Origin of the sequence: Catenuloplanes japonicus (assembly GCF_000717135.1) — a bacterium.
GTDB lineage: Bacteria > Actinomycetota > Actinomycetes > Mycobacteriales > Micromonosporaceae > Catenuloplanes > Catenuloplanes japonicus.
The window spans coordinates 223,046-320,323 of sequence record NZ_JNXY01000024.1 but is presented as its reverse complement, the minus strand read 5'-3'; the positions used below and the strand labels follow the sequence as shown (position 1 = coordinate 320,323).

Annotated in this window: 76 protein-coding genes, 1 pseudogene and 2 riboswitches (1 of these 79 running past the window's edge); of the genes and pseudogenes, 28 read left to right on the top strand and 49 right to left on the bottom strand. The window is 72.1% G+C overall.

The window, feature by feature from the left end:
* The 4 genes from OP04_RS55915 to OP04_RS30525 all read right to left on the bottom strand — a co-directional run.
* Positions 1-99, bottom strand: a 99-nt coding sequence (locus OP04_RS55915; RefSeq protein ID WP_269746693.1) for a KUP/HAK/KT family potassium transporter, incomplete at its 3' end; no start/stop codon positions are given.
* Between the two features lie 272 nt (positions 100-371).
* Entirely contained in the window at positions 372-2,033 is a 1,662-nt protein-coding gene (locus OP04_RS30535; protein ID WP_232323790.1) for a ThuA domain-containing protein, read from the bottom strand.
* Positions 2,030-4,819 carry a PQQ-dependent sugar dehydrogenase gene (locus tag OP04_RS30530; protein WP_033343290.1) on the bottom strand — a complete coding sequence of 930 codons (2,790 nt, stop codon included), beginning with the start codon at positions 4,817-4,819 and terminating at the stop codon, positions 2,030-2,032. The genes OP04_RS30535 and OP04_RS30530 overlap by 4 nt, the downstream gene beginning before the upstream one ends.
* A 103-nt stretch (positions 4,820-4,922) precedes the next feature.
* Positions 4,923-8,204 (bottom strand): DUF4132 domain-containing protein, encoded by a 3,282-nt coding sequence (locus OP04_RS30525; protein ID WP_063746719.1) that lies wholly within the window; start codon positions 8,202-8,204, stop codon positions 4,923-4,925.
* A 134-nt stretch (positions 8,205-8,338) separates the two neighbouring features.
* On the opposite strand from OP04_RS30525, the gene OP04_RS30520 reads away from it, so the two are divergent.
* A complete protein-coding gene (locus tag OP04_RS30520) occupies positions 8,339-9,325 on the top strand; it encodes an MsnO8 family LLM class oxidoreductase (protein ID WP_033343288.1) in 987 nt (328 codons plus the stop codon).
* A gap of 55 nt (positions 9,326-9,380) precedes the next feature.
* On the opposite strand, the gene OP04_RS30515 is transcribed toward OP04_RS30520, so the two are convergent.
* The 4 genes from OP04_RS30515 to OP04_RS30500 form a co-directional block, all read right to left on the bottom strand.
* Positions 9,381-9,992 carry a hypothetical protein gene (locus tag OP04_RS30515; protein ID WP_157240603.1) on the bottom strand — a complete coding sequence of 204 codons (612 nt, stop codon included), beginning with the start codon at positions 9,990-9,992 and terminating at the stop codon, positions 9,381-9,383.
* Positions 9,993-10,009: 17 nt separating this feature from the next.
* On the bottom strand, positions 10,010-10,414 hold the full coding sequence (locus OP04_RS30510; RefSeq protein ID WP_033343286.1) for a YbaB/EbfC family nucleoid-associated protein: 405 nt from the start codon (positions 10,412-10,414) through the stop codon (positions 10,010-10,012).
* Between the two features lie 29 nt (positions 10,415-10,443).
* The gene (locus OP04_RS30505; protein ID WP_157240601.1) at positions 10,444-11,421 is read right to left on the bottom strand and encodes a hypothetical protein; all 978 of its coding nucleotides are present in this window, start codon (positions 11,419-11,421) and stop codon (positions 10,444-10,446) included.
* A gap of 163 nt (positions 11,422-11,584) precedes the next feature.
* Positions 11,585-12,703: a chitinase gene (locus OP04_RS30500; RefSeq protein ID WP_033343284.1), complete on the bottom strand. Its 1,119-nt coding sequence runs from the start codon at positions 12,701-12,703 to the stop codon at positions 11,585-11,587.
* Between the two features lie 116 nt (positions 12,704-12,819).
* Between OP04_RS30500 and OP04_RS30495 the strand changes: the two genes are divergently transcribed.
* From OP04_RS30495 to OP04_RS30485, 3 genes are read left to right on the top strand one after another with little or no spacing between them, the layout of a single operon-like run.
* Positions 12,820-15,090, top strand: a complete 2,271-nt coding sequence (locus tag OP04_RS30495; protein ID WP_033343283.1) for a DUF4132 domain-containing protein — start codon at positions 12,820-12,822, stop codon at positions 15,088-15,090.
* 56 nt (positions 15,091-15,146) lie between these two features.
* Positions 15,147-16,433 (top strand): hypothetical protein, encoded by a 1,287-nt coding sequence (locus tag OP04_RS30490; protein ID WP_033343282.1) that lies wholly within the window; start codon positions 15,147-15,149, stop codon positions 16,431-16,433.
* 57 nt (positions 16,434-16,490) lie between these two features.
* Positions 16,491-17,354, top strand: a complete 864-nt coding sequence (locus tag OP04_RS30485) for a poly(ethylene terephthalate) hydrolase family protein (RefSeq protein WP_033343281.1) — start codon at positions 16,491-16,493, stop codon at positions 17,352-17,354.
* A gap of 61 nt (positions 17,355-17,415) precedes the next feature.
* Here OP04_RS30485 and OP04_RS30480 read toward each other — a convergent pair whose 3' ends face one another.
* The 3 genes from OP04_RS30480 to OP04_RS30470 all read right to left on the bottom strand — a co-directional run bounded on the left by OP04_RS30480 (position 17,416) and on the right by OP04_RS30470 (position 19,294).
* Complete coding sequence (locus OP04_RS30480) at positions 17,416-17,694, bottom strand: GlsB/YeaQ/YmgE family stress response membrane protein (RefSeq protein WP_033343280.1); 279 nt, start codon at positions 17,692-17,694, stop codon at positions 17,416-17,418.
* Between the two features lie 147 nt (positions 17,695-17,841).
* A complete protein-coding gene (locus OP04_RS30475) occupies positions 17,842-18,924 on the bottom strand; it encodes a Gfo/Idh/MocA family protein (RefSeq protein ID WP_033343279.1) in 1,083 nt (360 codons plus the stop codon).
* Positions 18,917-19,294, bottom strand: a complete 378-nt coding sequence (locus OP04_RS30470) for an ester cyclase (RefSeq protein WP_033343278.1) — start codon at positions 19,292-19,294, stop codon at positions 18,917-18,919. The genes OP04_RS30475 and OP04_RS30470 overlap by 8 nt, the downstream gene beginning before the upstream one ends.
* A gap of 62 nt (positions 19,295-19,356) precedes the next feature.
* On the opposite strand from OP04_RS30470, the gene OP04_RS30465 reads away from it, so the two are divergent.
* Together OP04_RS30465 and OP04_RS30460 are read left to right on the top strand one after the other, a co-directional pair.
* Positions 19,357-20,370 (top strand): AraC family transcriptional regulator, encoded by a 1,014-nt coding sequence (locus OP04_RS30465; RefSeq protein WP_198154035.1) that lies wholly within the window; start codon positions 19,357-19,359, stop codon positions 20,368-20,370.
* 141 nt (positions 20,371-20,511) lie between these two features.
* Positions 20,512-22,113, top strand: a complete 1,602-nt coding sequence (locus tag OP04_RS30460; RefSeq protein ID WP_033343277.1) for a beta-1,3-glucanase family protein — start codon at positions 20,512-20,514, stop codon at positions 22,111-22,113.
* A gap of 37 nt (positions 22,114-22,150) precedes the next feature.
* Here the strand turns inward: OP04_RS30460 and OP04_RS30455 are convergent, their stop codons facing one another.
* The 6 genes from OP04_RS30455 to OP04_RS30435 form a co-directional block, all read right to left on the bottom strand.
* On the bottom strand, positions 22,151-23,377 hold the full coding sequence (locus tag OP04_RS30455; protein ID WP_033343276.1) for an MFS transporter: 1,227 nt from the start codon (positions 23,375-23,377) through the stop codon (positions 22,151-22,153).
* Positions 23,370-24,542 (bottom strand): cytochrome P450 family protein, encoded by a 1,173-nt coding sequence (locus tag OP04_RS30450; RefSeq protein ID WP_033343275.1) that lies wholly within the window; start codon positions 24,540-24,542, stop codon positions 23,370-23,372. Before OP04_RS30450 ends, OP04_RS30455 begins: the two co-directional genes overlap by 8 nt.
* Before the next feature lie 13 nt (positions 24,543-24,555).
* A complete protein-coding gene (locus OP04_RS30445; RefSeq protein ID WP_033343274.1) occupies positions 24,556-25,149 on the bottom strand; it encodes a DUF5825 family protein in 594 nt (197 codons plus the stop codon).
* Positions 25,130-26,989 carry a RiPP maturation radical SAM C-methyltransferase gene (locus OP04_RS30440; protein ID WP_033343273.1) on the bottom strand — a complete coding sequence of 620 codons (1,860 nt, stop codon included), beginning with the start codon at positions 26,987-26,989 and terminating at the stop codon, positions 25,130-25,132. Before OP04_RS30440 ends, OP04_RS30445 begins: the two co-directional genes overlap by 20 nt.
* 158 nt (positions 26,990-27,147) lie before the next feature.
* Positions 27,148-27,294 carry a hypothetical protein gene (locus tag OP04_RS54890; RefSeq protein ID WP_198154034.1) on the bottom strand — a complete coding sequence of 49 codons (147 nt, stop codon included), beginning with the start codon at positions 27,292-27,294 and terminating at the stop codon, positions 27,148-27,150.
* Positions 27,245-28,981, bottom strand: coding sequence for a S9 family peptidase (locus OP04_RS30435; RefSeq protein ID WP_232323789.1), 1,737 nt, complete (start codon positions 28,979-28,981; stop codon positions 27,245-27,247). Before OP04_RS30435 ends, OP04_RS54890 begins: the two co-directional genes overlap by 50 nt.
* 148 nt (positions 28,982-29,129) lie before the next feature.
* On the opposite strand from OP04_RS30435, the gene OP04_RS30430 reads away from it, so the two are divergent.
* A complete protein-coding gene (locus OP04_RS30430; RefSeq protein ID WP_157240598.1) occupies positions 29,130-29,738 on the top strand; it encodes a hypothetical protein in 609 nt (202 codons plus the stop codon).
* A 2-nt stretch (positions 29,739-29,740) separates the two neighbouring features.
* Here OP04_RS30430 and OP04_RS30425 read toward each other — a convergent pair whose 3' ends face one another.
* The 4 genes from OP04_RS30425 to OP04_RS30410 all read right to left on the bottom strand — a co-directional run bounded on the left by OP04_RS30425 (position 29,741) and on the right by OP04_RS30410 (position 41,693).
* A complete protein-coding gene (locus OP04_RS30425) occupies positions 29,741-30,574 on the bottom strand; it encodes a helix-turn-helix domain-containing protein (RefSeq protein ID WP_033343371.1) in 834 nt (277 codons plus the stop codon).
* Positions 30,575-30,644: 70 nt separating this feature from the next.
* A complete protein-coding gene (locus tag OP04_RS30420; protein WP_033343271.1) occupies positions 30,645-35,426 on the bottom strand; it encodes a diguanylate cyclase in 4,782 nt (1,593 codons plus the stop codon).
* A gap of 84 nt (positions 35,427-35,510) precedes the next feature.
* Positions 35,511-37,667 carry a CATRA conflict system CASPASE/TPR repeat-associated protein gene (locus OP04_RS30415; RefSeq protein ID WP_033343270.1) on the bottom strand — a complete coding sequence of 719 codons (2,157 nt, stop codon included), beginning with the start codon at positions 37,665-37,667 and terminating at the stop codon, positions 35,511-35,513.
* Positions 37,668-37,715: 48 nt separating this feature from the next.
* On the bottom strand, positions 37,716-41,693 hold the full coding sequence (locus OP04_RS30410) for a CHAT domain-containing protein (RefSeq protein ID WP_033343269.1): 3,978 nt from the start codon (positions 41,691-41,693) through the stop codon (positions 37,716-37,718).
* Between the two features lie 118 nt (positions 41,694-41,811).
* On the opposite strand from OP04_RS30410, the gene OP04_RS50325 reads away from it, so the two are divergent.
* Entirely contained in the window at positions 41,812-43,077 is a 1,266-nt protein-coding gene (locus OP04_RS50325) for a macro domain-containing protein (RefSeq protein ID WP_085066876.1), read from the top strand.
* 139 nt (positions 43,078-43,216) lie between these two features.
* On the opposite strand, the gene OP04_RS30395 is transcribed toward OP04_RS50325, so the two are convergent.
* Positions 43,217-45,586, bottom strand: coding sequence for an endo-beta-N-acetylglucosaminidase (locus OP04_RS30395; RefSeq protein ID WP_408606794.1), 2,370 nt, complete (start codon positions 45,584-45,586; stop codon positions 43,217-43,219).
* A 257-nt stretch (positions 45,587-45,843) separates the two neighbouring features.
* Between OP04_RS30395 and OP04_RS30390 the strand changes: the two genes are divergently transcribed.
* Genes OP04_RS30390 through OP04_RS30380 form a run of 3 tightly spaced genes read left to right on the top strand, consistent with a single transcriptional unit; the run spans position 45,844 to position 48,927 of the window.
* A complete protein-coding gene (locus OP04_RS30390; protein ID WP_033343268.1) occupies positions 45,844-47,043 on the top strand; it encodes a serine hydrolase domain-containing protein in 1,200 nt (399 codons plus the stop codon).
* 38 nt (positions 47,044-47,081) lie between these two features.
* Positions 47,082-47,810 (top strand): response regulator transcription factor, encoded by a 729-nt coding sequence (locus OP04_RS30385; protein ID WP_051799356.1) that lies wholly within the window; start codon positions 47,082-47,084, stop codon positions 47,808-47,810.
* Positions 47,803-48,927 (top strand): sensor histidine kinase, encoded by a 1,125-nt coding sequence (locus OP04_RS30380; protein WP_051799369.1) that lies wholly within the window; start codon positions 47,803-47,805, stop codon positions 48,925-48,927. The genes OP04_RS30385 and OP04_RS30380 overlap by 8 nt, the downstream gene beginning before the upstream one ends.
* Before the next feature lie 140 nt (positions 48,928-49,067).
* On the opposite strand, the gene OP04_RS54885 is transcribed toward OP04_RS30380, so the two are convergent.
* From OP04_RS54885 to OP04_RS30350, 6 genes are read right to left on the bottom strand one after another with little or no spacing between them, the layout of a single operon-like run.
* Entirely contained in the window at positions 49,068-52,583 is a 3,516-nt protein-coding gene (locus tag OP04_RS54885; RefSeq protein WP_051799355.1) for a DUF4132 domain-containing protein, read from the bottom strand.
* A 35-nt stretch (positions 52,584-52,618) separates the two neighbouring features.
* Positions 52,619-53,071 (bottom strand): TY-Chap domain-containing protein, encoded by a 453-nt coding sequence (locus OP04_RS30370; protein WP_033343267.1) that lies wholly within the window; start codon positions 53,069-53,071, stop codon positions 52,619-52,621.
* A complete protein-coding gene (locus OP04_RS30365; RefSeq protein WP_033343266.1) occupies positions 53,071-53,556 on the bottom strand; it encodes a DUF6301 family protein in 486 nt (161 codons plus the stop codon). The genes OP04_RS30370 and OP04_RS30365 overlap by 1 nt, the downstream gene beginning before the upstream one ends.
* On the bottom strand, positions 53,553-54,011 hold the full coding sequence (locus OP04_RS30360; protein WP_033343265.1) for a TY-Chap domain-containing protein: 459 nt from the start codon (positions 54,009-54,011) through the stop codon (positions 53,553-53,555). Before OP04_RS30360 ends, OP04_RS30365 begins: the two co-directional genes overlap by 4 nt.
* Complete coding sequence (locus OP04_RS30355) at positions 54,008-54,520, bottom strand: DUF6301 family protein (protein WP_033343264.1); 513 nt, start codon at positions 54,518-54,520, stop codon at positions 54,008-54,010. Before OP04_RS30355 ends, OP04_RS30360 begins: the two co-directional genes overlap by 4 nt.
* Before the next feature lie 3 nt (positions 54,521-54,523).
* On the bottom strand, positions 54,524-59,077 hold the full coding sequence (locus tag OP04_RS30350; protein WP_157240596.1) for a toxin glutamine deamidase domain-containing protein: 4,554 nt from the start codon (positions 59,075-59,077) through the stop codon (positions 54,524-54,526).
* Between the two features lie 148 nt (positions 59,078-59,225).
* On the opposite strand from OP04_RS30350, the gene OP04_RS50320 reads away from it, so the two are divergent.
* Both OP04_RS50320 and OP04_RS30335 read left to right on the top strand, forming a co-directional pair.
* Positions 59,226-60,482 (top strand): hypothetical protein, encoded by a 1,257-nt coding sequence (locus tag OP04_RS50320; protein ID WP_157240594.1) that lies wholly within the window; start codon positions 59,226-59,228, stop codon positions 60,480-60,482.
* A 579-nt stretch (positions 60,483-61,061) separates the two neighbouring features.
* Positions 61,062-61,355, top strand: a complete 294-nt coding sequence (locus tag OP04_RS30335; protein ID WP_198154033.1) for a hypothetical protein — start codon at positions 61,062-61,064, stop codon at positions 61,353-61,355.
* Positions 61,356-61,597: 242 nt separating this feature from the next.
* On the opposite strand, the pseudogene OP04_RS57015 reads toward OP04_RS30335, so the two are convergent.
* A pseudogene (locus tag OP04_RS57015) lies at positions 61,598-62,035 on the bottom strand (WXG100-like domain-containing protein); the annotation flags it as partial.
* 121 nt (positions 62,036-62,156) lie between these two features.
* On the opposite strand from OP04_RS57015, the gene OP04_RS30325 reads away from it, so the two are divergent.
* The 3 genes from OP04_RS30325 to OP04_RS30315 all read left to right on the top strand — a co-directional run bounded on the left by OP04_RS30325 (position 62,157) and on the right by OP04_RS30315 (position 64,796).
* A complete protein-coding gene (locus OP04_RS30325) occupies positions 62,157-63,404 on the top strand; it encodes an SUKH-3 domain-containing protein (protein ID WP_033343260.1) in 1,248 nt (415 codons plus the stop codon).
* Between the two features lie 121 nt (positions 63,405-63,525).
* A complete protein-coding gene (locus OP04_RS30320; protein ID WP_033343362.1) occupies positions 63,526-64,539 on the top strand; it encodes a glycoside hydrolase family 5 protein in 1,014 nt (337 codons plus the stop codon).
* Positions 64,540-64,598: 59 nt separating this feature from the next.
* A complete protein-coding gene (locus tag OP04_RS30315; protein ID WP_157240588.1) occupies positions 64,599-64,796 on the top strand; it encodes a hypothetical protein in 198 nt (65 codons plus the stop codon).
* A gap of 56 nt (positions 64,797-64,852) precedes the next feature.
* Here the strand turns inward: OP04_RS30315 and OP04_RS30310 are convergent, their stop codons facing one another.
* Complete coding sequence (locus OP04_RS30310; protein WP_198154032.1) at positions 64,853-65,260, bottom strand: nuclear transport factor 2 family protein; 408 nt, start codon at positions 65,258-65,260, stop codon at positions 64,853-64,855.
* A 74-nt stretch (positions 65,261-65,334) separates the two neighbouring features.
* Here OP04_RS30310 and OP04_RS30305 point away from each other — a divergent pair, with 74 nt between their 5' ends.
* On the top strand, positions 65,335-65,940 hold the full coding sequence (locus tag OP04_RS30305) for a TetR/AcrR family transcriptional regulator (protein WP_051799353.1): 606 nt from the start codon (positions 65,335-65,337) through the stop codon (positions 65,938-65,940).
* Between the two features lie 646 nt (positions 65,941-66,586).
* Here the strand turns inward: OP04_RS30305 and OP04_RS30300 are convergent.
* From OP04_RS30300 to OP04_RS30270, 7 genes are all read right to left on the bottom strand, one after another.
* A complete protein-coding gene (locus OP04_RS30300) occupies positions 66,587-67,225 on the bottom strand; it encodes a response regulator (RefSeq protein ID WP_033343256.1) in 639 nt (212 codons plus the stop codon).
* Between the two features lie 4 nt (positions 67,226-67,229).
* Positions 67,230-68,651: a sensor histidine kinase gene (locus tag OP04_RS50315; RefSeq protein ID WP_051799352.1), complete on the bottom strand. Its 1,422-nt coding sequence runs from the start codon at positions 68,649-68,651 to the stop codon at positions 67,230-67,232.
* A 60-nt stretch (positions 68,652-68,711) separates the two neighbouring features.
* Positions 68,712-69,890, bottom strand: a complete 1,179-nt coding sequence (locus OP04_RS30290; protein ID WP_033343255.1) for an alpha/beta fold hydrolase — start codon at positions 69,888-69,890, stop codon at positions 68,712-68,714.
* Between the two features lie 122 nt (positions 69,891-70,012).
* Positions 70,013-70,582 (bottom strand): TetR/AcrR family transcriptional regulator, encoded by a 570-nt coding sequence (locus tag OP04_RS30285; protein WP_033343254.1) that lies wholly within the window; start codon positions 70,580-70,582, stop codon positions 70,013-70,015.
* 4 nt (positions 70,583-70,586) lie between these two features.
* Positions 70,587-71,021, bottom strand: coding sequence for a nuclear transport factor 2 family protein (locus OP04_RS30280; protein WP_085066884.1), 435 nt, complete (start codon positions 71,019-71,021; stop codon positions 70,587-70,589).
* Between the two features lie 37 nt (positions 71,022-71,058).
* Entirely contained in the window at positions 71,059-71,247 is a 189-nt protein-coding gene (locus tag OP04_RS30275; RefSeq protein ID WP_033343252.1) for a hypothetical protein, read from the bottom strand.
* A gap of 123 nt (positions 71,248-71,370) precedes the next feature.
* Entirely contained in the window at positions 71,371-72,741 is a 1,371-nt protein-coding gene (locus OP04_RS30270; protein WP_033343251.1) for a short-chain fatty acyl-CoA regulator family protein, read from the bottom strand.
* A 154-nt stretch (positions 72,742-72,895) separates the two neighbouring features.
* On the opposite strand from OP04_RS30270, the gene aceA reads away from it, so the two are divergent.
* From aceA to OP04_RS30245, 5 genes are all read left to right on the top strand, one after another.
* On the top strand, positions 72,896-74,167 hold the full coding sequence (aceA, locus tag OP04_RS30265) for an isocitrate lyase (protein ID WP_033343250.1): 1,272 nt from the start codon (positions 72,896-72,898) through the stop codon (positions 74,165-74,167).
* Positions 74,167-75,642 (top strand): malate synthase A, encoded by a 1,476-nt coding sequence (gene aceB / locus OP04_RS30260; protein ID WP_051799350.1) that lies wholly within the window; start codon positions 74,167-74,169, stop codon positions 75,640-75,642. Before aceA ends, aceB begins: the two co-directional genes overlap by 1 nt.
* 22 nt (positions 75,643-75,664) lie before the next feature.
* Positions 75,665-76,018, top strand: coding sequence for a hypothetical protein (locus tag OP04_RS30255; protein WP_033343249.1), 354 nt, complete (start codon positions 75,665-75,667; stop codon positions 76,016-76,018).
* A 155-nt stretch (positions 76,019-76,173) separates the two neighbouring features.
* Positions 76,174-76,797: a DsbA family protein gene (locus tag OP04_RS30250; RefSeq protein WP_033343359.1), complete on the top strand. Its 624-nt coding sequence runs from the start codon at positions 76,174-76,176 to the stop codon at positions 76,795-76,797.
* Positions 76,794-77,378: a vitamin K epoxide reductase family protein gene (locus OP04_RS30245; RefSeq protein WP_033343248.1), complete on the top strand. Its 585-nt coding sequence runs from the start codon at positions 76,794-76,796 to the stop codon at positions 77,376-77,378. The genes OP04_RS30250 and OP04_RS30245 overlap by 4 nt, the downstream gene beginning before the upstream one ends.
* Here OP04_RS30245 and OP04_RS30240 read toward each other — a convergent pair.
* Positions 77,316-78,305 (bottom strand): arsenic resistance protein, encoded by a 990-nt coding sequence (locus tag OP04_RS30240; protein ID WP_232323788.1) that lies wholly within the window; start codon positions 78,303-78,305, stop codon positions 77,316-77,318. The genes OP04_RS30245 and OP04_RS30240 overlap by 63 nt on opposite strands.
* A gap of 133 nt (positions 78,306-78,438) precedes the next feature.
* Between OP04_RS30240 and OP04_RS30235 the strand changes: the two genes are divergently transcribed.
* Complete coding sequence (locus OP04_RS30235; protein ID WP_033343247.1) at positions 78,439-79,629, top strand: APC family permease; 1,191 nt, start codon at positions 78,439-78,441, stop codon at positions 79,627-79,629.
* Here OP04_RS30235 and OP04_RS30230 read toward each other — a convergent pair.
* Entirely contained in the window at positions 79,592-80,149 is a 558-nt protein-coding gene (locus OP04_RS30230) for a hypothetical protein (RefSeq protein WP_051799346.1), read from the bottom strand. The genes OP04_RS30235 and OP04_RS30230 overlap by 38 nt on opposite strands.
* A 67-nt stretch (positions 80,150-80,216) precedes the next feature.
* Positions 80,217-82,457, bottom strand: a complete 2,241-nt coding sequence (gene metE, locus OP04_RS30225) for a 5-methyltetrahydropteroyltriglutamate--homocysteine S-methyltransferase (protein WP_033343246.1) — start codon at positions 82,455-82,457, stop codon at positions 80,217-80,219.
* A 117-nt stretch (positions 82,458-82,574) separates the two neighbouring features.
* Positions 82,575-82,790: riboswitch (cobalamin riboswitch) on the bottom strand.
* A 287-nt stretch (positions 82,791-83,077) separates the two neighbouring features.
* On the opposite strand from metE, the gene OP04_RS30220 reads away from it, so the two are divergent.
* Positions 83,078-83,554, top strand: a complete 477-nt coding sequence (locus OP04_RS30220) for a hypothetical protein (RefSeq protein WP_033343245.1) — start codon at positions 83,078-83,080, stop codon at positions 83,552-83,554.
* Between the two features lie 369 nt (positions 83,555-83,923).
* Here OP04_RS30220 and OP04_RS53750 read toward each other — a convergent pair whose 3' ends face one another.
* The 3 genes from OP04_RS53750 to OP04_RS53740 all read right to left on the bottom strand — a co-directional run bounded on the left by OP04_RS53750 (position 83,924) and on the right by OP04_RS53740 (position 85,329).
* On the bottom strand, positions 83,924-84,319 hold the full coding sequence (locus OP04_RS53750; protein WP_157240584.1) for a peptidase inhibitor family I36 protein: 396 nt from the start codon (positions 84,317-84,319) through the stop codon (positions 83,924-83,926).
* A 109-nt stretch (positions 84,320-84,428) separates the two neighbouring features.
* The gene (locus OP04_RS53745) at positions 84,429-84,689 is read right to left on the bottom strand and encodes a hypothetical protein (RefSeq protein ID WP_157240582.1); all 261 of its coding nucleotides are present in this window, start codon (positions 84,687-84,689) and stop codon (positions 84,429-84,431) included.
* 100 nt (positions 84,690-84,789) lie between these two features.
* A complete protein-coding gene (locus OP04_RS53740; protein ID WP_157240580.1) occupies positions 84,790-85,329 on the bottom strand; it encodes a DUF6886 family protein in 540 nt (179 codons plus the stop codon).
* A gap of 96 nt (positions 85,330-85,425) precedes the next feature.
* Between OP04_RS53740 and OP04_RS30205 the strand changes: the two genes are divergently transcribed.
* Positions 85,426-85,929 (top strand): cupin domain-containing protein, encoded by a 504-nt coding sequence (locus OP04_RS30205; protein WP_033343243.1) that lies wholly within the window; start codon positions 85,426-85,428, stop codon positions 85,927-85,929.
* 72 nt (positions 85,930-86,001) lie between these two features.
* Here the strand turns inward: OP04_RS30205 and OP04_RS30200 are convergent, their stop codons facing one another.
* The 5 genes from OP04_RS30200 to OP04_RS30180 all read right to left on the bottom strand — a co-directional run bounded on the left by OP04_RS30200 (position 86,002) and on the right by OP04_RS30180 (position 92,645).
* Entirely contained in the window at positions 86,002-86,997 is a 996-nt protein-coding gene (locus OP04_RS30200; RefSeq protein ID WP_033343242.1) for a ribonucleotide-diphosphate reductase subunit beta, read from the bottom strand.
* A 34-nt stretch (positions 86,998-87,031) separates the two neighbouring features.
* Positions 87,032-89,443: a ribonucleoside-diphosphate reductase subunit alpha gene (locus tag OP04_RS30195; protein ID WP_033343241.1), complete on the bottom strand. Its 2,412-nt coding sequence runs from the start codon at positions 89,441-89,443 to the stop codon at positions 87,032-87,034.
* 141 nt (positions 89,444-89,584) lie between these two features.
* A riboswitch (cobalamin riboswitch) is annotated at positions 89,585-89,797 on the bottom strand.
* A gap of 93 nt (positions 89,798-89,890) precedes the next feature.
* Entirely contained in the window at positions 89,891-90,898 is a 1,008-nt protein-coding gene (locus OP04_RS30190; protein ID WP_051799344.1) for a zinc-binding dehydrogenase, read from the bottom strand.
* A gap of 45 nt (positions 90,899-90,943) precedes the next feature.
* Complete coding sequence (locus tag OP04_RS30185; protein WP_033343240.1) at positions 90,944-91,828, bottom strand: peptidase inhibitor family I36 protein; 885 nt, start codon at positions 91,826-91,828, stop codon at positions 90,944-90,946.
* Between the two features lie 10 nt (positions 91,829-91,838).
* Positions 91,839-92,645 (bottom strand): peptidoglycan-binding protein, encoded by an 807-nt coding sequence (locus tag OP04_RS30180; protein WP_033343239.1) that lies wholly within the window; start codon positions 92,643-92,645, stop codon positions 91,839-91,841.
* A 118-nt stretch (positions 92,646-92,763) separates the two neighbouring features.
* Here OP04_RS30180 and OP04_RS50310 point away from each other — a divergent pair, with 118 nt between their 5' ends.
* The 3 genes from OP04_RS50310 to OP04_RS30165 are packed head-to-tail and all read left to right on the top strand — an operon-like array spanning position 92,764 to position 95,791.
* Positions 92,764-93,882: an ATP-binding protein gene (locus OP04_RS50310; RefSeq protein WP_051799343.1), complete on the top strand. Its 1,119-nt coding sequence runs from the start codon at positions 92,764-92,766 to the stop codon at positions 93,880-93,882.
* Positions 93,879-95,096, top strand: a complete 1,218-nt coding sequence (locus OP04_RS30170) for a hypothetical protein (protein ID WP_033343238.1) — start codon at positions 93,879-93,881, stop codon at positions 95,094-95,096. Before OP04_RS50310 ends, OP04_RS30170 begins: the two co-directional genes overlap by 4 nt.
* The gene (locus OP04_RS30165; RefSeq protein WP_198154031.1) at positions 95,084-95,791 is read left to right on the top strand and encodes a DNA-binding response regulator; all 708 of its coding nucleotides are present in this window, start codon (positions 95,084-95,086) and stop codon (positions 95,789-95,791) included. The genes OP04_RS30170 and OP04_RS30165 overlap by 13 nt, the downstream gene beginning before the upstream one ends.
* Positions 95,792-95,961: 170 nt before the next feature.
* Here OP04_RS30165 and OP04_RS30160 read toward each other — a convergent pair whose 3' ends face one another.
* A protein-coding gene (locus OP04_RS30160) for a TIR domain-containing protein (RefSeq protein ID WP_033343237.1) crosses the window boundary here: on the bottom strand, positions 95,962-97,278 show its 3' portion. The gene runs 5,904 nt beyond the window's last position; the window shows 1,317 of its 7,221 coding nt (coding positions 5,905-7,221); its start codon lies beyond the right edge, outside the window; the stop codon is at positions 95,962-95,964.

Here is a 97,278-nt window from a genome sequence, read left to right as displayed (position 1 = left end):
GACCGGGACCGGGTGCGGGTCGGCCGGGTTGAACACGATCTGCATCGTGTAGATCGGACTGGTGCCGATGTCACCGAACACGACACCGATCGCGCCCACGACCGCGGCGAGCCGTACCGCGTCGCGCGGGCCCGCGTGCGGCGCCGCCGCCGGCTGTTGATCCTCGACCACCGCAAAACCTCCCCAGGGCGGACGCGCGTATTGATCACGTCGTCTCGCGCGGGACCGTACCCAGCCCACACGCTGCGGAAGGTCCCGACCCGCGTGAAAAGCGCGTTATAAATCCCGGCGACTCCTTGCGAAGGAGGCAGAGAAGCGCCCCGGCGCGGCCGCTGGTGTGCGACCGCGCCGGGGCGGGGTGGTTGACAGGGTCAGGGCAGGCGCCAGAGCTGGTTGGCCGCGCCGAGGCAGGTCCAGATGTGGATCTGCTGGCCGTCGCGGGAGTTGTTCTCGCTCACGTCGAGGCACTTGCCGGAGTTCGGGTTGACGATCGTGCCGTCCGTGCGCGGCGTCCAGTTCTGCGCGCCGGAGTTGTTGCAGGTGTAGAGCTGCACCTTGGTGCCGTCCGCGGTGCCGGAACCGTCCACGTCCAGGCACTTGCCCAGCGCGCGCAGCGTGGCGCCGGTCCGGGTCCAGCTCTGCGCCGCGGACTGGTTGCACGTGTAGAGCTGGACCTTGGTGCGGTCGGCGGCGTTGCCACCGGCCACGTCCAGGCACTTGCCGGCCAGGCCGACGACCGGGCCGCTCACCGGCGGCGGCGTACCCCCGAGCTCCTTGATCCGGATGTTGCGGAACGACACGGTGTCGCCGTCGCCGTGGTTCTGGATGCCGATGTGACCGGCCAGCGACCGCACCGGGTCCGTGTTGGTGAAGTCGTTGATCCGCACGCCGTTGAGGAAGATCTGCAGGCGTTCGCCCTCGACCAGCAGCTCGTAGGTGTTCCACTCGCCGGGCGGGTTGAGCGCGGCGTCGCGGGCGGCCAGGTCCGCGGCCTTGAACGTGTAGACCGACCCGGTGGTGCGGTCGTCCGCGTCCGTGGCGTCGATCTGGATCTCGTAGCCGTTGTTGACCGCGGACCACGGGTCGGTCGACGGCGGGAAGCCGATGAACACGCCGCTGTTGTCGTCGTCGGCCATCCGCCAGTCCAGCTTCAGCGAGTAGTTGCTGAACTGCTTCGCCTGGTGCCAGTACAGCCCCATGCCGCCGGTGGAGGTGAGCGTGCCGTCCGTGTTCGTGAACGCGCCCGGCCCCGCCTGCGCCCAGCCGCTGGTCAGCGCCGTGTACCCGGTCTCCGGCCGGCAGTCGGCCTGCGCCTGACCGGCCGCGTAGCGGAGGCCGCCGAGCAGGTGCTGCCGGAAGACCGGGTCCGCGAACGACTCCTGCGTGTGGCCGCTGCCGGTGTAGAACGAGCGGCCGCCGCCGAGCGTCTTGCACCAGGCGATCGGGTGGTCCGCACCCATACCGCCGCCGGAGTACGTCGACTCGTCCAGCGTGGACAGCACGCGCGCGGTGGACCGGGGGTTGGTGCGGTAGTTGTACCACTCGTCGGTCCGGTTCCACGCCTGCGGCAGGTGCGCGGTGGCCGCGTGCGCCCGGTCCTCGGTGCGGATCACGGCGGGCTGGATCGCGGGGTGCGAGGCGAAGTACGCACCGACCAGCTCGCCGTAGAACGGCCAGTCGTACTCGGTGTCCGCGGCCGCGTGCACCCCCACGTAGCCCTTGCCGCCGCGGATGTACGACTCGAACGCGGTCTGCTGGCCCGCGTCCAGCACGTCGCCGGTGGTGCTGAGGAAGACCACGGCCTCGTAGCCGGCCAGCCCGGCCGCGGTGAACGTGCCCGCGTCCTCGGTCGCGGTCACGCTGAACCCGTTGGCCGCGCCCAGCTCGCGGATCGCCTGCACGCCGGCCGGGATGGAGTCGTGCCGGAACCCGGCCGTCTTCGAGAAGACCAGCACGTCGAACGGATCATCTGCCTGTTGAACAGGGACCGCCGTCGGTAGCAGCAGCACGGCGGCGAGGATTCGACCGATCACGGCAGCACCCACTTCTGGTTGGCGACGTCCAGGCAGTCCCAGATGTGGATCTGCTGGCCGTCGGCGGGGTTGTTCTCGGACACGTCCAGGCAGCGGCCGGACTGCGGGTTGCGCAGCGTGCCGGCCGGCTGCGGGGCCCAGACCTGCGCGGCGGAGTTGTTGCACGTGTAGAGCTGGACCTTGGTGCCGTTCGCGGTGGCGCCGCCGGCTATGTCCAGGCACTTGCCGAGCGACTGGAGCGCGCCGCCGGCCGTGAGCGTCCAGTTCTGCGCCGCGCTGTTGTTGCACGTGTAGAGCTGGATCTTCGTGCCGTCCGCGGTGTTCGCGCCGGCCACGTCCAGGCACTTGCCGGCCAGGCCGCGGACCGGCCCGGCACCCTTGTTGAAGGTGAACGCGTCCAGGTCGTAGAGCGCGGCGGTCCCGGACCCGGCGAACGTCAGGTACAGCGTGGTCGTGGCCGTGGACGCGCCGCTGAGCGTGCCGGTCACGTCCGCGAACGTCTCCCAGGATCCGGTCACCGGTACGGTCGCGGAGCCGAGCACCGTGCCGGTCGGGGAACCGGCCCGGACCTGCAGCGTGCCGCCCGCGCCGCCGGAGGAGACCCTGGCCGTGAACGAGGTGGCGCCGGCCAGCCGGTACGGCGTGAACGCGATCCAGTCGCCGTTGTGGATGTCACCGACGGACCGGCCGCCCTCGGCCGTGGTCTTGGCGAACGTGTTGACGCCGGACGAGGTCGCGTAGTGCTCGGCCTGCCGGTGCCGCGGCTGCAGGATGTGCTGCTGGTGCGCGATCAGGCCGCTCGCGTCCGTGTAGGCGGCGTCGAACACGGCGAAGATGTTCGCCGCGCTGTCGTGCTCGCCGTCGACCGGGATGGTGATCTGCCCGGAACAGCCGTCGGCCGAGGTGATCTGGTGGCCGTGGCTGTCGTGGCCGAGCACGTACGTCATCCGGGCCCGCGCGCAGTCGATCGTGCCGTCCTCCGGGTCGGTGACCGTGAACGAGAACGGGATCGTGTCGCCGTAGGAGAACAGCGTCCCGGCCGCGGGCGACGTGATCGTGATGACCGGCGCGGTGTTGCCGACCCCGACCTGCACACTGGCGGTGCCGGTCGCGCCGGACGGGTCCCGCGCGGTCAGCGTCACCGTGTAGGTGCCGTTCGCGGTGTACGTGTGCGTCGGGTTCGCCGCCGTGGAGGTGCCGCCGTCGCCGAACGCCCACGAGTAGGTGAGCGCGTCACCGTCCGGGTCGGACGAGCCCGCGGACGAGAAGGCCACGGTCAGCGGCGCCTGCCCGGTCGCCGGGTTCGCCGCGGCCACCGGGATCGGCGCGCGGTTGCCGCCGGCCAGGTAGTCGAAGCGGTACAGCGCGGAGAACGCGTCGCCGTTGAAGAAGCCGGTGCCGTAGTCGAGCACGTAGAGCGCGCCGTCCGGCCCGAACGCCATGTCCATGACCTGCTTGCCGGTCCACGGGAAGCTGCTGATCCCGCCGGGGGAGCCGTCGCCGTTGAGGTGGATCGGCTTGATCCAGCCGCGGCCGAACTCGCCGGCGAAGAAGTGGTTGTCCAGCTCGGCCGGGAACTTCGTGGCGGAGTTCAATGCCGGGTCGAAGTGGTAGACCGGGCCGGCCATCGGCGACTCGGAGCCGCTGCCGAACTCCGGTGGCGCGCCGGCGTCGCCGCCGTAGCGGATCCAGGCCGGTCGGGCGGCCGGCAGCGTGGCCCGGCCGGTGTTGCGGAACGAGTTGTTGGTGGCGCCGGCCGCGCAGGCGAACTTCGGCCCGGTGGCGTTGGTGGCGAAGTTCCACTCGTTGTAGGTCTCGGCCGTGGTGTTCGTGCCGGTGCAGTACGGCCAGCCGTAGTTGCCGGGGCCGGTGATCCGGTTGAACTCGACCTGGCCGCCGGGCCCGCGGTTCGGGTCGGTGGCGCCCGCGTCCGGCGCGTAGTCGCCGAGGTAGACGACGCCGGTCTGCTTGTCCACGCTCATCCGGAACGGGTTGCGGAAGCCCATCGCGTAGATCTCCGGGCGCGTGTCCGCCGTCCCGGGCGGGAACAGGTTGCCGGCCGGGACGGTGTACGTGCCGTTGGGCTGCACCGTGATCCGCAGGACCTTCCCGCGCAGGTCGTTGGTGTTGGCGGCGGTACGCTGCGCGTCGTACGCGGGGTTGCGGTTGGTCCGCTCGTCCAGCGGCGCGAACCCGGCCGAGTCGAACGGGTTGCTGTCGTCGCCGGTCGACAGGTAGAGGTTGCCGGCCGCGTCGAAGTCGATGTCGCCGCCGACGTGGCAGCACAGGCCGCGGTCGGCCTTGACGTCCAGCACGTCCACCCTACTGCCGGTGTTCAGCGTGAAGTCCGCGTTCAGCGTGAAGCGGGACAGCCGGTTGACGCCCTGCCAGGCGCTGAAGTCCGTGCCGGTCGAGGGCGCGTCGCCGGCCGGGGTGTTCAGCGGCGGCGCGTAGTAGAGGAAGATCTGCCGGTTCTGCGCGAAGCCGGGGTCGACGCCGACGCCCTGCAGCCCCTCCTCGTCGTGCGTGTAGACCGGGATCGTGCCGATCACGCGGGTGGTGCCGGCCGCGTCCGTGCGCCGCACCGTGCCGTCCCGTGCGGTGTGCACCACGGAGCGGTCGGGCAGCACCGCCATCGCCATCGGCTCACCCATCTCGGCGAGACCCTTTGCCAGTGTGACCTGCTGGAAGTCGGCCGGATCGATCTCGTGCGCGGCCGCGGGAACGGGGATCGCGACCAGCGCCAGTGATCCAACGATGCAGATGAGTCGATGCCTGAAGGACATGTGTGCCCCTTGGTGGAGGGGGGAATGTAACGCGACCTTAGGCCACTTTTGACAGAGCCGCAACAACTTCGGTGTGCTCCGACAAAAGTGGCCCGCCGTCGGGTCAGGACCGGCCGGTCAGCTCCGTCAGGTCCCGGAACAGCTCGGACGCGGTCACCGGGTCGAGCCGGTCGAGCGGGATCCGCTTGTCGTCCGGCCACCAGCCCTGCCCGACCCCGTCCCCCAGGTACGGCGTCTCCAGCCGCTGGTCCTCGAAGTCCGCCGGATAGCCGATCGGGATGCCGGGGCTGAGGTCGACGACCACGGTCCTGCCGCCGCGCACCTCCCGCTCGATCCAGCCCTGGATGCCCGCGTCCTGCGGCTCACCGCGCCGCCAGCCGCGCTTCTCCATGCCGAGCACGCGCCCGGTCGGCACCTCGACGTCGTGGAAGACCGCGAAACCGTCCGCGCCCGGCGTGAACACCTCGCGGCCGAGCTGCGGGAACGGCTGCAGGATCTCGTAGTCGGCGAACACCTCCGCCCAGGCCGCGCACCGGTCGCCGAGCTCCAGCGGGTGCGGCAGGCCGACCACGGCGTCGTCCGCGACCGTGAGCGGTGCGTCGTCCAGATCGGAGAGACTGCGGTCCTCCGCGATCCGGAAACCGTGGGCGACCACGTCACCGTCGTAGACGGCCCAGACCAGGCGGCGGGCCAGGTGCCACAGCAGCGGGTGCTCCGCGAAATACGTCCGGAACTCCGCGCCGGACCAGCGACGGCCGTCGACCATCGCCTTCTCCAGCCGCAGCAGCTGGTCGCCGGCGAGCGTGCGGACGTCCTTCTTCAGCGCGGAGAACCGGGCCGCGGCCTCGGTGGCGGCCTTCGGCAGCGACTTCAGCCGCTTCCCGGCGTCGTCCGTGACGTAGGGCTTCAGCTGCTCGTCGAAGCCGACCACGAACTCCCGCGTGCCGTGCGGCAGCCGCAGCGACCCGTCCGCTGCCAGCCCCAGGTCCGGCACCAGCCGGTCGGCCAGCTGCTCGGTGGTCAGATCCAGTGCGGCGGCGACCTCGGCGATCTTCTCGACCGCGCGTTCCCGCAGCGCCTTGAACTTCACCTTCTGCGAGATGCCGTGCAGGTGCATCAGCGCCACGTCGGTGCCGATCGCGGCCAGCACGTCCAGCCCGGTCACCGCGCGCAGGTGCCCGCCCTCGCCCGGCCAGGCGCGGATGACCGGCGCGAGCCGGCGCACGGTGTCGTCGTCGCCGATCCACCGCAACGCGTCCAGCGCCCAGCCGTCCTTCGACGGCAGGCCCTCGGTCTGCCAGCGCCGGAACAGCCCCCAGCCGAACACGGCCAGGTCCGCCCGGTCCAGCAGCTCCAGCGCGATCGGCAGGCCCGGGTAGACCTCGCCGGGCCGGGAGATCGCCAGCATGGTGAGCAGGTGCCGGGCCGACTCGACCGGCAGCACGCCGGAGCCGTCCCGCAGCGCGACGCGGGGGAGCGTGGCCGGATCCGCCCAGTCCACCGAGGGGATCTTGGCGGGCAGCACGTCCAGCGGGTCCGTGTCCAGCATCGACTCGACCGCGGCGGCGACCTCCGGGCCGTACCGCTGGGCCTCGGTGTTGATCCTGGTTCTGTCGAGCGCACGCAGCGCGGTCTCGGCCTCGCGCCGGGCCGCGCCTGCCTTGCCGACCGCCGCGGGGATGAGCGCGCGGGCCGCCGCGGCCGGATGACGCCGCAGCCAGGCGCGGGCCGGCTCCCGCATGGTCTTCGTCCGCGCGAACCAGCCGGCCATCACGACGGCAAGATCAACACCGACGAAGGGCATCAGCGAGGGTACGGCGACGCCGCTGCTCTGCACGATCCGGATCGCGGCCGGGAGCGCGTCCGCGCCGTGCCGGGCCAGGACCACCGGAAGCCAGGACTCGGCACTCCACACATAACGCGGACTCCAGGTGCCGAGCAGCGGCAGGGCCAGCTCGTCCGGCCCCTTCGCGAACAGCATCATCTCCTCGTTGTACCGCGCCTGACCTGTCCGGATCCGCGCCGCGAGCGCATCGAAGTCCGTCGGATAGCGGCTGCGGAACTGGTAGTAGTCGGACTCCGCGAACCGCTCCCGCTCGCCCGGCTCCCAGCGTGCCTCGTCCGGCAGATCCGGCGTCAGGCCGGTGATCACGACCGGCTTGGCAGCCCTCTTGCGCTTGCTCCACGGCGGGCTGACCAGCACCGCGGGCAGCCGCGACACGGGCGCGTCGACGGCGTCGGTGTCGGCGAGGATCGCGCGCACCCGGCTCGCGGCCGCGGGCGGCAGCTCCGGCAGCAGCTCCTGCGCCAACGCGGGGAGCCGGGTGACCTGGATGCGCAGCAGGTCGTCGGTGACGCGCGCGCCGGACCGGGCCAGCATCCGCAGCGCGCGCCGCGGGAACCGGTCCGTCGCCTCGCGCAGCGCGGGCAGCACGTGCTTGGCCGCGGCCCGGTCCAGCAACGCCGTGTAGGCCTCGTCGGTCGGCAGCACGCTGATCGCGGTGACCAGGCGCCGGTCGATGTCCGCGCCGAGCTGGTGGTCGTCGCACCAGCGCAGCAGCACCGGCAGCAGGTCGTTGCCGAGGCCGTCCAGCAGCGTGGGCAGCGTCGGCCCGGACAGGTCGAGCAGCCACGGGGGCAGCACCGCGATGACCCGCTCCAGCTGGTCGACGGTCCGCATCGAGGCGAGCACCGGCACGCCCAGGTAGGGCATGGTCTCGTAGGTCCAGGCCGACAGCAGCGACAGATCCTCCTCCAGCCAGTCCTGCCGGTGCGGGAACAGGAACAGCGCGGCAAGCCGCTGCGCCGGATGCCCGGCGGTCCGGTAGGGCACGGCCAGGGCCTCCGCCGCCGCGTGGTCCGCCTCGCTCGCGGTCGCCAGCCGGGCCCGCGCCTCGGCGGCGAACCGCTCGCTGCGCTTGACGTCCGAGTACTGCAACGTGACGTGGCCGGGGTTCGCCACCCGCAGCCACTGGCCGGCGACGTCGTCGCCGCCGCGGCCGAGCGTCACGCTGGTCGAGATCCCGGCCAGGTCCAGCGCGGTGTGCGCCAGGAACGGCACGCCCCGCGCGGCCACGAACGACGCCGCGGCGCCGGCCACCGCCGGTGCGTCGTCCCAGAACACGCCGCCGACCGCGGCCGCCACCAGCGCGGCCGTGCCCCGCGGGCTCGCGGACGCCGGATCGGCGAGCGCCTTGAGACCGGCCTCGCGCAGCTCCGGATGCGTCCGGTCGTGGCGCAGCACGATCTCGGCGCGCTCGCGATGCTCCGTCAGGAACTCGCCCGGCTTGACCGGTGGCGCGCCGTCGGCGAACCAGCCGCCGCGGCGCAGGTGCATGGCCCGCCGGTACGCCGCCGGCGGCACCAGTACGTCTTCGCTGCTCATCCCGTTGTCCCCCTTCAGCGGCGCCACTCTATCGAGGGGGTACGACAAGCCCTCTCCGGCCGGCGGATCGTGCGGTGCCCGTCCGGCAGGCCCGATTCCGAATTGGACGATCGGCCGGTTGATACGGTCGATCTATGACTTTTGTGCTCTCTGCGTTGGAGCTCGTGGTGGCGGAGAGGGGCCGGACCGCCGCCGAGGTGACCGAGGCGACCGCCCGTACCGTGCGGCGCCTCGACGACCTGGGCTATCACCGGGTCTGGTTCGCCGAGCACCACGGCACGGCGCTGTCCGCCAGCGTGGTCCCGGCCGTCCTGATCGCACACTTCGCGGCCCGGACGAGCCGGATCCGGGTCGGCTCCGGCGGCGTGCTGGCCCCCAACCACGCGCCGCTGGCGCTCGCCGAGCAGTTCGCCACGCTGGCGACGCTGTACCCGGACCGGATCGACATGGGGATCGGGCGCGGCCCGGGGACCTTCGACCAGTCGATCGTGCGCGCGCTCCGGCGCGACGCCGAGCCGGGGACGGAGCAGGAGTACGCCGACGACGTGGAGAGCGTGCTGCGGTACCTGTCGGGCGAGGCCGGGGTGCGGCTCATCGCGGGCTGGCAGCCGGACGAGGGCGGCGCCCGGCCCTGGCTGCTGGCGTCCAGCACGGCCAGTGCGGAACTGGCGGGCCGGCTCGGCCTGCCGATCGTTCTGGCGCACCACATACGCCCGGACCGGTCGGCCGAGACCGCGGCGCGGTACCGGGAGGTGTTCACGGCCTCGCGGTGGGCGGACCGTCCCTACGTGATGGTCGCGGTGGAGGCCGTGGTGGCGGACAGCGCGGAGGCGGCGGCGTGGCTCGCCCGGCCGACCGACCTCGCGAGGTCCACACCGGGGTCGGATGCGCTGTGGTCGCCGGCGGAGGCGGCCGGTCGTGAGCTGCCGGAACAGGGGCGCGGCTATGCGGAGGCGGTCGGTGCGATGCAGGCTCGCGGCACGGTGGACACCGTCCGGCGGCGCTTCGCGGAGATCGTCGCGGAGACCGGGGCGGACGAGCTCATGCTCTACCCCAACATCTACGACCCGGAGCAGCGGATCCGGTCATACGAACTCGCGGTCAAGGCGGCCGGGCAGTGAGCAACTGGCGGGGATCGGGGCGGGTGCGGCGTACCCTCGAAAAGATTTTGATCTTTTAGGAGGGATCTTCCGGCTGCAGCGCGTCGAGGAGCGCCCGGAGGCGGCGCCGGCGGGTGAGGCGGCCCTCGAACAGGCCGACCTGCCAGGCGGCGGGGCTCGACGTCTGGCGTTGCCACTGGGCGGCGAGGACGCGGGTCGGCTCGGCAGCCAGCAGCGCGTCGGCGAGCGGGGCGGGCAGGTCGAGGACCAGTACGGGGGCGAACGGCAGGTGCTGCTCGACGCGGACGGCGGTGAGGTCGCGTATCGGCAGGCGGACGTCCCACCAGTCCTGGTCGTCGGCGTCGCCCGCCCACACGCCGCGCAGCCGGGCGCGGACCTCGCCGTCGGAGACGGACAGGACCGGGCGGCCCGCCCCGGACGCGTGCCAGGCCACGGACGCGAACGTGACCAGCAGGTACAGCAGCGGCGGGCCGAGCAGCACCGCGGGCGCGGCCACGTAGGGCAGCCAGGCCAGACCGGCCGGCGCCAGCACGGGGGCGAGCAGCACGGTCAGCGGCACGGTCACCACGAACAGCCCGACCTGCGCCCAGATGAGCGCGGGCGAGATCTGGTAGCCGGCCCGGACCGGCCGCAGCGTGCCGGCCAGGCGCAGCAGCGGACGGCGCATGCGCAGCTCCGGCGTCATCACGGGCGGTGCAGGCCGCGCTGGAGATCCTCCACCCGTTCCTGCTGCTCGCGGACCAGGCGCTGGTAGGCGACGACCTGGTCCTGGACCTGGGCGAGCGCGTCCGCGCCGAAACCGCCGGCGCCGGCGGCCATGTCCGCGACCATGCTGTTCAGTCCGCTGGTGGCGGCGTCGGAGGCGCGCTGGGCCGCGGCCAGGATCGCCTCCCGCAGCGCGTCGGTGGACGTGTAGTGCGCCTCGGGGGAGAACTGCAGGTCGACGAGCCGGCCGCCGGGCGCGCACACGGCGCGGACCAGGCCGGCGTCGTCGGCGCCCTCGCCGTTGAGGTCGCGCATGCCGGCGGCGAACCGCTGGGCCTGCTCCGCCATGGTCTCGATCCGGCGCTGCACGTCAGGGTCGATCATCTGTGGCCTCGGATTCTCGGTATGGATGGTCAGGCGAAGTTGTCGCCGACGCGGAACTCGGTCAGGTCCGGCACGCCGGCCGCGCCGTCGTCCGGCAGCGTCATGAGCTTCTGGAAGTCCTTGGTCAGCGTGTTGATCAGCGTGAACACCAGCCCGCCGGCGGCGCTGACCGCGGCGATCATGGTGAGGGCGGACCCGGCCACGACCGCGCCGGTCGACTCGATCACGGCCTCCAGCGCGGGCGCGGCCGGCGGGAACATCTGGGCCGCGCGCATCGCGATCAGCCAGACCAGGAACGGCACGGTCATCGCGCCCAGCGCGATCCACAGCCCGGTCAGCGCGATGTTGAGCGAGTGAAGGGCCTCGCCGAGGGTACGCAGATAGGCGCCCAGCTCGTCCAGGTGCGCCTTCATCTTCGTGGCCATGATGATGAACGCGTCCTTGCCCTCGCCCTTCCAGGTGCCGGTCGCGGCCGCGCAGATCTTGTCGAAGTTCGTGTTCAGTGCCTTCTGCACGTTGTCGCCGTGGCGCATCAGGTCCGCACCGGCCTGCGCGATCCCGACCGGGTTCGCCACGAACAGCGCCGCACCGACCGCGCCCACGATGAACGTCGGGCACAGCGCCGCGCACGCGGACATGCTCGCCATGATCGCGCCGATCTCCGCCAGCGTGATCGTCGCGCCCGCGGCCAGCACGGCCGGATCCTGCACGGCCCGCCCGACGCCGGTCTGCCCGTACGCACTGCCGAAGCTCAGCGGCGCCGCCGCCGTCCCGCCGAAGCCGGACACGTGCAGATTCTCCGTCGCCTCGTACTGGGCGGCGACGGTCTCCAGCTTCGCGCCGATCTGCCGGCACACGTCCGCCGCACCCTGCACGTCCTTGACCAGGAAGTCGACGCGCTGAAGGTACGCCGCCTCGAGCGGCGACAACGCCACCCCGAACCCCGGCATGTCGATCACACTGTCCCGCGCGATCTCCCCGGCCGCGTCCGCGTAATCATCCGCCACCGTCGTACCCAGGCTGCGCCCGTGAATCCGCACATCGTCCGGATCTACCGTGAAGTCACCCACGCCCTCGCCCCCGCTCTTCCGCTCCCGGCGAATGCTAGGCGATCACGACCAGCCCCGCCCTCCGTCCGGGAACAGACGGAGGGCGGGATGTCCGGAACACTCAGCAGTAGAGGTTGGCGCCGGGGGTGACGCCGAGGATGCCGGTGAAGCGCTGGTAGGCCGACACGCGCGCCTGGACCGCGTCGGGGCGTTTGCCGTCGCATTCCAGGGCGCCGTTGATCGTGCGGATCGTCTGGCCGAAGCCGGCGCTGTTGACCATGGCGTTGTGGCTGGTCATCGAGCCGGCGCCGGTCGAGGTCATCCAGAACCAGATGCCGGTCTTCCAGGCCACGGCCGGGTCCTGCTCGACGCGCCACGGGTTGTTCAGCAGGTCGATGCCGAGCGCGTCGCCGGCCGCCTTGTAGTTGTAGTTCCATGACAGCTGGACCGGGCCGCGACCGTAGTACGCGGCCTGGCCGGCGGGACAGCCGAACGGCTGACCCCAGTCGCAGTAGTGCGGGTAGTTCGCGGTGTTCTGCTCCACGACGTACACCAGGCCGCCGGTTTCGTGGTTGACGTTCGCGAGGAAGGCGGCGGCCTCCTGCTTGCGCACCGTGTCGCTGCCGGTGCCGGCGAACCCCGGGTAGGCGCTCAGCGCCGCGACCAGCCCGCTGTAGGTGTAGAAGCTGTTCCGGCCCGGGAACATCGAGTTGAACTGCGCCTCGGTGACCACGAAGCCGCCCGGGTTGCCACCGCCCGCGGCCGGCGCGTTCCACTTCTGGTTGGCCCCGCCGGTGCAGGTCCACAGGTGGACGATCGTGAAGTCGGCCGAGGAGTTGCCGTTGAGGTCCAGGCACTTGTTCGCGTTCGGGTTGACCAGGTCGCGGGCGCCGCTGAACACCCACTGCTGGGCCACGCTGCCGTTGCAGTCCCAGATCTGCACCTTGGTGCCGTCCGCGGTGCCGGCGTTGGAGACATCCATGCATTTTCCGGCGGTACGGATGGTGCCGTCGCCGGGCCGCGTCCACTGCTGGGTGGCGTCGCCGACGCAAGGATAGAGGTCGATCGCGGTGCCGTTGCCGGTGTTGCCGCCCGCCGCGCCGATGCACTTGCCGGCCAGCCCGGTGATCGTGCCGGTCGCGGCCGAGGCGGGCTGGCCGGTGAACGCGAGGAGGCCGAGGGCGGTGGTCAAGCTCAGTGCGGCGGCGAGCAGGGTCCGTCGAAGCTCAGGGAAGCGCATGCGGGGAGTCCTTCCGCTGGGGTGCGTTCATGCAACACCGGTGTACATAGACATGTAAAGATTTTTGAAGTTTCTTTACTATTTTTCTGTCGGAGGGGTCCGCTAGCGTGCCCCGCATGCGATCCACACCCCTGCTGCCGGAGGTGGCCGAGCCTCCGCCGCGGGCCAAGGCGATCCGCGTCCCCGGCCTGGTCTGCCACGACCCGCCCGGCGAGACCTGGCTGCCGGGGGAGCGGGACCGTTGGCGCGCACTCGCGCCGGACACGATGGACACGAGGACGTTCGCCGAGTGGGACCCGCCGCCCGGCGCCCGCACCGAGCCGGAGCAGTCCGTCGTCGCCCGATTCGGCCTGGACGTGCTGCCCTCCGCGCTGCGGATCGCGGCCCGGCACCCCGACAGGATGGGTGTGCTCCTGCTGCCTTTTCACACCCCAGACCTCGCCGGTACGGTGGCAGGCTGGCTCACGCGCGCCGGGTCCGCGCGCCTGTGGGCCCGGCTGTGGCTGGACCGGCACCCCGAGCCCGCCGCCCGCGCGCTCATCCCGCCCGCGCTCGCCCGCGCAAAACCCCACCGCGACAACGCGATCGCCGGGCTGCACATGCTCGACCGGCTCGGCCACCGCACGGTCATCGACAAGGCCGCCGCCGAGTACGGGGTGGACGCACTGCCGTCGTTCGGCATCGAGGTCTCCGTGCCGCAGCGCGCGCTCATCCCGTGGGTCCTGGCCGAGACGCTCCCGCCGATCCGGCTGCGCGCCGACGGCACCGCGCTGCCGGTCGAGGACGTGCGCACGCTGCTGGACGCGCTGACGTACACCCGTTTCGGCGCTCTCGCCGAGCCCGCACCCGGCCACTACGACCCCGCGACCGGCCGCGCCACCCCGGTCGACTCCGCCGCCGCACCCCAGCCGCCGCCGGCCACCGACACCCCCGGCACGCCGGTGATCGAGGCGGCCCGGCGGCTCTGTGACGCCCGGGACCTGGCCCGCTTCGGCGCGGCACTGCTGGAGCGGTGGGTCGCGGCCTCGCTGCCCCCGCAGGAGTCGTGGATCCTGCTCGCCCAGGCGCACCTGGCCGACGCGGACACGACCGCGAGCCTCGGCGCGGAGATCCGCACCTGGCCCGGGAGCAGACGGTTCGCGCGCGCCGGCGAGGGCATCGCGGTGCTGTGCGCGCTGGCCGGGCGCGAGTGGGGGCCGGTCGCACGGGCCGCGCTGTGGGAGCTGCACCAGCTCAGCGGCCTGCACGCGGCCACGGTCCGCGACCGCGTCCCGGTCTGTCTCGCGCAGGCCGCGGCCGTGCACGGGCTGACCGCGGCACAGGTCCCGTTCCGTGCCGGACCGGTCGATCTGGGCCTGGGGGAGGACGGGCGGACGGCGCTCGACTACGGGCCGCGCCAGGTGATCGTGGGCGTCGACGACGGGCTGGAGGCCTATGTGGCCGAGGTGCTGCCGCGGGTCGATGCCTCCGGCCTGATGTCTCGGCCGGCGAGAGACGCCTCCGACTCGCCGGGCGACGCCGTGGGCGGCGCCGCTGACGAGACGCCGCGCGCCGTGGGCGGTGTCCGTGGTGTGCCGACCGGCCCGGCCCCCGTGCTGTCCGTCCCTGCGGGAGCCGTGTCACGCACGCTGCCCCGCTCCACCACCCGCGACGACCCGGCCGCCGTCGCCACGGCCCGCGCCCGCTGGACCCGCCTGCGCAAGGATCTGCGCACCGAGACCGCCCGCCACGTCGCCTACCTGGAACAGGCGCTGATCGCCGGCACCCGCTGGCCCGCCGCCGAGCTCACCCGCCTGACCCGCCACCCGCTGCTCGGCCCGCTCTCCCGCCGCCTCCTCTGGGCTTCGTACCCGCCGTCCGCGCCGCCCCGCATGCTGCGCGTCTGCGAGGACGGCAGCCTCGCCGACCTCGACGAACGCCCGGCCACGCTCCACCCGTCCACGCAGATCGCCCTGGCCCACCCCGCCGAGATCGGCCCGGACCTGGCCCGCTGGAGCGAGCTGTTCACCGACTACAAGATCCTGCAGCCCTTCCCGCAACTCGGCCGCGAACGCTTCCCGCTCACCGCCGCCGAGCTGGCCGCCCCCGAGCTGACCCGCGTCATCGGCCGCCCGGTCGACCTGGGCCGCAAACGCACCCTCCAGCGCCACGGCTGGTACGAGGACGTCCGCTCCGGCCTCCCGTTCGGCGCGTTCCGCCTGATCCGCCGCCTCCCCGCCGACCTGATCTTCGTCCTCGACATCGCCTCCTCGCACATCACCGACGCCTACCCCGAGGAGAGCGGCACCCTCCACTGGCGCCGCCCCCACCACCTCCCGCTGTCCACACTCGCCCCGATCACCCTCGACGAGGTCATCCGCGAGATCACTACGCTCACGTCTCTCTAGGTAGTCAAGTTCTGACTTAATGTAGGCAAATGGCGTCGACGGTTTTCCATGTGGCGATGGGTGCCGAGCTCGATCTGCGCCGGGCGGATCTCGGGCATCCGGACGTTCCGGGGCTGTGGGAGCGGCTGCACGGCAGCATCGTGCGCGGCGTCCTGCAGTGTGCCGAGTTCCGGGCCGGCGGTTGCGACGACGACTGCCAGCAGTGGATGTACCTGCGGAAGACCTCCACCGGCCACCGCACCGCAGTCCACATCATGCCGGCCGAGTCGGAATGGGACCGCGACAGTGACGAGCACAAGGCGCTTCGTGAACGCATGGCCCGTACCGCCGAGAAGAATGGGTTCCGAGCGGAGATCGACGTGCCCCTGGCCGCGGACAGGCGGATGCGCACGTCGGCCCTGATCCACGGCGACGGCGTCACGCTCGCCTGCGAGCCACAACTGACACCCGTCTCACCCGGCACGGTCCGGAATCGTTCGGCGGTCGCAGACAGGGCCGGGGTCACTCCGCTGTGGGCGACCAGCAGCATCCGTACCCCCGTGATGAACAGGGCGCCCTGGGCGCGGATCGACCACATGGAGTGGCGGCGCTACGCCGACCCGGACTTCGAGATGCCGGTGCGGGGCGGCTATCGCGCGCTCATCTCCTTCCGATGCACGCCGGGCACGGTCTGCAACGACCGGAAGCGCGGCGAGCCCTGTAGCGGATGGAACTCGCAGTTCGAGCCGAGGCAACTGCGCCGCTTCGACGACCTGATCGTGCGCGCCGCCGCACGCGACCTGATTCCGGTCACACAGCGTAGGTCGGCGAGATCTGCTTTCTACTTCTGGGCGCCCGCCAACGACCTGGCCCAACTGGAGATCACTCCGCAGCGCGCGATCGTGACGGATCTCGGCTCCCCGAGGGATCCGACCCCGGTCACCTCGACGATCGGCGCCAGCTGGGTGGAGGGCCTGACGCCCCGGCGACGGGCGGACCGGCCGGACGACGGCGAGGCGGTGCCGGTCCGGCGCAAGGCGGAGTCGCTCGCTCGGGAGTTGCGTGCGCTGGAGAACATCGACGCGTTCCTCGCGGAGGTGCGGTCCCGCAACCAGTGGATCACCACGACGCACCGGCGACTGACCGACGACCCGCGCGGGATGGTCGGCTGGTCGGTCGAGATCACCGACGCGTCCGGCGTGACCGCGCCCGTCCGGGTCCTGCTGCCCGACGCCGACTACCGCACCGCGGCGAGCACGTCCGTCCGCGCGCCGTTCTGCGAGATCGACGGCCGGCCCTGGTGGTGGTGCGAGGCGACCGGGGTGGTCGCGAATTATGACCCCAAGAGGATTACCCACGAGTAGCTCCGAGGGGACACGATGGCGGCACCCACTCCCGTCCATCGATATAAGGAGCTCGCCGTGGCCCACAAGCACCGGCGCCTGACCATCGCCGCCCTTCTCGCGACCGCCGTCTCCCTCGCCGTCCCGGGGCAGGCGCAGGCCGCGAACCCCTACGAGCGCGGGCCCGCGCCCACCACCGCCAGCATCGAGGCCGCCACCGGCTCGTTCGCGACGGCCACCGTGACGGTGTCCCGGTCCAGCGTGTCCGGGTTCGGGGGCGGCACGATCTACTACCCGACCAGCACGGCGCAGGGGACGTTCGGCGCGGTGGCGATCTCACCCGGCTTCACGGCCAGCCAGTCGTCGGTGTCCTGGCTGGGGCCGCGGCTGGCCTCGCAGGGGTTCGTCGTGATCACGATCGACACGCTGTCCACGCTCGACCAGCCGGCCAGCCGGGGGACGCAGCTGCTGGCGGCGCTGGACTACCTGACCGGGACCAGCTCCGTGCGTACCCGGATCGACGCCACCCGCCTCGGCGTCATGGGCCACTCGATGGGCGGCGGCGGCAGCCTGTCGGCGTCCGTCACCAGGCCGTCGCTGCAGGCCGCGGTGCCGCTCACGCCGTGGCACGGCACCAAGAGCTGGTCGTCGGACCGCGTGCCGACGCTGATCATCGGCGCGGAGAGCGACACGGTCGCGCCGGTCTCGTCGCACTCGGAGCCGTTCTACACGAGCCTGCCGTCGACGCTGGACAAGGCGTACCTGGAGCTCAACAACGCCTCGCACTCGGCCCCGACCTCGACGAACGTGACCGTGGCGAAGTACAGCATCTCCTGGCTCAAGCGGTTCATCGACGACGACACCCGCTACGAGCAGTTCCTGTGCCCGGCGCCGTCCGGCTCCGCGATCCAGGAGTACCGGGACACCTGCCCGCACTCCTGAGCCCGCACAGAACGGCGCCCTCCCGCAATGTTGCGGGAGGGCGCCGTTCAGCAGGACTGCGTCAGAGGACGCTTCGGCCGCGACGGCCGCCGACACCGGCGACGATCGCGACGCCGATGGCCGCGAACGCGACCTGGAAGATCAGCTCCCACCAGTCGAACCCGCTGGTCTCCGCGAGCCCGAACGCGCGGGCCAGGGCGGTGCCGAGCAGGGCGGCGACGACACCGATGACCAGGGTCAGCCACAGCGGGATGTTCTGCTTGCCCGGCACGACGAGGCGGCCCAGCGCGCCGATGATAAGGCCAACGATCAGTGCGACAACGATACCGGTGACGGTCACGTTAGTCTCCTTTGACGGTCCCGGGGCGGCTCGGGGGGTCGGGCCGCGCTCTACATCCGGCGACCGGTCGTGCCGGTCGAAATCATGAGTTCCCGGCCCCGCCACTTTTCAATCCACTCCACCTACTTCGTTTAGGTGATCCCTGGATCACAGCTGCTCCTGGGGGTTCACGACGACCCGCTGCCCGGTGCGCGCGGAGCGGGTGATCGCGTCCAGGAGCTGGTGGCGGCGGACGGCGTGGGCGAAGCCGGGCGCGAGCGTCGTGCCGTGGACCAGGTCGTCCCGGATGGCGGCGTACGCGTGGGCCAGCGTGTGGATGTGCGTCCCGGCCAGGTGGGGATAGCGGTCGTAGCCGTCCGGGAGGGCCGGCCCCGCCCCGCGCACGGTGACCGGGCCGATGTGCGGGAACTCGGCGCCGGTGATCTCCAGCCGCCCGTCGGTGCCGTCGATGACCAGTGAGAATCCCGCGCCGGAGGCAGCGCCGCCGCGATGGTGCGCGGACAGGATCGCGCCGCCCGCCACCGTACCGGAGATCGCGATCTGGTCCTCGGCACTCATCGGGACGAGCTGCCCGGTGGTGGTCAGCGGCACCCGGGGGCGCCGGGTCGCGGTCGTGGCGACCACGTCCCGCAGCTCACCGACGACCATGGACACCAGGTCGATCGCGGACCCGAACGCGATGGTCAGCATGGTGGCCCCGAGCGCGCGGTCCAGCGTGTAGACCGCGCGCGGGGAGACCGGCGTGCCCCACTCGGTCGAGGACGCCACCACGGTCGCGGAGAGCACCTCGCCCACGTGCCCCTGGCCCACCAGGTCCCGCACCCAGCGGAACACCGGCGACGCGCGTCCCTGCAGGCCGATGAAGGTCCGGGTGCCGCCGGCCGCGCGCTGGAGCTCCTCGGCCTCGGCCAGGTCGACGGCGAGCGGCCACTCCGACAGCACCGGGATGCCCGCGTACAGCGCCGGGAGCAGGAGTTCCCGGTGTGCGGGCACCTTGACGGCGACGACCACCAGGTCGACGTTCTCGTCCGCGGCGAGGTGCGCGACGGACGTGTAGCCGGGGACGCCGTACCGGGCCGAGGCGGCGCGGGCCGAGGCGGGCGAGCCGGTGGCCAGCGCGCGCAACTCGATCCCGTCGACCGCGGCGAGCGCGGGCAGGTGGGCTGCGGTGGCCCACCCGCCCGTGGCACTCAGCCCGGCGATGCCGACGCCGATCGGGCGGTCAGGCATTGAGTTGCTTCGCGAGCATCTCCGCGTCGTGCAGGTTGGCCATGTGGACGAATCGCCCGCCCGAGGTGCGGTAGACGGCGAACTCGACGATCTCGAACGACCGGCCGGTGGGTTCCACGCCGAGCCACGGCTTCACCGGGGTGCCGCGGTTGACCAGCCGGGCCGCCAGGTCGTCGCCGTGCACGCTGAGGTCGGTGACCTCCCAGCTGAGGTCCGGGATCGCCTCGATCTCGGACGAGATGGCGGCGAAGATCTGGTCGCGGGTGACCCGGTCGCCGAAGTAGGTGACCTCGTCGCTGACGAACTCGTCGAGCCGGTGCAGCTCGCGGGTGTTGAGCGCCTCGATGTAGCGGGCGTAGAACGCGTGCATGGCGTTTCTCCTCGGTTGTCGTTGGGACAAGAATCCCGCCCGTCGTTGCTACGATCCATAACGTGAAGTCCGATAGTCTTTACGCATCGTCCAGCGTTGCGCCGTCGCTCGCCCCGGACGACCCGATCGCGGGCGCCATCGGGCTGCTGCGACCGCAGGCCGCGGTCCACCCCGGCCTGCACGCCGGGGGTTCGTGGGCGGTGCGCTTCGACGCGTTCCCGCACGTGCGGATCGGTGGTGTCGTCCGCGGTGCGGGCCTGCTGATCCTCGACGGTCGTGATCCCGTGCGGCTCGGGGAGGGTGATTTCTACCTGCTGAGCAACCCGCCGTCGTACCGGCTGGCCAGCTCCGTCACGGCCACGCCGCAGGACGCCCGGTCGCTGTGGGACACCGCCGTGAACGGCGTGGTGCGCATCGGTGCGGAGGCGGAGGAGGACACCTATCTGTGTGGCGGGTCGTTCCGGTTCGACGAGAACAACGCGCAGATCCTGATCGACATCCTGCCGCAGCTCGTGCACGTCAAGGCCGCCAGCCCGCGCAGCAGGCTGCTCTCCCACGTGACGGACCTGCTGAGCGCGGAGGCGGAGAACACCGCCGCCGGCCGGTCCCTGGTCCTGGACCACCTCGTGCAGATCCTGTTCGTGCACGTGCTGCGCGCCCACGTCGAGCAGACCGACCGGCCCGCCGGCTGGCTCGGCGCGCTCCACCAGGACGGCGTCGGCGCGGCGCTGCGCGCCATGCACGCGGACGTGGCGCACCGCTGGACGCTGCGGGAGCTCGCCGGCGTCAGCCGGATGTCCCGCTCGGCGTTCGCCACGTCCTTCAAGGACCAGGTCGGCACGCCGCCGCTGGAGTACCTGATCCAGTGGCGGATGAGCCTGGCCCGCGACGCGCTGTGCCGCAACACGCGGTCCATCTCCGAGCTCGCCGCCGCCACCGGCTACGAGTCCGAGAGCGCGTTCAGCACCGCCTTCCGCCGTGTCGTCGGCGCCTCCCCGAAGCAGTTCCGCGACTCCGCTCGCCGCGCGATCGTCGCGCTGTCCCAGGGTGACCCGGGTCCGTCGCCTCAGGTCTGATCTGGAGCGGACGTTCGGCCCGACTGAAAATCCGAGATGTTGAAGTGATGGTCGCCTATTGACACACCTTCTTAACAGTTTCAAGCTGAGAGCGCTCTCAGCCTGTCGGCGGGGAGTGCCGGCCCGTCAGAGGGAGTCTCAGTGCGTACCAAGAGAAGGCTTCTGCATCTGCTCGCCGCGCTTGCGGTGAGCGTTCCACTCATCGTGACCGCCGCCGTCCAGCCGGCCGAGGCGGTCGGTCCCGCCCTGCTGCCGGTGACCGTCACCAACAACACCGGTCGTGGCGAAGCCACCTATCTGTATGTGATCGGGACGAACCTGAGCACGGGGCGGCTCGGCTACGTGAACCAGGGCGGCACGTTCACGCCGTGGCCGGCCGGGTCGATCCCGCCCTCGCCGGCGCCGGACGTGGCGATCGGCGGGCCGGGCAACGGTGGTTCGACCACGGTGCAGTTCCCGCGCGGGTTCTCCGGGCGCATCTACTTCTCGTTCGGCGAGAAGCTCAAGCTGTTCCTGACGCCGGACGGGTTCGTGCAGCCGGCGCCGTGGAACAGCGGGGACGCCAACCACAACATCCTGTTCGACTGGAGCGAGTTCACGTACAACGTGGACGGGCTGTGGCTCAACAGCACGCAGGTCGACATGATCTCGGTGCCGCACGCGGTCACGGTGACCGGCGCGAGCGGCGTGACCAAGCGCGAGGGCGACCTGGTCAACGACGGCCGTAACGCGGTCTTCAACGCGATCCGCGCCCAGTCCGGATGGGCCAACACGATCAAGACCCGCTCCGACGGTACGGTGCTGCGCGCGCTCGCCCCCGGCAAGGCTGCGGAGGCGGGGCAGTTCAGCGCCACCTACCTGGACGGCTACATCACGTCCGCGTGGAACGCGTACACGAGCAAGACGCTCACGGTCACGCCGTTCCTGGACCAGCCGAACGTGAAGTACTTCGGCCGTACCTCCGGGAACGTCATGACCTTCACCAACACGTCCGGTGCGGCGGTGGCCTCGTTCAACAAGCCCTCGTCCTCGTCCGTGTGGGGTTGTGACAAGGACCTGTTCGCCCCGAACGACCTGGTGGTCGGCCCGATCGCACGGACGCTGTGCGCCGCGCTGAACCGGGGCACGCTGGGCACGATCGACACGCAGCCGTCGACGAACCCGGCGCAGTTCTACCAGAACAGCGCGCCGAACCACTACGCGCGGATCATCCACCAGAACATGGTGGACGGTAAGGCGTACGCGTTCGCGTTCGACGACGTCGGCAACTTCGAGTCGCTCGTGCACGACGGCGACCCGCGGTCAGCCTCGATCATCCTGACGCCGTTCGGCGCCGGTGGCACCACGCCGCCGCCCACGTCCGGCGCGGTGCCGCTGATCAGCGACTGGAACGGCAAGTGCATCGACGTGCCGAACAGCAACTTCTCCGACGGCGTGCAGCTGCAGACCTGGACCTGCAACAACACGAACGCGCAGAAGTGGGCGTTCAGCGGTAGCACGCTGCAGGCCGGCGGCAAGTGCATGGACGTGGCCGGCGGCAACCCGGCCGGCGGCACGGTCATCCAGCTGGCGAACTGCAACGGCAGCGTGTGGCAGCAGTTCGTCCTGTCCGGCGCCGGTGACCTGGTCAACGTGGGCGCGAACCGGTGCGTCGACATCCGGGACTGGAACGCGGCCGACGGCGCGCGCCTGCAGATCTGGGACTGCGCCGGCACCGCCAACCAGAAGTGGCACAAGGGATAGAGAACGGGGGCCCGGCCGTGGCGGCACGGCCGGGCCATCAACGGTCGCGCATCTCGCGGCGGGACAGTCCGAACAGGAACGCTGCCGAGAGCGTGACGCCGGTTGCCAGGAACAGCACGGTCACGTTCGCGGCCTCGGCCACGAACCCGGCGATGATCGTGGAGAGCGGGAACAGCCCGAGCGCGGCCAGCATGATCAGGCTCATCACGCGGCCGAGCAGGTGCCGGGCCGTGTCCTGCTGCACCAGCGTAATGATCATGATGTTGGTGACGCTGCTGCCCACGCCGGCCACCGCGAGCGCGGCCAGCGCGCCCGCGTGGCCCACGAACGGGATCACCGCCAGCATCCCGGCCATCACCAGCCCGGACAGCATCGCGGTCCGCCCCAGGTGGTCCACGGTGGTCAGCCCGGTGGAGAACAGCCCGCCGGCCAGCGACCCGGCGGTGAACGCGGCCAGCAGCCAGCCGAGCGTGGACGCACCGCCGCCCAGATCGGTGGCGAACTCCGGCAGCCCGACCCGGACCAGGCCGGCGACCGTGAGGTTCGCGATCGCGGTGACCACCAGGACGGTCCGCAGCAGTCGTGAGCTGCGCAGCACGGTCCAGATCGTGGCGCGCGGCGCGTCAGCGGAAGAAGACACCGGCGTAGCGGACCTGATCCCGAACAGGCAGGCCGCCGAGACCAGGAACGTGGCCGCGTCGATGCCGAACGCCACGGCCGGGGACAGCGTCGCGACCAGCACGCCGGCCAGCGCGGGCCCGGCCAGCCCGGCGCCGAACGCGGCCGCGCTGTGCAGCGCGTTCCCGGCCCGCAGCTGTTCCGCGGGCAGCAGCGTGGGCGTGATCGCGTACGCGGCCGGCTGGAACAGCCCGGTGCCGAGCCCGACGCCCGCGACCAGCACGCCGAGCAGCACGAAGCTGGGCCGGTCCGCGGCCGCGAGCACCACGATCGCGGCCGTCAGCACCGCACGGCCGGTGTCGGCGGCGAACATGACCGTGCGCGGGCCGACCCGGTCCGCGAGCATGCCGCCGAGCGGCGTCCCGGCCAGCCGGAGCACGCCGTACGCGCCGACGATCAGCCCGAGCTCCCGTGCGCCACCGCCGAGCTGATAGATCAGCCAGGGCAGCGCGACCGCGTGGAACGCGTCGCCGAACACCGAGATCGCCTCGGCGGAGAACAGCAGCCGGAAGCCACGGTTGCGCAGCGGCGCCGGATCGATCCGCGGCAGGAAACGCCGGGCGGACACAGCGGTCGCCTCAGCCATGGAGCACCACCGGCAGCGACTCCAGCCCGCGCAGCATGATCGTGTTCCGCCAGGGCAGCGAGGCCTCGTCCACCGCGAGCGTGAACCGCGGGTGCCGGGCCAGCAGCGCGGTCAGCGCCACCTCACCCTCCATCTTGCCGAGCAGCGAGCCGAGACACCGGTGCAGCCCGTGGCCGAACGCGAGGTGCCCGGGATCGCCGCGGTCCAGGATCAGCCGGTCCGGGTCGGTGAACCGGCGCGGGTCCCGGTTCGCGCCGCCGAGCGACAGCAGCACCAGCTCGCCGGCCGGGATCAGCACGCCGCCCACGTCGACCGGCTCCCGGGTGAAGCGCAGCGTGGCCATGCTGACCGGCGACTCGAACCGGAGGAACTCGTCGATCGCGGCCGGCATCAGGTCCGGGTGCTCAAGGAGGCGTGCGTGCTGGTCGGGGTGGTGCAGCAGGGCCAGGCAGGCGGTGCCGAGCAGGTTGACCGTGGTCTCATGGCCGCCGATGAGCAGCAGGAACACCATGCCGATGATCTCCGGCTCGGTCAGCGTGCCATCGTCACGAGCACGGACCAGTACGGTGAGGATGTCGTCGCGCGGCGAGTCACGGCGGGTGCGCAGCATACCGGCGATGTACGCGGCCATCTCGTCGAGCGCCCGCGCGTACACCTCGGGGTCGGGGTCGTGGGTGAGCACCGCGGTGGACCAGGACCGGTAGGCGAAACGGTCCTCGGGCGGGAAGCCGAGCAGCTCGCAGATGACGTACATGGGCAGCGGGAACGCGAAGTCCGCGACCAGGTCCGCCTTGTCCCGGCCGTCCAGCGCGTCCAGCAGCTCACCGGTGATCCGCGAGACCATCGGGCGCATCGCGGCGACGCGCCGTGCGGTGAACACGCCGGTGATCAGCCGCCGGAACCGGGTGTGGTCCGGCGGATCACTGTTCAGCATGTGGATCATGTCGCCGCCGAGCGTGACGCCCTCCACCCGCCGGCTGGCCAGCTCCTGCGCCCGGCGCGCGTCCTGGCCGAACCGCGGGTCGGCGAGTGCGGCCCGCACGTCGTCGTAGCGGGCGAGGACGTACATGGCCAGGCCGCCCTCGCCGTGGATGATCGAGACGGGGCCGTTCTCCCGCAGCCGGGCCAGCGACGGGTACGGATCGACGACGAACGGTGCCTGCATGCCACTCCTGACGTCAGATGATGAGAGCGGGGAACGGCCAGCGGTACACGGAGGTCGGCAGCCACCACACCCGGCCGGCCCGGACGATCGCCAGCCCGCTGTCGATCAGCTCCTCGGGCACCTCGTCGGCGCCGTCCCGGGCCCTGTCGATCGCGGCCAGGTGCGCGGGCGCGTCGATGGTGAACATCTCCAGGACGCCGGTGCGCCGATCACGGACCTCGGCGAAACCCGGCCCGCGCCGGCACACACATTTGCCCAGGTAGAACGACTGCCGCCAGGGGCCGTCGTCGGTCGCGGGCGGGTGCAGGTGCCGGAACAGCGGCTCGCACAGCCCGCAGCCGCAGTCCGCGGTCCAGTCGACGGACAGCCCGTGCGCGGTCAGCTCGCGCAGCAGCGCCACGGTCCAGGCCGCGTCCGGGTCCGCGTCCGCGCAGAGCCGCACGGCCGCGGGCAGCCGCACGTGCCGCACGCCGTCCCGGCGCAGGTTCGCGGCCAGCGGCCCGGCCGGTCCGGTCAGCCTGCGCGCGCCGAGCGACATTCCTGGCATATCGGCAACGGCGGGGTGGTAGTCCCGGAACAGCACGGCCTCAGCCGACGGCGGTGACATCGGGCGCCTCCAGCCGGTGCTCGATGCGGGCCAGCACCTGGTTGTCCGCGTCCACGGCCAGGTGCACGTACTGTCCCGCGTCCGTGAACAGCAGCCCCAGCTCCACCCAGCGGTCGATCAGCGCGTCCACCGGCACGCCCGGCAGCTTCCCGGCGAGCGCGGCCGGCTTGTGCGGCTGTGCCAGCAGCCGGAACAGCGCGACCTCGCCGGGGTCTTGAAGATCAAGGACCGTCCAGGGGTACGCCTCGCGCCGGTTGACCAGCACGAGCCGGTCGTCGAGGTCGTGCACGGTGAGCCGGCTGTCCGGATAGGCCGCGCGCCACGCGTCGACCGCGCTCTCCAGCGCCGCGCCCCGATCCCGGCCGATGCCCTGCGGCACGCAGGCGAAGATGTACGCCAGGTCGAACAGCTCGTGCTCCGGCAGTTCGTAGATCTGGTGGTACATCGGCGCCGGCCGCAGCGCGGAGAACCCCAGCTCGGGCCGGTTGAAGTACGGGCTGAACCGCTCGACCGCGATCCGGTTCGCACCGACCGGCGGCTCGAGGTGGTGCAGCCGGGGCAGCTGCCGGATCACCGAGTCGTAGTCGTCCGCGGTCTCGCCCGGGAAGCCGTACAGGTAGTTCCAGCTCGCGGTCACGCCGACGCTCTGCGCGTCCCGCAGCGCGCGCACGTTCTGGCAGCCGGTGACGCCCTTGTCCATCAGCTTCAGCACGTGCCCGTTGAGGCTCTCCACGCCGGGCTGCACCTGCACCGCGCCCGCGTCGGCCAGCCGTTGCAGGTGGTGGCGGCGCAGGTTCGCCTTGACCTCGAAGTGCAGGCGCAGGTCGTAGCCGGACTCGGCGATCCAGGCCAGCACCGAGTCGAAGTAGGCCATGTCCAGGATGTTGTCCACCACGACGAAGTCCAGCAGCCGGTGCCGGGCGGCCAGCGCCAGCACCTCGTCGTGGAACTGCCGCGGGCTCTTGCTGCGGAACTCCATCAGCGTGCCGTTCAGCCCGCAGAACGTGCAGTGGTGCTTCTCGCCCCACCAGCAGCCGCGCGATCCCTCGACGACCAGCCGTGGCGCGACCCAGCCGGCCGCGGCCGAGGCGTCCAGCCGTTCCGGGAAGCCGTCGTAGTCCGGCGCGACGATCTCGTTCGGGGCCAGCGGCCGGGTCGCCACGTCGTTTGCCCGCGCGGCCCCGGTCGCGTCCCGCCAGCACAGGCCGGGGACGTGCGACAGGTCGTCTCCGGTCGAAAGCGCGTCGAGCAGCGCCGGGAACGCGGGCTCGCCCTCGCCGCGGACCACGTAGTCGACGAACGGGAAGTTGCGGTGCAGCGCCGCACCCTGCGGGCCGTCGCAGTTCGCGCCGCCCAGCACCACACGCACGCCCGGCCGGAGCCGCTTGATCAGCCGGGCCGCGGCCAGGCTCGCGCAGTTCTGCTGGAACGTGCTGGTGAACCCGACCATCTCCGGATCCCCGGCCACGATGTCGCCGACCAGTTCCGTGATCCAGTCCGGCGCGCATGCGTGCAGCTCACGGGTGAGCGCGGTCTCGTGCGCGCTCGCCCCGGCGTCGTCGAGCAGCTTCGCGAACGGGGCGAACGGCCGCGACGTGCCGTGCAGCGCGCCCGCGAACACCCAGTCACCCGCGCCCTGGAAGTAGGAGTCCTCGGAGAAGTACTGGTAGTCGCGCAGACCGAACGGCAGCCGCCGGGTGATCCAGTCCGCGAAGTCCAGGTTCGCGTACCGGACCTCGACCTCGTGCCCGCGCCGCCGGGCGACCTCGCGCATGATGCCGAGCGCGAGCGACGGCACGTCCAGCGCGCCCCACGGCATGTGCACCAGGGTGATTCTCATCGGGCCCTCTCCGCGGTCGCGGGGCCCCGGAACGGGCACGCGCCCGCCCCGGAACCACCGGTGGATCAATGAGCAATTTTCAACCTGGCCAGCGGACACACGCCACGGAGGAGTTCATGGGACGGGCGCGCACGGGCTGGGACCACGTTGAAAAAGGCTCACTTGTCGGTCGTGCTCTCCTTCTCCGCCGGGGCGGTCTGCGCCGGGACGGCGTCGCCCAGGTCCATCAGCATCCGGACGATGACCGCACCGCGGTCACGCTCCGGCGAGCTGATCGGGTCGTGCCGTACGCTGCGTCGCTTCATATCGATTCACCTCCCTCGCCGCTCGATGGTCGTCGGATCGGGGCGGCTTCAGGGCGGCGTCCGCGAACGCCAGCATCGCGGTGAAGACGGCGGTGTCCCGGCCCGGTTCGCCGTCATGGCCACCACCGGTCCACAGCATCCGATGGGGTACGCCGTGCCGCCGCAGCACCGCCAGGTAGGAGTGGATCTGTCCGGGCGGGCACCGGTCGTCGCCGGTCGCGGCCGCGATGCACAGCGGTCCGCTCACCCGGGACGCCCAGGTGAGCGGGCTCGCGTCCCGGTAGCGCTCGGGCACACGGTCCGGACCGCCGCCGAACAGCTCGTCGTCCAGCTCGCGCAGGGCGGGCGTGGTCTGCGCATACGCGGCCGGATAGTCCGCGACGGGGGAGGAGGCCAGCCCGGCCACCCACTCGCCCGGCCGGACGCCCATGCCGAGCAGCGCCAGGTAGCCGCCCCACGAGTGTCCCCACAGCGCGATCCGCCCGGCCTCGGCGACGCCGTCCGCGATCAGGTGCGCGCGTACGGCGGCCAGGTCGTCGAGCTGGGTGTGCCCGACCCGTGGCCCGCCGGCGCGCCGCCACCGGGCGCCGTAGCCGGTCGACCCGCGGTAGTTGGTGCGCGCGACCGCGTACCCGGCCCGGACCAGCGCCTCCACGCGCGGGTCGTGGCAGTCCCGGTCGTGCAGGAACGGGCCGCCGTGCAGCAGCTGGACGGCCGGCCACGGCCCGGCGCCGTCCGGCGTCGCGAGGAGCGTGTGGACCTCGCCGGTCCACAGCGCGCGCCGGGTGCGGTCCGGGCGTGGCACGGCCGGTGCCGCGGGGCGGCGGGGGTCTGCCGTGCGCCGGTGGGGTGGCACGCCCTCCGTGCTGAAGACGTAGTGCAGCACGCCGTCCGGGGCCTCGGACAGGTCCAGGATCGTGCCCGGCGGCGTCGGGACCGGCGTGAGCGTGCGACTGTCCAGGTCGGCGAGCAGCAGCGTGCTGCGGCCGTGCCGGTCCTGCTGCACGAGCACGCGGCGGCCCTCCCGGCCGTACCAGTGCGCGGTGATCTCGGTGTCGAAACGCAGCCACTTCTGCACGGACAGCCCGGCGTCCGGCGTCCACACCGCCACCGCGAAGCGGTCGTCCTCCTCGATCGCGAGCAGCAGCTCCACCTCGCGGCCGGGCCGCAGCTCCAGCGGCCAGATCCGCCCGCCCAGCACGACCGGCGGCTCCGCCGTGCCCGGCGTGATCAGCATCGCGGCCGTGGGCGTGCCCGGCGTCCCGGCCAGGACCAGCAGTTCTCCGTCCGCGGACAGGTCGGCGAGCGTGAAGCAGCCGTCCGCCGCCGCGACCGGCCGTGCGGTCCCGCCGGGCGGCCCGAGGTGACAGACGGTCCGGTCGCCGGTCCCGAGACAGACCGCGACGGTACGCCCGTCCGCGTCGAACGCGATGCCGCGCTGACGCCCCGGCGGCGCACCCGGCAGCGCGGGCCCGCCGTCGAACGGCTGCCGCCACCAGCCACCACTCTCGGTGAACCACCAGACGTGCGACCCGTCCGGCTCGATCGCGCACGCGGTCACGGTGAGTGACGGATCGCCGAGGGTGCGACGGGTGCCGGACACCCGGTCCCAGGCGACGACCGCACCGGAATCGGTGATCTCAACGGCGTGCGGAGGGCAGGCGGCAGCGAACATCGGCGCGGTCACGATCCTCCCCCGTCTGGTGTCGTGATCACTCATAGTAGGCGCGGCAGTGCCGAAGGTAAATGCACTGATTGCTCAGCGTGGCCAAATGACTACATGTCGAGGGGTTGTTTCGCCTTGTGGTACGCCTGTGGATCAGCGCCCAACTCTCATGGTTGAGCCGCCGCGAGGGCGCACGTCCCGGAGAAATACGGGTCCCGGCCATTCGGGCGGGAAGATCGCCTGTCCGGCCCGGCTCGACGCGCTGCTGAGCGACGACGATGACGTGCCGCTGAAGTCGGTCACCGACGCGATCAAGAACGCGCTCGGCGCGGACGCGTCCGCCGTGATCAAGGACGCGAAGTACACGGACACGGTACGGCGGCTGCGCGACAGCGTCCTCGCGATCAAGGCGTTGCAGGACCAGCACTCCCGGCCGATCGAGCACCTGGCCCGCCAGCTGCGCACCGCGGCGCTGGTCGCGGCCGCGGCCGCGGGCACGATCAAGACGCAGGGCGGCGGCCAGAACCCGGACGTGGACGTGCCCGCACTGCGCCGCCGTCGCCGCCGTGCGATCGCGCTGCCGCTCAGCCTCGGCCTCGGCTCGCGGCTGTCCACCCGCGAGGCGGAACGGGAACTGCGCGAGCAGCGGGCCGCCGCGGTCGCGGCCCGCAACGAGGAGGTCGCCGCGCTGCTGGCCGAGCACGAGGCGCTGCGTACGTCGGTGCGGGAGCTGTCCCGGCTGGAGACGACGCTGTCCACATATCGCCCCCCTCGGTAGCGTCAGACGGTCAGCGCGTGGTGCACCAGCAGGGTCAGCGCGGCCTGCGACGGCGAGTCCGGCACGGCCGTGGCGATCACCACCACGAAACCGTCCTCGGTACGCAGCGTCTGCTGCGTCACCGTCAGCGTGCCGACCAGCGGGTGCCGCATGTCGTAGGCGGCGTCCCCGGCGGACTTCACCGGGTGCGCGGACCACATGGCCGCGAACTCCGGGCTCTTCACGGACAGCTCACCGACCAGCGCCGCGAGCAGCGGATCGTCCGGGAACTGCCCGGACGTGCGGCGCAGCGTGGACACGACCGTGCGGGCCTTCACGGGCCAGTTCACGTACAGGTCCCGCGCGTGCGCGTCCAGGAACAGCAGCCAGGCCATGTTCGCCTTCTCCGGCGCGGCCGGATCGAGGTGCCCGGCGAACAGCGCGTGCCCGGCCGCGTTCCAGGCCAGCACGTCCGTGCGCCGCCCCAGCACGATGACGGGCACGTCCCCCAGCGCGCCGACCAGCTGGCGTACCGCCGGGGTGAGCCGCTCCGGTACCGGCCGCCGCGGCTTCCGCCGGGTCCCGGACGCCAGCGCGTGCAGATGACGCCGTTCCGCGTCGTTCAGCCGCAGCGCGCGAGCCAGCGCGTCCAGGATCTCGGGCGAGGCGTTCGCCGCCTGCCCCTGCTCCAGCCGCGAGTAGTAGGAGGCGCTGACCCCGGCCAGCAGCGCCAGCTCCTCCCGGCGCAGCCCCGGCACCCGCCGCCGCCCGCCGTACGTGGCGACCTCCACGTCCTCCGGCCGCAACTGCGCACGCCTGCTCTGCAGGAACTCGCCCAGCTGCCGTTTCGCTTCCATGACGTCGAGTATCGGCGGCACTGCGGACCCCAGCCACACCCTGCCGGAGACAGGTTCCGCCGGGGCCGCCTCAGACGGCGGGGAAGACCCGGTTCCGGAGGCGCTTCGCCTCGTACAACTGGAGGTCGGCGGCCTCGATCAGCTTCTCCGGCAGGCCGCCGTGCGACGGCTGCAGCGCTTCGCATCCGATGCTCACCGTGACGACGCCGTACGGGCTGCGCGCGTGCGCGATGCCCAGGGCCTCGACCGCGCTCCGGATCCGTTCGGCCGCGACCAGGGCGTACTCCAGGCCGGTGGACGGCAGCACCACCGCGAACTCCTCGCCGCCGTAGCGGGCCGTCAGGTCGGTGGCCCGGACGGTCTCCCGGATCGTGATGCCGACCCGGCGCAGGCACTCGTCGCCGCGCAGGTGGCCGTACGCGTCGTTGTACGCCTTGAAGTAGTCGATGTCGATCATGGCGATGGCCAGGCGCGTCTCGGCCCGGCGGGCGTAGCGCCACTCGGACTCGAGCCGATCGTCGAGGCCCCGGCGGTTGGCCGCGCCGGTCAGCGCGTCGGTGACGTTGAGCTGTTCGAGCCGGGCGTTGGCGCTGGCCAGCTCCGCGGTACGGGCGGTCACCTTCCGCTCCAGCGACGCGTAGAGCTGGGCGTTCTCCAGGGACACCGCGAGCTGCCCGGCGATCAGATCGACGACGTCGAGGCGGCCAGCTGGGAACGCGTCCCGGCTGAGCGTGTTCTCCAGGACCAGCAGCGCACGGGCGGCGCCGTTGGCCACGATCGGCATCACCAGCAGCGAGCACACGTCCCGGTCCGCGAGGTAGGGGTCGTGCAGGAAGCGCCCGTCCCCGGCCGCGTCCGCGACGATCAGCGGCTCGCCGGTACGGTCCGCGAACCGCACCGCGGTCACCGGCAGCAGCCCGGCGGCGCGCGGGTCGGTGAGGCTCACGTCGCCGTCCACGGTGGACAGCAGCCAGCCGCCGCCGTCCGGGTCGCGCAGCACCAGCCGCACCCCGGTGGCCCCGGTCAGCGCGCCGAGCACCTCCGCGACCCGGGCCCGCAACCGGTCCAGGCCGGTCTCGGAGCTCAGCGCCCGCGCGGCCGTGAGCACCGCCATCAGGTCGATCCGGTCGCCGGCCGCGGGCTCTGCCGCCGCGGGGGAGGAGGCGCTCAGCCGGTGCCGGCGACGCAGCGTCGCGGCCCGTGCGGTGGCGCCCCAGGTGTCCCACTCGCCGGCGGCGCGGGCCAGCAGCGTGGCGCCGGTGTGCGGGTGCCCGGCCGCCGCGTGCGCGAGACCGGCGCGTTCGGTGATCAGCGCGCGGTGCCAGACGCTGCTCCCGCCCCGGACCTCGGTCAGCGCCCGCTCGTAGCAGCGCAGCGCGGCCACCCGGTCCCCGGCGGCGAGCAGGCGCTCCGCGTCCAGCAGCGAGACCAGGTGCGCGAAGGACCCGGGATTGCCCTCCGCACGCTCCCGCATCCACTCCCGCTCCACCTCGAAAGCCGCCGAGGCCGCGGAAGCCGTCGAGGCCGCCGAGGCCGCGGCACCGGCGAAGGACAATCCGCGCAACAGGTGCGTCATCGTGTTGATGTAGAAGCCCGGCAGGACCGGAAGCACGATCGTGCTGTGCCGGTCGAACGTGTCGAGGTCGTCCTCGAGCAGGGCGGCGTGCGCCCGGAGCGTGTGGAAGAAGACCTGGGCCGCGGGCGGGGACCCGTCGGGGGACTCGTCGAACGGCTCGCCGCGCAGCGCGCGTACCCAGGCGGCGAAGGGCTGGAGCGTCGCGACGGACAGATCGTCGGCGAGGCGCCGGGCCAGCGACAGCGCCGCCTCGACCTCGGCGGCGACCACGTCCAGGCTGCCCGCGCAGTCGATCAGCGCGGGCAGGACCGCATGGTAGGCGAAGCAGGCGTCCTGCACGTCGCCGTAGGCCAGAAAGGTCTCCTGGGCGTCGTGCAGGGTCCGGACGGTGTCCTCCAGCGGCTCGAACCAGTGCTGGGTGAAGCCGGCGAGCATCGAGCCCGCGTACGCGCGCGCGGCCGGCCACCCGTGCGCCCGGGTGGCGGTCTCGATCCGCCGGCCCAGCTCGTACGCGCCCCGGTAGTCACCCGCCGCGATCATGATGGGCGCGCCGACGCCGAGCCCGTTGACCAGCGTGGCCCGGGGGCCGAACCGGAGCCACAGGTCGTGGCACTCCAGCACGAACCAGAGCAGCATCCGTTCGCCGCCGTAGAACGCGGCCGGGGACATCCGCCGCAGGATCCGGGCCGTGTACTCGACCCTCGGGTCCTCGTCGTCACGACGGGCGGCCTCCGGCATCGGCTCCCCGGCGGCCCAGGCGGCGAGCCGGGCCAGGTCCGGTCCGGTGTCGGCGTCGAGGTCGCACGGCCGGGTCACGCCGAGCCGGGCGAGCACGGTCGTGCCGAGATCGAGCGCCTCCCCGATCCGCCCCCGGCCGATCAGGCCGGAGATCTGCGCGCAGGCCGGGTCCGCGAGCGCGTCCGGCCCGGCGTCACCGGCGCACAGCGCGTCCCAGAGCACGTCGGCCTCGTCGAGTCGGCCCAGCGTGTAGAGCACCGCGTGCAGGTCGGCGGTGATCGCGCGCCGTGCCCAGTCGTCGTCGGCGAGCGTGAGCGCGGTGGTCAGCAGCTGCCGGGCGGCCGGCGCGTCGGTGATCCGGATGCCGGCCGCGGCGGTCCGCAGCAGCCGGGCCGCGTCACGGCGTTCGTCCGGCGCGACGACCTCGGCGGCCGCGGCCAGGTACTGCTGCGCGGCCTCGGTGTCGTGGCCGCCGTCCGCGGCCAGCGCGCGGGCCAGCGTCAGGTGCAGCCCGTCCGCACAGGCCGCCTGCTGGACCCGGTCGTGCGCGAACCGGGCCACCTCGAGCTCCTGGTCGAGCACGAGCAGGCCGTCGGCGAGCGCCGGTCGCAACGCCGCGGCCAGCGCGTCGGCGGTGCGGCCGGTGGCGGCGTGCAGCAGCCCGAGGCCGACCTCGCCGCCGAGCCCGGCCAGCGCGGCCAGCGCCTCGCGGGTGTCGGGCGGGAACGCGTCGAGCCGGGCCGCGATCAGTTCCAGCACGTCGTTCTGGCGCACGTGGCGGCGTACCGCGCCGGTGTCCCACTGCCAGCCGTCGCCGGTGAGCGTCAGCACCCCGGCCCGGCGCAGCGCGTTGACCAGCTCGGTCGTGTCGAACGGGTTCCCGCCGGTGTGCGGCAGCAGCGTCGCGGCCAGGCCTGCCGCGCGGTCCCGGCCGAGCCGCATCATCCCGGCGAGGAACTCGGTCAGGTCCGCGGCCGGCAGGTTGTCCAGCGTGAGCACGGCCGGCGGCCGGGGGAGCCGCCGCCAGCGGTCCAGCCGCAGCGTGAGCGGATGCGTGCCGTCGACCTCCGCATCGCGGTAGGAGCCGAGCACCAGCACGCGGCGCATAGCCGGGTCGGTGAGGATCGCGTCGCACAGCGCGGTGGAGAAGGAGTCCGCCCACTGCAGGTCGTCAAGGGCGACGACCACGGGGGTACGGTCGGCGACCACCCGCAGCAGGGCCGCGCATCCGCGTACCAGCCGGCTGTCGTCCGGGTCCTCGTCGCCGGGCGGGTCCGGCGGCGCGCCGGTCAGCAGCGCCAGCTCGGGCAGGAACGAGGCGACCGCGCCGGCCGTCAGGCCGAGCTCCGCGGTGAACCGGGCACGGAGCGCGGTCAGCGTGTCGTCCGGCTCGCACAGCAGCAGCCCGGCCAGCGAGCGCAGCGACTGCGCGACCGCCCCGAACCGCTCGCCGCGCCGGTACTGGTCGAACTTCCCGGCCACGAACCAGCCACCCGCGCCGGTGACGACCGCCCGCAGCTGGTCGATGAGCGCGCTCTTGCCGACGCCGGGCGCGCCCCGGACCAGCACCGCGTGCGCCGGCCCGTCCACGACCAGGTCGAACGCGTCCCGCAGCAGGCGCAGCTCGCCGTCGCGGCCGACCAGCCGGGACGGCGGGGCCAGCCGTTCGGCGAAGTCGTGTTCGCCGAGCGTGACGGGCGGCCCGCCGGCCGCGGCGCTCGCCGCGATCAGGTCCAGGTCGTGGGCGAGCCCGGTCGCGCTCTGGTAGCGGCGGTCCGGCTCCTTCTCCAGCAGTCGCAGGACGGCCGCGGACAGGTCCGGGCGCAGCGCGGGGTTCAGCTCGTGCGGCGGGACCGGCAGCTGGGCCAGGTGCGCGCGGACCAGCGCGAGCGGCTCGTCGCCGGGGAACGGCGGCGTGCCGGTGGCCAGCGCGTACAGCGTCGCGCCGAGCGAGTAGAGGTCGGCCCGGTGGTCGGTCGGACGTCCGGTGCGCCCGGTCTGCTCCGGCGCGATGTAGCGCAGGTCACCGGCGATCCGATCGTGGTGGGTGAATCCGGGACGCTCCTGCGCGAACGTGGTCGAGAGATCAAAGTCGGTGAGCATCACGCGGTACGGCGCGGGCTCGCACAGCAGCACGCCGTGCGGCGTCAGGTTCTTGTGCACCACCCCGCGCGCGTGCACGCCGGCCAGCACCCGGGCCAGCCCGGCGGCGATCGGCAGCAGCGTGTCCGGGGCCAGCGGCTCACCCCGCCAGACGTCGGTGAGCGGGATCGACGGCACGGCCTCCAGCAGCAGCGACGTGCCGTCGAACGGCTCGATCAGCTGGGGCACCCCCTCGACGCCGGCCAGCTGCGCCAGGACCGCGGCCTCGTGCCGCAGCCGCCGCCCGTCCGGCTGCGCGGGCCAGTCCTTGCGCATCGCGGGCCGCCCGTCACGGGTGGTCGCGGGCACCACGCGCTTGGACCCGATCCTGGGCCGGGCCACGAGGACCGCGGCCAGCGGATCGGCGTCCGTGTTCCTCTCCGGCGAGGTAGGCACACCGTCCCGATCGGCACCCGGCGGCCGATTCTGAGGGCACCACGGCACCTGGGTTACGGCGAGCCGGAGCCGCGCCGGACCACCTCAGCGCGCGGCGAGCCCGCCGGGGCTCCCGTGACCGCCGGAATCCGGCCGGCGTGGGGCGAGCGGCGGGCAGGCGGCGAGCAGCGCGCGGAGGTAGGCGGCGGCCGTCGCGGCGGCGTACCGGCGCCAGCCGCCGTCCTGGCCGGGGTCGGCGTAGTCGCTGATGCCGCGGATGACGAACCACTCCCGGCCGGCGATGTGGGCGGCGCGTCCGAACCCGGCGGACTCCATGTCGAACGCGCGCAGGTTGTGCTCGCGTGCGACCTTGTCGCGGGTCCTCACGTTGCGCACGGCGCGGTTGGAGCTGCCGATCCGGCCCTCGTGGATCTTCGGCAGGCCGGGGCGGTGGCCGCTCTGCGACGGGTCGGGATGCGTGACGCCGTCCTCCAGCACGTCCGTGTGGTCCGGCGGGCGGGCGTAGGCGGGCAGCCGGGCAACGATCCGGCCCAGGTGTTCCTCCCACGGCCGGATCCCGAATTCCGCCTCGACGATCAAGAATTTGACACGGTACGCCAGCAGCGCCGAATGACGCGGGAACTCCATCCGTCGCTGCCGTCTGCCGGGATTGTCCACGATGTGGTCGAAGTCCACCACGTTCCACGTGCTCAGCACCACGTCGCCCTTGCGCACGTGCGCCTCCGGCCGGTCCGGCGCCGGGACACCCGCGGCCACACCGGAGAAGATCAGCTGGTCGATCGTGGCGAAGCTGCGGACCAGGTTCGCCGTGGCCTGCGCCGCGTCGTCGTTGCCGGTCTGGGACAGCAGCGTGACGACCACGCGGTGGGGCAGGCCCGGGTCGCTGCTCGGCATCGTCCCGGTGAGGTAGACGGCGCGGTCACCCCGCTCGTCCCACGGGGCCGGGTCGTCGAGCGCGGCGCGGACCGCGGCGAACTCCTCCGGCAGCGCGGTCACGATGCCGACGGTCGGCGCCGGGCCGGTCACCGGGGCCGGCGGTGGTGCCGAGGTCGCGGCGGCGGCGCGGGCGCAGTCGAGCCGCAGCTGCTCGGCGAGCGCGTCCGCGGCCGCGAAGTCGTCCGCGAGCGGGCCGGTCGTGGCCTGCACGGTGGTGCCGGCGACGGTCAGCGCCCGCTCCATGTTGACGCGGGTGGCACGCACGGCCTCGGAGAGCGAGGTCAGCCAGGTCAGGTCCCGCCCGTCGATCTCGTCCGCGGCCGCGTCGCGTACCCGTTCCGCGTGGTGGATCTTGGCGGCGTGCAGCAGATATCGCGTGAACGGCGTCAGCGCGGTATCACCCCGGCTCCACACCAGCGCGCTGACCAGCCTGTCCTCGGCGCCGAGCACCAGCAGACGCCGGGTGGCCGGGCCGGTGCCGGGCAGCTGCCGCAGCACACAGTCACCGATGAGGTCGTGCGTGTCCTGCCAGTAGTCGTCCAGCGTGGGAGGCAGCTCGCCCGCGGTCGTCTCGGCGCGGTCGGCGGCGCTGGCCGTACCCGCGAAGATCTGGATGTCGCCCGTGAGACCGCCGTCGGGGCCGACCGCGCGCTCCCAGCGCTCGGCCCAGCGCGCCCAGGTGACCCCGGGAGCGGACGCGGCCAGCGACAGCACGAGATGGTCGTGGTCGCGCCGGACGATCGCCTGCACCCCGTCGCCACGGATCGCGGCGCCCGCGTTCCCGTCGTCGATCGACTCCGGCAGGCCGATCGGCAGCCCGAGCCCGTCGATCGGCCGGTCCGCGCCGAACCCGAGCGCGCACGCGGACCACAGCGCGACCGCGCGCTCCCGCGCGTCCACCGGCAGGTAGAGGTGCGCGATGAAATCCTGCCGGGACAGCCCGCCGATGCGCACACCCTGCCGTGCGGGCAGCGCCGGCCGCAGCACGCCGGACGGCGCCTTGAGCCCGATCAGCGTCTGCACCAGACGGTCGTGCAGCAGCCGCAACGCGCGCGGCGGCGGCACGCCCGGCACCGTCCCCAGCTCCGTGTAGCGCAGCGGGCTGGTGACCTCGAGGGCGCGGGTGACCGACGACAGCGCCTCCGGATCGTGGTCGGCCAGCGCCGCGGCCATCCGCGCCACCAGGACACCGATCTCCGGCCAGGCGTCGCTCGGCGCCTCCCACCGGCCGAGATCGCCGAGCGCGTCGAGCGCGTCGTCGATCAGATCCGGATCCTTGGTGAACGCGGACGGGTCCGGCCTCATGAGCGGCAACTGTAGCGTCTGGTCACGAACTCATCACCCGATCGGTGCTCAGGGGCCGACACTGATGTGCGCGGCCCACTTCCGCGGCACCGACGGGTGCCGGAGACGCTCCGCGCGCAGCGCCCCGTGCAGCGCGATCGCGGTGTCCTCGGTGCGCGCCGCCCGCCGGCCGTGGTCGGTCAGCGCGCGGTAGAAGCTCCGCGTGACCCGCTGCGCCGCGTCGTCGCTGATCGGCCACAGCGTACCGACCACGTGCCGGAAGCCGGCCAGGTGCGCGGCGCCGGCCAGGTGCACGGACTCGTCCTGCAACTCCTCGCCGCCGCGGCCGGTGTCGCAGGCGGACAGGAACGCCAGGCCGGCACCGGTCAGCCGTAGTCGCAGCAGGTCACGGACGGTGAGCCGGGCGGTCCGGTTGTCGTGCAGCATGAGCGCGCCCTCGCCGGGATCGGGTTGACCGGCCACGCCGTGGCAGGCGAAGTGGACCACACCGCTGCGGGGCAGCGCGGCCAGCACACGCGGCCGGGTCGCGTCGTCCGCGTGCAGCGTCCGGGCGCCGGGAAGCAGGTCGCGGACGATCTGCGCCTCCCGGGTGACCCGGTGCAACGGTGCGGTGCCGGGTGCCTCCGGCACCGAGACGATCAACGACCCGGTGGGTACGGGACGGGAGCGCCGGGCATGGGCGAGCGCGCGGACGGTGGGGGTGTAGGAGGAGATCACGTGGTCCATCGCGTTGACGGAGGACGTGCCGGCGGCGTGCAGCGGCAGGCGGCTGAGCACGCCGGCCGGGCACCACCAGACGCGCGGCCATGGGCCGTCGGCGGGTTCGCGGTCGTGCCCGAGCGCCTCCAGGACGGGGCCGGTGATGGTCTCCCACAGCCAGGACAGCGTCTCCGCGAGCGGGTCCTCGACGTTCTCCATGTCTGTCGTGCGGTGGTCCGCGGAGTCATTGCGCGTGGAATGGTGGTCCGCGGAGTGCCGGTCCGTGGTCTGCCGGTCCGCGGTCTGCCGGTCCGCGGTCCGCCGGTCCGCGTGGACGGTCGTTGCCGGCCGGCTCGGGTGGATGTTCGCGGTGGTGGCGGCGTGGCGGTCGGCGTCGTCGGGGGTCAGCGCGGGGAGCGGGACCACCAGCGGTGCGGCACCGGCCCGGAGCACGATCGCGTCGGAGCGGTGCGGGCTGGTGCTGAGCAGCACGACCGCACCGTGGCCGGCCTGTGCGGTCAACTCGTCCACGCGTGGCGGGCCGAGGAAACCGGCGAAGCCGGGCACGGTCCTGATCCGGGTCAGCGTCGCGCCGAGCTCGGTGCCGATCCTGGCCCGCTCGGCGGCCTGCGCGCGGATCGCGGCCGGGCTGCCCTCGCCCGTGCGCAGTCCCTGGCGCCCCGCACTCCGCGCGTCGACCTCGGCGTGCAGGTCACGCAGCGTCTCGAACCGGTCGGCCAGCGCCCGATCATGCTCGCGCAGCCGGGGCAGGTCGCCGCGCGCGTCGATCGACTCGGTGGCGAGCAGGCTACGACTGGCCTCCAGCAGTTCGGCGGCTCGCTCCGGCCGGTGCGCGGCCAGCGCCGCGGCGGCGACATCGGCGGAGAGCCCGGTGAGCCGATCCACCTCGTACTCCCGATCCGCCCGCGCCAACTGCGGCCCCGTGACCTGCGGCAACAGCGCCACGGCAAACTCAGCCGCGTCAACGGCCCGCGCGGCGTCGTCGGTGGCCGGTCCGGTCGCGTCGCCGGCGCGTCCGGCGTCGTCGGTGGCGGGTCCGGTCGCGTCGACGGCTCGTCCGGTCTCGTTCGTGGCTCGTGCGGCCTCGTTCCCTGCAGGCCCGGCCTCGCCCCCGCCTCGCCTGATCTTGTGCACGGCGCGTTCGGTCTCGTTCCCGGCCGACCCGGTTCCGTGCGCGGCTTGTCCGGTGGCCCCACCTGCGGCTTGTCCGGTCTGGCTCAGGGCTTGTCCGGCGGCCTCGCCTGCGGCTTGTCCTGTCTGGCTCGCGGCTTGTCCGGTGGCGTCGCCTGTGGCTTGTCCGGTGGCGTCGCCTGTGGCTTGTCCGGTTTGGCTCGCAGCTTGTCCGGTGTGGCCCGTGGTCTGCCGGGTTCCGATCGCGGCCCGGTTGGTCTCGTTGACGGCTTGTCCGGTTTCGCCCGTGGCCTGCGAGGTCTCGGTCGAGGCTCGGCTGGTCTCGTTCACGGCCTGCCCGGTCTCGCTCATCGCCTGCCCGGCCTCGCCCGCTGATGGTCCGGGGGCGGACGCGGCCTGCCGGGCGTCGTTCGCGTGGAGGGCGGCGGACAGCCACTGGCGGGTTGCGTGCAGGCGGGTGGCCAGCGGGGCGCGGGTCTGGGCGGCCGCGTCGGAGGCGATGGTGATCGCCTCGTCGAGCAGGTGGCGGTCGTCGCGGGCCAGGCCGAGCCAGATCAGCGACGTGGCCAGGCCGGCGCGGCGAATCGTCCCGTACGGGCTGTCGGCCTGCCCTTCCGTGACCGCCTGCCGCTTCAGCTCCACCGCCGCCTCAAGATCCTCGCGCCTTGCGTCGTGCTGCCAGCGGGTCGCGTAGGCGATGCCGAGCGCGTTGAGCGCGTCCGCGCGGTACTGCGACGCCGCGCGGTCCCGCAGCGCCTCGCCGAGCACGGTGATCGCCTCGTCCAGCGGCGCGGAGGCGTACCCCCGCTCGGTCTGGATCTTGATCTTGGGGTTGGTCTGGTGGGTGACGATCAGGACGACGGCCAGGTTCGCGACGCGCATCAGGTGGTGCGGGTCGGCGCTGAGGCCGCCGGTCACGGCGCGTCGGCAGGCGTCGGTCGCCCGGTCGAGCAGGCCGCGGTCGCCGGTGCGGTGGAAGACCAGGACGCAGGCGATGCCGAGCAGCCCGAGGCGGGTGCGGCCGTACGGCGCGAGGACCGACGTGTTCCGGGACGCCCGCTCCATGATCGTGATCAGTTCGTGCAGCGTCTCCAGGTTCTGCGTGCGGTCGTACTCGTTGATCAGCGCGGCGCCGAGGTTGCTGACCAGGAGCACGGCCGTCGGCCCGTCCGGCGGCTGCCCCTCCAGATCCTTGCGGTAGTACCCGATCGCCTCGGCCAGCAGCGCCGCGTCGCCGGTCGCCTTGTAGGCGTTGACGCACGCGTTGCCCAGGTTGTTGACGTAGATCGGCCGCAGCGGATCGTCGGTCGCGCACACCGCGACGGCCCGCCGCAGCGCGTCCAGCTGCGCGGTCAGCGTCGCGTGATCACCGTGGACCTCGAAGCGCAGCCCGTGCGCGAGGCCGGTCGCGCCGAGCAGCACCGCGGCGATCTCCGGCGGCGTCCCCTCGGCCGGGGCGGCCGCGGCCAGCACGGTCAGCGCGCCGTCGAGCTGCGTAAGGTCACCGGTGCGCTCGTACCGGCGGCAGAGGATCTGGGCCAGGGCCGCGTGGACACCGGGCGCGCGCACGTCGGCGCTGTCCACCCGCGCGTAGGCCCACCAGGCCGCGCTCTCCGCCTCCGCCAGGTGGTGCTCCTCGCCGGTCAGGTCGTAGAGCTCGCGCAGGATCTCGGCGACCCGGCCCGCGCCGAACGGCCGCTCCGGGGAATCGTCCGCCAGCGAGTCGAAGTCGCGCCGGTAGAGCGTGTGCGCGTGCTCCAGGGCCGGGATGCTGCCGGTCTTCCGGTGGTAGACGTACCAGGTGCCGGCGCTGCCGGGATCACCGCCGAGCCGGTCCGGATCATGCATCAAACCCATGATCACGTTGAGGTCGACGAGCACCAGGACCTCGGCCGGCACCCGGTCGCGGTCGACGGCCTCGACCGGCGTCAGGTAGCGCACGGTGGCGTCGACGTCCGGCCCGATGTCGCCGTGCGCGGCGAGGATCGCCGTGCCGTGATGGTGGTGGAACAGGCCCAGCGCGTACGACGCCTCGAGGTCCGCCGCGGGGTCCCCGACCGTGGCGGCCAGTGACGCCGCAGCCTCGGCCACGGCCGGGCCGGTCACCGCGCCGGCATCGCCGTCGGCGGCGCGCCGGATCGCGGAATGCAGAGCGTCGAGCCACTGGTCACGCACCAGACGATGCTATTTTCCCGGGGGTACGCGGCACGCCCTCCGTTCGGCCGGTCGTCCCGCCACAGTGGACGAGCGCGTTCCGGCTGATCTTTGCCCGGTTCCGCTTACATTGGATGGCATGAGCGCGTCCGGCACTCCGTTTCCCGCATCCGTCCGGATGGGGTTCGTCGTGGACGTGGCCGGCTACAGCCGCCGCTCCGCCCGGCAGAAGGTCGACCTGCAGCAGCGGGTCGCCGCGTTGATCGACGAGATCCTCCGTGACCTCGGCCTGCGTATCGAGGAGACGCACCACCACGGCACCGGGGACGGCATGGTCGTCTTCCTGCCCGCGGAGGTGGAGGTCCACCGCGCGCTGGCCCGGCTGCTGCGGTCGGCCTGGGACGAGCTGGTCGAGGACAACCGCCGCTACCGTGACCGCATGCGGCTGCGGATGGCCGTGGTGATCGGCCCGATCGGCCCGGCCGCGATCGGCTTCTCCGGCGACGCGATCATCGAGGCGGGCCGGATGGTCGACAGCGAGGCGTTGCGGGCCGCGCTGTCCGGCGCGCCGGACACGGATCTTGCCGTTGTCGTGTCCGACCAGCTCTACGCGTACTCGGTCCGGGAACGGCACACCGGCCTGCGTGCGGAAGACTTCCAGCCGTTGGGCGTGCACACCAAGGAGTTCCAGACCCAGGCCTGGCTGTGGAACGGGCCCGGCACGCCGCAGGACCGGCCCGTCGAACAGCCGGATTCGTACACGCTGGTGACGCCGTCCACGCCGTGCGTGATCGCGATCCGTCCGGGCCGGCTGATGCGTGTCCACGACGTCGACATCTGGGTCAACAGCGAGAACACCGACATGGAGATGGCTCGGTTCAACGAGTTCTCGATCTCCAGCATCATCCGCTACAACGGCGCCGTCCAGGACGCCGCCGGCCACGTCGTCGACGACGTCATCGCGGACGAGCTGGCACGCGCCGTGGGCGGGCACCGGCCGGTCGCGCCGGGCGCCGCGTTCGTCACCGGCGCCGGCGCGCTGACCAGCTCGAACGCGGTCCGCCGCATCATCCACGTCGCCTCCGTGCACGGCGAGCCCGGCGCCGGATACCGCCAGATCCGGCACATCGGCGCCTGTGTCACCAACGCGCTGTCCCACGCGGAGCGCCTGGCCGCCGACGACCCCGCCATCCGCTCGATCATCTTCCCGATGCTCGGGGCCGGCCAGCCCAGCACGTCCGTGGCGCAGACCGCCGCCGAACTCATCGCGGCGGCGGCCGATCATTTGACCGCCACTCCGGCCACGCTCCTGCGCGGCATTCACTTCCTCGCGTTCACCGACACCGAGCGTCTCAGCCTCCAGCACGCGCTCGACACCAACCCGGGCCTGCGCGCGGCCGGGTGAGGTCGTCGTCCGGGTGAGGCCGGCTTGCGTGTGAGGCCGGCTTGCGTGTGTGAGGCCGGTCCGGATGGGGCCAGCTTGCGTGCGAGGCCGGTCCGGGTGGGGCCGGTTTGCGTGTGGGGCCGGTCCGGGTGGGGCCGGCTTATGTGCCCCAGGCCTCGAACTCGTAGATGCGGGCGGCGGGGTCGGTGGTCTGCGTCGGTGTGGTGATGGACAGGCGGACGTAGCGGGCCGTGGTCGTCACCGGGTGGGTGGACGTGCCGGCCGTGTTCGCGGTCTCGGTCACGACGGTCTGCCACGGGTCGGTGGCCGCGGACCGTACCTCGATGCTGAACGCCCTGGTGTTCCAGGTGGCGGACTCGCCACCGGCGCCGGCGTGCTGGACCACGAACCTGCTCAGCGCGCGGGTCGTGCCCAGGTCGACCTCGATCCACTTCTGCGCGCCCAGCGAGCACCACTTGTCCGTGGTGCCGCCGGTGACGCTGCCGTTCACGGCCTTGGCCGGGCTCTCCGCGGTGGCGCACTGAGAGTCCGCGGTGGCCGGCTGGCCGACGGCCAGGTTCGACGCGACCGGGTCGCCGCTCCAGGTCACCTCGGTGCGGGCGACGGTGGACCGGCCGCCCTCCGCGCCCACGGCCTCCACCTCGATGGTGCTGGTCGCGGACGTGCCGGCCCGATCGAGGCGCGGGACGAAGTAGGCGTCGCCCGTGGTGCCGCCCAGGTGGACCCGGGTGCCGTCCGCGTCGCGCCGGAACACGTCGTAGTGGTGCACCGGCCCGCTCGCCGCGGTCCAGCCCAGGCGGAGCGTCTTGCGGGTCGAGGACACGTCGGTCACGCCGAGCACGGACAGGCCGGTCGGCGCCGCGACCGCGTCGATCCCGCCGTCGTACACGGCGAGCCGCCCGACGCGGATCTCGTAGGCGTCCACCGTCGCGGCCGCCTCCGCCCGCAGCCCGAGCTGGGCGATCGTGCGTCCGGCGTACCCGGAGAGGTCCAGGGTCTTCGTCTCCCAGCCGGTGCCGGTGGTGACGCCGAGCGGGAGGTAGGTGAACGAGGCCGGGGCGTCGGTGAAGGACACGGCCGCGGACAGGTTCGTCGCGCCGGCCACCGGACTCTTCACGACGACGGACAGCCGGGTGTCGGCGGCCACCGGCAGCCGGGACTGGTAGAGCCGCACGGTGTTGGCCGCGTCCAGCCGCCCGGACAGCCGCAGTGAGCTGCCGCCCTCGTAGGCGTCCGTGAAGTCGACGGCCGGCGTCAGCTTCGTGCCGGTCGACTGCACGATCCAGCGGTACGTCGGCGGCACGTCCTGCAGCGACAGGTTGTTCCACCCGCCGGCGCCCAGCCGCTCGCCGCCGACCGCGTAGAAGTCGCCGTGCCCGGCGTTGAAGCTGGTCACGAACGGTTTCGTGGTCACCGCGGTGGACTCGGCGACGTAGCTGGCCAGACCCTTCCACGACGACGTCGTGGTCGTGTTGGACGGGTCGCCGTTCGCGCCGACCCAGTAGCGGGCGTCGCGGCTGTAGAAGTCGGCGCGGGACGTGGACGACTTCCACGTCCACTCCGGGCGGTAGAGCCCGAGCCCGGTCACGTGCGGCTGCCCGTCCGGGAACACGGAGCTCCACGGCACGGACGAGTTGTAGCCGTTGGCCTCGGTGTCGATCCCGGCGTACAGCTCGAACTCGCTGCGCCCGAGCCCGCGTGCATTGGTGCGCGACGCGGTCTGCTTGGCCGCGGACCAGCCGAAGTCGAGGAACATCGAGTCGGAGACGCGGGTCGCGCCGTCCTGCAGGAATGCGTCGTTGGCCGAGGTCAGGCCGTCCTGCCAGGACACCGGGCCGCTCTCGGTCATCGCGTCGTACCACATGAACTCGACCGGGCCCCGCGACCGCGCGTAGGTCAGGGCGTTGCGGACCTCGGTCGCGAGCGCGGTGTCGCCGCCGCCGGTCTCCTGATTGATGAACCATCCGTCGAAGCCGTAGTGCTGCGCCACCTGCACGAGCTTGTCGGTCACCGGGTAGGCGCTGCCCGACTTCTGCACGAAGTCACGGACCCATTGGATCTGGCCGCCGTACGCCGCAGGCGGGAAGAACACCGTGCCGTAGACCTTCACGCCGTTGCGGTGTGCGGCGTCGATGACGGTCGCGTTCGGCGCGAGGATCAGGCCCTCGCTCGCCGACCCGCCCCAGAAGACCAGCGTGTCCACGTACTGCCAGTAGGGGAACGCGTAGTAGTTCGCATCCGGTGCGCCCTGCGACGGGTTGTTCGACGTCGGGGCGAACGAGACCAGCGAGGCGATCCGGCCCTCGCCGGCCCGTGCGTTCGGATTCGCCTTGAGCGTGGGATCCGAGGCACGGGCGGCGCGCGGGATCCGGGACCGGTTGAACCGGGCGTCCGGGTCGGTGGCCGGATCCCAGCTGAGCAGCGTGTTCGGATGCCAGTAGGAGGCGTAGGGCTGGTTACCCGCGGCCAGCACCTCCGCCTGCACCTCCGCGTGCGCGGGGGAGGGGATCGTGAGCGTGGCCGCTACCAGCAGAGTCGACAGGAACAGACGCTTCAACACGATCTCCTCATTCGGCGACGCCATAACGTATCGAAGGGGATGAACGAGTGGATAGGACGCTAGATCATGCCTCGGTTGTGGCCAATGTGTTCTTTCTTGATCAGCAGGTGGCCTCCGCTGGGCACCATCATCCGGGCTGGGGTGTATCCGTGGCGTATCCGTTTTTGGATACGCCAGGGATATACCCGAGGGTCTTGAGTGGAGGCATGACCTTCGATTCAGCACCTGGCATCGGCCGGCGCGGGCTGCTCGGGCTGGCGGCGGGCGTGCCGCTGGTGAGCGCGCTACCCACCGTGACCGGCAACTTTCCGCCCGCCACGCTGCCCGGCGGGGCCTATGACCGGTTCCTGGCCGCGCTCGCCGCCGACGGCCGGTTCTCCGGTGTGGCCGTGCTGGCGCACCGGGGCCGCACCGTGCTGTCCCGCAGCTACGGCATGGCCGACCGGGAGAAACGCATCCGCAACCACGAGGGCACCGCGTTCAGCCTCAGCTCCGCGGCCAAACCGTTCGTCGCCGTGGCGATCCTGCAGCTGGTGCAGCAGGGCCGGATGAAGCTGACCGACACCGTCGGCGCGCACCTGTCCGGATTCCCCGCGGAGATCGCGGACCGGGTGACCGTCCACCACATGCTCACCGACACGTCCGGGCTGGTGAGCCCGCCGCAGGATCCGGAGCGCATCTTCCACAGCCGCGAGGAGGTGCGCGAATATCACGCGCAGTGGGCCCGGCAGGCGACGCTGGCAGCCGAGCCCGGCACCGGCACCATCGGCCACTCCGGCGCGAATTTCGCCATCCCCGTGCAGATCGTGGAGGCGGTGACCGGGCAGACGTACTGGGACTATGTGGAGGCGCACATCTTCCGGCGCGCCGGCATGACCGGCTCCGGGTTCTTCACCAGGCCGCAGTGGCTCACCGACCCGCACATCGCCCACTCCTACATGCGGCTGTCCGACGGCAGCTGGGTCGACACGGTCCGCAACCTGGACAGGGGCAGCGAAGACCCGTATCAGCCCGGCAAGAACCCGGCGCGGTCCTTCATCGACTACGACGGCTTCGCCACCGCGCCCGACCTGCTGCGGTTCACCCGCGCGATCTACGACGGCACCGTGCTGGAGCGGCCGTTCGGCGAGGTGCTCACCGCCGCCAAACTCCCGCACGGCCCGCAGAGCGAGGGCGGCAGGGCGGCGTCCGCCGACACGTCGTTCGGGGCGTACATGATGGCCGTCGCGATCACCAACGGCCAATGGGTGCACGGCCGGGCCGGCGTCAACCCCGGCAGCATCGCCAGCTGGAACATCTACCCGCACAGCGACTGGACCGGCGTGCTCCTCGGCAACTCGGACGGGATCCCGTTCCTGGAGATTCTCGACCTCGAGGTGCGTTCCGTGACCGATCGGTCCGCGTGACATGCCGGGGATACATCGTGCTGCCTAGGCTTCCCGGCATGCGTGTGCTTCTTGTGGAGGACGAGCCCTTCATGGCCGACGCCGTCCGGGAGGGGTTGCGGCGGGAGGCGATCTCGGCCGACATCGCCGGTGACGGTGACGCGGCCCTGGAACTGCTGAGCCTCAACACCTACGACCTTGCGGTCCTCGACCGCGACATCCCCGGCAAGACCGGTGACGAGGTCGCACGCCGGATCGTCGAGTCCGGCAGCGGCCTGCCGATCCTCATGCTCACGGCCGCCGACCGGATCGACGACAAGGCGTCCGGGTTCGCGCTCGGCGCCGACGACTACCTGACCAAGCCCTTCGACCTGCGGGAGCTCGTCCTGCGGCTGCGCGCGCTCGACCGCCGGCGCGGGCATGCCCGCCCCCCGATCCGCGAGCTGGCGGGCCTGCGGCTCGACCCGTTCCGCCGCGAGGTCTTCCGCGACGGGCGCCTCATCGCGCTCACCCGCAAGCAGTTCGCCGTGCTGGAGGTTCTCGTCGCGGCAGAGGGCGGCATCGTCAGCGCCGAGTCCCTCCTGGAGCGTGCCTGGGACGAGAATGCCGACCCGTTCACCAACGCCGTCCGCATCGTCGTCTCCAAGCTGCGCAAACGTCTCGGCGACCCGTGGCTGATCGCCACCGTCCCCGGCGTCGGCTACCGCATCGACGCCGGTGGCGCCGGCTACCGCATCAACACCGGTGGCGCCGGATACCGCCTCGGCACGAGCGGTGCCGGTGGATAGGCGTCCCGGGCCCAGCGCCCGGCTGAGGCTCGCGGTCAGCTACGCCGGGTTCGCGCTGTTCGCCGGCGTCCTGCTGCTCGGCACCGTGTGGGTGATCCTCCTGCAGGCGCTGCCCGAGGTGGCGGTGATGCCCGGAGGCATGCTGGTCCGCTCCGCCCTGGAGCGCACGCTCGGCACGGCCGCCGTCGCGGTGCTGGTCCTCATGACGGTGTTCGGCCTGGTGGGAGGGTGGGTGCTCGCCGGCAGGATGCTCGCGCCGCTCACCCGCATCACGGACGCGGCACGGCTGGCCGCGCACGGCTCGCTGTCGCACCGGATCCGCCTGGACGGCGGCGACGACGAGTTCCGCAGGCTGGCCGACGTGTTCGACTCCATGCTCGCGCAGATCGAGTCGCACGTCGCCGCGCAGCAGCGGTTCGCCGCGAACGCGTCCCACGAGCTGCGCACCCCGCTGGCCATCTCGCGGACGCTGCTCGACGTCGCCCACAGCAACCCCGCCCACGACCGGGCCGACCTCCTCGACCGCCTGCGCACGGTCAACACCCGCGCGATCGACCTCACGGAGGCGCTACTGCTGCTCAGCCGCGCCGGTCACCGCACGTTCCCACGCGAGACCGTCGACCTGTCCCTGATCGCGGAGGAGGTCGCCGAAACGCTGCTCCCGCTCGCCGAACAGCGCCGGATCACGCTCGACGTCACCGGCGACCCGACCCGCACCGCCGGCTCCACCGCGCTCCTGCTGCGCATGGTGACCAACCTGGTCCAGAACGCGATCGTCCACAACCTCCCGGCGGACGGCACCGTGACGATCCATACCGAGCCGCGCGGCGCCCTCACCCTGCTGCACGTGGAGAACACCGGCCCGCCACTCGCGCCTGACCTCGTCCCCACGCTCACCGAGCCGTTCCAGCGCGGCACCCAGCGCATCCGCACCGCCGAATACCAGGTGGCGGGCGTCGGTCTCGGCCTGGCCATCGTCCACAGCATCATCCGCGCCCACGACGGCACTCTCACCCTCACACCCCAGCCCACCGGCGGTCTCGGCGTCACCGTCCTCCTTCCCACGACCCCGCACCGCCACGACCTCAGCCGCCCACCGCCCCGCCCCCAAGCCTGAAGTCCTGCTCTCACGGCCCTCCGGGAGCGGGTCTGTCCGGTAAACGGCGGAAACGCCGCGCTTCAGCTGGCATTTCCGCAGCTCCGGGCCGTGTCGCCGTTGCCGATCGGGCGTCGAGCGGACAGTCCCCCGGGAGCGGGTCAGGATGCGGTGAGGGTGGTGAGGTCGCGGAGGACTTCGGAGGCGGCTACGGGCGAGAGGGACGTGAAAGGGGTGCGGCCCTGGCCGCCGCGCCAACGGCCGCCGGTGCCGTCGTGGACGTAGATGGCGCTGAGGGTCTGGTCGCCGAGGGCGTCGGGGGCGCCGACGGCGATGCCGGGATCGAGTTCGACGACGACGGTGAGCGGGCCGAGAGGGCGTTCGATCTGGGACTGGACGCCGGCGTCCTGCGGGGCTTCGCGTCGCCAGCCGCGTCGCTCCAGGCTGAGCACGCGGGTGGTGGGGACCTCGGCGCCGGTCAGCCGGGCGAGGCGGGCGTCCGTGGGCTCGTAGGTGTCGCGGCCGAGCTGCGGGAACGGCTGGAGGATCTCGTAGTCGGCGAACAGCTCGGACCAGGCGGGCAGGTCGGCACCGAGGTCCAGCGGGTGCGCGACGGCGACGGTGACGTCCGCGGGCAGCGTGTAGGGGCGGTCGGCGGCGTCGGCGAACGTGCGGTCCTCACTGACACGGAACGAGTCGCCGTTGGAGACGGTCCAGACCAGGCGGCGCACGATGTGCCAGAGCAGCGGATGTCCGGCGAAGTAGCGGGTGAACTCCTCCGGCGTCCAGCGGCGGCCGGTGACCATCGCCTGTTCCAGCCGTCGCACCTGGTCGGCGGCCACGGCCCGCACGTCCTTCTTCAGCGCGCCGAACCGTTTCCAGGCCGCCTCGGCGAGCGGCGTCGTCGGCTTCGGCAGCGTCTTGAGGCGCTTGCCGACCGTCGCCGCGCCGACCGTCGCGCTGGCTGCCTCCGCGCCGTTCGCGCCGGTCGGGCTGGCCGCCTCCGCGCTGGCCTTCGCAGGGGTCGGGCTGGCCGCCTCCGCGCTGGCCTTCGTTCCGGTCGCGCCGACCGTCGCCGCGCCGGCCGTCGTGCTGGCTGCCTCCGCGCCGTTCGCGCTGGCCGCCGCCGGGCTGGCCGCCGCCGGGCCGGCCTTCGCGTCGTTCGCGTTAGTTGCCTCCGTGCTGGCTTTCGTGCCGACCACTTCCGCGCCGGCCTTCGCGCCGAACGCCTCCGAGACGGTCGGCTTCAGCTGCTCGTCGAAGCCGACCACGAACCGGCGCGGGCCGTAGTCCAGCGTCATGCTGCCGTCCGCGTCCAGCCCGAAGTCCGGTACCAGCCGGTCGCCGAGCTGCTCCGCCGTGAGCCCGAGAGCGTCGGCGACCTCGGCCACCTTCTCCTCGGCCGCGGACTTCAAGCCCTTGAACTTCGCCCGCTGCGCGATCCCGTAGAGGCGCATCAGCGCCACGTCGCTGCCGATCGCGGCCAGCACCCGCACGCCGGCCACGGCCTTCGCGTGCCCGCCGTCGCCCGGCCACGCGAGGATCAGCGGCGTGAGCCGCCGGACCGTCTCGTCGCCGCCGAGCAGCGCCAGCGCGTCGAGCACCCAGGACTGTTTCGGGTCCGCCCCGGCCTGCTGCCAGGCCTCGAACAGCCCCCACACGAACGAGGCCAGATCGTCCGGCGAACAGAGGTCACGAACGGGGGCGAGCCCGGCATACGGATCGTCCATCGTGGAGATGGCCAGCATCGTGACCAGCGCGTCGACGGCGGCGGGTGGCAGTGCCCCGGACCCGTCACGCAGCCCCACCGGTGGCAGCATGACCGGCACCGCCCACACCGGGTTCGCCGGCATCCGCGCGGGCAGCAGCGTGAGCGGATCACGGTCCAGCAGCGCGGCGACGGCGGCCGCCGCATCCGGACCATAGGAGGCCGCCGCGGCCAGCACCGTGGTCGAGGGCAGCGTGAGCAGCGCGTTTTCCGCCTGCCGCCGACCGGGACCGGGCTTGCCGAGCGCGGCCGGGATCAGCGCGCGGGCCGCCGCGGACGCGTGCCGCTGCAGCCAGGCGAGCGCGGCCGGCCGGGCACTCTTCAACCGCGCATACCGATCGGCTATGAACACCGCGAGCGCCGGCGACGCGTACGGCAGCAGCGCCTCCGTCAGCCCGGTGGACTTCTCCGCCGCGTCCCGCACGAACCCGAGCGCGTCGAGCTCGAACCGCGCGGCCACCGCCTTCACCCAGTCACCCAGATACCACGCCTGCCGGACCCGATGCGTGCCCAGTAGTGGCCGGACGATCTCCTCCGGACCCGTGGTGAACACCATCGCGGCGTGTCCGTCGTTCACCCCGCCCTGGACCAGCGACTCCCACGACCCGTACGGCCGGCCGGCGTAGCGCAGGCCCAGCCACCGGTCGCGCTCACCCTCCCGCCACTCGATGCTCTCCGTGTCGTCGCAGCTCAGACCCGTGATCACGGCCGGCTTCACGGCGGCGGGCCGATGCTGCCACGGCGGGCTCGCCAGCACCGGCGGCACCGCGTCGTCCGGCGCGTAGACCACCGAGGCCGCGATGGCGACCAGCTCACGCACCCGGTCCGCGGCCGCGGGCCCGAGCGCGGGGAGCACCTCGTCGACCAGGCCGGGATGCGCGGCCACGTGCGTGCGCAGCAGCGGCGACCCGGCCTCCGCGAACAGGCGCATGGCGCGGGCGGGGAACCGTGCTGCCGCGTCCAGGACCGCCGCGGACACGTACTTCCGGTCGATCCGGGCGAGCAGTTCCGCGAAGACGTGATCACCGTCCAGCTCGACCAGGATCGACAGCAGCCGCCGCTGCGCGTCCGAGGCAACATATGGCTCGTCGAACCAGGTCAGCAGCGCATCGGCCGCACCCGGCCCGGCACCGTCCGCGACGGTGGCGGGCATGCTCAGCGTCCGCAGCCAGGTCCACAGGTTGCCGACGTGCGGCGCGAGCGCGGTCGCCTGCTCCGCCGTGCCGGCCGCGAGCAGCAGCAGATCGGCGCGGCCCTGGGCGGGCGTGCCGGTCGCCAGCGCCGCCCGCACGTCGTGCTCCACCCACTCGTGTTCGCTGGGCAGCAGGATGTCGGTGGCGATCGCGGCCTCCCAGCCCCGGCCACGCCAGGGCCGCAGCGCGGCGACCACCTCCGCGTACTCCTCCTCGGTCGCGACCGCGATCGCGGCCCGCACCCGCAGCAGGATCGACAGCTGCGGGCCGCTCGCGCCGCTCGCACCCAGCAGCACGGAGGACAGATAGACCTTTCCACGCCGGAACCGGTCCGTCCGCGGATGCTCCGGGCACACCAGCAGCCACTGCTCGACCGCGGCGCGCGCGGCGAACAGCAGGCCGTGCCGGGCGATCAACAGGTCCGCGATCGGCGTGAGGATCTCGTTGTCCTCCGGGTAGACCACCCACCCGCCGAGCGCGGCGATCGCGGCCGCGGCGCCGAGCGGCGTCGCCTCCGGATCCTCGTCGAGCCAGGCGCGACCTGCCGTGCGGAGGTGCTCGGGCGTGGCCGGATCGTCCAGGATCGCCAGCACGGCCGCACGATCGGAGGCCAGGCGTGCCGCGACGCCCTTCTCGTCGATCACGAACGGCGGCGCGTCCACGCTGCCGCGACGCACCTGCCGGTTCCGCTTCACGATCGCCGGAACGTCGCCCACCGTCTGCCACCCCTCGTCCGCGAAGAGCCCAAAGGCTATCCAGGGGGTACGACAGAAGCGCGCAACCGCCGGAACACGGGCCATTCCAGCCGCGTGCCGTCCTGATCGTTCCAGGCCCGGTAGGTCAGGGTCTCCGGGCCGGCGGCGCCGAAGACGTCCCGCAGCGCGCCGATCAGGACGGCCGCCGCCTCCGCACCGGTGGACGCCGCGACCGGCCACGGATAGGCCCGGGACCAGTTCGCCTCCGGATCGCCCGCCGGCGGCTCCCAGCCCGAGACCGCCAGCCGGACCTCCATCTCCACGGGCAGCCGCGGCTCCGGAGACCGCAGGTGCAGCCCCCACGCCTCCAGCACCAGCCGCTCGGTCTCCTGCCAGAGCTGCACGAACCCACCTGCCGGCGCGATCTCCAGGATGACGTTGTCCCGGTGCTCCAGATACGGCAGCTCCACGGCCAGACCCGCTTCGAGCTGCTCCCAGGTCAGCGTCATCAGAACTCCAGCGAGTCCTCGAGATCCTGCATCACGGTCGACTGGACGCGCATGTTCACCCGGCGGGCGGTCCGGCACAGCGTCAGCGTGCCGGTCTCACCCCGCCACCGCAGTTCCGGCCGGTCACCGAGCCTGCGGTGCGTCGGCGCACCCAGCGCCGCGATCGCGACCGCGGCGATCCCGGCGAACGTGTCCTGCAGGAACGCGCGCGCCTCCGCCGTGTCCACCATCGGGTTCTCCACCAGTTCGGCCGTCAGCTCGCCGAGACCGGCCTCGCCGGTGGCACCGACGATGACCGTGACCTCCTCCGGGCCGACGCCGAGACCCGCGTCCACGCCCAGCGAGTGCTCGGACTCCCTGGTGATCCGCCAGCCCAGACGGCCCGCCGTCGCGTCGAACTCCGGCCGGTGCAGCGGCCACCGCACCGCGTGCCAGGACGCCAGCATCCGGCCGGCCGCCGCGGGATCCGCGCGACGCCAGCTCACCGGTTCTTCGGCGGGGGATAGGGGCGCAGGTCGTGCAGGAACGGCCAGTCGAGTTCCTGGCCGCCGGGATCGCGCCAGATCCGGTACAGCAGCTGGTCCGCGCCCTGGGCACCGAACACGTCCCGCAGCGTGCGGACCAGGAGCTGGGCGATCGAGGCCCCGGTCGCGCTGGTGAACGGCCACGGCTCGTGGCGGCTCCAGTTCATCGCGTCGGGCGAGCCGTCCGGCTCGGTCCAGCCGAGCTCGGCCAGCGCCGCATCGGTCTCCGGCGGCAGCCGCTGCTCCGGGGGCAGCCAGCGCAGGCTCGACGCGTCCACCCACAGACGCTCACTGAACTGCGAGAACTGCACATAGGGGTACGGCTCGCCGGCCGCCAGGATCACGGTGTCGCCCCACTGCAGCGACGGCAGCCGCGCGCCCAGCTCCGCCTCGAGCCGCTCCCAGGTCAGACTCACGCCTGGGCCTCCAGCGCACGGGCATCGGCCTCGTCGTCGATCACCTGCTGGGCGTGGTCCTGCATCCGCACCTGCACCGCGATGCCGCTGCGGACCACCGCGAGGCTCGACCGCCCGTCACGCCACCGCACCTCGGGGACGGCCGTCTGCCGACGCTCGGTCGGCGGCCCGAGCTCCTCGGTCGCCAGGCGCACCACCCGGACGAACTCGTCCTGCCGGAACGCGATCTCCGCCGGCGAGTCGCCCAGCACCTCGTCGGTCACGTCCACCTCCAGCATGAGGATGCGGGGCTCGTCGGCGTACTGGGTGAACATCATCGCCGCCTCCATGGGCGAGATGCCCAGGCCCGCGTCGGCGAACACGCCCGACGCGCGTCGCTGCGTCTCCTGCCACCCCAGGCGCGCCAGCAGCGCGTCGGCCTCGGACTGGGGAATCGGCCACGAGACCGCACGCAGCCCGGTCAGCAACCGCCGTACCGCATCGTCCGGCGCGGTCTTCCAGTCAGCCATCGTCTACTCGCCCGCTTCCTCTGTACCGGTGCCGCCCGATCCGCTGCCACCACCGGCGATCGGGATGTCCCCGCGCTCGCGGTGCTTCGCGAACGCCGACAGATCGAGGATGAACTCGTGGCGGTGCACCGTGCCGTTCTCGTCGGTACGGACCTCAAAATACCTGACCCGGCTGATGTCGCCGCTGTTGACGGCCTCGGCGATCGCGGCCACCATGTCCGGCCGGCCGGCCAGCAGCGGGCCCAGCTTGTTGTCATGTTTGATCAGGTGGATGAGCTGCTCGGTGCTGCCCTGCTGGCCGTAGACCCAGGGCTTGTCCGGCTCGCCCGGCACCTCCACCAGGCGCCTGCCCAGCGCGGAACCGACACCCTTCTCCTCGAAGACGATCAGCGCGCCGTTCTGGTGGTCGAACAGCACCCGGTCGAGGTTGCCGGACGTGCCGGGCTCCGGGACACCGCCGGTGAGCCGTTCCAGCAGGTTGCCGTCCGGCCCGGCCGGGTCGTCCGCGGTGCTGGGCGGCAGCGGAGGCAGCCCGTCCAGCGCGCGTTGCGCGTTGCGCTGCGCCTCCAGTTCGGTGCGAAGCTCGCGCTCCGCGACCGTGCCTCCCTGCGTGCCGAGCCGGTCCGTCGCCGCGGTCAGCGGGCCGTTCTTCTCGTTGTACTCCTTGACGGCGGCGGCGAGTTCCGCCCGCTCGGCGCGGTCGAGGATGCCGAGCTTGTTGAGCCGATCGACCTCGGCCGGACCGAGCGCGCTGCGGTTGAGCCCCGGGGTCTGCTGTTCCGGGGGCAGGCCGCGGTTGCGCTCCTCCAACGCTTCGGAGATCCGCTGGGCGATCGGCGCGATCCGCCCCGTCCAGACCCTCTCGTGCGCCTCGTGCGCTTCGGTACGTGCCTCGACGGCGCGCTGGACCCGGCCCTCGTCGGAGTTCTCGTCCGACGGGTGGCCGCTCGTGGTGACCGGCTCGGGATTCGCGTCGGCGGGGCCGGGCACCGCCCGGTACGGGTACTCCGCGACCGGCGGCGGGTTCCGGTCGGTCGTCCGCACCTGGGCCTCGTTGTCGAACACGGCCCCGTCGGCGATCCGGCGCGTGCCGACCTCGTCGTTCTCCACGTGCCGGTACCGCGGCTCGCAGTCCTCCCGCGTGCAGGTGAACAGCTCGCGGCCCGACCGCGCATCGCGCAGCGGCACCCGTTCGCCGGTCTCGGCGTCGACGAGCGGCTGCCCCGTCGCCGGGTCGGTCTGCCAGAGCGGGACCAGCTCCTCCGGACTGAACCGGTGCACGCCGTCCGCACGCGCCGGTGCCGGGTCGGTCGGCGAGGAGGCCGGAGACGTCGCCGGGTCCTGGTCACCACCGCGGTCTCCGTCGTCGGGCGACGAGCCGTCGGGCGACGAGCCGTCGGGCGACGAGCCGTCGAAGGACGACCCGTCCGACGACGGCGGCGACGTGTCGATCGGCGGTCCGCCCGGACCGGCCGGCGCCGGCATGGCGGCCGCCGGGCTGTTGCTGTTGCCGGTGCTCCAGGGGCTCAACGGCGTACCGCTGATGGGGTTGGGGTTGGTGTTGCCGTCAAGGACCATCGCGTCCAGCGAGATGGCGTTGCCCGGGTTCGGGCTGGTCCCGGAGTGGCCGTAGAGCGGCGTCGGCGAGATGTCACCGGACTGCGGGTCCAGGTAGAGCACCGTGCCGTTCTGGTTGATCGCCACCCAGGCGTGCGAGCCGCCGCCCTCCCACGCGGTGATGACCAGCGCGTACGAGCCGTGACCGCCGCTCCGCAGCTGATTCTCCAGCGACGCGTAGGCGTTGTCGATGTTCGTGCGCACGTCCTGCGGCGGCGTGTGCTGCGGCGACACCGGCGACAGCTGCTGGAAGGACCCGCCGGTCATCCGCTCCGCGCGGTGCGGGCCGCCGGTCTCACCGTTGAGCGCGTACCGCGTCGGGTCGCCCGCCTGATAGCCGTCGAACGTGCGCGGCGCGGCCACCCGCGGCCGGCCCATGCCCCAGGACTCCAGGAACGACAGCGCACAGTCCAGACAGTTCTGGCCACGGGTCGGATCCGCGGCCGCGCGCCCGTCGTTGAGCCGCTGGAACCAATTGTCCGGGTCGGTGCTCGGCGCCGGGTTGAGCACCACGTTGCCGTTGGCGTCGCGCGGCATCGCGCGCTCGACGTCCCGCTGGTGCAACGCGAGCGGTTCCCGAAGACCACCATGCCGGTTGTACGGCCGTGCGCGCTCGATCGGCGCCGGCGTGTCCGTGCCGGTGCGCGGCGAGACGTCCCCGGTCTCCACACCGCCCGAGGCCAGCGTGCCGACGTCGGCGTTGACCGCCCGCCACTCCCTGCCCCCCTGGTGCAGCTCGACACGGCGCGGCGCCGGCGTGCTGTCGATGACCTTCTGCGCCTGGTCGCGGTGGTAGTCGGCCCAGGCCTGGTGCTTCGTCGTCTCGTTGTCGTAGTACGCGGCCAGCGTCTGGTTGCCGGACTGCCGCGCCCGGTCCGCCGCCGCGCGGGTCTGATCCGCGCGCTGCTGGTCCCGTGCGGCCTTGTCCAGCAGCCGGGTGGCCGGCTGCTCCCGCCGCGACTGCGCCACGTTCTCGAACCGGCCGCGCAGATTGTCCTGGTACGCCTGCCGCTCGTGCGTCTCCGCCTGCGCGATCGCCGGGTCGGGCGTGGTCGCGGGCGGCGTGGTGTGGGGCCCGTTGGTGTCGGAGGCGAGCTGGGTCCCGTTCTGGGTCTGGGTGTGACTCTGGTCCTGCGCCTGCGTGGTGTCCGGATCCGGCGTGGGGTCGACGCTCGGCTGCGCGTCCTGATCCGGCTGCGTCTGCTGGTCCTGCGGCGTGGTGTCGACCGGTGGCGTGGTCTGGTCCGGCTCGGTGTTCTGGTCGGGTTGCGCCTGCTGGATCGGTTGCGTGGTCTGGTCCTGCGGCGTGGTGTCGACCGGTGGCGTGGTCTGGTCCGGCTCGGTGCTCTGATCGGGCTGGACCTGCTGGTCCGGCTCGGTGCTCTGCTCAGGCTGGACCTGGATCGGCTGGGTGGTCTGGTCCGGTGCCGTCTGCTGATCCGGTTGCGCCTGCTGGATCGGTTGCGTGGTCTGGTCCTGCGGCGTGGTGCTGACCGGTGGCGTGCTCTGGTCCGGCTGCGTCGTCTGGTCGGGCTGCGCCTGCTGCACCGGTTGCGTGGTCTGCATCGGCTGCGTCGTCTGGTCCGGCTGGATCTGCTGCACCGGCGGCGTCTGCTGGAGCGGCTGCGTCTGCTGATTCTGCGGCGTCTGCTGCACCGGCGGGTTCGGCTGGACCTGCGGCGTCTGCTGCACCGGGGGCGTCTGCTGCACCGGCGGCGTCGACGGGCCCTGCTGCTGGTACGGATTCGGCGGCCCGAAGTTCGGATGCGTGTTCCAGTACCCGTACGGCCGCTGCGCCATCGGTTCCGGCTGCGCGTTCGCGTCCAGGAAGATCGCCTCGACCGCGAACGTGTTGCTCTGCCCCCGCGCATTGTTGAACCCGTACGGCGGCGACGTCCGCACCGCCCCCGACTGCGGATCCACGAACAGGATCTGCCCGTCCTGGTTGATCGCCGCCCACGCGTGCGAGCTGCCGCTCACGTCGTTCGTGACGATCAGCGCGGACGATCCCGGCCCCTTGCGCGCCAGCTCCGCCGCGAGGTCGTTGAACGCCTGGTCGACGGTCGCCTTGATCTGCTGCGGGCTCGGATTTGCCGGGTAGGGCGGCGTCAGCGACTGGAACGGCCCACCGGTGGCCGCCTGCATCCGCTGCACACCACCCCACTCACCGCTGGAGACCCGGTTCGGATCGCCGCCCGCGTAGCCGTCGAACGTGCGCGGCGCCGACACCCGTGGCCGCCCGTGCGCCCATGTCTCCAGGAACGACAGCGTGCAGTCGACGCAGTTCTGCGCCCGCGTCGGATCCGCGTTCCAGCCACCGTCGTTCTGGTACTGGAACCACGATCCCGCAGCCTCGCTCGGCCGCGGGTTGAGCGTGTATCCGCCGTCCCGATCACGGGGCATGGACCGCTCGAGGTCCCGCTGGTGAAGTGCCAACGGCTGCCGGAGCCCACCCCTTTGACCGTACGGCCGGGACTGGTCCGACGACGGCCGCTGCGGCCCCGGACGCCGGGACGCGTAACCGCTCTCCACCGGACCGGGCGCGACAATGCCCTGGTCCGCGTTGGCCGGACCCCATTCCGCGTCGCTGACCTGGTGCGTCGCCGGAGGAAGCTGCCCTGCCATCGCCTGCTGGGACTGCTGCGCGTACGTGTTGGCCAGGTGCTGGTTCCGCGCCGCGTCCTGCCCCCACAGCGCCCGCTGCTGCGGGTCCGGGTGGTTGTTCGCCCAGTACGCGGCCACGTTCGCCTGCTGCTGGTGCTGACCCGCCATCCGCTGCAGACCCGCGGCCTGCTGCTGCCGCCGGTTGAACTCCACCCGGGCCCGGCGCTGCTGCATGTTCGCCGCGTAGGCGGCCCGCTGATTGTGCTCGTCGATCTGCTGGCGCGTCGGCGGATACAGCCCGTTGTGCACCGGCCCGGTCCCGGGGTCCGGGGACAACTGCGGATTCGAGGGTACGCGCGCAGCCGGATTCGACGCCGGCGTAGCCGGATTGACCGGCGGCGTGGTGACCGGCGGTGTCGTGTTCGGCGTCGTGGCGGGCCGCGAGGCCGGCGTGGCCGTGGCCGGCTGGGTCGCCGTGGGCTGCGTGGCAGTCGTCGACGGCGGCGTGGTGGTGGCGGGCGGCGTGTTCGTCGTGGTGTCCGCCGGCCGGGTGTCCGGCGTAGGCGTCGGAGTCGGCGTGACGCTCGGGGACGGCGCGGTGGCGGTGTCGGTGGCTCCCGCCAGGCTCGTCCCGCCGTCCGGGTTCGCCGGCCGCGGCGTCACACCGGCACCCTGCGGCGACACCGCCGGCGTCGTCGTCGGGTCCGTGGAGGTGTCCGGCGCCGGATCCGTCGACGGCCGCGGAGCGTTCACCGGCCCGGTCGCCGGCGTCGTCCCGGTGTCCGGAGTCGTGTCGGTGTCCGGCGTGGTGTCCGTGTCCGGCGTGCTCGTCGGCGGTGTCGTCGTCACGTCCGGCGAGGGCGACGTCGAGACCGGTGGCGTGTCCGCGGACGGCGTCGTGTTCGTCGGTGTGCTGACCGGGGGAGTGGTGACCGGCGGCGTGGTGACGGCCGGTGTCTCCACCGATGGCGTCGTGACGGACGGCGTCGTCACGGACGGTGTGGTGACGGCCGGTGTCTCCACCGACGGTGTCGTGACTGATGGCGTGGTGACGGACGGCGTTTCCACCGACGGTGACGTGACTGATGGCGTGGTGACGGACGGCGTTTCCACCGACGGTGTCGTGACCGACGGCACCGTGACCGCGGGCGTCTCCACCGACGGCGTCGAAACCGACGGCGTGGTAACCGATGGCGTGGTAACCGATGGCGTGGTGACGGACGGGGTGGTGACCGAGGGAGTCGTCACCGACGGCGTGGAGACAGACGGTGCCGAAACCGAAGGTGTCGAGACCGAGGGTGTCGACACTGACGGGGTCGAGACTGAGGGCGTCGAGACCGACGGTGTGGAGACGGATGGTGTAGAGACCGAAGGAGTCGACACCGAGGGCGTCGACACTGACGGGCTTGAGACCGAGGGTGTCGAGACTGAGGGCGTCGACACTGACGGGGCCGAGACAGACGGCGTCGAGACAGACGGCGCGGCCGAGGACACGGGCGCGGTAGGCGAGGCCACCGGCGCCGCCCCACCGACGGGCGACGTCGCCGCTGGCGTGCCGACCACCGAAGGCCCGCCGCCCGAGCCACCGCTCGTCACCGGCGTGGTCCCGCCGCTGCCTGCTCCCGCGCTGTTCGCCCCGCTGTGCGAAGCCGGGGTGCCGCCGCTCTCCGACGCCGGCCCCGCGCCCGTGGCCGGATCCGCGACCGCGGTAGCCCCCGCGAGGTTGGTCCCGCCCTGCTGAACCCCGCCGTCCGAGGAGCCCGACGTCCCACCCGATCCGGAATCCGAGGACGACGACCCGCCGTGCCCGGAGGACGACTGCGAGGACGTATCTGCGACCGAGGTCGTCGTCGGCGCCGACGCAGCCGCCGAGGTAGAACTCGGAGACCCGCCGTCCCCGGAAGACCCGGAAGACCCGGAAGACCCGGAAGACCCGGAAGACCCGGAAGAACTGGGCGACCCGGACGAGCCAGACGAACTGGGCGATCCAGACGATCCGCCAGAAGACTCCGACGACCCGCCGGACGACCCCGACGACCCGCCGGACGACCCCGAGGAGCCACCGGACGATCCCGACGAGCCGCCCGAAGATCCCGACGAGGAAGACCCGGACGACCCACCGTCACCCGACGACCCCGAATACCCCGAGGACGACGACGATCCCGAGTCCCCCGACGAGGAGGACGACGGCGGCGCCGACGACCCGCCGGACCCGGCCGCGGGATCGCCGCCCCCACCCGTACCCACCGGTGGGGTTGAAATGTCTGGTGCTGTGCCGTCGAACGAGGTCAGGCCGTCGAGCCGGTTGTTCAGGTTGTTGTTGAGCGCGTCCGTCGTCCCGGTCGTCACGCCGCTGCGCGCGCCCGACGTCGCCGCCATGCCCAGGTCGTCCAGCCCCGGTGCCTGCCCCATCGCCAGGCTGCCGCCGACCTCGCCGAGTACCTCTCCGGCGACGTTGCGTGCCACGCCCTCGGCCCACTGCCCGCCGGGCGTGTGCGCGTTCTTCCCGACACCGGCCAGCGTTGCCGACGCGCCACCGGCGAAACCGCCCCACGCGGACGCGGCCAGCGAGGTCCCGTCGTATCCGTCCCGGCGCCCGTTCGCGATCTGGTAGGTCTGGGTGCCGGCGTCCATCGCGACCTCTTGCGCCGCCTCCTTGAGTCCCTCCTTGCCGGCTTCCTTGGCGAAGTTCTTGAGGGACTTCTTGGTGATCTGCTGGACGCCCTCCTTGACCGCCTTCTTGATGCCCTTCTTGATCATCTGCTGGATCAGCTTCTTGAAGATCTGCTGGATGACCATGCGGCTGACCGTCATCGCGGCGGCCGCGGCGGGGGAGGCGGCGCCCAGCGTCAGCGCGACCGCGACGATCAGCGCGATCAGCTCGATGACGAGGAGGATGACCTCGATCCACATCTCGATCTTGGCGGCCTCGATGTCGCAGCCGCACTCCTCGACCATCTTGCCGACCTCGTCGGAGGCCTCGACGAGCATCAGCAGCGCGGCCTCGTCACCGGCCGCGATCGCCTCCCAGGCCTGGCGGAAGGCCAGGCCGGTGGCGCCGGTGTTGCCGTATCCGTTGATGAAGTTCTCGGCGCCGGAGTACGCCTCCTGCATCGGGCCCTGCAGCGCCTTCGACACGGAGTACCACTCGTCGGCGAGGTCCCAGACCGCGGCCTCGTTGCCCTCCGGCCACTCCACGCCCACGACCCACTCGAGCCCGTCGTAGACCCACTGCGGCGCGTCGAACCAGAGCAGATCCAGCGGGTGGGGGATCGGACTCGGCAGAATGGTCATGCCGTCGCCACCTCGTCCACCACGGACCTCCCCCGTCACGTAAGTACGGGCGACAATACCGAGCCGACACAAATGGCGCGGGTCGAGTACCGTCGGCGCGTACCGACGGGGAGGTTTTGGAGTGATCACGCGCGAGGAGGCGGACGCGGTCGCGGCGGTGTGGGCGGCACGTGATTCGCAGCGGCGGGGCTACGACTGCACGCCGATGGTGCACGAGTTCGACCAGGGGTTTCTGGTCTGGTCGCGGCAGCCGCACGGGGTGATGGTCCAGCCCGACGACGGCGGCACCACCGTGATCGACCGGGTCACCGGCGAGATCTCCAGCTACCCGAGCCTGCCGCCGGACGCGGTCGCCCAGCAGTACCGGCAGGCGCGCGCGGTCCGCGGCGAGCGGATCCTGACCGCGGACCCGCAGGTCGAGCTGCGGCGGCTGATCTCCCGGCTGCCGGTGCCGACGACCGCGATCCACCTGACGGTCGGCAGTGACCAGCACGGTTACGAGATGTTCATCGCGCGCGGCGCCAAGGGCGACCAGACGCTGAACCACCACCCGCTGGTCGTCGCGTACCTGAATGCGCTGCCCCGGGGCCACGTGGTCCGCGGCGGTGACCGGCACGCGGAGCTGATCGTGCTCTCCGACGCGCTGCACGAGTACGATCGCCGTCGCGCCGCCGTCGGCTGGCCGCTGCTCACGGTCGACGACGCCCGCCTGCTCTTCCAGGGCTGCCAGTTCGAGACGCATCGGGTCCGTGAGCCCGGCGACCCGAACGGCGGCAAGTCCCACCAGCCGGCCGAGTCGTCGATCCGCGCGCTCGTGCACTTCGGCGTGCTCCACCCGGACGACCTGGTCTGGGCCGAGGAGATGGAGCCGTGGGCGCCCCCGCCCGGCGTCGCCGATCCGGACCCGGCCCGTTTCCCGCCGGACGTGTGCGAGGTGCTGAAGTCGTCCGCCTGGGAGCCGAGCTTCTCCTACCCGATGTTCGCGCAGGCCTCGATCGACGTGGCCGTGCAGGCGGGCGGGCACACGCCGTTCCCGGCCGCGGTGGCGGCGCTGACCGCGTTCCCGTCGCTGGTCAGCATGCGTCGGCGGCCCGGCCGTGACGTGTGGATCCGCCAGTTCGACATCGACCCGCGGGAGACCGCGCACAACGCGGCCACGCTCGCGGATTTCGGACGGGTGATCGGCAGTCGGCTGTTCCCGATCGGGACCGAGGAGGGCGACAGCATTCTCGCGGTCGACGAGCGCGGCTACATTTTCGCGATCGACCAGGCCGGCGAGTGGTTCATCGCGCCCGGCATCGACCAGGCCGTGATCGCGCTGATCCAGGGCCACGGCGCGGCCCGCGTGCGCGACGACGGTTCCTGGTGACGCCTGTTCGGCTCTGATCGATCCCGTGCCACCGTGAACGACGCATAGACATGTTTCGCTCTCTTAACCATTCTGAGTCGCACGTGTTGACTCTTTACGGGTTCAGAGAGGTGCGAGAACAATGTCGAAAACAATGCGCCGGTGGCTGATCGGCGCCGTGGTGGGCGCGCTGGTGGGCACGGTCGCCGCCGCCGCTCCCGCCCAGGCCGCCACCAACCAGTTCCGCGGCGTGAACTGGGCCGTGCTCGGCGACAACTTCAGCACCGGCCCGCTGGTCGTCCAGGGCCTGAGCCAGTCCGACAGCAACGCCACCGTCCGCGCCAAGGCGAACGCGCTCTACGACGACATGGCCGCGATCGGCGTCAACACGGTCCGGCTGCCGATCAACACGCACACGGTCGGCACCACCTGGTGGAACGCCTACCGCGGCGCGATCGACGCGGCCACCGCACGCGGCTTCAAGGTCATCCTCGCCTACTGGGAGGACGGCGCGGCCTCCGGCGGCCGGATCACCAACATCGCCGCCTGGAACACCATGTGGTCCAACGTCACCTACCTTTACGGCGCCAACACGAACGTGTACTTCGAGCCGATGAACGAGCCGCACGGCTACTCTTCGGCCGAGTGGCGTGACGTCGCGGCGAACTGGATGAGCTACCACTACTCCGCCGTGCCGGCCAGGACGCTGATCGGCGGCACCGGCTACAGCCAGGACCTGCGCGACGTCTGCAACGACAGCCGATTCAGCGGTACGTTGCTGTCCTTACACCACTACGCGTTCTTCTACAGCGCCATGACCTACGACGCGTTCCGCACCCACATCCAGACCCGGCTCGGCAACTGCGCCTCCCGCGCGGTCGCCACCGAGTTCGGCGCCCCGATGTCCACCGGCCTCAACTACGCCGACGCCAACAGCACCGACAACTTCGTCCGCCACATCCGCGCGATCACCCAGGTCATGCGCGACAACCAGATGGGCGGCACGTACTGGCCGGCCCTCGGCGGCAAGCCCACCGGCACCTCCGGCTACGACTACTACTCTCTCTTCGCCTTCTCCGGCTCCGGCACCGACCTCAACCTCACCGTCCGCAACACCTCCGGCCGCGACCGCCTCCGCTACGGCTGGGGCCTCTGAGCCCTGGTTGTACGGCCTGACCGCGCCCCGGGCGTGGTCAGGCCTGCGACCATGACGTGGTGCGCGTCCTCCGGTCCCGCCTCAACGTCGCCCTCTTCGGCACGGCCGCCGCGCTGTTCGCCCTCGGCGCGTCCGGCGGCGGGAACCTCCCGCCCCTGACTCACGGCGAGATCTCACCCGACCAGGGCCCGCCCGACCTCCGCCGCGCCTACGACACCCTCCTCCGTCACCGGTCCCGTCGACCGCGGCCGGACTGATCCTCGACGTCGCATTCAGGCTCGTGTCGTCGCCGTCGCCGCCCACCTGCGCCGGCTCAGCTGACCTGCACAGTCAGCACCGCCGGATCGCCGTCGCTCCAGATGCCCCGGATCCGGCGGTTGGTGATCTTCCACCCCTCGGGCGTACGGCGGAAGGTGTCGTCGTAGTTGCCGCCCATCATGAACCGCCCGCCCGCGCGCACGTGCTGCGCGATGAACGTCGCATGCGTCGTCGCGACGTCCCCGTCCACGCTGACCTCGACGTTCCCCACCAGGTGCTGGGTGGCGTCCAGCGGCTCGAGGAACCCCCTGGCGGACGCCACGATCGTGTCGCGTCCGTCCGCGGCCGCGTTCGTGTAGTCGCCGCGGGCGTCGGGGGAGTAGCAGTCGGCCAGCAAGGCCCAGTCACGGCTGTCCATGGCGCGGGCGACCCGGTAGATGACGTCGGTGATCTCACTGTGCATGGCCGCCACCATATTGCGGAACTCCACAGTTCCGCAACTACTCAGTTCCGGAACTGTCGCGTACGATCACACCCGTGCCGGACACCCCTCCCGCCGTAGGGCGCAAACGCGATCACTCCCGCGACTCCGACATCCTGCGTGCCACCCTCGACGTCCTGGTCGAGACGAGCTACGCCGACCTGACCATCGAGAAGGTGGCCACCCGCGCCGGCGCCGGCCGCGGCGCCATCTACCGCCGGTGGACCAGCAAGGACGACCTGATCCTGGCCGCGATCGCCTGCACCGACCGCTCCGACCTGGACTCCGACCGGCTCCCCGACACCGGCACACTGCGTACCGACCTGTTCGCGATGCTCGACCCCGACTGGCTCGGCGGCACCGAACGCCGCCTGCGCATCCTCACCAGCATCACCGCCATGCTGTCCCGCACCCCCGACGCGGCCACCGCCGTCACCCGCGCGATCGTCGACCCCTCGGTGGCGGCCTACCGCCATCTGATCCAGCGTGCCGTCAACCGCCGCGAGTTCCCGATGCCCGCCGACCTCGACGCGCTCGCCCAGGTCATCCCGTCCATGGCAGCCCATCGCGCCCTGTTCCTTCAGCAGCCCGTCGACCTCGCGTTCTTCGCCTCACTCATCGACGGGATCCTGCTTCCGGCCCTTGCAAACCCCAAAACCTGAAAACCTTTCTTCCCGCTTCCAGCGTGGTTGCGGTCCGCATGCTCCCGCGGGCACCGGTCGTCGCTGGCGCTCCTCCCTGCCGGTTTCGCGGTGGCGCGGGAAAACCGAATGGACTCGGGCGGCCCGGCACCACCACCCAACCGCCGCCATCCATCGTTACCTTTCCCGCGGCGGCCCGTCCCCCCAGCCCGCCTGCCGCGGCACGCTCGGCGATCGCCCACGTCCAGAGCGGTCCGGGCGCTGTGCGCCCGAAATTTCGTCTTTTAATGGCCTGGGTGGTGTTTTGCCTCCGGCGGGAGCCTCCGACACCGGGGCGGCGGAAAGGCAATTTCAACTGCGAGGCCCCAGATCCCGGGAGGTGGGGTTTCGTGCGGCCTGTCTGCCCCGTATGTCGTCGACTCGGGACAAGCCGAGCAGATCATCGGCAGGGCCGCCAGCTTTGGTCTGGCGTGCGGCGGGTTCGTGGTTCTCGCGTTTGGGTGGTCGCTTTCCGCTGCTCGGCGCCGGGTTCCGTGGGTGGTCCGGTTTTGAGGGTTGCGTCGGGTGGGCTGCTGCCGGTCAGCGTCGTGGTCGGGTTCAGGCTTGCGTTGGGCGGGTTGCCTGCGGTGCGGTTCGGGCGTGACGGGAAGGGTGGCTTGATGAGGGGTCAGGAGATGAGGCCGGTGCGGTAGGCCCAGATGGCGGTTTGGACGCGGTCGCGGGCGCCGATTTTGGACATGGCGCGGCCCAGGTGGCTTTTGACGGTGCTGACCTCGACCACCAGGGTGGCGGCGATCTCGGCGTTGGAGAGGCCGCCGGCGAGGAGACGGACGATCTCGGACTCGCGCGAGGTCAGGGCGTGCGAGGCCGGCGCGGGGGCGGGGCGGCGGCGGGCGAACTCGGTGATGACGCGGTGGGTGACGGACTGGTCGACGAGGCCCTGGCCGGCGGCGAGGCGGCGGATCGCGTCGACCAGGGTGTCGACGTCGGCGTCCTTGAGCAGGAAGCCGCTGGCGCCGGCTTCGAGCGCGCCGAAGACGTACTCGTCGAGTTCGAACGTGGTCAGCACCAGCACGGCGGGTGGGGTGTCGAAGGCGGTGATCTCGCGGGTGGCGTCGAGGCCGTTGCCGCCGGGCATGCGCACGTCCATGCAGACTACGTCGGGGCGCAGGCTGCGGGCGAGACGGACGGCGTCGGGGCCGCTGGAGGCCTCGCCGATGACCCGGACGTCGTCGGAGAGTTCGATCAGCGAGCGGAATCCGGCGCGCAGGACCGGCTGGTCGTCGACCAGGATCACGGTGATCAATGGGCTAGCTCTCCTCCGTGTGCGGGAGGTGCGGCACGGTCAGCGTGACCAGCCACCCTCCGTTGTCGTCCGGGCCCGCGGTCAGCGTTGCGCCGATCAGCGTGGCGCGTTCCCGCATGCCGGTCAGGCCGAAGCCGCGGTGGCTGCGGTCGGTCGGGACGGCGCGGGCGAGCGGCGGGGCGTTGCGGACCTCGAGCGTGCTGCCGGACTCGCCGTGCCGGATCGCGATCGTAACGGCGGCGCCCGGCGCGTGATCGCGCGCATTGGACAGCGCCTCCTGCGCCACCCGGTAGAACGTCAGATCGGCCGCGGCCGACAGCTCACCCGGCTCCCCGGACACGGCCACCGGAATCTCGCCGGCCAGCTCATCGATCATCGCGAGCCCCGGCACCGGCACAAGCCCCGCCGACGGCCCGAATCCTGCCGCTGACGAGGAACTGAACGCTGACGCGAGCCCCATTGCCGACGAGGGGTTGCCTGCCGGCGGCGCGGATCCCGCCACTGACGCGAGTTCCGTCGCCGGCGAGGAGCCCGCTGCTGACGCGAGTCCCGCCGCCGGCGAGGAGCCAGCCGCCGACGAGATGTCAGGAGCGGACGAGAGTCCGGCCGCAGACGCCGGTCCGGTCGCGGGCGAGCCGCCAGGCGGGATCCCCGAACCGAGCCCCGGGGCGCCCCCACCGCCCGCCACCTGCGGCCCCCGCAGCGCCCCCACGATGAGACGCAGATTCCGCAGCGTGCTTTTCCCCTCCTCGCGCACCGCCGCCGCCCCCCGCCGCGCGGCCTCCGGATCGCGGTCGATGAGCCGCTCCACCAGCGTCGCCTGCACGATCAGCGACGTCAGGTGATGCGCGGCGACATCGTGCAGCTCACGCGCCATGTGCGCCCGTTCCGCCGCCAGCGCCGCCTCCGCGGCCTCGGCCGCACGCAGATCGACCAGCACGGCGTACCGCCGGCGCATGAGGGTGTTCTGCCCGAGCAGCGCGGCCCCGCCGTAGATCAGCGCGGCCAGCAGCAGCTGCGGCCCGGCCGTGGCCGCCAGCGCGGCGGGGGTGAGCGCCCCCACGCCGAAGGCCACGAACCCGCCGACCTCCGCCAGCACCGCCGCCCCGGCCATGGCCAGCGCCCGGCGCGCGGTGAACAGCGTCCCGCAGGTGTAGACCGCGACGGCCAGCGCGACACCGCGCAGGCCGTCGCCGGGCGGCACCGCTGCGGCCACGCCGATCTGCAGGAGGATCACGAGCCCGAGACACATCAGGGGGTACGCCCGGCGCGCGCAGAGCGCGAGCGTCTGCGCGGACAGCAGCGCCAGCACGGTGGCCGAGAGGTCGTCGTCGCCGAGCAGCAGGAACACGGCCGAGACCGCGGTCACCAGCACCGCCAGCGCACAGTCCCGCCGCAGCGGCGTGGTCAGTCCGAGCCGGGTCATGGTGTCCTGTCCTGGGACGGGGCCGGCTCCCGGAGGAGCCGGCCGAGGTGGATAACGGGGTCAGCGGTGGGCGGCGAGCCAGGTGGCGATGTCGTTCACCACGGCACGGTCCGGGTCGCCGTCGGCCGGGTCGTACTCGTCCGTGACGTTCATCAGGTGGCCGACGCCGGGGTAGACGATCAGTTTGTGGTCCCGGTTGCCGGCCGTGGTGAGTGCCGCGTCCGTCGTGATCGCGCCGCGGACCCGCGTCTGGATGTCGGTCTCGCCGTTGAGCAGCAGTACCGGCCCGGCGTACCGTGGCAGGTCCTGGACCGGGGTGTTGAACCGCCCGAGGTCGACAAGGTACTCCTCGAAGCCCTTCGGCGCCCCGTTCAGCGTCGGGTAGGCGTCGAAGCCGATCGCGGCCCGCAGCACCGCCTCGACCTCGGTGTCGATGGACAGGGTGCCGTCGTGGTCCGCGTCGGCCTGGTCGTTGAGCAGGACCGCGCTCAGCTGTGCGGCGACCTCGGCGGGCTGCCCGACCAGGCCGTTGGTCACCTCGGCCTTGGTCAGCCGGCCGTCGCCGTCGAAGTCGAACTCCTCGTGCAGGCGGCCGAGCGCGGAGCCGATCGCCTGGAAGTACATGGTGTCGCGCACGGTGCCGGCGGCCACGCCCATCATGATGATGCCGGCCGGCGCGGTGATGCCGTAGCCGCGCGGGTTCGCGGCCAGGTTGCCCGCGACCACGGTGCCCTCGCTGTGCCCGAGCAGGAACACGCGCTTCCCGTCGACGCGGGGGAGCGCCTGGGCGAACCGCACGGCCGCGGCCGCGTCGCGCAGCACCTGCTCGTAGGGCTTGTCCGGGTAGAGGAACGCCGGGTTGTCGCTGAGCTTCGGGCCGACGCCGGTCACGCCGCGCTTGTTGAACCGCAGCACCGCGAACCCCTGGCGGTTGGCGGCCTGTGCGATCGGCAGGAACGTGCTCGTACCCCCGGGAAGGGTCTGGTTCATGTCGTTCTTGCCGCTGCCGTGCAGCAACACGACCACGGGCAGCCGCCCCGACGCACCCCGCGGATAGGTGAGCTCGCCCTCGGCGACCCACCCGCCGTCCATCGGGATCCGGACCGTCTCGCGGGCCGTGCCGTCGTTCGTGAACGCGGCCGGGATCGTGGCCGCCTGGGACTGCATGGCGGGAACGGTACCCAGCGTGAGTGCGGCCGCGATCACGGCGGTGCCGGCGACGATGCGCTTGCTGCTCATTGTGGACTCCTCGATGCGGTGCTTTCTGACACCTCAGAGCCTGCCGATCACACCCCCTCCGGCACATCTCGCGCAGGTCGGAACTCCGGCTTACGACCTCCGTAGGAGGCGGAGGCCGCGCGCTACCGCGTCAGGCCCGCGAGGATGATCTCGCGGGCCGCGCCGGTCGTGGCCGCGAGCGCGGACGGGTCCCGGCCGATGCGTTCCGCGCCCGCGCGCATGACGCCGGACAGCAGCTCCACCGCGAGGCTTACGTCCGCCACCTGGTGGAACTCGCCGCGCGCGATGCCGTCCCGGACCACGTTCTCCACCTCGGCCACGATCGCGTGGAACGGGTTGGGCAGCGACCCCGGCCGGAACATGAGCTGCAGCGCGGGGTCCCGGAACGCCTCCAGCACGATCGCGATGATCTCCCGCATCCGGTCCGCGGCGTTCCTGTCGCTGCGTGCTGTCGCTGCCACCTGCGCGACCGTGGGCCGGCCCGCGCGTTCGGTGAGCGCCAGGATCAGCGCGCTCTTGTCCCGGCCGTAGTTGTAGAGCGTGTTGCGGGCGAGCCCGGTCCGCTCCGCGATGTGACCCATGGTGATCGCGTCGTAGTCGCGCTCGCCCAGCAGTTCGCGGATGGCCTGCGCGAGACCGTCCCACACCATCTCGTGGTGCTCCCCGATGCTGGCTCCCCGGATCCGTGGCATCCGATCATTGTCCGCCGGTCAGCAGGCCCGCGTTCTCCTGGTACGACGCGGTGAGCCTCACGCTGCTCAGGCGCCATCCGTCCGGGGTCCGGACCGCCTCGTTGTCGTAGAAGCCGACGACCAGCCAGCGGTTCGGCTCACCTGATGGGAGCCAGTGCTCGGCGCGCACGTGGGCGTGCACGCTCGCCCGGTCCCCGTCGATCTCGACGACGTGGCCGGTGATCGCGTGGTGCGTGGCCGCGAACGGTGCGAACGCCGGCCGCAGGCTCTCCACGTAGGAGGCGAGCGGCACCGTCATCGGCGGTATCCCGGCCACGGACGAGAAGTCGACCGTGACCGGGTCGGTGAACACCTGCGTGGGCAGGTCGTCGAACTGCTTACGATCCGCTATGTCCGCATATTTGCTGATCAGTTCGATGATTTCGGCGCGGTCGTCCATGAGCTGCTCCATCTTTGGCGACATTTCGTCGCAAAGATTACGACGGATCGTCGCCAAAACCAAGGCTGATCCTCCGGAACGCCGACCGGACGTCCGCCACGAACGCGGCCGGCTGCTCCCACGCGGTGAAATGCCCGCCCTCGGCCAGCTCGGTGAACTGGACCAGCCCGGTGTACCGCCGCTCCGTCCACCGCCGCGACTTGCGCACGTGCTCGTGCGGCGACATGCAGATCCCCGCCGGTACGGTGATCGGCTTCTCGATCGTGGCCGGCGGCGACCACAGTGTCCGGCCGATCGCAACGGGTTCGGACCTCGACGCCGAAGGCTTAATAGGCGGATTTTTCGGGAATCAGGCCAGAGGGTAGGGCGTGAAGGCGCTGCGGTTCTCGCTGATCGCCAGCTGGCGGCCGGTCTGGGGGAAGGCGCGCTGCGGGCAGCCGGACCGCTCGCAGACACGGCAGCCGGCGCCGATGGGGACGGCGGCGGTGTCGTCGAGGTCCAGGCCGGTGGAGTAGACCAGGCGGCCGGCGTGGCGCAGGTCGCAACCGAGCCCGACCGCGAACGTCTTGCCCGGCGCGCCGTAGCGGCCGGGCGTGCGCGTGACCGAGCGTGCGATCCACAGATAGCGGCGGCCGTCCGGCATGACCGCGATCTGGGTCAGTACCCGGCCCGGCGAGGCGAACGCCTCGTAGACGTTCCACAAAGGACATGTGCCGCCGGTACGCGAGAAGTGGAAGCCGGTCGCGGACTGGCGCTTCGACATGTTGCCGGCCCGGTCGACGCGGATGAACGAGAACGGCACGCCGCGCAGGCGGGGGCGCTGCATGGTGCTGAGGCGGTGGCAGATCGTCTCGAAGCCGAGGCCGTAGCGGGCGCCCAGGCGTTCCACGTCGTAGCGGCATTCCTCGGCGGCGGCGTGGAACTGGCGGTACGGCATGAGCAGCGCGGCCGCGAAGTAGCTGGCCAGGCCGATCCGGGCCAGCGTGGTCGACTCCGGCGTGGCCAGCCGTGCCTCGTCGGCGAGCGTGGTGATCAGCGGCCAGTGCTCGGCGTACGCGATCTGTGCGGCCATCCGGAACTGCCGCTGCCCCGGGCGCAGGTGTGCCGCGAGGTGCAGCGTGCGGGTCCGCGGATCGTAGCGGTGCAGGTCGCCGGCGTCGGACACGCCGGTGGCCACGGTGATGCCGTGCCGGGCGAGCCGGCCGGTCAGGTCCCCGTCGATCTCCGCGGCCAGGCGTTCGGCCGGCTCGTCCAGCTCCGCGATGTGGTTCTGCCGGTCGTAGAAGTAGTCGCGGACCTCCTCGTGCGGGACGGCGGCGCCGGGCGGTGCGGGCTCCGGGTCGCCGGTCAGCTCCGTCAGCCGCAGCGACGCCTCGCGGTGGCGGTGGTGCAGGTCGACCAGGAGCGCGGCGGCGTGCGGGTGCTGTTCGGCCAGCTCGGCGGCCTCGGCCGCGGACGGCGGCGTGAGGCCCTGGTCCGCGAAGACCTCGCGCAGCTCGGCGATGCGGCGGCTGGTGTCGTTGGTGGCGAAGAAGCCGGGGTCGACGCCGAACTCCTCGGACAGGCGCAGCAGTACGGCGACGGTCAGCGGGCGGGAGTCGTGCTCGATCTGGTTGAGGTAGCTGGCGGAGATCGCGAGCCGGCGGGCCATATCGGCCTGGCTGATCCGGCGCTCCTCGCGCAGACGCCGCAGCCTCCGCCCGGCGTACGTCTTCTCCATTCGCCGATGCTAATGCCACCTGCGTTCGCAACGTTGGCAAAGCGGCGTCGAAAGATTGGCAATAGTTGGCGACATGGCCCGGTCGACCTCGGCGAATGCGGATGGGAGCGTGAAAGGCACGGGTTAGCAGACTTCGCATGAGGGGAGCACGGACATGGCGACAACGACGTCCCGGGATCTGGCACAGCACTGGGCGGAGGACGCGCGCTGGGCGGGGATCCGGCGCGACTACACGGCGGCGGACGTGCTGAGCCTGCGGGGCAGTGTCCAGGAGCAGCACACGCTCGCGGCCCGCGGTGCGGAGCGGCTGTGGGAGATGCTGCAGGACGAGCCGTACGTGGCCGCGCTCGGCGCGCTCACCGGCAACCAGGCGGTCCAGCAGGTCCGGGCCGGTCTGAAGGCGATCTACCTCTCCGGCTGGCAGGTCGCGGCGGACGCGAACCTGGCCGGTCAGACCTACCCGGACCAGAGCCTCTACCCGGCCGACTCCGTCCCGGCCGTGGTGCGCCGGATCAACAACGCGCTGCTGCGCGCGGACCAGATCAGCTGGTCCGAGGGGGAGACCGGCGCGCCGGACTGGCTGGCGCCGATCGTGGCGGATGCGGAGGCCGGGTTCGGCGGCGTGCTCAACGCGTACGAGCTGATGCGCGCCATGATCGCGGCCGGGGCCGCGGCCGTGCACTGGGAGGACCAGCTCGCGGCCGAGAAGAAGTGCGGGCACCTCGGTGGCAAGGTGCTGATCCCGACCGCCCAGCACATCCGCACGCTGACCGCGGCGCGCCTGGCCGCGGACGTGGCGGGCGTGCCGTCGCTCGTGATCGCCCGTACGGACGCGCAGGCCGCCACGCTGATCACGGCGGACGTGGACGAGCGGGACCGGCCGTTCCTGACCGGGGAGCGGACCGCGGAGGGCTACCACCGGGTGCGTCCCGGCCTGGACCCGTGCATCGCGCGCGGCCTGGCGTACGCGCCGTACGCGGAGCTGCTCTGGATGGAGACGTCCACGCCGGACCTGGACGTGGCCCGCCGCTTCGCCGAGGCGGTCAAGGCGGAGCACCCGGACCAGCTGCTGGCGTACAACTGCTCGCCGTCGTTCAACTGGCGCAAGAACCTGGACGACGCCACGATCGCGAAGTTCCAGCGCGAGCTCGGGCACATGGGCTACCGGTTCCAGTTCGTCACGCTGGCCGGGTTCCACGCGCTCAACCACTCGATGTTCGACCTCGCCCAGGGGTACGCGACCAGCGGCATGACCGCGTACGTCGGCCTGCAGGAGCGCGAGTTCGCGGCCGAGGCGTCCGGCTACACCGCGACCCGGCACCAGCGTGAGGCGGGCACCGGCTACTTCGACCGGATCAGCACCGTGATCAACCCGGCCGCGGAGACGGTCGCGCTGGCCGGCTCGACCGAGCACGAGCAGTTCTGATGAGCGCGCTCACACCGGACGCGGTCGAGTTCCTGGTCGCGCTGGACCGCGCGTTCGCCGGCGCCCGCGCGGACCTGCTCGACGCCCGGCGTCGTCGCCGCCGGCGTCTTGCCCGTGGTGAGGAGACGCTGGACTTCCTGCCGGAGACCGCGGCGATCCGCGCGGACACGACCTGGCGGGTGCCGGAGCCGCCGCCCGGCCTGACCGACCGCCGGGTGGAGATCACCGGCCCGCCGACGCCGTCGATGGCGGTCAACGCGCTCAACTCCGGCGCCCGCGTGTGGATGGCCGACTTCGAGGACGCGACCGCTCCCACCTGGGAGAACATCCTTGACGGGCACACCGTGCTGCGCGAGATCGGGCAGGGCCGCCGGGACTTCACCGGTGCGAACGGCAAGCGATACCGCATCGGCGACCAGCCGGCCACGATCGTGGCCCGGCCGCGCGGCTGGCACCTGGTGGAGAAGCACATCGTGGTCGACGGCCGGCCGATCCCGGCCGCGCTCGTCGACGCCGGACTGCACCTGTTCCACGGCGGCCGGCTGCTCTACCTGCCGAAGCTGGAGGGGCACCGGGAGGCGCGGCTGTGGAACGACGTGTTCCGGCACGCGCAGTCGCTGCTCGGCCTGCCGGTCGGCACGATCCGGGCGACCGTGCTCATCGAGACGATCGCGGCCGCGTTCGAGATGGACGAGATCCTCTACGAGCTGCGCGAGCACGCGGCCGGGCTGAACGCGGGCCGCTGGGACTACATCTTCAGCATCATCAAGACGATCGGGCACGAGCGGCGGTTCGTGCTGCCCGACCGGGCCGCCGTCACCATGACCGCGCCGTTCATGCGCGCCTACACGGACCTGCTGGTCCGCACCGCGCACCGCCGTGGGGCGTACGCGATCGGTGGCATGTCCGCGTTCGTCCCGAGCCGCGACCCGGCCGCGAACGCGCGCGCCTTCGACCAGGTCCGCGCGGACAAGCAGCGCGAGGCCGCGGACGGCTTCGACGGCTCCTGGGTCGCGCACCCCGCGCTGGTCCCGGCCTGCGTGACCGCGTTCACCCGCCCCGATCAACGTGACCGTCTCCGCGAGGACGTATCGGTCACCGCGGCGGATCTCCTGAACCTGGGTGACGCGACCGTGACCGAGGCCGGGCTGCGGAACAACATCACGGTCGCGCTGGCCTACCTGGACGCGTGGATCGGCGGCACCGGCGCGGTCGCGATCGGCGGTCTGATGGAGGACGCGGCCACGGCAGAGATCGCCCGCGCCCAGGTCTGGCAGTGGCTGCACCACGGGACCACGCTCACCGACGACCGCCCGGTCAGCCACGACCTGGTCGGCAAGCTCCTCGCGGGCGCCGGCACCGAGGCGTCCCGACGGATCTTCACCCGCACCGCGCTCGGCCCGGAGCTGCCCGCGTTCTTCACGCCGCAGGCGTACGCGGACCACCTGGTCTCCGAGGTGCGCGTCCGGGTGTGACGGCCGTGCCTACACTGGACGGGTGCGGTTCCTGCGCTGGATCACGGTGATCGGCGCGCTGCTGGCGGTCACGCTGTTCGGCGGCGCGTCCAGCGGCGACGACCAGCTCACCCCGTCCTCGCTGACCGCCTGCCCCAACGTGGTGCTGCAGGCCGCACTGCTGGGCGGGCAGGACCGCACGGAACCGGTCGGTGACCACGGCGTCGCGGTCACCGACGCCGGGCTGTTCGTGGTCATCGCACTCGGCGTGGCGCTGCTCGGCGCGCTCCGAGGCCCGCTGCTGACCGACGTGTCGTTCCGGGGCCGAGGCCCGGCCCTGCACCTTCAGTGGCTCACCGCCGTCCTGCCGATCCGGACGGATTCGCTGCGCATATAGGCGCCTTCCCTGTTTGAGGCTCAGGCCCGACGGCATCGCCGTGCCGTCGGGCGCTTTCCGCGTACCCCCGGAATCTCTGGCTTTGAAGGGAATGCGTTATGAATCCACAGAGGACCAAGGCGAGAAAGGCCGTTGCCAAGGCACGGCAGCAGGGCATCAGCACCAACCTGAAGATAACGATCGGCATGGTCGTCGCGGCCGTGGTCGTCCTGGCCACGGCCCTGGTGATCGGCCGGGCCGGCGACGGGACACCGGTGCCGGCCGCGGCCCGCGACGACAGCCACCGCATCTCGACCGCCGCGGACGGCAGGGTGACCGTGGTGGAGTTCCTCGACTTCGAGTGCGCCGCGTGCGGCGCCGCCTATCCGGGCGTGGAACGGCTGCGGGCCGACTACGGAAACAGCATCACGTACGTGGTGCGCTACTTCCCGATCGCGAGCCACCCGAACGCCTACACGTCCGCCCACGCGGCGGAGGCCGCCGCACGCCAGGGCGCGTTCGAGCCGATGTACCGCAAGCTTTTCGACAACCAGCGCGCCTGGGGCGGTCAACGGCAGGACCGGACCGAAACCTTCATCGGGTACGCCCGTGAGCTCGGCCTGGACTCCGAGAAGTTCCGCGCGGACATGGCGGATCCGGCCGTCGACGCCCGCGTGCGCGCGGAAGCGGACGACGGTGTCCGGCTCGGCGTCCAGGGCACGCCCACGTTCTTCGTCAACGGCGTCGAGTACGAGCCGGACGCGCTGAAGCAGGCCATCGACCAGGCGCTGTCCCGGTGAACACGATCAGCGACCGGCTCCTCGGCTGGATCCTCACCGTCGGCGGTCTGCTCGGTGGCGTCGCCGCGTTCGTGCTGGTCGTGGAGAAGATCGCGCTGCTGCGTGACCCTTCCTACACGCCCAGCTGCTCCATCAACCCGATCCTGTCCTGCGGGTCCGTGATGAGCACGCCGCAGGCCGCGGCGTTCGGCTTCCCGAACCCGCTGCTGGGCGTGGCGCTGTTCCCGCTGGTCGTCGCGACCGGCGTGGCCGTGCTCGGCGGTGTCCGGCTGCCGCGCTGGTGGTGGCTGGGTCTGCAGGCCGGCACGCTGCTCGGCGTCGTGTTCGTGCACTGGCTCATCGTGCAGAGCCTCTACCGGATCGGCGCGCTCTGCCCGTACTGCATGGTGGTCTGGATCGTCACGATCGTGATGTTCAGTGGTACGACGCTGCGCAATATCGGTCACGGTGTGCTGCCGTTCCCGGATGCCTGGCGGGCGCCGGTCGCGGCGCTGCACACCGCGATCCCGGTCGCGTGGCTACTGGTCCTGACCGCGCTGATCGGCCAGGCGTTCTGGACCTACTGGCGCACGCTGCTCTGACATCAGCCGGGGCACCAGCCGCACGTAGGCGACCATGCCTGCGACCTCGACCAGCGTCTGGGTGACCACGACCGAGGCCGCCACCGAGAGGTGGTCCGGAAGAGCAAGGGCCAGCGGGAGTACGACGAGCGAGTTGCGGGTCGCGCCGGTGAAGACCACGGCGCGGCCCGCGGCGACGTCCAGCCGGAACAGCCGGGCCACCCCCCGCCCGGCGAACGCCATGACCAGCAGGAACAGCACGAAGAACGGCACCACGCGGAGCACGTCGCCACCGGCCTCCCGTGCGTGCGAGGCGACCACCACGAACAGCGTCGCGGCCATCAGCGGCACCATCGTCACGGTCGCGGCGCGGCCGACCACCGCGCCGGACCGGTGCCGCCGCGCCCAGGCCTGCGTGGCCCAGGCGAGCGCGAGCGGGACGACGATCAGCAGCGCGAACGCCTCCGCGAACGGGCCGGCCTCGACCGCGCCGGCCAGATCCCGGCCGAGGAAGATCAGCAGGAAGGCCGGGAGGAGCAGCATCTGCGCGATCAGCAGCAACGGCGTGGCGGCCAGCAGCCGGTCGCTGCTGCCGCCCGCGAGCCCGCTGAACACGATCACGTAGTCCACGCACGGCGCCAGCAGCACCAGCAGCACGCCCAGTCGTACGCCCTGGTCCGCGGGCAGGAACGCGAACATCGCGCCGACCACCAGCGGGACCACCACGAAGTTGACCGTCAGCGCGGCGGCCAGGAACCGCCCGTCCCGCAGCGACCGGATCAGATCCCGCGCCGGGACCTGCAGGAACGTGACGTAGAGCAGCGCGCCCAGCACCGGGTTGATCAGAGGCGCGAGGCCACCGACCGGCACGAGCCACCCTGCTGCGATCGCGCCCAGATACACGGCGACCTGATGCCGCTCCAGCGCCTCCACCATGTCGGTCCTCACCTCCTCCGCGGCTCAATCCTGACCGATGATCACCGTGACGGGCCACCGAGGTCAGCGTTCACGCGCAGTTTCCGGGCCGTTGGGCCGCGCGGCCGATAGTGTGCGCGGACCAGCACCTGACGGGGAGGACGCCGTGACCGCACCACCGGGCCTCGCCCGCCGTCTGGGCACCGCCGACGCCGTGGTCATCGGCCTCGGCGCGATGGTCGGCGCGGGCGTCTTCGCCGCCTTCGCACCCGCGGCCCGCGCCGCCGGAGGCCGGCTGCTCGCCGCGCTCGCGATCGCGGCCACGGTCGCCTACTGCAACGCGACCTCGTCCGCCCGGCTCGCCGCCCGCTACCCGGCCTCCGGCGGCACCTACGTCTACGGCCGCGAACGCCTCGGACCGTTCTGGGGCTACCTCGCCGGCTGGTCGTTCGTCGTCGGCAAGACCGCGTCCTGCGCCGCGATGGCGCTGACGTTCGCCGCCTACGCCGCCCCCGGCCGGGAACGCCCGGTCGCCGTGGCCGCGGTCCTCGCGCTGACCGCGCTGAACTGGCGCGGCGTCCACAGATCCGCGCTCGCCACCCGCATCATCGTCGCGGTCGTGCTGACGGTCCTGACCGCCGTGGTGATCGCCGGCCTCACCGCCCCGGCGGCCCCGCCCGAGCCGCGCGGCAACTTCCCGGCGTGGGGCGTCCTCCAGGCCGCCGGCCTGCTGTTCTTCGCCTTCGCCGGATATGCCAGGATCGCCACGCTCGGCGAGGAGGTCAAGGACCCGCAGCGCACCATCCCGCGGGCGATCCCGCTCGCGCTCGCCATCACGCTGGCCGTCTACACCGCCGTCGCCCTGGCCGTCCTGCACGCGCTCGGCCCGTCGCAGCTGGCCGCCTCCACCACCCCGCTCGCCGACACCGCAGGTGGGCTGTCCCCGCTTGTCAGGGCCGGTGCCGCGACCGCCGCGCTCGGATCGCTGCTCGCGCTGATCCTCGGCGTCTCCCGCACGACGCTGGCCATGGCCCGCGACCGGCACCTGCCCGCCGCGCTCGACGCGATCCACCCCCGTTCCCAGGTCCCGCACCGCGCCGAGCTCGCGGTCGGCCTGCTGGTCGCACTGCTCGCCGCCACCGTCGACCTCCGCGACGCGATCGGCTTCTCCTCGTTCGGCGTGCTTCTCTACTACGCCATCGCCAATGCCGCGGCGCTCACGCTCCCGGGACGCCTGATCCCGCTCCTCGGGCTGGCCGGTTGCCTCGTCCTGGCGGTCACGCTCCCGATCGCCTCCGTCCTCACCGGCGCCGCCGTGATCACGCTGGGCGCCCTGATCTATCGGGTCCGGACGTGAGCAGACGGCGGACGTCGGCGGCGAGCGTGACGTCGGCGCCGGAGGCACCCTCGATGCGGAAACCGAACGGGAGGCCCAGGCGGCGGCAGAAGACGATCAGTTCGAGGGCGGTCGCCAGGCAGTGCCGGTACGACTCGGCCGGCGGATCGGGAGAGTGGCGGAGCGCGTTCGTCAGCCAGCGCGGCACGTCCACGCCGAGCGTGTCGAGCGTGGCCGCCGAGTCGCACACGGACAGCGTCAGGATCACCGGCCGGGGTGTGACGAGCCGCGCGCGGCAGGCGTAGACGTAGTCGGAGAGCAGACTCTTCGTCGCCTCGACGTCGTAGACGACCGGGGAGACGAAGACGGTGACACCGCGGTCCTGCTCCTCGAGCATGCGGAGGTGCTCGTGGCGCGTGTAGCGCCCGGTGACGGCGACGGCGGAGAGGTCCGGGCGCCACGCAGGACCGTCCAGGATCAGGCCGTCGGCCGGCGCGGGGCGTTGCGAGGGCGTGATGCCGGTCTCGATCGTGGGGTTCATGTGTTCTCGACCTCGGGGTGTGGCGGCGGCCCGCCCCGTCGCCGGAGCGGGCCGCCGTGCGATGACATCAGCTCGCGCGGACCTCGGCCGCGGCCGCGACCAGATGCCGCAGCGAGGCCTCCACCTCGGCGTACCCTCGTGTCTTCAATCCGCAGTCGGGGTTGACCCACAGCCGCCGGGCCGGGACCGCACCGACCGCGCGCCGCAGCGCGGCCACCACCTCGCCGTGCGACGGCACGCGCGGGGAGTGGATGTCCCACACGCCCGGCCCGACGCCGCGGCCGTACCCGATGGCGGCGAGATCGTCGAGAACCTCCATCTTGGAGCGCGACGCCTCGATGCTGGTCACGTCCGCGTCCAGGGCGTCGATCGCGGTGATGACCTCGCCGAACTCTGAGTAGCACAGGTGCGTGTGGATCTGCGTGCTGTCGGCGACACCGCTGGTGGCCAGCCGGAACGCGCCGACCGCCCACTCCAGGTAGGCCTTCTGGTCCGCGCGGCGCAGCGGCAGCGTCTCGCGCAGCGCGGGCTCGTCGACCTGGATGACCGTGATCCCGGCCGCCTCCAGGTCGCGGCACTCGTCACGCAGCGCGAGCGCGACCTGGTCGGCCGTGTCCGCGAGCGGCTGGTCCGTGCGGACGAACGACCAGGCCAGGATCGTGACCGGTCCGGTCAGCATGCCCTTGACCGGCTTGGACGTCAGCGACTGCGCGAAGGACGACCACTCCACGGTCATCGCGCCGCGCCGGCTGACGTCGCCGTAGATGATCGGCGGCCGTACGCACCGTGAACCGTAGGACTGCACCCAGCCGAACTCGGTGGCCGCGAAGCCGTCGAGCTGCTCCCCGAAGTACTGCACCATGTCGTTGCGCTCCGGCTCGCCGTGCACCAGCACGTCCAGCCCGATCTCCTCCTGCAGCCGGATCACGTGCTGCACCTCGGCGCGCATCCGCTCCAGGTAGCCGGCCCCGTCGAGCGTGCCGTTCCGGACCGCGGCGCGGGCCTGACGCAGCTCGGCCGTCTGCGGGAACGACCCGATCGTGGTGGTCGGCAGCTCCGGCAGCCCGAGCCGCTCCTGCTGGGCGCGTGCACGTTCCGCGTAGGCGCCGCGTGCGCGGTGCTGCGGGCCGCGCAGTCGTTCCCGGACCAGCTCGTGCCGCCACGACGCCGGAGCCGCCGGCAGCGGCGCGGGCAGGTGCGCCGTGCCGTCCGAGACCGCGCGCCCGAGCAGCTCGACCTCGTCCACCTTCTGCCGGGCAAAGGCGAGACGTTCCCGCAGCTCAGGATCAAGATCAATTTCAAGAGCGAGATCCACGGGTACGTGTAGGAGCGAGCACGACGAGCTGACCGCGACGCTGCCGGCCAGTCCGGCCACGGTGGCGGCCACGGCCAGCGCCGCGCGCAGATCCGTGCGCCAGATGTTGTGCCCGTCCACCAGCCCCGCGACGATCGTCTTACCGGCGAGCGGCCCCGCGCCGGCCAGCCGGTCCAGGTTCCCCGGCCCCGCGACCAGGTCCAGCCCGATCGCCTCGACCGGCGTGTCCACCAGCGCGGGCAGCGCGTCCCCGAGCTCGCCGAAGTAGGTCGCCACGAAGATCCGCGGCCGGTGCTCCACCTCGCCGAGCCGCGTGTAGGCCCGGTGCAGCGCGTCGATCTCCTCGGGCGTGCGGTCCGCGACGTAGGCGGGCTCGTCCAGCTGCACCCACGCCACGCCGGCCTCGGCCAGCGCGGTGAGGATGCCCGCGTAGGTCTCGACCAGGTCGTCCAGCCGGGCGAACGGGTCCTCACCCTTCGCACCCTTCGCCAGCAGCAGGAACGTCGCCGGTCCGACCAGCACCGGCCTGGTGGTGATCCCGAGCGCGGACGCCTCGGCGTACTCCCTCAAGGGCTTCTCGGGGTTGGCCGTGAAGACCGTCTCGGGGGAGATCTCCGGGACCAGGTAGTGATAATTCGTGTCGAACCACTTGGTCAGCTCGAGCGCGGGCTCGGCATCCACCCCACGCGCCATCGCGAAGTAGGTGTCCAGCTCCGTCAGACCCAGCGCCGCGAACCGCGCCGGGATCGCGCCGACCGCGACCGCGGTGTCCAGCACCTGGTCGTAGTACGAGAACGTGTTCGACGGCACGGACCCCAGGCGCGCGTGGTGCAGCGACCGCCACACCTCGGCCCGCAGCCGCGCGGCCGTGCGCTCCAGCGCCGCCGCGTCGATCGTCCCGGCCCAGTAGGCCTCGACGGCCTTCTTCAGCTCCCGCTTCGCGCCGATGCGCGGATAGCCGAGCACGGTGCTCCGGCCGAATTCGGTGCTCATGTGGTGCGGTGTCCTTCCCTCGAAGCGCCCGGCGGGCACGGGAAGGAAGGTGGAAGGACGCGACAGGGCGCCTGCTTCCGCCCAGCCCTCCCGAGGGGCCGCCGGCGGCGCACACCGACGGTGCACGCGGTGCGGGCAGGTCTTCGGACTCGTGGGCGTAACGCTCGTCCCTACTGGCCGTCGCTTCCCAGGCGCCTTGTGCGGCACCCAGTGCTTGATGACGGCGGTCGTTCCCACTCACCGCTGCGGGGCAGTCCCGGTCTCACACCGGATTCCCTCTTACGACGCCCCATCCCTCACGGGCCGGGGCGAACCAGCACTGCGGGACATGGTAGCTGTACGCGGCCTGATCGGTCACGCACGGTCTGGCACGGGCGACTCATCGGCGGCACGCGGGGGTGTCGATCCGCCGCTCGGAGTCGCTTCCGGCAGGTGAGGGTCGTTCACCGCTCACGGCGAGCCGTGGTGATGGTTAGCGTCAGTCACGGCCGCGATCCAGACGAAGGATCGCAGGTCAGGCCTAGTGAATCCGGGAGAGGAACGGCCTGACCGTCTCCCGGTCGAGATCATTCGGTGCGGTCCAGGCTTGGCCCTATCCGATCACGAGAAGGGGACACGACATGATGAAGATCCGATCCGCGATCGGTGCGCTCGTCCTGGCGGTCTGTGCGCTCGCCGGCTCGCTGGCTCTCCAGCCCACGGTGGCGCAGGCGCAGACCGCGGGAAGCTGCACCGGTTCGGTGACGTTCCGCCAGACGGTCAATGGACCCGGCGGGACGATCGGTGAGCTGATCGTGTACTACAAGTCCGACAACGGCGGCACCAACACCGCGTGCATGTACCACCGTGGCCGGTCGGCGGGTGTCGCCAGCACCACCGAGGCGCACATCGAGAGCTGCCGGGAGCAGAGCGGCGAAGGGCAGCCTGGCTGCACGATCCTCAGCAGCATGACTGACAACGGCCCGGCCAGGTACTCCTCGTACGCCGGTCCGGTCTCGGTGGTCGGGGTGGCCAACCGGTGCGTGTACGCCTCCGGCTTCGTGGACTACGCGGGGGTGCGCTACCGCGTCCAGCCGCTCGGCCGGATGGGCTGCTGAGCTCTCACGTCCTGCCCCGCGGCGCTCCGGCGCCGCGGGGCATCACGCAGGGGCATTGCGTAGTCCGGCGAGGGTGCTGTGAACAGGGATTCTGGAGCGTGAAGACCCGGTCGGGCGAGCGGCTGACCGCGGGCGAGGAGAGTCGCAGCCGGTCCGCCGCGCCCATCATGCCGCCCTCTTCTGTCCACCACGGTCGCCGCGTCCCCGTGGGGCCGCGTGATCAAACTGTCCGACTTCACCACGCCCAGCTCGGCCTGGCCGCCGTCCGTCTCGCGGCGATCCTGCGATGACGCCGCATTCTCGGCCCCGGGAGCACGGCGTCGCCGGCTCCCGGGGACTGATCGCGGACGACGAGCCGCCGAGGTGCCGTCAGGTGATCGAGCTGGTCCGCATCACCGCGTGGGTGGCGCCGTTGCCGTAGCCGGACGGGAGCACACCGGACCAGCCGGGCGGGATCTCAGCGTGGGAGCCGTTGCAGGTGGTGGTGCGGAACAGGTACCACCTCGTGCCGGTCGCATTCCACACGGCGTTGTGAAGCTGGTGCAACACAGGAAGGCACGTGTTGCGCTCCACATTCGCGTATACGTACTCGACGACACCACTGGATGAGAAGTCGGTTCTCTGGTACAGACAGAATGCCTGAAGGTTCGCGACCGGGCAGTTGGCCAGGGCCGCCTGAGCCGGAGTGGTCGGCGCTATGGCACTGCCCCCGATCGATACCAGACCGGTGGCCAGAATTGCCATGAGCCTGTTCTTGATACCCATAGAGTGCCCCTTCTTCTGACGGTCACCCGCATTAAATCGACCTCAGTCACTATATGGGGAAAAGTGGGGCACCAGGCCGCTGATATCCGACAGTTCACCATTAGCCCTGCTAAAAGCATCGACGTCCTGGTCGGGCACCGGACCAGTCCACGGTGATCACATTCGGGAGCTTCTCCAACTGTGACCAGTCGATGGCACCCTCGGCCGGAAGGCCCATGTTCGGATCGTGGAGGTTGAGGACCTGAAGCCCCCGCGGAACCCTGACCGGACCGGCGCCGAAATCCACCATGACCTCACCCGGCGCCCACGCCGCGGCCGAACCTTCCACCTCAAGATCATAAGGGTTCGGGCCTCTCTGCAGGTGGATCACGCGCCCAGTTTCGTCATCCGGCCCCGTCGTGCCGTGCGAGGCCGCAAGCCCTGGAGAGACCTGATCTGGATCAACGGCGGTAGATTCTCGCGACCGCCGCTCATGACGCGGACGTCGTCACGGTGCCGTCGGAGGCCTGCCGAGGCTGGGCGTTTCGCATGCGGATGGCGCTGAACTCGCCTCCGGCGGCGACCACCGCGTCGACATACGGCCACAGCGTGGAGGTCAAGCGCACCTCCACGCCCTGCCCGCCCAGCTCCGTCAGGCAATCGTCGACCCGGCGCACATCCTGCACCACAGCCACCTGCGAGCTGACCCAGTAGCCCGCGGTCGGATCCAGCGGCGTGAAGTGCGCGGGGTCGAGGTGGTGGACGTTCAGCCCGGCCCGCAGGAGGCGCGACGACCAGCCGTGTTCCACCGCGATCACGCGGCCCGCGGGGGAACCGAGCAGGCCGTGCGGTGCCTCAGGCGTTGCCCAGCACACCCGTGGGCATTCCCGGGGCAGTAGATAGTTCGGCAGGTGTTGCTCGTCGACGGCCCAGACCCATTCCCGTCCCTCGTACGGCGTCCCGGGAGGTGAGGGACGCGGGCTCATCGTGGTGAAGGGACCTTCATCGCTGACGTGGAACAGCCTGGGCACAGGGCCACGCTATCGGTCCGCGGCGGACGGGCAACATCCGCGCCGCTGTTCGGAATTCGCTGGTCGGCGGCGTCCGGGATGCGGTAGGCACGGGGCATGACGAGATCGGAACCGCCGCCGTTGACCGTGGTGCGGCCGGGTGATGGGCGAGTGGGACAGCTCGGCGACATCGGCGTGCAGTTCAAGCTGTGGGGTGAGGATACCGGCGGCGCGATGGCGGTCGTGGAGCATCCGTTCCCGGTGGGGGCGCTGGTGACGCCGCATCTGCATACCCGGGAGGACGAGTATTCGATCGTCACCGAGGGGGAGATCGGCTTCCGGTCGGGTGATCGGGAGGTGGTGCTCGGGCCGGGCGGTTACATCACCAAGCCACGCGGCGAGCTGCACGCGATGTGGAACGCCGGCGCCACCCCGGCCCGGATGATCGAGATCATCACGCCGGCCGGCTTCGAGCACTTCTTCCGCGAGGTGGTCGAGCTGATCGAGGCCGGACCGGCCGCGGCCGGGCAGGGCGGTGATCTGGCGGAACGCTACGGCCTGGAGTTCGGCGAGGCGGAGTGGCTGCCGGCGATCGTCGAGCGGTTCGGCCTGAACACCTGAGTGGCGCCGACGCCTGGGAAACCGGGACGGCCCGGCCGGCATCGGAGAGATGCCGGCCGGGGACGCCACACCCTAGAAGTCGTCGTCGAAGGAGACCGAGCCGGTGATGCCCACCTGGTAGGCGGAGACCCGGCGTTCGAAGAAGTTCGAGAGTTCCTGGACGTCCTGCAGTTCCATGAACGCGAACGGGTTCTTCGACCCGTACATCGGCGCGATGCCGAGCACGGCCAGCCGCCGGTCCGCCACGTGCTGCAGGTATTCGCGCATGTCGCCGAGCGACATGCCGGAGACACCCTGTTCCAGCAGGTCGGCGGCGAACTGGACCTCGCACTCCACCGCCTCGGCGAGCATGTCGCGGACCTGCTGCTCCATGTCGGCGTCGAACAGTTCAGGTTCCTCCGCGCGCACGGTGTCGACCACGTCGAACGCGAACGCCATGTGCATGGACTCGTCGCGGAAGACCCAGTTCGTGCCGGAGGCCAGGCCCTGCAGGACGCCACGCGAGCGCAGGAAGTAGACATACGCGAACGCGCCGTAGAAGAACAGGCCCTCGATGCAGGCGGCGAAGCAGATCAGGTTGAGCAGGAACTTCCGCCGGTCGTCGCGGGTCTCCAGCGAGCGCATGTCGAAGATCGAATCGATCCACTTGAAGCAGAACTCGGCCTTGCGCGCGATCGACGGAATGTTTTCCACCGCCGCGAAGGCTTCGAATCGCTCCTTCTCGTCCGGCACGTACGTGTCGAGCAGGTTCAGGTAGAACTGGACGTGCACGGCCTCCTCGAACAGCTGCCGCGACAGGTACAGCCGGCCCTCGGGCGAGTTGACGTGCTGATACAGGTTCAGCACCAGGTTGTTCGCCACGATCGTGTCACCGGTGGCGAAGAACGCGACCAGCCGGGACACCAGGTGCTGCTCCGCGGGGGAGAGCTTCGCCAGATCGGCGAGGTCGGTGTGGAGGTCGACCTCCTCGACGGTCCAGGTGTTCTTGATCGCGTCCTTGAACCGGTCGAAGAAGTGCGGATACTTCATCGGCCGGAGCGTGAGATCCATTCCAGGGTCAAGCAGCATTTCAAAATCCTTCGAGGGTACGGAGAGAGGGGTGTTACTGGCAGGCTTCGCAGGACTCCGGGTTTTCGAGGGAGCAGGCGAGCGCCTCTTCTGCGGAAACGGCGGAAACGGCAGGAACAACAGAAGCCACCGAGAGAACCGGAGCAACCGCCACCGGAGCGACCGCCACCGTCGCCTGCTGAATGCGCGTCGCCGGCCGCGACCGCAGGTAGTAGCTGGTCTTCAGCCCGGCCTTCCACGCGTACAGGTACATCGACGACACCTTGCCGATCGTCGGCGCGCTCATGAACAGGTTCAGCGACTGCGACTGGTCGATGTACGGCGCACGGGCCGCCGCCAGGTCGATCAGCGCCCGCTGCGGCAGCTCCCACGCCGTGCGGAACAGCTCCCGCACGTCCGCCGGCAGCTCCGCGATGCCCTGCACCGACCCTTCGGCCCGCTTGATCTGCTCCCGGATCGGCGCGGTCCACAGCCCGCGCGCCTTCAGCTCCCGTACCAGATAGGTGTTGATCTGCAGGAATTCACCCGACATCGTCTCGCGCTTGAACAGGTTCGACACCTGCGGCTCGATGCACTCGTAGCAGCCGGCGATCGACGCGATCGTGGCGGTCGGCGCGATCGCGATCAGCAGGGAGTTCCGCAGCCCGGTGGCGGCGACCCGCGCCCGCAGCGCATCCCAGCGCGCGGTCTGGGTCGGCGTCGCACCCCACAGGTCGGGGTGCAGGTCGCCGCGCGCCGCCCGGGTCTCCGGGAAGGACGGGTGCGCGCCGAACCGCTCGGCCAGCGTCGCGGACGACTCCAGCGCGGTCAGGAAGATCTCCTCCTGTACCCGCGTGGACAGCTCCCGCGCCTCGGCGGAGTCGAACGGCAGCTGGAGCGTGAAGAACGCGTCCTGCAGGCCCATCAGACCGAGGCCGACCGGCCGCCAGCGCGGGTTCGACGCGGCCGCCTGCGTCGACGGGTAGTAGTTGATGTCGATGACCCGGTCCAGGAACACCACGGCGGTACGGACGGTCGCGCGCAGCTTCTCCCAGTCCACGCCACCGGCGGCGGTCACGTGCGCGCCGAGGTTGATCGAGCCGAGGTTGCACACCGCGGTCTCGTCGTCGGAGTTCACCTCGAGGATCTCGGTGCACAGGTTGGACAGGTGGATGGTGTTGCCGGGCGCGCCGGTCTGGTTGGACAGCTTGTTCGACGGGTCCTTGAACGTCATCCATCCGTTGCCGGTCTGCGCGAGCGTGCGCATCATCCGGCCGTACAGGTCACGCGCCTTGACGGTCTTGACGGCCTTCTTCTCCGCGGCCCGGTAGGCGTCGTCGAACGCCTCGCCGAACAGGTCCGGCAGCTCCGGCGCGTCCGACGGGTCGACCAGCGACCAGTCCCCGTCCGCCTCGACGCGACGCATGAACTCGTCCGGGATCCAGTTCGCCAGGTTCAGGTTGTGGGTACGCCGGGAGTCCTCGCCCGTGTTGTCGCGCAGGTCCAGGAACTCCTCGATGTCCGGGTGCCACGGCTCCAGGTACACGCACGCCGCGCCCTTGCGCCGCCCGCCCTGGTTGACCGCGGCCACCCCGGCGTCGAGCGTCTTGAGGAACGGGACGATGCCGTTCGACTTCCCGTTCGTACCCCGGATGAGTGCTCCTCGGCCCCTCACGCGCGACCAGGAGATGCCGATCCCGCCGGAGAACTTCGACAGCTTCGCGACCTGGTGGTAGCGCTCGTAGATCGAGTCCAGCTCGTCGCGCGGCGAGTCGACCAGGAAGCACGACGACATCTGGGTGTGCCGCGTGCCGGAGTTGAACAGCGTCGGCGAGCTCGGCAGGTAGGCCAGCGACGACATCAGCCGGTAGAAGCCGACCGCCTCGTCCGGCGTCTGCGACAGCCCGCAGGCGACGCGCAGCAGCCAGTACTGCGGCGTCTCCACGACCAGCCGCGTCTCCGGGTGGCGCAGCAGGTAGCGGTCCGCGACCGTGCGCAGGCCGAAGTACTCGAACCGCAGGTCGTTGCCGGTGTCGATGGCGGCGTCGAGCTGCTCGCGGTGCGCGGCCACGAACGCGGCGGTGTCGTCGCCGATCAGGCCCTGCGCGTGCCCGAACGCGATCGACTCGGAGAACGAGCCGACGCCCTGGTTGCGGACCTCCTTGCCGACGACCTCGACCAGCAGCCGCGCGGCCAGCCGGGAGTACTGCGGCTCCTCGCCGATCAGCTCCGCGGCGGTCTGGATGGAGAGCTTGTCCAGCTCGGCCGTGGTGGCGCCGTCGTACAGCCCGCTGATCGTCTTGGTCGCCACCCGCAGCGGGTCGACCTCGTCCAGGTCCGCCACCCACAGCGCGACCGCCGCGACGATCCGGTTGACGTCCACCGGCTCGGTGTCGCCGTTGCGCTTGCGGACCTGCATGTGCCGCCGTTGTTCCGGCAGTTCTTGAGCAACCTGCGTCGCCGTCATCCGTCCCCCTGCTTTCACCCGCGATCTCAAGATCGAAGGCACGCGGGACCACGCCACGAGGGGACGGCGCGCGGTGACTGGCCACGGCACGGTCCGGCAGATGGCGTCGGCCGTCCCACGAGGCCTTCGACCGCCGCACACGTCGTGCACGGCGCGCTGGCAGGTCTTCGGACTCGTGGGCGTGACGCTTGTTCCTACCGGCCGTCGCTTCCCAGGCCTTTTGCGAGGTCCCAGTGCTTGATGACGGCGTTCGTTCCCACTTACCGCTGCGGGGCAGTCCCGGATTTCCACCGGGTTCCCTGTTGTCTCGCGCGTCGCTTACGCCCCGCGCGAACCAGCTGCGAGGGACACCATATATGGGTACGCCCGGCAGCATGCAACACCAGATGCTGTGCCGGGCGTGTCGCCGATCACTGTGGTTGCTCATCCCGAGGCGGCCGACCGGGGCTAACCAGGCAAATCGGGTCTGGGTGCCCCGGCTGGCGTGTCGATCAGCAGCAGGGTCTTGCCGATCGTGGTGCGGTTCTCGACGACGGCGTGCGCCCTGGCGGCGTGATCAAGGGGGAACGTCTGACCGATGACCGGCCGGACGAGCCCCGCCGCCGCGTGCGACATGATCTGGCGCGCCCAGCGCGTCAGATGCGGTCCGAAGCCGGCCAGCTGCCCGATGCCGATGACCTCCACGCCCCGGTCGCGGGCGGCGGCCGGGTCGATGTGGGTGACGTCGCCGCTGGAGGCACCGTGGATGGAGAAGCGACCACCGCGCGCCGTCGTCCCGAACGCGGCCTGCCCGATCCGGCCGCCGACGCCGTCGAACACCACGGTCGGTCCCGCGCCGCCGGTCGCCTCGCGCACCTGCCGTGTCCAGTCCGGCGCGCTGTAGTCGACCGCGACAGCGCCCAGCCGGCGGATCAGCGCCAGTTTCCGGGAACCGCGGGCGGTACCGACGACCTGTGCTCCTGCGGCGAGTGCGAGCTGCACCAGCAGGTGGCCGACGCCGCCGGCGGCCGCCTCGACCAGCACCCGGTCCCCGGGCCCGACGCCGGCACGCTCCACCAGCCCCTGCGCCGTGCTGCCGTCACTGTAGAGCGCGACGGCCTCCGGAAGTCCCAGCCCGTCCGGGACCGGAAACAGCGCGCCGGCGAGGGCCACGGCCCGTTCCGCGAAGCCGCCGGTCTCACCGGTGCCGGCAAGGACGCGCAGCCCCAGCCATGCCGGGTCCACACCCGCACCGAGCGCGCTGACGTGCCCGGCGACCAGGCCGCCGGGCACGTACGGCAGGCTCGGTCGTTCGTGCCACCGGTCCGCACCCCGCCGGATCTGCGTCTCGACGAACGTCAGGCCGGCCACCTTCACATCGACCACGACCTGGCCCGGTCCGGCGGCCGGGTCCGGCAGCTCACCCGCCACCAGTACCTCTGGACCACCGAACCGGACCGCTTGGATCACGCGCATGCCACCCAGGATCGACCTTCAACCGAGGTTGAGGTCAATGGTGGTTCAGCGGACGTTGTAGCCGCGCGCGTTCCAGAAGGAGGTCGGGTTCGGGTTGTCGAGGGTCGGGTCGTTGACGGACTTGGCGGCCAGTTCCCGGCGGCCGACGCGGACCTCGACGTGGGTGTGGGCCGAGGAACCGGAACTGATGCCGCGCCACGCCTCGGTGCCGATCTGCTGGTCGCGGGCCACCGTGTCGCCCTCGCTCAGGCCGGACAGCGGCGCGCTGTGCAGGTAGATCACCGTACGGTCGTAGGTGGCGTTGTAGACCGCGATGGTGGACAGGCCGTCACCGCCGTTCGCGCCGCGCACGATGTTGATGACCGTGCCGGCGACCAGCGCGCGGACCGGTGAGCCGATGCCGCGCGCGATGTCGATGCCCTCGTGGCGGCCGGGCGTGTTGACGTACCCGTCGAAGCCGCACGTGATGGTGCCGCCGCTGAGGTTGTAGAGGCCGTGCGACAGGTTCTCCTTGCCGGTGCTGGTGTCGTTGAACCGGTGCGAGGCGTTCTCGTTCTTCAGGTCCGAGTTGAGGTTGACCTTGGCGCCGGCCGCGATGCCCTGCCGCGCGCCGCCGTAGTCGCTGTTGTAGTAGACCGCGACCGGGTCCGAGGTGCGGTTCCACGCCGACGCCGCGTCGTTCTTCACGCAGTCGCCCTTGCCGTTGCCCGCGCCCTTGAACTCGTAGCAGCTCGGCTGCGTGGCGCCGTAGTCCGGTATCGAACCGGTGAAGTCCGAGACCGAGCCCTCCTGGTCGCTGTTGTAGTACAGGCAGAACTCGCCGGCGTCGCAGACACCGTCGCGTCCCGCGGCCTGGGCCGCGCCCGGCGTGATGCCGACGATGCCGGCGCCGAGCAGCAGGGCGAGCGTGACCGCATTGAGCTTCTTCATCAACAGGCTCCTAAGTGGAACGGATGTACTCCTCGTACGTCACCTTCGGGACGCGCGGACCGTCGTCGGCCGCGTTGTTCGCCAGGCCGTTGCGGCCCTCGTAATAGGCGCCGGTCTGCTTCTGCGCCGGTGCGGACAGGTCCGGGTCGCTGATCGCGACCGCGTGGATGTGCAGCGGCCAGTCGCCCTGGGACGGTGTGCGCAGCCAGGCCGCGAAGCCGACCTGACGCAGCGCGGTGACCGCGGCAGTACGCCGTGCCGCGGTCAGCGCCTCCGCGTCCAGGTCGAGCGCGCCGCCGCCGTCGTGCGTGCCGGCCGAGGTCGGATCCGCGCCGGGCGAGTACGACCCCTGCTCGACGGCGAACGTCAGCGCGGACCGTGCCTGCGCGGCCCGGAGCATCGCGAGCGTGCGCTCGTTGACCGGGAAGCCCTGATGGCTGGTCCGGGCCCCGGCCGACACGATCCGGGTCAGCGTGAACTGCCCCTCGCCCAGCCTGGTCAGCGATGTCCGGCCCGGCAGGCCGGACGCGTCGATGCCGCTGTAGCCGAGCTCCCGCTGCCACTGCGCGTACGCGGTGACCGTCCTGGTGCCGAAATGTCCGTCCTCGTACGCGGCGTCGAGCAACCCCCGTTTGCGTAGCGCGGTCTCCACCAGCCGCACGCTCGGCCCGGCACCGGGTGTGATCGCGGAATCGGCCTTGGCCGGATCCCACTGCGCCGCCTTCAGTACCGCCTCCATGTCGATCACCGGAAGTGCCGCGGCCGGCACGAACGCGGCAGCGCCGAAAGCCAGCAGGGAACGACGGGAAACGTTCATCGAAACCCTCTCTGTGCAGGTGTTTCCGTCCTTGCGAGACAGGACGCTACCGACGCGCCGGCCGCCGTACGAGCGTTGAACAACCCTCATTCGCATCGACCGATTACCATGCGCAACCGTGCCCACCACACGCCACATCGGACCGGCGGAGACCTCGGTCAAGGCCGCCGCGGCCCGGATCTCCGCGACCGCGCGTGTGCTCGTCGTGGCCGGCTGCAGCGCGCTGCTGCCGATCGGCGCGCCCACGGCCGTCTCCGCCGCGATCGTCGCCGCGATGCTGATCTGGCAGGCCGCGTTCGTCCTGGCCCGCCGGTGGCCGCGCACGGTCGCGCTCGCGGACGTCGTACCGCTCGCCGCCGCCTGCGTGCTGCTGCCGTGGCTGCACCCGGCGCACGGCCACCTCGACCTGGACGACTGGACCCGGCCGGTGACCTCGGTCTGCGTCGGCGCGGCGCAGTTCTACACCCGCCCGCGCGACGGCGCGATCTACGCGGTCGTCACCTCGTCCGCGGTGTGGCTGGGCTCCTCGCTCGCCTCCGACGCGGACTGGGACCTCGGCGGCGGCCAGGCGATCATGCTGCTCTGGCAGGCCGCGCTGGCCCGCTGCCTCATCACGCTGCTCTGCCGGGGCGCGCGCCGCGTCGACGAGCTCACCACCGCCACCGCCGAGGCCCGGCGCGACGCGGAGCTGACCGCCGCCCGCCGCACCGACGTCGAGGAGCATCTGGCGGTGCTGCACGACACGGTCGCGGCCACGCTCACGGCCGCGGCCTCACGCGGCGCCGGCAGCCCCGAACTGCGCGCCCGCGCCCGCGCCGACCTGTCCCGGCTGGAACCCGCGGCCCGGACCGCCACGTTCGCCGACCTGACGACTCCTCCGGAGCACAGCACGCTCGGCGTCACCGTCGTCCTGGCCACGGCCTGCCCCGACCCGGCGATCCCCGCGCACGCCATCGACGCCCTGCTCGCCGCGCGCGACGAAGCCTTCCGCAATGTTGAGCGGCACGCGGGCACAGATCAAGCCCATCTGAGGGTACGGGTCCCCGCGCCCGGCACGGTCGAGCTCGACATCGTCGACGTCGGGCGCGGGTTCCGCCCCGCCGACGTACCCGCCGGCCCGCGCCTCGGCCTCCGCCTGTCCATCGAGGCCCGGATGCGCCGGGCCGGCGGCAGCGCGCGCGTGGTCAGCACACCCGGCCGCGGAACCCGGGTCGAGCTGCGCTGGCCCGCCACGTGACCGGCGTCCGCCGGGCCGCCCAGTGGGGCACCTGGGTGATCAGCGGCGTGCTGCTGCTGGTCCTCTACCGCACCGACGCGCTCGCGGGCGGCACGCTCCGGCACGCGGCCTACCTGGCCAGCATCGGCGCCTGGTGCGCGACCGCCTGGCTGCTGGCCTGGCCCGCACACCACCCCGAACGGCTGCGGCAGACGCTGGCCGCCGCGCTCGGCGCGATCACGCTGGCCGCCACCGTGGCCGTCACGCTCTCCGTCCCCGCGGCCGCCCAGCACACCAACGCGAACTGGGCCGTCGGCGTCAACGGCTGGCTGCTCCTGACCATCGCCTCCGGCGGCCGCCTGTCCGTGCTCCTGCTCTGCCTGACCGTCCCGGTCGCCTTCGCCACCGCCGCGTCGTTCCCGGCAGGGCAGGTGGAGACCGTGATGATGACCGCCCGCGCCCTCGGCATCCTCGGCCTGCAGGTGCCGATCGCGCTGGCCGCCCGCGAGGTCGAGCGCTCCGCCGCGGCCGCCAGCACACTGCACCTGACCCGGGAGGCGATCCGCACGGACCAGATCGTGGCCGCCGCACTGCACGACGACCGCCTCCGCCGCTCCCGGGCCATCGCGGCCGCGGTCGCACCGGTCCTCGCGAGCCTCGCGGGCACCGGCCCGTTGCGTGGCGACGGCCCGCACGGCGAGTTCCCTGGTGCCGAGCCGGGTGCGGACCGGCTGCGTGGCGCCGGTCCGCGTGGCGGGTTCCGCGATGCGGAGCCGGGTGCCGACGGGCTGCGTGGCGCCGGGCCGCGTGGCGCCGAGGTGCATGGGGACGGGCTGCTGGACGACACCGTGCGGCAGCGGAGCCGGGTGGCGGCCGCGCAGGTGCGGCGGTTGCTGGCCGAGTGGCAGCATGTGGGCGGGGATCCGCTCGGGGGCGACCTGTCGGCGGCGCTCGACGACCTGCAGGCCGCGGGCACGCCGGTGGAGGTGGCCGTGCACGTGGAGGATCTGCCGCCGGCGCTGCGCCAGGCGACGCGCGACGTGGTCCGGGCGATCGCGCGTCACCCGGTGTCCCGCCTCCGCCTGACGGCCGTGCCGACGGCCACGGAGCTGTGTGTGAGCGTCGTTGCCCGTACCCACGAGGATGTTGTCTGGAATGGGGTTTCCGCGCCCGTGGCGATCCGCACGACCGTCATCGGGGAGACGCTGTGGGTGGAGCTGACATGTCCGAAGTGAACCCGGCCGTGGTGATCGTCGACGACCATCCGGTGGTCCTGGCCGGCGCCCGCGCCTGGTTCGACGCGGCCGGCATCACCGTCACCGCGGCCGGCGGCGACCCGCGCCTCCCATGGACCCCCGATGGCCTGAGGGCCGACGTGGTCGTGGTGGACCTGCAGCTCGCCGACGGCATCACCATGACGTGGGAGACGCTCTCCGAGCTGTCCGCCGCCGGCCGGCGCGTCGTGGTCTACACCATGCGCGAGGACCGGGAGACCGCGCTGCGCTGCCTGGACGCCGGCTGCGCCACGTTCCTCACCAAGGCCGAGGGCGAGGAACACCTGGTCGCGGCCGTGCACGCCGCCGCCCGCGACCTGCCCTACGTGCCACCCGCGCTGGCCGGCGCCATGTCCGCCGACACCGCCTCCGACCGCCCCCAGCTCACCGACCGCGAGCGTGAGGTGCTGCTCGCCTGGTTCCAGTGCGAGTCCAAACAGCTGGTCGCCGCCCGCTGCAACCTCTCCCCGCGCACGGTCGAGGGCTACATCGACCGTGTCCGTGTCCGATATGCGCGCGTCGGCCGCCCCGCCTCGACGAAGGCCGCCCTGGTCGCCCGGACGGCACGCAGGTCGGCTCCCCGTTCAGGCGCATCGACGGCCCCGCGAACTACGTCAACCTGTTCCCGCGCGGCAACGCCTGGACCGAGCTGCTGATCGCGGACACCGGCGCCGCCGCCTGCACCCCGACCGACGTGTCGGCCTGCGCGTCTACCCGCCGGCCGAGAGCCGCCGTCTTCGTCGACGCCCCCATGAAGGCCTGCGCCGACGAGGGCAAGGGCCTCGGCCAGGTCAAGCCGCTCGTGCAGTAGCGCCGAGGACTCCGGCTAGTCGGAGTCCGGTTCCGGGAAGAGCTCGGTGTGCGCCGCGACGTACCGGCCGGAACGGTCGAGTGCGCGGCCGAGCGACGCGGCGGCGCGCCGGCGCTCGGCCGGGGTGCTGTCCGCGTCGACAACCATCAGCCGCAGCAGGGCGACGGCCTCGCGCCGATGTCCGGGAGATCGGGTTGCCAAGGCCTCGGCGATCCGGCGCCGCTGGCCCGGCGTCAGCGGGGCCGTGTCGACCTCGCGCAGAGCGGCGGCGGCTGCGTGGTGATGCGTCGCATCCCACTTGACCAGGGAATGCAGGGCGAGAGCGCGGTCGTAGGGAGTGGTCGAGGGATCGGCGGCTATTGCGCTCAGGGCGGCGAGACCTGCTGCACGGGTGGCATTGGTGAGCTCCGCGAGCGCCACGGCCGCCCGTCGTCGGTGGCCGGCTGGCGCGTCCTCACGGTGGGCGAGTGCGGTGAGCGCCCGGCCGGCTGCGGCGTTCTCGGCAGGCCGGATACGGCCGAGGTCCGTGAGCGCGAGCGCGTGCTGGAGCGGGTCGGCTGCCAGATCGACCCCGAGCTGCTGGAGCAGGTCGGGCGGGCTCGGCGTGTGGTCCGCTCCGGACGTGATGAGCGCGCCTGCGGCTCGCCGCCGCTCGTGCGGATCGGCGTCGCCGTCGGTCGCAATACGGACCAGCGTGGCTGTCGCGGCACCGCGGAAGATGGGGTCCGGCGGCAGCGGGCCGAGCTCGATCAGTAACTGTGCGGCGAAACGTGCCTGATCAGCGGGTGCGGCCTGGTCCTGCGCGAGGTGCCGGAGCAGATCCCCGGCGCGATGCCCGTCTGGGTGCAGCACGGCGTGCGCCATAGCGGCCTCGGCGCGTTCCCAAGGATCGGCGTGCTCCTCGGCCATGAGCCCGTCGAGCAGTACCGCCGCCTCCTCGCGGCTGCTTGCGCCGTACCGGGCGAGGGATTCCGCGGCTTGGCGTCGCACCCAGACCCGCAGGTGCTGATCGGTGGCGATGGAGCGCAGCAGCTTCGGTGCGCGCTCGGCGTGCTGAGGCGCCGCACGGTGCAGCGCGTGAACGGCTTGCAGCCGAGTCCAGCCGGTGGGATCGCTCTGCACCTCGGCGCACGCGATGAGCAGCTCTAAAGCCTGGGGGAGTCGGCGTGGCTCGAGACCAGCGAGCATGACGGTCGCCAGGGCCTGGGGGAGTCCGTCGTCCGCGACGTCGGATGTCAGACTGTCCAGCGCTTCGGCGGCCTTGCGCCGAGCAGCCGAGCCAAGGCGGGTCAGGAGCTGGAGCGCTGCCAGCCGGTCGTAAGGGTCGGTGGC

What these genes read in the sequence shown, in the direction of transcription:
- OP04_RS30165 (WP_198154031.1), top strand. Translation starts at nt 95,084, where the DNA reads ATGTCCGAAGTGAACCCGGCCGTGGTGATCGTCGACGACCATCCGGTG.
- OP04_RS30425 (WP_033343371.1), bottom strand. Translation starts at nt 30,574, where the DNA reads ATGGAAGCGAAACGGCAGCTGGGCGAGTTCCTGCAGAGCAGGCGTGCG.
- OP04_RS30390 (WP_033343268.1), top strand. Translation starts at nt 45,844, where the DNA reads ATGACCTTCGATTCAGCACCTGGCATCGGCCGGCGCGGGCTGCTCGGG.
- OP04_RS30470 (WP_033343278.1), bottom strand. Translation starts at nt 19,294, where the DNA reads ATGCACGCGTTCTACGCCCGCTACATCGAGGCGCTCAACACCCGCGAG.
- OP04_RS30500 (WP_033343284.1), bottom strand. Translation starts at nt 12,703, where the DNA reads ATGCGCTTCCCTGAGCTTCGACGGACCCTGCTCGCCGCCGCACTGAGC.
- OP04_RS30205 (WP_033343243.1), top strand. Translation starts at nt 85,426, where the DNA reads ATGACGAGATCGGAACCGCCGCCGTTGACCGTGGTGCGGCCGGGTGAT.
- OP04_RS30475 (WP_033343279.1), bottom strand. Translation starts at nt 18,924, where the DNA reads ATGCCTGACCGCCCGATCGGCGTCGGCATCGCCGGGCTGAGTGCCACG.
- OP04_RS30310 (WP_198154032.1), bottom strand. Translation starts at nt 65,260, where the DNA reads ATGCACAGTGAGATCACCGACGTCATCTACCGGGTCGCCCGCGCCATG.
- OP04_RS30490 (WP_033343282.1), top strand. Translation starts at nt 15,147, where the DNA reads ATGGGTGCCGAGCTCGATCTGCGCCGGGCGGATCTCGGGCATCCGGAC.
- OP04_RS30455 (WP_033343276.1), bottom strand. Translation starts at nt 23,377, where the DNA reads ATGGCTGAGGCGACCGCTGTGTCCGCCCGGCGTTTCCTGCCGCGGATC.
- OP04_RS30200 (WP_033343242.1), bottom strand. Translation starts at nt 86,997, where the DNA reads ATGCTGCTTGACCCTGGAATGGATCTCACGCTCCGGCCGATGAAGTAT.
- OP04_RS30385 (WP_051799356.1), top strand. Translation starts at nt 47,082, where the DNA reads ATGCGTGTGCTTCTTGTGGAGGACGAGCCCTTCATGGCCGACGCCGTC.
- metE (WP_033343246.1), bottom strand. Translation starts at nt 82,457, where the DNA reads ATGAGCACCGAATTCGGCCGGAGCACCGTGCTCGGCTATCCGCGCATC.
- OP04_RS30180 (WP_033343239.1), bottom strand. Translation starts at nt 92,645, where the DNA reads ATGAACGTTTCCCGTCGTTCCCTGCTGGCTTTCGGCGCTGCCGCGTTC.
- OP04_RS30355 (WP_033343264.1), bottom strand. Translation starts at nt 54,520, where the DNA reads ATGGCTGACTGGAAGACCGCGCCGGACGATGCGGTACGGCGGTTGCTG.
- OP04_RS30285 (WP_033343254.1), bottom strand. Translation starts at nt 70,582, where the DNA reads ATGCCACGGATCCGGGGAGCCAGCATCGGGGAGCACCACGAGATGGTG.
- OP04_RS30370 (WP_033343267.1), bottom strand. Translation starts at nt 53,071, where the DNA reads ATGACGCTGACCTGGGAGCAGCTCGAAGCGGGTCTGGCCGTGGAGCTG.
- OP04_RS30415 (WP_033343270.1), bottom strand. Translation starts at nt 37,667, where the DNA reads ATGAGGCCGGACCCGTCCGCGTTCACCAAGGATCCGGATCTGATCGAC.
- OP04_RS50325 (WP_085066876.1), top strand. Translation starts at nt 41,812, where the DNA reads ATGAGCGCGTCCGGCACTCCGTTTCCCGCATCCGTCCGGATGGGGTTC.
- aceB (WP_051799350.1), top strand. Translation starts at nt 74,167, where the DNA reads ATGAGCGCGCTCACACCGGACGCGGTCGAGTTCCTGGTCGCGCTGGAC.
- OP04_RS30190 (WP_051799344.1), bottom strand. Translation starts at nt 90,898, where the DNA reads ATGCGCGTGATCCAAGCGGTCCGGTTCGGTGGTCCAGAGGTACTGGTG.
- OP04_RS30185 (WP_033343240.1), bottom strand. Translation starts at nt 91,828, where the DNA reads ATGAAGAAGCTCAATGCGGTCACGCTCGCCCTGCTGCTCGGCGCCGGC.
- OP04_RS30280 (WP_085066884.1), bottom strand. Translation starts at nt 71,021, where the DNA reads ATGGACGACCGCGCCGAAATCATCGAACTGATCAGCAAATATGCGGAC.
- OP04_RS50315 (WP_051799352.1), bottom strand. Translation starts at nt 68,651, where the DNA reads ATGACCCGGCTCGGACTGACCACGCCGCTGCGGCGGGACTGTGCGCTG.
- OP04_RS53750 (WP_157240584.1), bottom strand. Translation starts at nt 84,319, where the DNA reads ATGGGTATCAAGAACAGGCTCATGGCAATTCTGGCCACCGGTCTGGTA.
- OP04_RS30525 (WP_063746719.1), bottom strand. Translation starts at nt 8,204, where the DNA reads ATGAGCAGCGAAGACGTACTGGTGCCGCCGGCGGCGTACCGGCGGGCC.
- OP04_RS30270 (WP_033343251.1), bottom strand. Translation starts at nt 72,741, where the DNA reads ATGGAGAAGACGTACGCCGGGCGGAGGCTGCGGCGTCTGCGCGAGGAG.
- OP04_RS30520 (WP_033343288.1), top strand. Translation starts at nt 8,339, where the DNA reads ATGACTTTTGTGCTCTCTGCGTTGGAGCTCGTGGTGGCGGAGAGGGGC.
- OP04_RS30495 (WP_033343283.1), top strand. Translation starts at nt 12,820, where the DNA reads ATGCGATCCACACCCCTGCTGCCGGAGGTGGCCGAGCCTCCGCCGCGG.
- OP04_RS30445 (WP_033343274.1), bottom strand. Translation starts at nt 25,149, where the DNA reads ATGTCACCGCCGTCGGCTGAGGCCGTGCTGTTCCGGGACTACCACCCC.
- OP04_RS30275 (WP_033343252.1), bottom strand. Translation starts at nt 71,247, where the DNA reads ATGTCGCCGCACGAGCACGTGCGCAAGTCGCGGCGGTGGACGGAGCGG.
- aceA (WP_033343250.1), top strand. Translation starts at nt 72,896, where the DNA reads ATGGCGACAACGACGTCCCGGGATCTGGCACAGCACTGGGCGGAGGAC.
- OP04_RS30290 (WP_033343255.1), bottom strand. Translation starts at nt 69,890, where the DNA reads ATGAGCAGCAAGCGCATCGTCGCCGGCACCGCCGTGATCGCGGCCGCA.
- OP04_RS30440 (WP_033343273.1), bottom strand. Translation starts at nt 26,989, where the DNA reads ATGAGAATCACCCTGGTGCACATGCCGTGGGGCGCGCTGGACGTGCCG.
- OP04_RS30450 (WP_033343275.1), bottom strand. Translation starts at nt 24,542, where the DNA reads ATGCAGGCACCGTTCGTCGTCGATCCGTACCCGTCGCTGGCCCGGCTG.
- OP04_RS30220 (WP_033343245.1), top strand. Translation starts at nt 83,078, where the DNA reads ATGATGAAGATCCGATCCGCGATCGGTGCGCTCGTCCTGGCGGTCTGT.
- OP04_RS54890 (WP_198154034.1), bottom strand. Translation starts at nt 27,294, where the DNA reads ATGAAGCGACGCAGCGTACGGCACGACCCGATCAGCTCGCCGGAGCGT.
- OP04_RS30510 (WP_033343286.1), bottom strand. Translation starts at nt 10,414, where the DNA reads ATGATCGACCCTGACGTGCAGCGCCGGATCGAGACCATGGCGGAGCAG.
- OP04_RS30430 (WP_157240598.1), top strand. Translation starts at nt 29,130, where the DNA reads ATGGTTGAGCCGCCGCGAGGGCGCACGTCCCGGAGAAATACGGGTCCC.
- OP04_RS30195 (WP_033343241.1), bottom strand. Translation starts at nt 89,443, where the DNA reads ATGACGGCGACGCAGGTTGCTCAAGAACTGCCGGAACAACGGCGGCAC.
- OP04_RS30530 (WP_033343290.1), bottom strand. Translation starts at nt 4,819, where the DNA reads ATGTCCTTCAGGCATCGACTCATCTGCATCGTTGGATCACTGGCGCTG.
- OP04_RS30320 (WP_033343362.1), top strand. Translation starts at nt 63,526, where the DNA reads ATGTCGAAAACAATGCGCCGGTGGCTGATCGGCGCCGTGGTGGGCGCG.
- OP04_RS30230 (WP_051799346.1), bottom strand. Translation starts at nt 80,149, where the DNA reads ATGAACCCCACGATCGAGACCGGCATCACGCCCTCGCAACGCCCCGCG.
- OP04_RS30515 (WP_157240603.1), bottom strand. Translation starts at nt 9,992, where the DNA reads ATGCGCCGTCCGCTGCTGCGCCTGGCCGGCACGCTGCGGCCGGTCCGG.